104 protein-coding genes, 3 pseudogenes and 1 other annotated feature (2 of these 108 running past the window's edge) are annotated in these 115,343 nt (G+C 36.4%); of the genes and pseudogenes, 86 read left to right on the top strand and 21 right to left on the bottom strand.

Going from position 1 to position 115,343, the window contains the following annotated elements; translation table 11 throughout:
• The 7 genes from C1E58_RS02490 to C1E58_RS02465 all read left to right on the top strand — a co-directional run.
• On the top strand, positions 1–1,225 hold the 3' portion of the coding sequence (locus C1E58_RS02490) for an ATP-binding cassette domain-containing protein (RefSeq protein ID WP_105209212.1). The gene continues 485 nt to the left of window position 1, outside the view; 1,225 of the gene's 1,710 nt are visible here — the last part of the coding sequence; its start codon lies beyond the left edge, outside the window; it ends in the stop codon at positions 1,223–1,225.
• 45 nt (positions 1,226–1,270) lie between these two features.
• Entirely contained in the window at positions 1,271–4,216 is a 2,946-nt protein-coding gene (locus tag C1E58_RS02485) for a thiopeptide-type bacteriocin biosynthesis protein (RefSeq protein ID WP_105209211.1), read from the top strand.
• Between the two features lie 6 nt (positions 4,217–4,222).
• Entirely contained in the window at positions 4,223–4,585 is a 363-nt protein-coding gene (locus C1E58_RS02480) for a YlbF family regulator (protein ID WP_105209210.1), read from the top strand.
• 19 nt (positions 4,586–4,604) lie between these two features.
• Complete coding sequence (locus C1E58_RS02475) at positions 4,605–5,489, top strand: ABC transporter ATP-binding protein (RefSeq protein ID WP_105209209.1); 885 nt, start codon at positions 4,605–4,607, stop codon at positions 5,487–5,489.
• Between the two features lie 197 nt (positions 5,490–5,686).
• Positions 5,687–5,851 carry a hypothetical protein gene (locus C1E58_RS12060; RefSeq protein ID WP_161951255.1) on the top strand — a complete coding sequence of 55 codons (165 nt, stop codon included), beginning with the start codon at positions 5,687–5,689 and terminating at the stop codon, positions 5,849–5,851.
• 160 nt (positions 5,852–6,011) lie between these two features.
• Complete coding sequence (locus C1E58_RS02470; protein ID WP_105209208.1) at positions 6,012–7,232, top strand: hypothetical protein; 1,221 nt, start codon at positions 6,012–6,014, stop codon at positions 7,230–7,232.
• Entirely contained in the window at positions 7,214–8,284 is a 1,071-nt protein-coding gene (locus C1E58_RS02465; protein WP_105209207.1) for a hypothetical protein, read from the top strand. Before C1E58_RS02470 ends, C1E58_RS02465 begins: the two co-directional genes overlap by 19 nt.
• A 235-nt stretch (positions 8,285–8,519) precedes the next feature.
• Here the strand turns inward: C1E58_RS02465 and C1E58_RS12325 are convergent, their stop codons facing one another.
• Genes C1E58_RS12325 through C1E58_RS02440 form a run of 6 tightly spaced genes read right to left on the bottom strand, consistent with a single transcriptional unit; the run spans position 8,520 to position 11,608 of the window.
• Positions 8,520–8,657 carry a transposase gene (locus C1E58_RS12325; protein ID WP_238142219.1) on the bottom strand — a complete coding sequence of 46 codons (138 nt, stop codon included), beginning with the start codon at positions 8,655–8,657 and terminating at the stop codon, positions 8,520–8,522.
• A gap of 58 nt (positions 8,658–8,715) precedes the next feature.
• On the bottom strand, positions 8,716–9,024 hold the full coding sequence (locus tag C1E58_RS02455) for a DUF5960 family protein (protein ID WP_044761362.1): 309 nt from the start codon (positions 9,022–9,024) through the stop codon (positions 8,716–8,718).
• Positions 9,011–9,361 carry a hypothetical protein gene (locus C1E58_RS02450; RefSeq protein WP_105209206.1) on the bottom strand — a complete coding sequence of 117 codons (351 nt, stop codon included), beginning with the start codon at positions 9,359–9,361 and terminating at the stop codon, positions 9,011–9,013. The genes C1E58_RS02455 and C1E58_RS02450 overlap by 14 nt, the downstream gene beginning before the upstream one ends.
• Positions 9,358–10,773 (bottom strand): Y-family DNA polymerase, encoded by a 1,416-nt coding sequence (locus tag C1E58_RS02445; RefSeq protein WP_105209205.1) that lies wholly within the window; start codon positions 10,771–10,773, stop codon positions 9,358–9,360. Before C1E58_RS02445 ends, C1E58_RS02450 begins: the two co-directional genes overlap by 4 nt.
• A 5-nt stretch (positions 10,774–10,778) precedes the next feature.
• Positions 10,779–10,913, bottom strand: a complete 135-nt coding sequence (locus tag C1E58_RS12500; protein ID WP_014636986.1) for a hypothetical protein — start codon at positions 10,911–10,913, stop codon at positions 10,779–10,781.
• A gap of 2 nt (positions 10,914–10,915) precedes the next feature.
• Positions 10,916–11,608 (bottom strand): XRE family transcriptional regulator, encoded by a 693-nt coding sequence (locus C1E58_RS02440; protein WP_105209204.1) that lies wholly within the window; start codon positions 11,606–11,608, stop codon positions 10,916–10,918.
• 187 nt (positions 11,609–11,795) lie between these two features.
• On the opposite strand from C1E58_RS02440, the gene C1E58_RS02435 reads away from it, so the two are divergent.
• From C1E58_RS02435 to C1E58_RS02405, 6 genes are all read left to right on the top strand, one after another.
• On the top strand, positions 11,796–13,385 hold the full coding sequence (locus C1E58_RS02435) for an ATP-dependent nuclease (RefSeq protein WP_105209203.1): 1,590 nt from the start codon (positions 11,796–11,798) through the stop codon (positions 13,383–13,385).
• Positions 13,367–14,413: an RNA helicase gene (locus tag C1E58_RS02430; RefSeq protein WP_105209202.1), complete on the top strand. Its 1,047-nt coding sequence runs from the start codon at positions 13,367–13,369 to the stop codon at positions 14,411–14,413. The genes C1E58_RS02435 and C1E58_RS02430 overlap by 19 nt, the downstream gene beginning before the upstream one ends.
• A gap of 1 nt (position 14,414) precedes the next feature.
• Positions 14,415–16,004, top strand: a complete 1,590-nt coding sequence (locus C1E58_RS12320) for a hypothetical protein (protein ID WP_238142216.1) — start codon at positions 14,415–14,417, stop codon at positions 16,002–16,004.
• Positions 16,005–16,358: 354 nt separating this feature from the next.
• The gene (locus C1E58_RS02415) at positions 16,359–16,721 is read left to right on the top strand and encodes an SAG1252 family conjugative relaxosome accessory protein (RefSeq protein WP_105209201.1); all 363 of its coding nucleotides are present in this window, start codon (positions 16,359–16,361) and stop codon (positions 16,719–16,721) included.
• A 2-nt stretch (positions 16,722–16,723) separates the two neighbouring features.
• Positions 16,724–17,089, top strand: a complete 366-nt coding sequence (locus C1E58_RS02410) for a plasmid mobilization protein (RefSeq protein ID WP_105209200.1) — start codon at positions 16,724–16,726, stop codon at positions 17,087–17,089.
• On the top strand, positions 17,076–18,950 hold the full coding sequence (locus C1E58_RS02405) for an SAG1250 family conjugative relaxase (RefSeq protein ID WP_105209199.1): 1,875 nt from the start codon (positions 17,076–17,078) through the stop codon (positions 18,948–18,950). The genes C1E58_RS02410 and C1E58_RS02405 overlap by 14 nt, the downstream gene beginning before the upstream one ends.
• Positions 18,951–19,056: 106 nt before the next feature.
• Here the strand turns inward: C1E58_RS02405 and C1E58_RS02400 are convergent, their stop codons facing one another.
• Positions 19,057–19,920: a helix-turn-helix domain-containing protein gene (locus tag C1E58_RS02400; RefSeq protein WP_024408874.1), complete on the bottom strand. Its 864-nt coding sequence runs from the start codon at positions 19,918–19,920 to the stop codon at positions 19,057–19,059.
• A 189-nt stretch (positions 19,921–20,109) separates the two neighbouring features.
• Between C1E58_RS02400 and C1E58_RS02395 the strand changes: the two genes are divergently transcribed.
• The 20 genes and pseudogenes from C1E58_RS02395 (at position 20,110) to C1E58_RS12055 (ending at position 41,542) form a co-directional block, all read left to right on the top strand.
• Positions 20,110–20,289 (top strand): PhrA family quorum-sensing system peptide, encoded by a 180-nt coding sequence (locus tag C1E58_RS02395; RefSeq protein WP_105209198.1) that lies wholly within the window; start codon positions 20,110–20,112, stop codon positions 20,287–20,289.
• Positions 20,290–20,455: 166 nt separating this feature from the next.
• Complete coding sequence (locus C1E58_RS02390) at positions 20,456–20,635, top strand: plantaricin C family lantibiotic (RefSeq protein ID WP_024408876.1); 180 nt, start codon at positions 20,456–20,458, stop codon at positions 20,633–20,635.
• 17 nt (positions 20,636–20,652) lie between these two features.
• The gene (locus tag C1E58_RS02385) at positions 20,653–20,832 is read left to right on the top strand and encodes a class II lanthipeptide, LchA2/BrtA2 family (protein WP_024408877.1); all 180 of its coding nucleotides are present in this window, start codon (positions 20,653–20,655) and stop codon (positions 20,830–20,832) included.
• Between the two features lie 26 nt (positions 20,833–20,858).
• Complete coding sequence (gene lanM, locus C1E58_RS02380) at positions 20,859–23,759, top strand: type 2 lanthipeptide synthetase LanM (protein WP_024408878.1); 2,901 nt, start codon at positions 20,859–20,861, stop codon at positions 23,757–23,759.
• Between the two features lie 5 nt (positions 23,760–23,764).
• A complete protein-coding gene (locus C1E58_RS02375; RefSeq protein ID WP_024408879.1) occupies positions 23,765–25,915 on the top strand; it encodes a peptidase domain-containing ABC transporter in 2,151 nt (716 codons plus the stop codon).
• A gap of 102 nt (positions 25,916–26,017) precedes the next feature.
• Complete coding sequence (locus tag C1E58_RS02370) at positions 26,018–27,022, top strand: IS5 family transposase (protein WP_043037544.1); 1,005 nt, start codon at positions 26,018–26,020, stop codon at positions 27,020–27,022.
• 244 nt (positions 27,023–27,266) lie between these two features.
• Positions 27,267–30,008 carry a DUF4135 domain-containing protein gene (locus tag C1E58_RS02365; protein WP_105209197.1) on the top strand — a complete coding sequence of 914 codons (2,742 nt, stop codon included), beginning with the start codon at positions 27,267–27,269 and terminating at the stop codon, positions 30,006–30,008.
• 23 nt (positions 30,009–30,031) lie between these two features.
• Positions 30,032–30,877 (top strand): ABC transporter ATP-binding protein, encoded by an 846-nt coding sequence (locus tag C1E58_RS02360; RefSeq protein WP_105209196.1) that lies wholly within the window; start codon positions 30,032–30,034, stop codon positions 30,875–30,877.
• Between the two features lie 17 nt (positions 30,878–30,894).
• Positions 30,895–31,623, top strand: a complete 729-nt coding sequence (locus C1E58_RS02355; RefSeq protein WP_024408883.1) for an ABC transporter permease — start codon at positions 30,895–30,897, stop codon at positions 31,621–31,623.
• Between the two features lie 225 nt (positions 31,624–31,848).
• Complete coding sequence (locus C1E58_RS02350; RefSeq protein WP_024408884.1) at positions 31,849–32,253, top strand: sigma-70 family RNA polymerase sigma factor; 405 nt, start codon at positions 31,849–31,851, stop codon at positions 32,251–32,253.
• Positions 32,254–32,568: 315 nt separating this feature from the next.
• Positions 32,569–32,709, top strand: coding sequence for a hypothetical protein (locus C1E58_RS12170; protein WP_105209195.1), 141 nt, complete (start codon positions 32,569–32,571; stop codon positions 32,707–32,709).
• A 98-nt stretch (positions 32,710–32,807) separates the two neighbouring features.
• A complete protein-coding gene (locus C1E58_RS02340; RefSeq protein WP_105209194.1) occupies positions 32,808–34,382 on the top strand; it encodes a recombinase family protein in 1,575 nt (524 codons plus the stop codon).
• Entirely contained in the window at positions 34,382–35,998 is a 1,617-nt protein-coding gene (locus C1E58_RS02335; protein WP_105209193.1) for a recombinase family protein, read from the top strand. Before C1E58_RS02340 ends, C1E58_RS02335 begins: the two co-directional genes overlap by 1 nt.
• Positions 35,991–37,430 (top strand): recombinase family protein, encoded by a 1,440-nt coding sequence (locus C1E58_RS02330; RefSeq protein ID WP_105209192.1) that lies wholly within the window; start codon positions 35,991–35,993, stop codon positions 37,428–37,430. Before C1E58_RS02335 ends, C1E58_RS02330 begins: the two co-directional genes overlap by 8 nt.
• Before the next feature lie 319 nt (positions 37,431–37,749).
• Positions 37,750–38,079, top strand: a pseudogene (locus C1E58_RS02325) (NUDIX domain-containing protein); the annotation flags it as partial.
• Between the two features lie 9 nt (positions 38,080–38,088).
• A complete protein-coding gene (locus C1E58_RS02320) occupies positions 38,089–38,862 on the top strand; it encodes a TIGR01457 family HAD-type hydrolase (RefSeq protein WP_105111877.1) in 774 nt (257 codons plus the stop codon).
• Positions 38,852–39,463, top strand: coding sequence for a TIGR01906 family membrane protein (locus C1E58_RS02315; protein WP_105209191.1), 612 nt, complete (start codon positions 38,852–38,854; stop codon positions 39,461–39,463). Before C1E58_RS02320 ends, C1E58_RS02315 begins: the two co-directional genes overlap by 11 nt.
• Before the next feature lie 80 nt (positions 39,464–39,543).
• A complete protein-coding gene (locus C1E58_RS02310; RefSeq protein ID WP_105209190.1) occupies positions 39,544–39,987 on the top strand; it encodes a VOC family protein in 444 nt (147 codons plus the stop codon).
• 185 nt (positions 39,988–40,172) lie between these two features.
• Positions 40,173–41,318, top strand: a complete 1,146-nt coding sequence (mutY, locus tag C1E58_RS02305) for an A/G-specific adenine glycosylase (protein WP_161951254.1) — start codon at positions 40,173–40,175, stop codon at positions 41,316–41,318.
• 83 nt (positions 41,319–41,401) lie between these two features.
• Entirely contained in the window at positions 41,402–41,542 is a 141-nt protein-coding gene (locus C1E58_RS12055) for a hypothetical protein (protein ID WP_161951253.1), read from the top strand.
• A gap of 349 nt (positions 41,543–41,891) precedes the next feature.
• Here the strand turns inward: C1E58_RS12055 and C1E58_RS02300 are convergent, their stop codons facing one another.
• The gene (locus C1E58_RS02300; RefSeq protein ID WP_105209189.1) at positions 41,892–42,692 is read right to left on the bottom strand and encodes a helix-turn-helix domain-containing protein; all 801 of its coding nucleotides are present in this window, start codon (positions 42,690–42,692) and stop codon (positions 41,892–41,894) included.
• A 130-nt stretch (positions 42,693–42,822) separates the two neighbouring features.
• Between C1E58_RS02300 and C1E58_RS02295 the strand changes: the two genes are divergently transcribed.
• From C1E58_RS02295 to C1E58_RS02270, 6 genes are all read left to right on the top strand, one after another.
• Positions 42,823–43,296, top strand: a complete 474-nt coding sequence (locus C1E58_RS02295) for a hypothetical protein (protein ID WP_105114609.1) — start codon at positions 42,823–42,825, stop codon at positions 43,294–43,296.
• Positions 43,297–43,306: 10 nt separating this feature from the next.
• Entirely contained in the window at positions 43,307–43,855 is a 549-nt protein-coding gene (locus C1E58_RS02290) for a hypothetical protein (RefSeq protein WP_238142213.1), read from the top strand.
• A 184-nt stretch (positions 43,856–44,039) separates the two neighbouring features.
• A complete protein-coding gene (locus tag C1E58_RS02285; protein WP_105209188.1) occupies positions 44,040–45,191 on the top strand; it encodes an iron-containing alcohol dehydrogenase in 1,152 nt (383 codons plus the stop codon).
• A gap of 345 nt (positions 45,192–45,536) precedes the next feature.
• A complete protein-coding gene (gene ylqF / locus C1E58_RS02280) occupies positions 45,537–46,388 on the top strand; it encodes a ribosome biogenesis GTPase YlqF (RefSeq protein ID WP_105209187.1) in 852 nt (283 codons plus the stop codon).
• On the top strand, positions 46,375–47,148 hold the full coding sequence (locus C1E58_RS02275) for a ribonuclease HII (protein ID WP_105209186.1): 774 nt from the start codon (positions 46,375–46,377) through the stop codon (positions 47,146–47,148). Before ylqF ends, C1E58_RS02275 begins: the two co-directional genes overlap by 14 nt.
• Positions 47,149–47,150: 2 nt before the next feature.
• Positions 47,151–48,161 carry a YdcF family protein gene (locus C1E58_RS02270; RefSeq protein WP_105209185.1) on the top strand — a complete coding sequence of 337 codons (1,011 nt, stop codon included), beginning with the start codon at positions 47,151–47,153 and terminating at the stop codon, positions 48,159–48,161.
• Positions 48,162–48,195: 34 nt separating this feature from the next.
• Here the strand turns inward: C1E58_RS02270 and trhA are convergent, their stop codons facing one another.
• The 3 genes from trhA to C1E58_RS02255 all read right to left on the bottom strand — a co-directional run bounded on the left by trhA (position 48,196) and on the right by C1E58_RS02255 (position 49,690).
• The gene (gene trhA / locus C1E58_RS02265) at positions 48,196–48,846 is read right to left on the bottom strand and encodes a PAQR family membrane homeostasis protein TrhA (RefSeq protein WP_029171743.1); all 651 of its coding nucleotides are present in this window, start codon (positions 48,844–48,846) and stop codon (positions 48,196–48,198) included.
• Entirely contained in the window at positions 48,836–49,282 is a 447-nt protein-coding gene (locus C1E58_RS02260; RefSeq protein WP_105209184.1) for a DUF1836 domain-containing protein, read from the bottom strand. The genes trhA and C1E58_RS02260 overlap by 11 nt, the downstream gene beginning before the upstream one ends.
• A 96-nt stretch (positions 49,283–49,378) precedes the next feature.
• Complete coding sequence (locus C1E58_RS02255; RefSeq protein WP_105209183.1) at positions 49,379–49,690, bottom strand: rhodanese-like domain-containing protein; 312 nt, start codon at positions 49,688–49,690, stop codon at positions 49,379–49,381.
• Between the two features lie 123 nt (positions 49,691–49,813).
• On the opposite strand from C1E58_RS02255, the gene C1E58_RS02250 reads away from it, so the two are divergent.
• The 25 genes and pseudogenes from C1E58_RS02250 (at position 49,814) to C1E58_RS02140 (ending at position 80,413) form a co-directional block, all read left to right on the top strand.
• Positions 49,814–50,371, top strand: coding sequence for a sugar O-acetyltransferase (locus C1E58_RS02250; protein ID WP_105209182.1), 558 nt, complete (start codon positions 49,814–49,816; stop codon positions 50,369–50,371).
• A gap of 60 nt (positions 50,372–50,431) precedes the next feature.
• The gene (gene dprA / locus C1E58_RS02245; RefSeq protein ID WP_105209181.1) at positions 50,432–51,274 is read left to right on the top strand and encodes a DNA-processing protein DprA; all 843 of its coding nucleotides are present in this window, start codon (positions 50,432–50,434) and stop codon (positions 51,272–51,274) included.
• A 92-nt stretch (positions 51,275–51,366) separates the two neighbouring features.
• Entirely contained in the window at positions 51,367–53,460 is a 2,094-nt protein-coding gene (gene topA, locus C1E58_RS02240) for a type I DNA topoisomerase (RefSeq protein ID WP_105209180.1), read from the top strand.
• A 112-nt stretch (positions 53,461–53,572) separates the two neighbouring features.
• Positions 53,573–53,707: a sequence feature (ribosomal protein L10 leader region), on the top strand.
• A gap of 26 nt (positions 53,708–53,733) precedes the next feature.
• Positions 53,734–54,228: a 50S ribosomal protein L10 gene (gene rplJ, locus C1E58_RS02235; RefSeq protein ID WP_105209179.1), complete on the top strand. Its 495-nt coding sequence runs from the start codon at positions 53,734–53,736 to the stop codon at positions 54,226–54,228.
• A gap of 67 nt (positions 54,229–54,295) precedes the next feature.
• The gene (gene rplL, locus C1E58_RS02230; protein ID WP_105114621.1) at positions 54,296–54,661 is read left to right on the top strand and encodes a 50S ribosomal protein L7/L12; all 366 of its coding nucleotides are present in this window, start codon (positions 54,296–54,298) and stop codon (positions 54,659–54,661) included.
• Between the two features lie 56 nt (positions 54,662–54,717).
• The gene (locus tag C1E58_RS02225; RefSeq protein WP_419579952.1) at positions 54,718–55,830 is read left to right on the top strand and encodes a DUF6017 domain-containing protein; all 1,113 of its coding nucleotides are present in this window, start codon (positions 54,718–54,720) and stop codon (positions 55,828–55,830) included.
• A complete protein-coding gene (locus tag C1E58_RS02220; RefSeq protein ID WP_105209177.1) occupies positions 55,827–58,379 on the top strand; it encodes a G5 domain-containing protein in 2,553 nt (850 codons plus the stop codon). The genes C1E58_RS02225 and C1E58_RS02220 overlap by 4 nt, the downstream gene beginning before the upstream one ends.
• Positions 58,369–58,863, top strand: coding sequence for a PcfB family protein (locus C1E58_RS02215; protein ID WP_024380860.1), 495 nt, complete (start codon positions 58,369–58,371; stop codon positions 58,861–58,863). The genes C1E58_RS02220 and C1E58_RS02215 overlap by 11 nt, the downstream gene beginning before the upstream one ends.
• 29 nt (positions 58,864–58,892) lie before the next feature.
• The gene (locus C1E58_RS02210; RefSeq protein ID WP_419579955.1) at positions 58,893–60,662 is read left to right on the top strand and encodes a VirD4-like conjugal transfer protein, CD1115 family; all 1,770 of its coding nucleotides are present in this window, start codon (positions 58,893–58,895) and stop codon (positions 60,660–60,662) included.
• Between the two features lie 71 nt (positions 60,663–60,733).
• On the top strand, positions 60,734–61,042 hold the full coding sequence (locus C1E58_RS02205; RefSeq protein ID WP_029174592.1) for a single-stranded DNA-binding protein: 309 nt from the start codon (positions 60,734–60,736) through the stop codon (positions 61,040–61,042).
• A complete protein-coding gene (locus C1E58_RS02200) occupies positions 61,042–61,257 on the top strand; it encodes a Maff2 family mobile element protein (RefSeq protein WP_014637003.1) in 216 nt (71 codons plus the stop codon). The genes C1E58_RS02205 and C1E58_RS02200 overlap by 1 nt, the downstream gene beginning before the upstream one ends.
• An 8-nt stretch (positions 61,258–61,265) precedes the next feature.
• Positions 61,266–62,129, top strand: a complete 864-nt coding sequence (locus C1E58_RS02195) for a VirB6/TrbL-like conjugal transfer protein, CD1112 family (RefSeq protein WP_024380858.1) — start codon at positions 61,266–61,268, stop codon at positions 62,127–62,129.
• A gap of 12 nt (positions 62,130–62,141) precedes the next feature.
• Complete coding sequence (locus tag C1E58_RS02190) at positions 62,142–62,510, top strand: PrgI family protein (RefSeq protein ID WP_023370251.1); 369 nt, start codon at positions 62,142–62,144, stop codon at positions 62,508–62,510.
• A pseudogene (locus C1E58_RS02185) lies at positions 62,467–64,896 on the top strand (VirB4-like conjugal transfer ATPase, CD1110 family). The gene C1E58_RS02190 and the pseudogene C1E58_RS02185 overlap by 44 nt, the downstream one beginning before the upstream one ends.
• A 7-nt stretch (positions 64,897–64,903) precedes the next feature.
• A complete protein-coding gene (locus C1E58_RS12315; protein ID WP_105209175.1) occupies positions 64,904–68,125 on the top strand; it encodes a CHAP domain-containing protein in 3,222 nt (1,073 codons plus the stop codon).
• A 10-nt stretch (positions 68,126–68,135) separates the two neighbouring features.
• Positions 68,136–68,351: a hypothetical protein gene (locus C1E58_RS12050; RefSeq protein ID WP_027973788.1), complete on the top strand. Its 216-nt coding sequence runs from the start codon at positions 68,136–68,138 to the stop codon at positions 68,349–68,351.
• Positions 68,335–68,931, top strand: coding sequence for a CD1107 family mobile element protein (locus tag C1E58_RS02175; RefSeq protein ID WP_161951252.1), 597 nt, complete (start codon positions 68,335–68,337; stop codon positions 68,929–68,931). Before C1E58_RS12050 ends, C1E58_RS02175 begins: the two co-directional genes overlap by 17 nt.
• A 42-nt stretch (positions 68,932–68,973) precedes the next feature.
• A complete protein-coding gene (locus C1E58_RS02170; protein ID WP_105209173.1) occupies positions 68,974–69,612 on the top strand; it encodes a DUF3990 domain-containing protein in 639 nt (212 codons plus the stop codon).
• The gene (locus C1E58_RS02165; protein WP_023370263.1) at positions 69,597–69,821 is read left to right on the top strand and encodes a hypothetical protein; all 225 of its coding nucleotides are present in this window, start codon (positions 69,597–69,599) and stop codon (positions 69,819–69,821) included. Before C1E58_RS02170 ends, C1E58_RS02165 begins: the two co-directional genes overlap by 16 nt.
• A 78-nt stretch (positions 69,822–69,899) precedes the next feature.
• A complete protein-coding gene (gene dcm, locus C1E58_RS02160) occupies positions 69,900–71,102 on the top strand; it encodes a DNA (cytosine-5-)-methyltransferase (RefSeq protein WP_105209172.1) in 1,203 nt (400 codons plus the stop codon).
• Positions 71,080–72,039: a DNA (cytosine-5-)-methyltransferase gene (gene dcm / locus C1E58_RS02155; RefSeq protein ID WP_105209171.1), complete on the top strand. Its 960-nt coding sequence runs from the start codon at positions 71,080–71,082 to the stop codon at positions 72,037–72,039. The genes dcm (C1E58_RS02160) and dcm (C1E58_RS02155) overlap by 23 nt, the downstream gene beginning before the upstream one ends.
• Complete coding sequence (locus tag C1E58_RS02150) at positions 72,036–72,488, top strand: hypothetical protein (RefSeq protein WP_105209170.1); 453 nt, start codon at positions 72,036–72,038, stop codon at positions 72,486–72,488. Before dcm (C1E58_RS02155) ends, C1E58_RS02150 begins: the two co-directional genes overlap by 4 nt.
• A gap of 790 nt (positions 72,489–73,278) precedes the next feature.
• Positions 73,279–73,713 (top strand): TnpV protein, encoded by a 435-nt coding sequence (locus C1E58_RS12580; RefSeq protein ID WP_222350713.1) that lies wholly within the window; start codon positions 73,279–73,281, stop codon positions 73,711–73,713.
• 686 nt (positions 73,714–74,399) lie between these two features.
• Positions 74,400–79,775 (top strand): annotated as a pseudogene (locus C1E58_RS02145) (DEAD/DEAH box helicase family protein); the annotation flags it as partial.
• Positions 79,772–80,413, top strand: coding sequence for a single-stranded DNA-binding protein (locus C1E58_RS02140; protein ID WP_024380847.1), 642 nt, complete (start codon positions 79,772–79,774; stop codon positions 80,411–80,413). The pseudogene C1E58_RS02145 and the gene C1E58_RS02140, both read left to right, overlap by 4 nt.
• Before the next feature lie 33 nt (positions 80,414–80,446).
• On the opposite strand, the gene C1E58_RS02135 is transcribed toward C1E58_RS02140, so the two are convergent.
• From C1E58_RS02135 to C1E58_RS02115, 6 genes are all read right to left on the bottom strand, one after another.
• On the bottom strand, positions 80,447–81,037 hold the full coding sequence (locus C1E58_RS02135; RefSeq protein WP_014636990.1) for a PBECR4 domain-containing protein: 591 nt from the start codon (positions 81,035–81,037) through the stop codon (positions 80,447–80,449).
• A 246-nt stretch (positions 81,038–81,283) separates the two neighbouring features.
• Positions 81,284–81,583, bottom strand: a complete 300-nt coding sequence (locus C1E58_RS02130) for a DUF5960 family protein (protein WP_105209168.1) — start codon at positions 81,581–81,583, stop codon at positions 81,284–81,286.
• Entirely contained in the window at positions 81,570–81,920 is a 351-nt protein-coding gene (locus tag C1E58_RS02125) for a hypothetical protein (RefSeq protein WP_029178977.1), read from the bottom strand. The genes C1E58_RS02130 and C1E58_RS02125 overlap by 14 nt, the downstream gene beginning before the upstream one ends.
• Positions 81,917–83,332 carry a Y-family DNA polymerase gene (locus tag C1E58_RS02120; RefSeq protein WP_105209167.1) on the bottom strand — a complete coding sequence of 472 codons (1,416 nt, stop codon included), beginning with the start codon at positions 83,330–83,332 and terminating at the stop codon, positions 81,917–81,919. Before C1E58_RS02120 ends, C1E58_RS02125 begins: the two co-directional genes overlap by 4 nt.
• A 5-nt stretch (positions 83,333–83,337) precedes the next feature.
• Positions 83,338–83,472, bottom strand: a complete 135-nt coding sequence (locus C1E58_RS12495) for a hypothetical protein (protein WP_269088930.1) — start codon at positions 83,470–83,472, stop codon at positions 83,338–83,340.
• Between the two features lie 2 nt (positions 83,473–83,474).
• On the bottom strand, positions 83,475–84,167 hold the full coding sequence (locus C1E58_RS02115) for an XRE family transcriptional regulator (protein ID WP_105209166.1): 693 nt from the start codon (positions 84,165–84,167) through the stop codon (positions 83,475–83,477).
• Between the two features lie 162 nt (positions 84,168–84,329).
• Here C1E58_RS02115 and C1E58_RS02110 point away from each other — a divergent pair, with 162 nt between their 5' ends.
• Positions 84,330–84,827 (top strand): hypothetical protein, encoded by a 498-nt coding sequence (locus C1E58_RS02110; protein ID WP_105209165.1) that lies wholly within the window; start codon positions 84,330–84,332, stop codon positions 84,825–84,827.
• Between the two features lie 2 nt (positions 84,828–84,829).
• Here C1E58_RS02110 and C1E58_RS02105 read toward each other — a convergent pair whose 3' ends face one another.
• On the bottom strand, positions 84,830–86,125 hold the full coding sequence (locus C1E58_RS02105; RefSeq protein ID WP_105209164.1) for a relaxase/mobilization nuclease domain-containing protein: 1,296 nt from the start codon (positions 86,123–86,125) through the stop codon (positions 84,830–84,832).
• Position 86,126: 1 nt separating this feature from the next.
• Positions 86,127–86,480 (bottom strand): plasmid mobilization protein, encoded by a 354-nt coding sequence (locus tag C1E58_RS02100; RefSeq protein ID WP_105209163.1) that lies wholly within the window; start codon positions 86,478–86,480, stop codon positions 86,127–86,129.
• 305 nt (positions 86,481–86,785) lie between these two features.
• Here C1E58_RS02100 and C1E58_RS02095 point away from each other — a divergent pair, with 305 nt between their 5' ends.
• The 17 genes from C1E58_RS02095 to C1E58_RS02015 all read left to right on the top strand — a co-directional run bounded on the left by C1E58_RS02095 (position 86,786) and on the right by C1E58_RS02015 (position 104,767).
• A complete protein-coding gene (locus tag C1E58_RS02095; protein ID WP_105209162.1) occupies positions 86,786–87,622 on the top strand; it encodes a glycerophosphodiester phosphodiesterase family protein in 837 nt (278 codons plus the stop codon).
• A gap of 11 nt (positions 87,623–87,633) precedes the next feature.
• Positions 87,634–88,695, top strand: a complete 1,062-nt coding sequence (locus C1E58_RS02090; RefSeq protein WP_052805546.1) for an extracellular solute-binding protein — start codon at positions 87,634–87,636, stop codon at positions 88,693–88,695.
• Positions 88,696–88,723: 28 nt separating this feature from the next.
• On the top strand, positions 88,724–89,737 hold the full coding sequence (locus tag C1E58_RS02085) for an ABC transporter ATP-binding protein (protein ID WP_044772221.1): 1,014 nt from the start codon (positions 88,724–88,726) through the stop codon (positions 89,735–89,737).
• A gap of 1 nt (position 89,738) precedes the next feature.
• Positions 89,739–91,436 (top strand): ABC transporter permease, encoded by a 1,698-nt coding sequence (locus tag C1E58_RS02080; RefSeq protein WP_044772220.1) that lies wholly within the window; start codon positions 89,739–89,741, stop codon positions 91,434–91,436.
• Positions 91,436–92,140, top strand: a complete 705-nt coding sequence (locus tag C1E58_RS02075) for an MgtC/SapB family protein (RefSeq protein WP_044772217.1) — start codon at positions 91,436–91,438, stop codon at positions 92,138–92,140. The genes C1E58_RS02080 and C1E58_RS02075 overlap by 1 nt, the downstream gene beginning before the upstream one ends.
• A gap of 110 nt (positions 92,141–92,250) precedes the next feature.
• Positions 92,251–92,850, top strand: a complete 600-nt coding sequence (locus C1E58_RS02070) for an HAD family hydrolase (RefSeq protein WP_105209161.1) — start codon at positions 92,251–92,253, stop codon at positions 92,848–92,850.
• Positions 92,851–92,861: 11 nt separating this feature from the next.
• Positions 92,862–94,892, top strand: coding sequence for an extracellular solute-binding protein (locus tag C1E58_RS02065; protein WP_044772214.1), 2,031 nt, complete (start codon positions 92,862–92,864; stop codon positions 94,890–94,892).
• A gap of 158 nt (positions 94,893–95,050) precedes the next feature.
• Positions 95,051–95,485, top strand: a complete 435-nt coding sequence (locus C1E58_RS02060) for a PTS sugar transporter subunit IIA (protein WP_105209160.1) — start codon at positions 95,051–95,053, stop codon at positions 95,483–95,485.
• Positions 95,469–95,942 (top strand): PTS system mannose/fructose/N-acetylgalactosamine-transporter subunit IIB, encoded by a 474-nt coding sequence (locus C1E58_RS02055; RefSeq protein WP_044772210.1) that lies wholly within the window; start codon positions 95,469–95,471, stop codon positions 95,940–95,942. Before C1E58_RS02060 ends, C1E58_RS02055 begins: the two co-directional genes overlap by 17 nt.
• The gene (locus C1E58_RS02050) at positions 95,939–96,712 is read left to right on the top strand and encodes a PTS mannose/fructose/sorbose/N-acetylgalactosamine transporter subunit IIC (RefSeq protein ID WP_044772208.1); all 774 of its coding nucleotides are present in this window, start codon (positions 95,939–95,941) and stop codon (positions 96,710–96,712) included. Before C1E58_RS02055 ends, C1E58_RS02050 begins: the two co-directional genes overlap by 4 nt.
• Complete coding sequence (locus C1E58_RS02045; protein ID WP_044772206.1) at positions 96,709–97,515, top strand: PTS system mannose/fructose/sorbose family transporter subunit IID; 807 nt, start codon at positions 96,709–96,711, stop codon at positions 97,513–97,515. Before C1E58_RS02050 ends, C1E58_RS02045 begins: the two co-directional genes overlap by 4 nt.
• A gap of 3 nt (positions 97,516–97,518) precedes the next feature.
• The gene (locus tag C1E58_RS02040) at positions 97,519–98,562 is read left to right on the top strand and encodes a tyrosine-protein phosphatase (protein ID WP_105209159.1); all 1,044 of its coding nucleotides are present in this window, start codon (positions 97,519–97,521) and stop codon (positions 98,560–98,562) included.
• Positions 98,563–98,581: 19 nt separating this feature from the next.
• Entirely contained in the window at positions 98,582–100,447 is a 1,866-nt protein-coding gene (locus C1E58_RS02035) for a BglG family transcription antiterminator (protein WP_161951251.1), read from the top strand.
• Between the two features lie 18 nt (positions 100,448–100,465).
• Positions 100,466–102,361: an ElyC/SanA/YdcF family protein gene (locus C1E58_RS02030; protein ID WP_105209223.1), complete on the top strand. Its 1,896-nt coding sequence runs from the start codon at positions 100,466–100,468 to the stop codon at positions 102,359–102,361.
• Between the two features lie 207 nt (positions 102,362–102,568).
• Entirely contained in the window at positions 102,569–102,973 is a 405-nt protein-coding gene (locus C1E58_RS02025) for a sigma-70 family RNA polymerase sigma factor (protein ID WP_044772201.1), read from the top strand.
• Between the two features lie 344 nt (positions 102,974–103,317).
• Positions 103,318–103,566, top strand: a complete 249-nt coding sequence (locus tag C1E58_RS02020) for a DUF3173 family protein (RefSeq protein WP_027973757.1) — start codon at positions 103,318–103,320, stop codon at positions 103,564–103,566.
• On the top strand, positions 103,559–104,767 hold the full coding sequence (locus C1E58_RS02015; RefSeq protein ID WP_105209157.1) for a tyrosine-type recombinase/integrase: 1,209 nt from the start codon (positions 103,559–103,561) through the stop codon (positions 104,765–104,767). The genes C1E58_RS02020 and C1E58_RS02015 overlap by 8 nt, the downstream gene beginning before the upstream one ends.
• Positions 104,768–104,960: 193 nt before the next feature.
• Here C1E58_RS02015 and C1E58_RS02010 read toward each other — a convergent pair whose 3' ends face one another.
• Positions 104,961–106,565, bottom strand: coding sequence for a permease (locus C1E58_RS02010; RefSeq protein ID WP_105209156.1), 1,605 nt, complete (start codon positions 106,563–106,565; stop codon positions 104,961–104,963).
• The gene (locus C1E58_RS02005) at positions 106,562–107,305 is read right to left on the bottom strand and encodes an ABC transporter ATP-binding protein (protein WP_105209155.1); all 744 of its coding nucleotides are present in this window, start codon (positions 107,303–107,305) and stop codon (positions 106,562–106,564) included. The genes C1E58_RS02010 and C1E58_RS02005 overlap by 4 nt, the downstream gene beginning before the upstream one ends.
• Positions 107,306–107,532: 227 nt before the next feature.
• Here C1E58_RS02005 and C1E58_RS02000 point away from each other — a divergent pair, with 227 nt between their 5' ends.
• From C1E58_RS02000 to C1E58_RS01985, 4 genes are all read left to right on the top strand, one after another.
• On the top strand, positions 107,533–108,030 hold the full coding sequence (locus tag C1E58_RS02000; protein WP_161951250.1) for a hypothetical protein: 498 nt from the start codon (positions 107,533–107,535) through the stop codon (positions 108,028–108,030).
• A gap of 39 nt (positions 108,031–108,069) precedes the next feature.
• Entirely contained in the window at positions 108,070–108,735 is a 666-nt protein-coding gene (locus C1E58_RS01995) for a hypothetical protein (protein ID WP_238142211.1), read from the top strand.
• Complete coding sequence (uvrB, locus tag C1E58_RS01990; RefSeq protein ID WP_024402176.1) at positions 108,732–110,717, top strand: excinuclease ABC subunit UvrB; 1,986 nt, start codon at positions 108,732–108,734, stop codon at positions 110,715–110,717. The genes C1E58_RS01995 and uvrB overlap by 4 nt, the downstream gene beginning before the upstream one ends.
• A gap of 216 nt (positions 110,718–110,933) precedes the next feature.
• Positions 110,934–115,343, top strand: partial view of a ZmpA/ZmpB/ZmpC family metallo-endopeptidase gene (locus tag C1E58_RS01985; protein ID WP_105209152.1) — the 5' portion only. 2,178 nt of this gene lie beyond the right edge of the window; the window shows 4,410 of its 6,588 coding nt (coding positions 1–4,410); the start codon lies at positions 110,934–110,936; its stop codon lies off the right edge, out of view.

The following is a 115,343-nucleotide window of genomic DNA, read 5'->3' as shown; positions in this document are numbered from 1 at the left end:
CTTCCCATTTGTTTTTTATAAGCAATACATCAATATCATAAAAAAATCTTATTCGATTGAGTATCAACAGACAGAAAAAAAGAAGGAAAATTGGTATATTACATTTTTGTTGACTCAAGATAATGCTTTTAAGGAAAACAAAGTATTTAATTTTTTAAGTTATTTAATAGAAATATATAAATGTAATGTTGAATCTTTTAAGACAGATAGTAAAAATATGTTTAAATACGATATTGTAATGTCACTATTACCTGAAATAAGTGGTGGAATGATTGTCATTGTAATGATGTATTATATATTCTGGAAGCTTGGTTCTGGGGAAATATACCTTGGTAGTGTTGTTGCGATAATTCAATTAGCATACCAGGTATTAGAGAATAGCAAAGCATTGAGTTCTGATATTATTAACTACCAAAAAAATAGTATGTATGTAAAGGAATTGATTGAAGTACTTCAATATTTCAAAAATAATAGTCAAATTGATTCAGATTATCGAGTGTCAGTTTTAGAATTCCAGAATGTTGATTTTTGTAAAGGAGATAAGAAAATCCTAAAAAATATTTCATTTTCATTGAATAGAAATTTTTATTACATCATTGGTCCGAACGGATCTGGAAAGACCACTTTATTGAATGTTATTTCTGGACTGTATTCTGCATCTTCCGGAAATATTGTTATTAATGGTCAAGATAGTATCTCTTCAAATGTCATAAATTTTCGCTCATCACAGCTATTTCAAGACTTTAAACGTTATGAGTTTAGTGTTTTAGAAAATGTAATTTTAGGTAATTATTCAAAAAAATATGATGTAGAATTGGTAGAAAAATTACTTATTAAATTATCTTTGATTGATAGAATACGGAAACTTGACAATGGTTTAAATTCAATTTTAGGTAGTTGGTTTGATAAAAGCGAGAATCTTTCGGGTGGGGAATGGCAAAAGTTGGCAATTGCTAGAACTATTTTTAAGGAAGCTGATATATATTTATTTGATGAGCCTCAGTCAATGCTTGATACGGAAAATTCACGAAGGATTATAGAATTTATACGAGATTACCTTGATGATAAAATAGTCATAGTTACTACTCACAAGATAGAGTTGCTAAGTGCTTCAGATAATGTAATATTCATGAAAAATGGAACGGTTGCTTTAATAGGGCAGCATGAAAACTTACTAAAGAACGCTGAGTACCGAGAATATGTACGTTCAGACAAAGGCTGTTAGAATGAATGTTACAGCAAATTTTTTATATTTAGGAGATTACTCTACATGATTGATAATGCATTTTTTGTCAGAGAGCCCCTTTTACCGGTTAATTTCTTTTTTGAAAATATTGCAATTAAAGAGGAGGAAGAAGTATTAGAGTTACTTACTGATAGGGCTCTATATAATGCTATTTCTTACGTAGCTCCAACCTTACTAGTAGAGGTTGAGAATTATTATGGTAAAAAAGATAAAAAGAGAATTCGGATAACAGAGTCAATTTTTAATTTTGCATCTCGTTCAGTATTAAGGCCGACTCCGTTTGGCTTATTTTCGAGTGTTGGAGAAGGAGAGTTTAGATCTTCATATACTGAAAATAAGAATAAACCTTTATCTAATAAATTCTATATTTATAATGTTAGCATGGAATGGTTTGAATACTTGGTTTCTGTTCTTGAAGATGACGATGAAATTTTTCAAAATTTAGAACTTTCGATTAGTCCGATGATATTAATAGAGGGTGATTTTGTCTTAGTATTAGATACAGATGGGAATCTTAATAGTCGTGCAATTGAAATTGTTCCACCTTTAAAATATATATTAGATCTCTTAAATGAGGGAACAATGAAAGTATGTGAAGTCATAACATTGTTGCAAAATAAATTTAATTCATCTGAACAAGTCATAAGGCAGTTTGTCAAAGAAATAAATTTGAATAAAATTGTATACACAAACCTGAGACCTACATTCCCTTACAATCTGGCATTTAAAAAAACGCTAGAATATCTTTGCGACAATTATGATTCCTCCCTGCCTATTATTACAATTCTTCTAGAAATTGATAAGGAATTAAGTCGGATACATGTAGATAGGAATTATGTTTCTAATTTGATGATGCAGGTAACACCAAATTTTAAGGAAGAGTTATTTCATGTCGATTCTTTAAATACCACTAAAATTGTGTTGAAGGAGGAAATAAAGGATAAAATACAAGAAATTGAAAAGGTTTATAGAACTTTTATTCAAAAATGTTCATATGAGAAAATGTTAGAAAATATCACCAATTACTTCTATGATAGGTATAACATCAATGACGAGGTTCCGTTAATTGAATTTTTATATTCAGAATCAAGTTTGAGTAGATTGAAATTAGACTTTGATTTAGAGCTTGATCAGATTACTAAGCGTAAGTTAGCAGTACTTGACAGATGGATTGAGAGAAAACTAAGCCTTTCTTCTGGTGATAGTGAGATACTTGAAATTGATGAGGATTTACTTTCTGAAATAAGAAAAGTTGATTCAAAGGAGCAACTGCAAGAGAATACAGACTATTGTCTTGTTTTAGATGCTATAGGTGAAAATCTTGAATATGTAGTTGTTAATAATTATTTAAGTGGTTGTAAACTAAGCAGTTTGATGGGGAGGTTTGCTTATTTATTTCCAAAAGATTCAATGATAGATAAAGATTATAAAAAAAGACAATTGGGTGATGGATATCTAGATTCAGAAATTATTACGTGGAGTAGACAAAATTTAAAGAAGAACAATTTGTTTAGTAGTAAAAAGATGCATGAGTTCTCTATTCGATGTTCTGCAATTAATGTTGAAAAATCAATAGAACTATCTGATATTGTAGTTGGATTTGATGGTGATAGTTTGTATATCAAATCAAAAAGCTATAATAAAAAAATTGTACCCTATTTAGAAAATATGGTTAATTTAGAAATAGATTTTACAAGAATTGAAAAATTTTTATACTTAGTTAGTTTACAGAATGACACTACTCGACAATCATTATTCGCTTTGCATACTAGTAATAGGGTTAAGATACCGAGGATTACATACCAAAATGTAGTTTTTGCTAGAGGAAGATATAAATTATTGATAAATTATTTTTCAGAAGGTATTTTCAATAATTTTAATAAATTTATTGAAGAATTTAAATTGTGGAAAATAGAGCATCGAGTTCCTGATGTTGTTGGGGTTAATGTTTTTGGGGATATACAATTTTATTGCCTAAAAAATCATTCACATCTTAGATGCATATATAAGCAATTAAAAAAAGATAGAAAACTACTGTTGGAAGAATTTCCAGCACCTATAAATAATCTTAATTCTCAGGATAAGTATATTGAGTATGTGTTTCCAGTCAGTTTTGAACAGAAATATAGTCGTTTGTGTAAACAACAAGAGTTTGAAAAAGAATTATTAGATGATTTTGCCTACAACGATTCTATCTATATTAAAATATATACAAGAGAAATACATGCAAACAAAATTATTAAGGAGCTACTTCCTTTAGTTAGTGAAAAGTATCCAGACTATCCAATGTTTTTTATAAAATACAGAGATCCTGACTTTCATTTAAGAATCAGAGTTTTGAATTTGAGACAGCAAAAATATCGAGTTATTAAGGAAATTGTTGATAAATTCACAGAGCTTGGATATATTGGAAGTGGAATCATAAGTGGATATGTTGTAGATAATTATATCCCAGAACTCAACCGGTATGGTGGAAAAACGTGCATACCCTATGTCCATGATTATTTCCATAAAGAATCATTGCTGATTTTGGATATTATTACTAAATTAGCTAATCATTCAGAGGCTATTAATGATATTATAATTAAGTTTATTTTTATAATTTTTAGGTGTTTTTACACAGACTTGTATACTCTAAGAGATATTTTAAATCGAAATGTACCTAAAATACGCTACAATGAGAGTTTATCATCTAAAATTAAGAATAGTGATATTAAAGATTTTGATGTGAAAAGTGTACAAATCCAATGTAAAGAATTGAAAATTGAAACTAGACAATATATTATTGCATTAGAAAAAATCTCAAAAATGGATTTAAAGACAACTACAAAAGATGAGTTTTGTCTATCAATTGTACATATGTTTATCAATCGTATAGGTGATTTGTGTGATTTCTCGGAGGAAGAGTTGTATAAAATAACACTAGGGATTATTACTAGAATCTTGAAAACAGAAAAGAAAGGAAGTTAAATTGAAATGGAATTATGGAAAGATGCAATATATGAAGTACTAAGGACTTTTAAAAGTTCAGATTTAATGGCTAATTATACACTAACTCTTGAAGCCGTGAAAAATGACTTAAAGTCAAAACAACTTCTAGATGATTATCGAAGAATGGGGATTGATATTAGAAGGCGGGAACAATTTAATAAATTTGTTTCAGAAGAGGAGTATAGAATCTATAATGAAGCTGCAGAAAATTTATCACAAGATAATATACTGACTAAGTTTCTAGAATATGATAATCAAATGGTAGATTTCATTGAACATTTAGATAAAGCAATAAGAAATTGCATCAAAGAAGAGTTTACAACTGTATATGGTGACAATCAAGAATAATAATATGAGGAGGAAATAGATGTTGGAAGTAAAGATTGCCCAATTTTCTTATGGAGAGAGAACTATCTTAGAGGATATTCATCTGGAGTTGAATCCTTCACAAATTATTGGTTTAATTGCACCTAATGGGACAGGAAAATCGACATTAGTGCGAATTATTTCCGGTCATATTCAGTCAGGGGGTACGCAAGTAACTTGCAATGGAAAAAGCTATTCAAAAGACACCCAGTATATGCGTCAACAGATTGTCAAAATGCCTGATCAGGCAGACTTATATGATGAGTTATCTGGTTTACAACATTTGGACTATTATGCGGCTATGTGGGGTATTGCTTCTACTTATGTAGAAACAGTGGTAGGTCTCTTGCATATGGAAGGGTATATAAAAAAAAAGGTTGGCACCTACTCATTGGGGATGCGTCAGCGACTTTGTTTTGCCCTGGTACTTGTTACCCAAGCTAACTTTATGCTCTTGGATGAGGTAATGAATGGCTTAGATCCTGATAATGTTCAGTTAATTTCAGATATTTTAATAGAGTTGAAGAAGCAAGGCAGGACTATGATTATCGCTTCACACTTACTGGATAATTTGGACAGCATTGCAGATAAAATATACTTTATTAAGGACTGTCGTTTCCCGATTATTTATCAGCCTCAAAATCAAGATTTGGAAACCATGTTACTTACCTTTCATTCAAACAGCCTCATGAGGGATTTCGTTGCTGAATATGGTGACGGTATAAATGTCTACAGGGAAAATAGGCAAATTTTGGTAGAAATTGGGGAGTCTGAAGAGAAATTAGTCAATCTATTGGCTTGGGTTTCAGGACATTTAACAGACTTACAAGAAATAAGGGTTGGCAAAAAGGGAAGTTATCAACTCTATAAAGAACTTTACAACTAATTAATGAATTTATTCCAAATTTACAATCAAATTTAATTATATAGAGTAAGGGGCTGTTAAATTTGGGTTATTTGGTGAATTTTGGATGTTGTTTTGTGAAAACGTTATCTTTTTGTTTGATTGCTCATTTAGTAAATGGTATAATCAAGTGTGGGTGATTATACTTTTCAATCTGAAATTAATAGGAGTAGAACTCTATGGAAAAATTATTTAATCTTAATGTAAGCAATGTTAATTTAGCAGGTAAATCAACCGATAATGTGGTAGAAAGTGCCTCATATCGTCCAACTAGGCACACCCGAACTGGTTGTACTTTAAAAACAATGATTTGTCCTACAGCCGTTAAAACGGAAGAAATTTAGTAAAATATTTCATTTTATAATTTTGTATTAGTCACTATCCTTAGTGTAATCACTCATTTATTTATTTTAAATCAAAATACCTGAATTTAATTTATCGCAGGTATTTTTTAATAGTTTGAGCAATTTGACAGTTTAGATAGGTAAAGAAAGGAGGATTTTTATGCGGACACTTAAAAGTCAGCTATTACTCATTCTTAATAATCGCTTAGTGAGAATCCAGGCTTTAGGCCTACTATTTTTGTTACCTCTTCTCATATTATCCATTCATACAAATTTATCTGAAAGATCAAATCAACTATTGGTAGATTTAGAGGCACAGGCTCAAGATGTAAATTATGTCAAAAAATGGAATGATGCTAACATTGATAAATTTGATGAGCGAGCAGTCCTTGAAAATCAAGGAGTTGATGCATTTAACTTAAGTTTAGATTATCTTAAACATGGGAATTATAGGTCGTATCTAAATGAATATACAACCTATATGATAACAGGTCTCTTGATAAGAGAAAAGTTCTATACTTATTACTCAGACATTTTTAATCGTTATGTAGCTCAAGATAGCAGGAATGAGGAATTATTACTGTGGCGTTCTGAAAAGCAAAATGTTTTCCACTCTCAGCAGCTTTTAGAACTTTCACGTGACATTACAGATTCTGAAGTCACTAGAACGACTTCAACAGACGTTTTATTTTCTTGGTTAGACTATTCAACTCCTGGTATTTTTTACGTCCCTCTGTTCTTTGTAATCACCTTATTATTTGCGAGTCCAATTTTCTTAGACGATAAAAAGCATAAAAGTCTTTTGGAAATTAAGCCCATAAGTCCATATAAGTATTTATTGGATAAAGTCTTAAGTTATTGGATTATTATAACTGGATTTGAGCTAATGATTTTGGGAATTATTTTATTCGGTGTTGCTTTCAAATTTGGCTTAGGAGATTTGTCTTTGAATATTTTAATATTCAATGGAGAAGAAGAATTGATGATTTCCCAGTTGGAGTTTTATGGAAAAGCTGGATTATTTTTCTTGCTTATTAATTTCTTCTTAACTACTTTATTAAGTTTGACCAATTTCCTATTTTCAAGCAAGCCTTTGTCTTTCTTAATTGGTGTTTTTGTACTTTTTCTAGAGCCAATTTTACGTTTTTTACAGGTTAATCCGATATTTTCAGATAGTTTACCAACCAGCTATATTAGTTTTGGACCAGTTCTTCACGGTTTGAAAGAGCAATTTTTCAAATATGGTAGCTTCACATTTGAAAAAGGGGTTGTGGTCTTGATAGTAAGTAGTCTATTCTTTTTAATCCTAACTTGTTTGTTTATGATTTTGAGAGATAGGTGGTCTCAGAATAGGAGGTTTGTATGGGCATTACGAAGATAGATTGGAAGTACCTATGCTCCAAGCATTATATTATCAAACTCTTTTTTTCCATAGGAACCCTATTTTTACTTTTTGTCAGCTATTCCCTTTTGTATCCGAATCCAGCTCCGAAAGAAATTCTTGATCAACAGTATGAAACATTGGATTATCTATCCCTTATTTATAAAGATGATTCAACCTTGGATGATGGGGAGAAAGAAAAGATAAAAGACCAAATATATGAACTGTTAATGAATTTGGGCAAGGAAAATACGATTTACATTATGAATGAGGCTACTGATGATTTATTGCCCATTTATGAAGAGAGGATAGAATTATTGGAGGACTTAGAGGGGATTTTGCCAGCAGACTATCAGCCATATTTGATAGATAAATCCTATGTTCAAAATGAAGTCAAGATTTTACGTTATCTGGTTGATTACAAGAAAGATTATGTTGTTTACAAAACTCAGGGTCCTTTTTTAGCAAGAATCATTTTATTTTTGGGTTGTGGTGGAGGACTAATTCTGTTTTGTTTATTAACAGGTTCATACTTCAACAGGAAGCTTTCTCATCAATCTCTGTTTGAAATTATACCTATTAATATTTTGGGAGAGGTCAGGACTGAACTACTCTATACTGTTCAACTCTTTTATTTGCTACCAACTATTTTTATTGTGATATTTACTGCCTTATATTCTCTCCTAATTGTGAAATCAAATCTGTTTACGTATCCCATGTTTTTGAATGTAGATCAAGAATATGTTGTTTATTCTATGAATGATTTGCTTTTATCATTATTAACTTTCTTCATCGTTGCGAGTATTTTTATGTTTTTTGTTCAAAGCTATTTGATATCCTTAGTGAGAGATTCAACTATAACCACATTATTTATTTACCTTCTCGCTGGCGTATCAGTTGTGAGTAGGCAATTTTGGCTTCCATTTGCACATCTTTTCCCTATTCCGATTTTACAATCAAATGGGAACTTATGGCTTAGTTTAGGAGTTTTAATCGTTTCAATCTTTATTTTAATGCTAGGTAAAATCACTAAGCAAAAGATTGTAAGATAGATTTATTATATATGTTAATATATTTTTGGGTGGTTACACTTATTTACTATAAAGCATGGGATGGAAAACGAGCAACTCCGAATTGGAACTGCTTGTTTTTTACGCGAGAAGCTAGTTTTTCCCAGCCTCACAACTTTTTGAAACATTTATTTTTGAAACATTTATTTTTGGAATGATCGAAAATCCTATCAAGAACCAGTCTACTTGCTCGGAAGTCAGGGTCTTTACCTCCTCTTCATTGCTTGACCGGGTCAATTTTCTTTTCCAAAGCGTTTATAAAGCAAACTAAATCCTTGTCCATCCCAGAAAGAGCTTTGAATCGGTCTTTTCGACCTCCGCAGAAGAGATAGACCTGACCTGAAAAGGGATTCAGATTGAATCGACTTTTAACAAGGTAGGCGAGAGAGCAATAATAACAAATAACAGACCAATTATTTTGGCCTGTTTTTTGAAATATGTGTCATCGTTGAATCGTAACAATACAGCCTAACTAGATTATTATCTCGTGAAGGTTCCACATTGAACATAAAATAATGGTCACGATGGTCTTTCGAATTTTCCTTATTTAGCTTAAAATAGGGCTTTTGAGATTTTGCCATAGCAAGCATAATATCATCTGTTAAGAAAGTAAGTGGAGTATCTAGGGCAGAGTAGCGATAGAAATCCTCTTCAAACTTTCGGTAGCTATCACTAAAATAATCCATTTGTAATTGATTTTTATTAAACTCAAGCTGATTCATACTCTACCTCCAGATCTATTGTAAGAATATCAGAGATTTGAATACTGATGTAGCCTTCTTTTGTTTCAAATGAAATCGATTGAAAAGTCAAGTTCTTTACTTTCCCTACATAAGTCCTACCAGGAACTGTCAGAATACCAGTTAATTGGTGGCTATATAGTTGATTGAGTAGCAGTAGTTTATCTGCTAAACTTAACTCACTTGAATAATCAATACGATTGCGTTCTTGTTCTAAACCTGAAGTATGCTCTGACAAGAAAAATCCCATCCATTTTGCCATTTTTCTATCTTGGTATTCTCTAGCTACTTGGAATGGTAGATAGCTACGGTCAATCATTTTAATCCCTCCAGTCCGCCAGCGGAATGACCGCCGACAAGTTTACTGCGAGCAATTGCCCTTGAACTTTCTAATAAAGAACTAGCTTTCTGTACAGCAAGAAATCCAAATCGATCACGAATTGAATCAATGGTTGTCTCCAATTTTTCCTCTTTTTCGATTTCTTCAAAATTATCAAAAAGTGAAATCACAGCAAAGTTTTCATCCACTAATCCATCGTACCTTATAGCAATGCTTCTAACTGCCCCTCCATCGTACTTAGAACGAAAGAGAGAAACAACTTCATCTTGAAAAACAAGCGTACGATTATTGGGGTTAATTTTTCTCTGAACATTGATGGATTTCTTGCTTTCAAAATTTGAATATCCCACAGTTATGGCGACTACGGTTGCTTTTTTGTGTCTCCTACGCAATCGAATAGCAACCTGCTCTGCCATTTCACGCAGGACAAGCTCTATATCACTTTGACGAGTGTAATCTTTATGGAGCACTTGCGAATTCCCAATCCCGACTGCTTTAGGGCGAAAAGGTTCATGGACATTACTTTCATCGATACCATTAGCATGAAACCAATGTTGTACTCCAATAACACCAAATTCTTTTTTCAAGATAGTAGGGTCACAGTTGGCCAATTCTTTGATGCTGTAGATTCCTAATTTGTTTAGTCGTTTTTCTGTTCGTGAACCTATTCCCCAAAAGTCAGTCATTTTCGGAATGTTCCAGACCTTTGTTTCAACATCTTCATAGGACCAATTGGCCCGCATGGTAGCCGTGGTTTTAGCTTCGTTATCAAGTGCTAATTTGGCAAGAAGTGGATTGGCATTACTCATTCCAACAGTTGAATAGACACCTGTTTTTTCCCAAATATCGTGTTGAATTTTTGCTGAAACCACATCTAACTTATCTTTGCGACTTAGAGATTTGTCTTCAACAAAATAATTTAGCGATGAAGTTAAGTCTATAAATCCCTCATCAATAGAATAGGGCAGAATATCTGTTGGATCTGCATAATTTTGAAATACTTTTTGTATTTCAAGATTTTTTTGAATGTACAAGTCCATTCTAGGTGGCACAATAAATGTACGCTTGGCCCAATTTTCTATGAAGGAAACAAACTTTGCATCCGTTGGGAATCCTGAGATTTTAGCACGGTAGTAGTTAAATTTTCTTGTCTGAACATCAAAGGGGAGGTCGTAGGCTCTACCGACATTTCCTTTACCAAAGACTTTTTTGAACATTGGAGAAGAGGCTAAAATTAGACCAGAAGAGTTGTCAACCCTACTCATGACACAAAGTGAAGTATGGAGCGGGTGAAGTCCTCTCTCTACACATTCGATGGATGCGTAGAAGGATTTCATATCAACAAAAGCAATATCGCTACGTGGTTCTTTTGAATAGTCGATATAGCCCATACTATTCACCTTGTTTTTAGTTTTGCTAGTTCATCGACCAATTCTGTCAGATGGTCTGTTACGTCGTATTCTTTTTTTTCAAGAGATAAGATAATGCGGTCTTCCTTGAGGTAAATCATTTCTTTAACAAACTTTGACATTACTAACCTCCAATCACCGGCATGAAGTGCCCTACAACCTTGCCAACAATTCTGATTTCATCTTCAAATGAGATGAATTTCTCAGCAACATCTGGATTGATGGAAACCATTCGGAATCCATCTTCTTCACGATAGAGTTTCTTGATATAGAGCGATCCATTCCAATTCAAGGCATATACAGCTCCATCGTAATCAAAACCAGTTGACCTGATTAAAGCGACTTCACCGTCTTTATAAACAGGTTCCATAGAATTACCAGAAATCCATGTTGCTATATCGAATCCTGTATATTCATCTTCCGAATAGACAGTCTCAGTTTCAAATTCATCATATAGACCTTCACCAGGACCAGCAGATAGTTGGATCTCAGATAGGACTTCCACAGCAAATAGCGGAATAATTTTATTGTGAGTCCCTTGTTCTTGAAGTAATTCTTCAGCATACTTCTCTACTTTTTCCTGGTTCTGTAAAGAAAGCTGTAGATAAGTATTGACTATTTTATATTCTGACTCAAAATATGTTTCAGGAACATCTAATAGGATCGCCAGTTGTTTGAGATTGCTTTGGTTTGGTTTAGTCTTTTCATTTTCCCAGTTGAAATAAGAAGAACGGTTTATATGAAGTTTATCTGCTAGTGCAGATTGAGAATAGCCAAGTGCTATTCGTCTTTCTTTTAATCGTTTACCAGAAAACATATTACCTCCTGAAAGCTATTGTTGTTTTATAAACTAACAAAATTATATCATAAAAGATTTAAGATGCAAGAGGAAAGTAATGTAAAACATATCCTGAATTTGCAATTTAAAAATAATAGAATGATTTATGTGATATAATTACAATAAATAACTTTTCAAACTAAATATAGAGGTTCAGGTAGTCTGTATGATATCAAGAATTATAATACAAAACTTTAAACGTTATCAGAAAGTTGATTTTACTTGTAATTCTGAAGTTAATATTTTTGTTGGGGAGAATGGTGCGGGTAAGTCGACATTGCTATACGCAATAGGATTGGTTCTGAGTGGTAGTCACAGTCAAATAGAAAGAAGTAGTTTGTCTAATATCATTAACCAAGAATCGATTATAGAATTTATGGGTACAAGGGATATCAATCAGCTCCCTGAGGTCTTCGTTGAAATATATTTCGATGAATCAAGTGCTGAAATTTCCTCTAACTTCAATATCGAAGGGAAGCATAACTCTCAAAAAATCAAAGCTTTTGGACTTTCATTAAAAATAACACCTAATCAAGATTACATAGCTGAAATTACTTCTGTCTTAAATAATAGTAATTGGACAGTCTTTCCTTTTGAGTTCTATAGAGTTGAATTTTTGACATTTTCAGGGAAAACCTATTCCTCTTACAATAAACCATATAAGTTTCTACATTCAATGATAAATACAAGTCTTATTGATACACAGCAAGAAATACAAAAACGTATTCATGAGGTATATTTAGATAATATCTCAGCTGAAAATAGAGCAAAAGTTAATCATAAATATAGAATAAATTCACTTAATTTTTTAAATGCTTTAAGGAAGGATGAATTGTTGAAGGAGAATGCTTCAGAATTCCAACTTCATTTTGACGAATCAGAAAATTCATTTAGAAATTCAGTATCAGCTGTAAAAAATGGTGTAGATATAAAAAATTTAGGGCAGGGAGAAAAAGTATTATTAGGAGTCGAAAATGCGTACAGTCATCTCAAGGAAACGGTTAAAATACTGCTTATTGAGGAGCCTGAAAATCATTTGAGCTTCCAAAACCTCCAGAAATTGGTTAGAATGTTAAGTTCAAATACAGGTGTTCAAGTTTTTATTGGGACACATTCAAATATGATTGCTTCAAGATTAGGTGTAGACAATCTTCATTTTTTAGATAATGGTCAGATATCTAAACTTGAAGGATTGAAAAAGGATACTGTAAGATTTTTCAAAAAATCTACTAATCAAAATTTATTGAACTTCTCTCTAGGTAAGAAGATTATTCTAGTTGAAGGGAATGCTGAGTATATTCTAGTAGAGAAGTTTTTTGAAATACTCCATTCAAAAAAGCCTGAAGAATTTAATGTATCAATTATTTCAGTAGATGGATTAAGTTTTGAAAGGTATTTAGAAATTGCAACCAATTTTACTGATAAAAATGTAGCAGTTATCACAGATAATGATGGTGATTATGCAAGGAATGTACAGTCAAAGTATAGTTCTTATCAACAATTCCAGAATATAAAAGTTTATTCTGATCTAGATAATGAAAATCAAACATTTGAAATATGCATTTATAATTGTAACTCAGATTTACTAGATTCTTCAGGATTAACCAAATCTAATGATTTATTAGGATATATGCTTAGGGAGAAGGCTGAATTTGCATTGAGATTACTAGAATACTTGGAAACTGATAATATAAGCGAAAAATTTATTATACCTAATTATATTAAAGAGGCGATTGAATGGATAATAAAAGATTGATTCATGCCGTTGCTGGAAGTGGCAAAACAACAAAAATAATTGAAAGTATTGACCCTCAAAAAAGAAATCTTATTATAACATACACTGAAACGAACCAGAATACAATTAGAGCAAAGCTGATTGACAAATTGGGCTATATTCCTGAGTCTACTTTTATTTTTGGTGTCTTTGAGTTTCTATATAGTTTTTGCTTAGTGCCATATTTAGGGAAACGACCAAAAGGAATAAACTTTGAATATGAAACTCAAGGACAGTTTGATAATAATTCTATTGATGCTGCGGGTAGAGTTATTCAGAATCAACTTTCTAAGTCTTTAATCAGGGGGACGTTAATTTATAATAGGAGTAAAATCCCATTTGATAATTCATATTTAGAAAGAATTGATAAATTTTTTGATTGTATTTATGTAGATGAGTGTCAGGATTTTGAGTCAGATGATTTTGATTGGCTTTTAAGCCTAAGTAAACTTAGTGCAGACGTTCTATTACTTGGAGATTTTTATCAAAAAACTTTTAAAACTTCAAGGAGAGGGAATAAGGGGAAAGGTATTCATTCTAGTTTTGAGAATTGGTTAAAAGTTATTTCTGATTCAGGATTTAAAATTGATTTGTCAAGTTTGTCAAAAAGTTATCGTTGTCCAATGATAGTTTGTGACTTCATTGTTGAAAGCTTAGATATTGAAATTTCATCGCAGAAAAAAGAAAATCAAACTACAAAAATTTTGTTCATAGATTCACAGGATAAAATAGAATCAATCATGACAGATGACAGTATTATGAAACTTTTTTATCAAAAATCCTATGATTATAATTGTAAAAGCCAGAACTGGGGTGACAGTAAAGGCTCTGAATATGAAAATGTTTGTGTAGTGTTAAATCCAACAACATATAAATTATTCTTAGCCAATCGTTTGAATGAACTCTCTTCACAAACCAGAAGTAAATTTTATGTTGCGTGTACTCGTACGAGAAGAAGCTTATATTTTGTAAAGCAATCTGATATAGAAAATTATCGAAAAAGGAGATAACATGAAAATAGTTAAAGATATATTTATTAAAAGACCAATGATGTGGCAATTTTATCTATCGCTTTTTTTAGAGATTCCAATTGTTTTTTGGTTTATTAAAAACATTCCTCAAAATTTAACGGAATGGATTATCATGGTAGGGTATATAATTATTTCTTCTACATACTATATAATAAATCGTGGCGATTTGAAATATTCTTTTGTTTCTGTATCAGAGCAGTGGGAACCCAGTACTAAATTTTGGAGATATTTATTTCATTCAATATTCATTTGTGTTAAGTATATTTCCATGGGAGTTTTTTTTCAAGTTTCATTACAAAGTTTTTTTTGGAAGTTGATTATTCCTGGAACGGGTCTTTCAATTAATAGTTTTCCATTAATTGGGGCAATGTGTTTTATTATATCAAAGATTTTATTTGATTTATCGCAGTTACCGCCTGTATATCTTATTGGTTATATTGCTATTCCTCTATTTATATTTTCTTTAATCGGAATAGAAAATGCCTTACTCAGTTGGACATTTGCATCAATAATTCTTTCAAGTTTAGTACCTCAATTTTTAAATGAGGATATAAAATTATTGCAAACAAAGAATTTTATAAAGATTATGAATATTAATGATGACAATGTAAGTAAAGAAAAATTAACACGATTAAGATTTCAGTTTTTATTGTTTATCCCATTCTTATATATTGCACTTATTGTTTCAGAAGTTTTAATATATAATGATGAATTTAATTTCTTATACAATTATTTATTTGAAAGACATGAAAATATTCAAAAACTATCATATTTATCAGAATTCAATTTGATAGTTACGGTTTTTAAAGTATTGGTAGTTTCATTTATATTGGTTGTATTCTTTGAGTTTAAAGATGTTATTGTTGATAAGTTATCGAAATTTATTATAATTAAAGTTTTAAAAAATGAATTTAATGTTGCCTTATATGGACAATATAATAAGGTATTTTTTAGAGATAAAAAATGGCAGTTCGATGAGTCAGATAATTATTGCTGTACTAAAAATAGATTTCAAAGTAGTGAAAAAAATGTATATACTTATGATAAAGGGATTATAAAAACTAAGTCTGGTAATTCCAAAAATATTAAAATAGTATCCGAGGACATTTTGATTATTGATGATACCTATTATGTAAAATCTACTTCTAAAATTTACAAAACATTGCCACAAAAAAATAAGTCAATTGGATTAAAATTATTGAAAAGACCAGATTATAGCATCATTATATTCCCACTTATTTTGTTAACTATCTCCATAGTTGGATCAACACTAGCAAACCATTTTATGACTAATAATTTTAGAGGAGAATATGTTTTTGCTGATGTGAAAGATGGAATTATAAACAGTGTTGATAAGTCTAAAAAAATTGAATTTAAGAATAATGAAATTTTATTAAATAAGCAAATTTACAAAGTAGATAATGTCTCCATGCAAATAATAGATAGTAATTCTGAAGTAGTTGGATTATACAATAAACAAGGTATTCTTGTATTTAAAGACGATTCCCAAAATATAAGCTATTATATTTTGAAGTCTTCTCAATTATTTACAAATATAACTACAAAATAATATTGTTTGTATGTTATTTTTGAGAGCCTTGGCTCTCTTTTTTCTTACCCTCATTTTTCATTTTGTGATACCTTTTCCAAATCATCTCTATTATCCTAATATCATTCCCAACAAAATCAATCCTTGATTTTTCCACTGGGGGTTTGGGGGCGAAGCCACCAAGTTATCATATCGTTAGCGGTCAAAACTGGAGAGTTTTAGTCAGCTGGCGATATGATTTTTGGGATATTGTGGACACAATATCTGAGCTCGCAAAAGCCGAAAAAGAGCCTTTTAAGGCTTTTAGGAAGCACCCGTATCCCATACGGTATCGGGGCTGACCCGATAGAGGCAAGTAGAGAAGGAGTATCACCAATGACAGACCATTACCGCATTATCCGTAAGGAAATCAATCTGACACCAGAGGAACTGGAGCTGATTCAGGGACTGATGAAACAGGAACACGCTGACCAGTTTTCCCCCTTTGTCCGTCAAAAGCTGATGGACTTGGTTGAGAGGAAGCAGGCAGTAACGGATTGGTTTGCCCTCTGGCAGTCTCAAAAGATTGAACAAATCAGCCGAGACATCTTACAGGTGACTATCATGGCTGAACAGACCCATCAGGTTACAGCAGAGCACTTGCGAATTATCCTAACCTGTGTGCAGGAGCTGATGGCAGAAGTGGAGAAGGCTATCCCATTTAGCCCAGATTTTCGTGACAAGTACATGGGAGGTTAGATATGGAAAATCGTTACCGTACCAACCTCAAAAAAGTCTTTCTGACAGACCAGGAGTTGGAAACCCTGAACAACCGTATCGGTCAGAGTGGCTGTAAAAATTTCTCTGCTTATGCTAGAAAAGTTCTGCTCAATCCCAACATGATCTTTCTGACCATTGACACCAGTAACTATGACGACTTGGTATTTGAGTTGAGACGAATCGGAAACAACCTCAATCAAATCGCACGGACCGTCAACCAGACTCACATCTTAACACCAAGCGACCGTGGATTTTTGGTGAAAGGCATTGGCCAACTCATCAAGGAAGTGGAGAAGGACTTTAACATAAAGTGTCAGCAGCTGAAGGAGTTTTATGGTCGTCACTAAACACTTTGCGGTGCATAGCACCAAGTATCGTAAGAGCCTCATCAAGTATATTCTCAATCCAGAAAAGACGAAGAAGCTGAAACTGGTCTCTGATTTTGGCATGAGCAATTACTTGGACTTTCCCAGCTATGAGGAATTGGTGGAGATGTATCAGGCAAACTTGACCAACAATGATCGGCTCTATGATTCCAGAAACGACCGCCAGCAACTCAAGCAGACCAAAATCCATGCCCACCACTTGATTCAATCATTTTCTCCTGAAGACAAGCTGACACCAGAGGAAATCAATCGCATTGGCTACGAAACCATCAAGGAATTAACAGGGGGAAACTTTCGTTTCATCGTCACGACACACACAGACAAGGACCATATCCATAATCATATCCTGATAAATTCTATTGACCTCAATTCTGACAAGAAGCTCAAGTGGGACTATGCCCAGGAGAGGAATCTTCGCATGATTTCTGATCGCTTGGCCAAGGAGTCAGGGGCAAAGATTATTCCGCCCAATCGCTATTCGCATGAGAAGTTTGAAACTTATCGCAAGACCAATCACAAGTTTGAACTCAAGCAGCGGCTATATTTTCTGATGGAGAACAGCAAGAACTTTGAGGACTTTATAGCCAAGGCTACCGCTCTCAACGTGGAGATGGACTTCTCTCGCAAGCACGCCAGATTTTTCATGACTGACCGAGAGATGAAACAGGTCATTCGTGGCAATCAGTTGGATAAGCGACAGCCCTACACAGAGGATTATTTCAGAGAGCAGTTTGCGACACGAGCCATTGAGCAGCGACTGGATTTTCTCTTGCCTAGAGCACATGACTTCCCTCATCTTTTGGAAATGGCAGAGCAGTTAAACCTGACAATCTCCCCGAAGAAAAAGCATGTTACCTTTACCTTGAAAGAGAGGAGCCGAACCATTTCAATCGAGAATAAAAAGGTCAGCACTAAACACCTCTACGATGCCCAGTTCTTTGAGGAATATTTTAACAAGCGAGAGACCACGCTAGACCTTGACATGACTAACCTGGTCTCAGACTTTGAGACCTACCAAGAAGAACAGGAGCAGGACAAACTCCCTAGTGAGGAACTCTTAGCAGCCTATCAGGATTTCAAGGAAAAACGAGACCAGATTCAAGAGTTTGAAATGGTCCTAGCAGATTATCAAATTGACAAGCTGGTCAAGGACGGTATCTTCATCAAGATGACTTACGGCATCAAAAAAGACGGCTTGGTCTTTATTCCAAACCGCAACTTGGATATTCATGAAAACGAGCAGGGCAAGTCTTATCATGTCTTTATCCGAGAGACCGCCCAGTTTTTCATCTACAATAAAGAGAACTCTGACTTCAACCGCTATATGCGAGGACGGGAGTTAATCCGTCAACTCGCTCACGATAGCAGGCATATCCCTAAACGCAGACGACCGAATATGACCAGTCTTAAAGAGAAAATAGCAGAGCTCAATCTTCTTATTGAATTAGACCTTGACAACCAATCTTACCAGGAAGTCAAAGACGAACTCATCAAAGAAATTGCCCAACTGGATTTGACCATCACGGATTTGCAGGATAAGGTCGCTCATCTTAACAAGGTAGCAGAGGTTCTGCTTAATCTCAACAACTCCGACTCAGAAAACAGACGGCTAGCCAGGTATGACTATGCCAAGATGAATCTGACACCAGCCATTAAACTGGAGCAGCTGGAGAAAGAGATTGAAGAAAATCAAAATTCTCTAATAAAATGGATAGACGACTACGAATATAAGGTTAGGAGATTGGAGAATTTTTTCAACATACTTGATAACACAAGGCATCAAAATATCGCCAATTTAGAACAGGAAACTAAATTAATCTAGTTGTTTGAGGTACTCTGGAAAGATTATAAGACTGATAGTACTAATCTAACTATCAGTCTTACAGGTTATTTAACATATTTAAGTAGAACTCCAATATCAAGATAAATTAAAAAGTCTCTAATTCCTTCAAATAATTCTCTATCTTCATCAGCATTAAAGGATTGTTATAAATCTTGCATAACTCTCTTGCTTCTATATAATAAATTTTGACCTGTTCTTTGTCTAGAAAGTGCGCTCCCGCATTTCCGACGAGGGTGAGTAGAGGAGCTAGTTGGTAACTTGTTTGTCTCTCTTTACAGACTTCAATCGTCTCAAGAGATTCTTGGATAGCTTCGCTATATTTTTTCTTTGATACTAAATAATGGGCGTAGTTATAACGAACTCTGATATAACCAAACAAAAACTCCTGATGCTCTAAATCTTTTGTCTGATACAATTCCATTAAACGAGAGTAGTTTGCTTCATAATCTTGTTCACGGCCAACTAAGGAATAGAAATTAGATAGGGTGTTCAATATTTTTAAGTAAATCAGAGTATTTGAAGATACTTTTAATAATATATTTTCCAAGTATAAAATAGCCTCATGCTTGCGGTCATATTGATAGAAGTCAATAATAGCTTTAATCCACTCAAGATACATCCTGTCTTCTAGTGGAAGAAAAGTATTGCGATCTAACTCTATTTTATAAATATATTCTAAATCATCATAATTTCTGTCATTCAGTAGATGAGAGGATAGATGTTTGAAGTTTGATAGGTTAGACTTAACTTCAATTTCTTCATTAAAGAAGTAATCTAGTGGGACTTCGAGTCGCTGAGAAAGTTTGAACAGAAGGTCTGCGGAAGGAATGAAATGCCCTCTTTCAATTTTACTAATCTGACTTTGTTCACAAATTCCTTCTGCAAGGATTTGTTGGGAAAGGCCCAACTCTTTTCTCTTTAATCTAAATTTTTCGGCTAGTAAATTCATGAAAAATATTAATCCTTTCTACTTATTGAGTTTATTATATTTCTTTTAGTCCAAAATGGCAAGTTTTTAAAACCGAAAATGTCTAAAAGGAATAAAAAAAAAAAAAAGTTTATATTGTAATAAAAATAGTTGACTCAAAGCGATATGTATGGTAAAGTGTAAATAAGAAAAAGAAAGGAATTCCGTTCAATGAAGAAAAATCGTGGAATTAATATACTGTTAACGTTTTTTGTATTAACATTGATTGCATTTAATAATGTTGCTATTTTTGCGCCGTCGGCTGAGAAAAAATATTTAAACGAACCATATGAAATTAGTGCACGGTCTTATAGTAATTCTGATGGACTCGATTTAGGAAAGGCTGATTAGTTGATTAAATGATAGAAATACTGTTCAATATATTATTTCTATTGATAGTCATATTTAATTTTTTTGGAAAGGGAGTGATTTAAATGTTCTTAGATTCATCATAGATAGCTAACAATATTGCGAAGTTGCTAGATAGATAACAAATCAGAGAAATGGAGTGTTTTTTATGGTAAGACAAGCTAACTCTTATAATAACGTGAGTTGGATTGAAGAAATTCAAGATCAAAATTTTAATGATGATGTCTTTGGTGCATGCTCTACTAACACTTTTACTTTAAGTGATTACCTTGGTAATAACGGCGGTTGGTGTACAATAAGTGTAGAATGTATGGCTTGGTGTAATTAATATCGGAGGAAACTGTTATGATTGACAATACATTGCAATTAGGAAAATATAGCAAAGCAGATATGCTTGAATTAACAGAAGAAGATGTAAACGGTGCAGGAATCACAATAGCGACACCGTTTACTCCACAAATAGCTGAAGTTACTGTAGTTACTGTAGTTGTATTACCAACAACTTCTTGCACAAGTCGTTGTTAACGCACTAAATTGGATTGAGAATAAGTATGAAATATTCACGAGAACAAGTCTTTCCTGAAGTAGATGAAATAGACTACAAAAATTCTGTTGAACCTTTGTTAGAATACAATAGGAACAATCTAAAACTAAAAAAATCTGATTACTATAGTAATCAGATGCTTGTCTCAGATATTTCAGAAAATTATCCTTACCAAAAATTATGTAATGCAGTTGTTGACAGGATTTGGAACACACATTGGCTAAGCGAATTTGATTCAGATTTTGTAGACTACAATGTGTTTAGGAAGACCATTTGTGAACAGCTTTCACAGATGGTCTTTTCTCATTTTATAAGATGTTTTGCAGAACAAATTAAAGAATGTGAAAATGAACAACTCAATAAACAGGAAATATATGCGCTATATAATTCCAAATTGGTAGAGAGTAATTTAGAAATATTTAGAGAAAAATATCCAGTCGGTTGGGCAAGATGCCATAATATGTTAGAAAATAGAGTGATATCATTAGGTGTAATGTTAAAGCGACTGAGGAAGCACAGAACGGATATCTTTAGGAGATTTAACCTATCTAATAGTGAGAAAATTTATTCTATTCAATCAGGGGGTGATGTTCACAATAATGGTCAAACAGTTAATATTATAGAGTTCGATACAGGTGAAAAAATCATCTATAAACCTAGATCTGTGTCGGGAGAAGTATGTTATCGGAAGTTTGTTGTAACATTTAATGAATTATTTAAAACAAATCTATTGAGTATAAGAGCTCTAGATTTTGATACATATGGTTTTACTGAATTTATTGAAAGAGTTGATGATGAAAAAAATTATGATATGACTCATGCTGGTAGATTGTTGTGCATGATGTATATGTTAAACGCTTCTGATATGCATTTTGAAAATGTCTTCTGGACTTCACAAGGACCGGTTCCGATAGATTTAGAAACTCTTTTCCAACCATTGAGACAGAAGCAAGTTGATAAAGTTGAGGATGACCAAAGTGCTTATAGTAAACTAGCAAGATCAGTTTGTGGAACGGGTATTCTTCCGTATTCGCTAGATAACCAAGGAAATTCAGATGTGGGTTTTACTGGTTTTAGAGATGAAAATACAAGAAGTCCAGTAAAAACTTTATATGTTAGAAATGGTTTTAGCTCAAACATAAACATTCGATGGAATTCAGATGAATTAGATAATACAAGTGATTCGTTGATAAAAGATATTAAATTTGAAATTTTTGTTGTTGAACGGTGTAAAAAAGTTACTGAGGGATTTACAGAGTTATATCAAAAAATTAGTGAAAAAAGAGAAGTTTTCAAAAAGCTTGTACGGGATAGTTTTAGAGATATGAAAATTCGATATTTGCATAATATGACCTACAGGTATGAACAGATCTTAAGAGTATTAACAGCTGCTGAGCCTTCTCAACGTATAGATTTGGCTCACATGCTAGTGAGTCGTTTAGCTCTTCTAAGTTCAACAAGTGACGTATCACTACCAATATCAGAAAGTAAACAGATATGGAATGGTGATATTCCATATCTTTATGTTCAATTTGATAGTAATGTTATTGCGGATTCTAATGGAAGAGTGGCAATGCTCACTACTTCACCCATGGACGAATTCTCTTATAAGTTACAAAATTTAAACGATCAAGATCTTTTCAATCAAGTAAGGCTAATAAAATTGTCGTTTTTATCTAGATTAGCTGATTCTCATGATGGAAAAGTATTAGATGATGAAAATATCATAAATACTAGTACTGGAACTTATAGACCTTTTGAAAATGACTTGTCTCAAATAATTGAAAATATAGTTGATAGTGCGTTGACTGATAGGTTTGCTCACTTACCTGAGACTTGGATTGGTCCAATCTCTCGCAGAGGAAGTGGATGGGTTCCAGGAGTACTAGGATATGATCTTTATAGTGGGAGAGTTGGGATAGCAATAGTTTTGCTTTTATATGGAAAATATTTTAAAGATCAAAAATCATATAATCTGTCAAAAGAAATATTTGAAAAAATTTCTAATATTTTGAATTCAGAGAGCTTTGATAAGGGGAACCTCTTAAAAATAGGAAGCGGAGCATATTCCGGTATATCAGGAATGCTTTGGACCCTTTATAAAGCAGGAGAAATTTCACAGAATGAAGAGTGGATGAGAGTTTCAAAAATCTCTTGGAAGTTTGTCGCAGAGGAAGATATAATTGATGGCGATTTCTTTGATATTATTTCAGGTGGTTCTGGATCTATAGTATTACGTTATAGTATGCTCTCGGACTACAGGTTACCAAATAACTTGCTCTCGGTCATTATAGACAAAGGGTATGAGCAAATATTAAATATTGATGCGCAAACTACTTCTGGACTGGCTCATGGATTAGGAAACTTAATTTGGTTTTTCTCAATTATAAATCGAAAGCATAAGGATGAGAGGATAGAAACATTAATTAAAAAGGTACATGAAGTTATTTTAAATAAATTTATGAATAATAAAAATGAAATACTAGTATATAACTCTCAGAACGAATCAAATATAAGTAACTCATGGTGTAATGGGTTGTCAGGTCTTCTCTTAGCTTATTACGAAGCATATAAATCTAACGTTATTGAAAAGGATTTTGTAATTAAGATAATTGAACAACTAAAGAGAAATAAGCTTCCTGTAATTCCTACATTATGTCATGGAGGGATTGGGGTTGTAGAAATTCTTGAATACATTAAGGATGAATTTCATGTTGAAGTAGAACCGATATTAAATTATCTATACAATATTCTCTTTTGTCCGAATCAAGTTGTTGAGTATCTTAAAAGTTCAGACTCCAGATATGCATTAGGTCAAGGATTGCTGACAGGAAACACTGGAGCGTTACTATATTTATTTAAACAAAAAAATAAATCAATCAAGTTCAATCCACTTGTTTTGAGGTGATTAGTATGAAGGATAAGACTATTAAATTACGACCAACTATGCAGATATCAAATACAGAATGTGGGTTGTGTTGTGTGAGGACAATTCTAGAAGCATTTGGGTATAACACCTCGTTGATCGAACTAAGACAGATCAATGAACCTGGAAGAGATGGTTTAAGTCTTAAGCAACTTTCCAGCATTTTATCAAATTTTGGAATAGATTCTAAAATATATAAAATTCACGACATTAAAGCATTAGAGAGTTTAAGTTATCCTTTAATTGCATTTTGGAAAGATTCACATTTTATTTGTCTGGAGTCATTTAGTTTAAAATCAAACAAAGTCGTTATCATGGATCCTTCAATTGGCAGACTAACAATTTCCATAGAAGATTTTAAGAATAATTTTTCTAATTATATTTTGTTGCCGCAAAAATCAGAAAGATTTGAAAGTAAATCAAAAGAAAAGTTTCGGCTACTAAAGAAGGGATATCTATGGCCAAAAGAAATTTTTCATATTTATTTCAAAATTTTTTTGGTATTAATATCGGTTATGTTAATCAACCTATCAGTTCCGCTAATAACACAAGCTTTGATTGATAATCTACGCTTTGAAGAAGATAGCCATTTATTCTTATTTTCTTTTATCATTCTATTTTTGTTTTTGAATTTTTTGACTAACTATTTTAAGATATATTTTGCTTCTCAATTGATGTACAAATTTAGTTTACATTTGATGAAGGAAGGATTCAAAAGAATACTCTCTATTCCAGCAAAATATTTTTCAGTAAGGACACCGGGGGAGATTTCATATAGATTTAATTCTTTATTGAGAATACAAGATATATTAGGGACATCTCTGGTGCAATTTTTTATTGAGTTTCTAAGTAGCTTAGTTCTGTTGATATATATATATTATTGCTCTGTTTATCTTGGTTTAACAATAACTCTAATTATTTTAATAATGTTATATTTTTTATACCAGACACAATTCAAAATATTAAATCTTTCTGATCAAGAAATTCATTCAGGCAGTAAATACCAATCCATTCAATTAGATGCAATAGTTTCAATTAACAGCATTAAGCTAGGAGGGTATGCAGAAAAATATTTCGATGATTGGAAAAGTAACTTTTCTGAGTATCTTAGCCTAGTAAAAAAACGAGTAGTTTTTCAACAAGGTGTAGTAGCAGCAACTATTTCTAGCTTACAAACGACAATTCCTCTACTTATACTACTTGTAAGTCTAGTGTTAGTATCAATGCGCCATTTGAGTTTAGGACAAGCGATTGCCTTACAAACAGTAGTTTCATCGCTATTTTATTTTACATCTTCGCTGTTTAATATCTTTTCTAACTTTCTTGTTAGTTCGAAATATATTGAGCTATCTGAGGATATTTTTGAATATCCTATTGAAAAAAAAATAGAAAGTCCTTTAAAAGTAAGTGATGGATCTATAATACTAAAAGATATAAATTTTAAATATACAAAAGATAGTTCCTGGGCTCTAAAAAATATAAATTTAGAGATAAAAGATGGAGAAACGATCGCACTTGTTGGTAAATCAGGGTCAGGGAAAAGTACATTAGCTAAAATAGTTTGTACACTATTTGAGCCAACAAATGGACAAATAATGTTTGGTGGACAAAACTACGATAATTATAATTTAGATATTCTAAGAGAATCCATTAGTTACATTCCGCAAGAGGCACATTTGCATAATAGAAAAATTATAGAAAATATTGACTATGGGCAGTTAAGTGATAAAAATAGATTAATTGAAACATGTAGAGAATTAGGATTTTTAGACTTTATAGATTCTATGCCTTTAGGCTACGATACGGTTGTATCAGAAATGGGTGGCAACCTTTCGGGTGGTCAGAGGCAACGTATACATATTGCAAGAGCTTTACTCTCAACTCCCAAAGTTTTAGTTATGGATGAGGCTACCTCGTCTTTGGATAATATAACTCAAGCAAAAGTCTATGAATTACTATCAAAATTAAAATGTACTAAAATTCTTATTGCTCACAGATTGGAGACAGTGTTAAACGCGGATAAAATTGTAGTACTTGATAAGGGACGAATAGTGCAAATAGGGGAGCATCATGAGATGATTAAGGAAAGAAATGGGATTTATAGTCATTTATTTACCTCCAGTTTATCAAACTTATAGCTTGTTACTATAACTAGAACTATTTGATAAGGGCACCTCTAAAAACTCCCTAAATTTCCCAAAAATGAGATAATAGAATAAAAAGTAATGAGGAGAACTGTCATGCATATATTCACAGACGATGAAAAAATCTTGTCAAAACTATCAGAGAAAGGCAATCCCTTAGAACGTTTGGATGCTGTTATGAATTGGAATATCTTTCTTCCATTGTTGTCAGAGTTATTCAGTCGTAAAGATAAAGTCATCAGTCGTGGCGGTCGTCCTCACCTAGACTATCTCATGATGTTCAAAGTGCCCTTGCTTCAACGTCTTCATAACCTATCTGACGATGCCATGGAATATCAACTGCTGGATCGTATATCTTTTCGTCGTTTTGTTGGTTGTCATGAAGACACTGTTCCCGATGCGAAAACTATCTGGCTCTATCGTGAGAAATTAACCAAGTCAGGTTGTGAAAAAGAGTTGTTCGATTTGTTCTTTGCCCATCTCACAGATGAAGGGGTGATTGCCCATTCAGGTCAGATTGTGGATGCTACCTTTGTCGAATGCCCTAAACAACGCAATTCACGTGAAGACAATCAGAAAATCAAGAAAGGCGAAAAGATAGAAGGTTGGAATAAGACTAAACGGAGCCAAAAAGACGTAGATGCGACTTGGACGCGCAAAGGTAATGTCCGCTATTTTGGCTATAAAAACCATATTTGTGTCGATAGAAAATCAAAACTTATCAAAAATTATGAGGTCGCAACAGCTAGTGTACACGACTCCAATGTCCTAGCTCCTCTTTGTGATGCCAATGAAGCGGTTTTTGATGACAGTGCTTATGTTGGAAAATCAGTACCAGAAGGTTGTCGCCACCACACGATTCGTCGTGCGTTTAGAAATAAACCGTTGACCGAGACTGATAAGGTCATTAATCGACATATTGCCAAAGTCCGTTGTCGCGTTGAGCATGTTTTTGGCTTCATTGAAATGAGCATGAAAGGTAGCATCTGTCGAGCAACTGGGAAGGCACGAGCTAAAACCAATGTGACCTTAACCAACCTGCTCTACAATATCTGTCGTTTTGAGCAAATCAAACGACTGGGATTGCCATCGTGGGCTTAGTGCGCCCAAAAATAGGAGAGTAAGCAAAAAGTAAGCTTCGAAAGTGAAGCTTACTGGAAATAATGCTTACAATTAGGGCTTACTTAACAACTACTTGAAGTTTTTAGAGGTGCCTATAAAAAATATGAAAATACTGGAGATTAATGGATTTAAAAAAATGTGTAGGAACAAATTGTACCAGTAGTTTTAATATATTTTATTAAAATTGTGGGTACCTTAATAACTATATTAGGAGGTATTCTATATGGAAGTATGTTTGACTGAGTCTTTAAAAAACTTTTTCAAGGATGATCTTGAACAGTTTGAAATTAAATTAGAAGAAATTTCTAGAAGAAACATTGACATTCCTTCAATTGTAATTCAAATAAAGAGGTGTTGTTATCAAATATTAGAAAAGAATTTATGGCAATTAAGTTACAAAGTGTTCACATATGAATTTCATAAGTTCCGAGAAGAGAATAATTTTCCGATAAATAAGGGGTCATCTGTTGCTTATAATCATTATGTTTCTCAATTTAATGAAACAACTATCTCAGTTTGGTTTGAGAAATATCCTGTTTATTATGAATTGATAAAGAATTCGGTGAAAAATCTATTAGAATATCTAACAGATGTAATTAATAATTATTATAAAGATTATACGTTGCTAGAAGATGCTTTTCTAAGTAAAAATACAAGAATAGAACAAGTATATCCTATGGATTCAGACCCCCACAATGGAGGAAGAATAGTTTTGTGTTTTGTTGATAGCAACTCACAGAGGATTATTTATAAACCCAGATCACTTACTGTTGACAAACTTGTAAGAGAGATTTTTCAAGATGCTTTGAATATAGAAAATACATTAGGCTTTATTCCTGTTCCACTTAGCCTGGATTGTGAAGGTTATGGGTGGCAAGAATATATAGAGAAAAGTCACGTCAATCATTGTGAGCTAGATAAGAGTTATTTTAATTTAGGTTATTGTTCAGCTGTTTTTAGTTGTCTAGGAGCAGTAGATCTACATGATGAAAATATTGTATTTAATAAAAATAGACCATATTTTATAGATTTGGAAACAGTATTCCAGCCCGCAAATAAGAGAGTGATAAAAAATTTAGTAGATACAGTAAATGAGATGCTATTAAATTCTATAGTTACTACGACAATAATGCCTTCAAAATTAAGTGTATTTCCTCATGATATCTTAATTGGTGGTATTAATACGTTATTTCCTCAAGAAACAAATGAAAAGGTCTTTAGACTGAAAGATTTTGGAACTGATGGAATGGATATTGTAAAAGAGACAATTAAGTCAACAAAACAGTCAACCTCTTTTTTGTTTGATAGTGCGAGAGATATAAGGCCTTTAGAATTTCAGACGGAATTTATTGCTGGATACGAGAAGGGTTATTATAAAGTTCTTCAATCTAAGAATCAAATAAAGAGAGTGGTATCAGAAGGTGATTGTATTTTGAGAGTGGTACTTAGACCTACAACTCAGTATTATCTCTTGATTGATGCGTGCCTTTACCCAGAAAATTTAACTAGTCTAGAGAGTATTAATAATAATGTCTTAAATTATATTAAATCTTCAAAAATATTTACATCTGATTTAGATACTCAAAATATTATTTCAGAAGAAAAGGACATGTTAATTTCTGGAGATATTCCTTATTTCTACATAAAATATGATTCAAATTATCTTGAAACTTTCTCAGGATTTCAGTCAAGATGTTTTGAGATGTCACCAAAAGAAAACTTGCTTAATAGATTAGACAAATCATCAGAAAAGCAGTTAAGTTTAGATAAAAGATTTATAGCCGAAGGCTTTTCATATATAAGAATGGTTGAATCTAGATTTAGAAATGATTTAAAAAACACTGAAAAAAATTCTCCATTGTTTAATAAATTGTTGGATTCATTGGAGTCACTTGATACAAACTATATGATTGATTTTTTGTTAGAAAATTCAATTAAGACTAAAAATGAGGAAAAAATGGGTTGGCTAACAGGTATTTATGGTAATACTACGTTATCTTACAATTCTATAATGCAGGTATCGTTCTTTGATTCTGCTGGAATTCTTTTTGTTTTCGAACATATAAAAAATAAAAAGTATACTAAAAAAATAATTTCTGCATTTTCAGAATTACAAAAAATATTGGATTCAAACGAAAACGGTAGTAGCGACTCAATTATTTCGGGAAAAAATTCTTTACTTTTTTTAAAAGGCTATAAAGACCAAAGAATTCCAGAAATGGAGGAGAGTTTAATTTCCAATAAATCCAATTTATATGCGAACGATCTGTTTTTACAGCCAATAGGAGTTAGTCATGTTTTATCAACATTTTCTTGTTCTAATTTTGAGTTGATGAAAAGTCAATTAAAGTCGATAGATTATGTGAATAGTGATTTTAAGAAATTTGGAATAGCTCATGGTAAACTTGGGATAAAATGGGCAGAGTTTAGATTAAACCAAAAGTTTAATAATTTTGAGCAAAGCGATTTGATATTTCAAAGTGTTCTTGAAATGATGGCAGAGGTTAAAAAGGTTGAAAATGGATGGTGTAACGGCAGTTCAGGGTTACTTATGGTCTTGTATGAGATGGCTCGTAGATTAAATAAGAGAATTGATTTATTTGAATTTGCACGAAATTGCACAGAAATAGACGATTACGATGATTATCTAGAAATTGATTTATCGGTATGCCATGGAGTAGCTGGTAAAGTACAATCATTATTATTTGTATATGCGATAACCGATGATAAAAGGTTTTTAGACTTAGCCAATAAATATTGGAAAAAAGTCTTTGTGATAGCTAAAAAAAATGGGTATTATACTGGTGAAAAGTCTAGAGATTATTTGTTAGGATACTTTTTAGGTTGGTCAGGCATTATAGATACGGCTATATTATTAAAGAATTATAACAAAGGTGAGAAGTCTTATATACCTTTAAATTTAAGTTCTGAAAGTTATCAGAAAGAATTATTTAACATTAAATAGTATTTTTATGGAGGAAGTTCAACATGAAAATTAATAATTTAGGTAAAAATTATGGCGATATGACCATTCTAAAGGATATAAATTTTGAACTTAAGTGTGGTGAAATTGTCGGCTTAGTAGGAAGAAATGGCGTTGGTAAAAGTACGTTGATGAAAATTCTTGTACAAAATAGTAAACCGACTTTAGGAACAGTAACTGGTACTGGTAATGTTGGATACTTGATTGAAGAGCCCAAATTATTTTTATCCAAATCAGGTTTAGAAAATTTGAAGTATCTGTCAACATTATATGGTGTAGATTTTAATCAAGAAAAATTTGAATCATTTATCCAAACGCTGGACTTTACACAGTCAATTAATAAGAAAGTCAAAACATATTCATTAGGAACGAAACAAAAGTTAGCATTACTTTCAACGTTGGTTACTGAACCTGAGTTTTTAATCTTAGATGAACCTACGAATGGTTTAGATGTTGAAACTTCTCAAAAGGTTTTAGGATTATTACAACATTTAGCATCAAGTGAAAATGTAGGAATTTTAATATCAAGCCACCAATTAGAAGATATTGAAGAAATTTGTACTAGAGTTCTTTTTTTGGAAAATGGCTTATTAACATCTCGAACACTTGGAAAAGATAGTAATATTTCTTTGATTGATATCGTTTTTCAATCGCTCAATGATTTGGAAATTTTTTCTAGCAGGCAATCATTTGGGGAGGTCATCCACCAGGATGGATTGAAAATTACTTTATCGGGAGTGATTAAAAGTGGTGATTTGTTTAAATTTTTCAATGAGCACTCTATTAAAGTAGTGGACTTTGAAACAAAAAAAGAAACACTGAAGGACATTTATTTGAACCGGTCAAAATAAAGAAAGGGTGAAAACTTATGACATTACATAAATTGAATTTTCTTAAAGAAAGCATACGAGAATTATATTCGTCAGGAGCAATATATTTTGGGCAGTTAATCTCTTTTTTACCTCCGATACTGGTTACACTATTTATCCTGAATAATCCAGGAACATCTTTTGGAATAAAGCATATTTCAAATTTTTATGCCATGATGGGAATGTTGATGGCAGTTATTCATGCAAATAGAATTATTAACAGGGATTTTTCTCATAATACTATTAGTCTATTTTATAATAGAAATCAAAATCGGATTAATTATGTAATTTCGAATGTTTTATATGCTATTGTTGTTTCCCTAATTTATGCACTGAATGGTATTTTGCTGCTTTTATTTGTAAGTAAGCTAGGGGTTCCAGGAGAACTAGGGATTCATTTTTTAACAGCATTCTCAGGAAATACAGTTTTATTGGTTTTATTTTATTTTCTCTTATCTTATATCTTATACCTTTATAATTTTAAAAGTGGATTTGTTTTTGGTATTTTGGTAGGTTTACTGCTTTTTTTACCGAATATATTGAATACTATTCTAATCAATTCAAGTTATGATTTTCTTATTAAAATTATAGAAATTTTGCCTCTATACTCGTTACCAGTTTTTGCAGCTTCAAATACAATGTCTGTCAGTCAGTATAGTGTGGTAATGATTGCAATTATTTTACTATATTGTTTAGCTATTAAGAAGAGTAAAGAGTACTCCTTTTAATCTGCCAATTACTCATAATTAAATCGGATCACAATAAAATTTTGTAACAGCAAGTTCAAGAGAGCTTGCTTTTTTTCGCATTTCATTTTTTGGAACAAGAACACCATATTTTCACTCTAATAGTGACGAGAACTTCTCGAGCTGAACAATAAGTGAGAAATAGCTATGGTTGAGATAAGGGCCCCTCCTTTTATGACCAAGAAAAAATCATAAAAGGAGGATAAAATGAAATATTATATTCATGTTAGAGATGGTAAAATTCCTGTAACAGAAGGAGTTTATAAAAGTTATTGGCAATTGGTCAATCACGAGAAGTATCTGAATAGAAAAGATAGGAAATTTGGAGTATTACCTTTTTCGTCATTTGAAGTAGATGGGTTGCCACTAGAAAATATACTACCAGATATTACTGTGGATGTTGAACGTTTAGTAGAAACCAAGCTCCTTATTGAGCAACTAAATGAGGCTTTATTAACCTTATCAGATAAAGAGTTTGAAATTATTGACGCTCTGTATTTTAGAGAACATACCATCAGAGAAGTAGCAATAGAGCATGAGATGTCTGCGACTAGCCTTTTTCGGATGAGAAATACTATCTTGGACAATCTACGAAAATTTTTTGAAAAATAACGGAACAAGGGACTAAGAAAGTCACTCTTAATAGTGAGAGGAATTTTTAGTCTCTTTTTGCCCTTTGACAACTGAATAGACTGAAGTGGGACTTTAATCATTTGTGGAGCAATTTAGCCTGGTACGCCGTGAGATGAGCGAGAATTATCGGCTATAAAATAGGTTGGTTACCTATCTGCCATGAGACAAATGAGGATAATGATACTTCTGAACGTTCAGGCTGCCATCGAGAAAGGACAGCGGGTGAAACTCCCATGAAGAACTTAACCAGTTCTACCTACAGAGGTCAAAATTTTAAGTAAAGGAAAAACGTTTATGGAAAAAATACAAACAGGTGCGGAATTACCGCAGATTGTGATTGAGGGATATAAGGTTACAGTACAAGTAAGTGATCAGCCACTAAGTCTTACAGACGTTTTAGATGATTTACTGGGGCGACGGCTGGAAAAAATTTGATTTTTTAGCGGACAAGTCGTGGTAGATTATGTAAAATAGAATAGTAGAACCTCAATCCTTAATCGGTAAGCACCTAAACACTGATTAAGGAGATAAACATGACAAAAGCCTGTATTTATTTACGCCTGTCACGAGATGATGGGGATAATGTGGAAAGCAATTCCATCATCAACCAACGCTCACTTTTGAGAGATTATGCCAGAAATCATGATTTCACGATTTTAGAAGAATTTATGGATGATGGTATTAGTGGCTTAACCTTTAGCCGCCCTGACTTTAACCGTATGATGGCAATGGTTAATGATAAGACAATTGATACTATTATTGTTAAGGACTTGTCACGCTTCGGTCGTGACTATATTGAGACTGGGAAATACCTTCAGCGAATTTTTCCTGCTATGGGAGTTAGGTTTATCTCGGTCAACGATCACTATGATAGTATGACCGCAGATACTAATGAAACACATCTGGTTATGCCTATCAAAAGTCTCATCAATGATAGTTACTGTCGAGACATCTCAACCAAAGTTAGGAGTACCCAAAAAGCTAAACGACAAAAGGGCGAGTTTATTGGAGCTTTTGCCCCTTATGGCTATCGCAAAGATGAAAAGCAACGGAATCATCTAGTGGTTGATGAGAATGTACGCCCTACCATTGAGAAAATTTTTGCTCTTAAATTAGAGGGATATTCCTCAAACGCTATTGCAGGATTTCTTAACAAAACTGGTGTAGAGACGCCTCTACAACGTAAGAAAGTCTGTCAAGAAAAGCTTAAAGGTTTTCATGGTCATAACTACAAGTGGGATACCAAAATGGTCAATCGTATCCTGATTAATCGTGTCTATACAGGCACTTTGGAACAAGGGAAACAAACCAAACTCAACTACAAGTCTCAAAAGTCTGTAGCTGTGAATCCAGCAGAATGGGTACGAGTTGATGATACACATGAGGCGATTATCTCAAAAAGTACGTTTGAGCTTGCTAATAATCTCTTACTCAGAGATGTCAAACATGGGAAGAAGTTACCTGACCTCTTTGCAGGATTATTGTTCTGTGGTGATTGTCAGTCTCAGCTTTTACAACGAAAACTCCGTTACAAGGATAAAGAGACTGTTCAGTATATTTGTAGCACCTATAATAACGGAAGAGGTTGTAGTCGCCATGCGATTAAGCAAGATATGTTGCTTGACTTGGTCGCTACGTTTATCTATCAACACCTTGACTGGAAGTCCTATCTGATTAAAGCAGTTCCTGATTATGTTAATCAAGAACAGTTTTTGGAAGTTGATTTTACTTCTCTACATGAGAATCGCAAGAAGCATGAACAGTTGCTCCAGTCCTTGTATTTGGATTTAGACGACGGTTTGATCAATGATACAGAATACCAAGAGTTTCAGCGATGCTATCGCCAAAAGCTAAATCAAATTGAAGACACAATCATTCAAAAGAAAGAGTTAGCTCAAATCCTGTATGATAAACTTCAGGATAAGGAGAAGTGGTTAGACCAGTTGAGTGCCATACAAAATAACCAAGAGCTCAATCGTCTCACTTTAGTGACCTTACTTGACCGTATTGTCATTCATGAGAATCAGGAGTTGACCTTAGTGTTTCATGATGTGGCAGAACTAGAACTCCTCCAGCAGTTTTCTCATCGAGAGACGGAGGTGGTCTAATGGCACGTACTAAGAACCGCTACCGTAAGGAAACGATAGATGAGGTACCACTTCAAACTTATCGTACGGGTATTTACATTCGCCTATCCAAGGAACGTACTGAGAGCTGGCGAAACAAATCGCAGTCCTTAGAGACGCAAGAAAGTCTTGCTAGAGCCTTTGCCAAGGAGAAAGGGTTAACTGTAACCAAGTGTTACATCGACTATGAGTATTCCGGCACGACCTTTAACCGACCTGCCTACCAAGACATGATGGATGACCTCAAAAAAGGGATTATCAACTGTATCTTGATTCGAGACTTATCCCGTTTGGGTCGAAATTACATTGAGATGGGACGACTGATTGATAAAGTATTCCCCTTTATGGGAGTTCGATTTATTTCAATCAATGACAACTTAGACACACTCGACGGATTAGAGGATAAGAAATCCTTTGAGGTGGAAATCAAGAATTTGGTCAACGACTTATATGCTAAGGATATTTCAAAGAAAGTTATGGCTTATAATATCCATCAAGCTAGTCAAGGCTACTACATTGGAACTTCTGCACCGTATGGTTATCGCATCGACCGTAATGAAGCAGGTGCAAGGTTAGTTATGGATAATCAGGTTAAGCCAATTTTAGAGTTTGTTTTTCAAGAGGCAATTGAAGGTAGATCCATGCCTCAGATTACTGCTGAATTGAATCGTAGAGAAATTGCTGTACCACAGTCCTACCGTAAGACTGGTCAATTATATAGAGGTGAGCAGGATACGAAAAGATGGCAAGCAGGAAATTTACTTCGTCTGATTAAGATGCCTGTTTACAGGGGAGACCTTGTTCAGCGAACACGAAACAAATCCTTGTCTGAAGATGACTATATCTATTTTGAAAATGCGCAGGAAGCCTATATCAGCAAAGATGACTACGAAAAAATTCTTCAGTATTCTGCTAGTCGTAAGTCTGTTAAAAAGACTGACCGAGTAAAAACTTCAAATCGCTATAAAGGTTTGATTTATGGCAAAACCAAATCAACTCAAATGGTTCGAAAGTGTCGCCATTTTTCAAACAATAAGTCCGATTATGATTATTATTATTTTATGGACTATGTTTATGATTCAAACCAATCAGAAAGACGGACCGTTTCTATTAGTGAGAAAGCTTTGGATAAGATAATCTTAGAGTTGCTTCAAACTGCAATGAAGCGTTTAGGTACAGTTGAGACTTTATTGCCTCGACTTGAATCTAAAAAGGAGAATTGCCTAAAGACATATCAAAAGCAGTTGAGGGGTCATCAAGGTTCAATAGTACAATGGAATGCTGAACTAAGTGATCTTTACGCAGCGTTCAGTCTTAACCGCTCTAAGCGAGAAGACTATCTTTCCAAAAAGAAAGAAATAAACTCAAAAATCAAAACCATTTCACAAGAAATAGCCCAATGTGAAACTTCAATAAAGCAGATTGAGGAGGAGTACAATAAGCAGGTGAATTGGGTTAGACATCTAGCCAAGAGTAACAATCAAGCAGTTTTAACGGCAGAACTCTTAAATACTTTAATAGAACGGATTGAAGTTGATGTGGACAAAACAGTCACAGTAACTTTTAACTGTCGGATCGGGTGGGACGAGCATGACTAAAATCGCTCTATACCTCCGCTTGTCAGTTGATGAGGCTAATACAGATGAAAGCAACTCAATTACTCATCAACGGTACTTATTAAACCATTTTCTTGACCAAGAACCTGAGTTCAAGAACTGGGAACGTTTGGAGTTTGTGGACGATGGTTTTTCAGGCACCAGTCTTAAACGTCCAGCCTTTAAACGCATGATGGCCGATGTTAAGGCTGGAACAATCCGTTATATCATCGTCAAGGATTTGTCTCGATTTATGCGTGACTATCTGGAATTGGGAAACTATTTGGAGAATATCTTTCCTTTTCTCGGAGTTCGATTTATTGCTCTCAACGACCATTATGATAGCCTGGTGTCTGAACATAATGGACTGGATATTGATGTGCCCTTTAGAAACTTACTCAATGATTTCTACGCCAAAGATGTTTCTGAAAAAGTCAAGAGTACAATGAACAGTATGAAACGCTCTGGGAAGAACATGAGTTGGTTACCACCGTTTGGTTATATCAAGGACCCAAATGACCGATTTAAGATTATCATTGATGAGGAAGTCGCTCCAATTGTGAGACGAATTTTTAGACTTTGCATTGAGGGAATGGGAACTCAAAAAATAGCGATGTTACTTAATAGTGAACAGACGATTACTCCAGCTGAGAGGAAAATGCAGGTTAGTCAAGCAAGGTATACAAAATCAATTATCATTACTGCAGAACAAAAGAGGAATGTATGGACGAGAAGTGGTATTCTCCAAATACTCAAAAATGAAGCCTATAAGGGGACATACCTGTTTAACACTAGAACAACGGTAAATGGTAAGCAAATTCGGCGGCCTGAATCAGAGTGGGAACGTCTTGACAATAATCATGAAGCAATTGTATCAAGTGAGGACTTTGACAAAGCTCAACAATCACTTGCCTCTCGCATTAGTGGGCCGAAAAGTCAGACTTGCAACCAGCCACAAGAAGTTTTATTACGAGGCTTAGTTATCTGTGAACATTGCGGGCATCGTCTCCTTCGATATAGCCACTATAACAACTATGATTATTTTTATTGTCGTTACTGTAGAAGTCAAGGTCAGACCATGAAGTCCTGTCGGATAGATAGAATAGAAGAGGCTATCGAGAAAGAATTAAAGTCTCGGTTGCCGAAGAACTCTCCAAAGCTATCAAAAACGAATCTTATAAGAGAAGCTGAACGGCTGAAAACTCAAAAGGTTTCTCATTTTCAAGACTATAAAGAGGGCTTGATGACAAGAGAAACTTACATGGAAAAACGTCAGAGCTTAGATAATTCTATAATGGAAATAGAAGAACAATTAAAGGTAGTTGGTAGGGAAAATATAGCATTTGACAAGAAATTGACCAAGGAAGTGGTTGACACTCATATCGAGAGGATTGTCGTCAATGGCCAAGGTTCTTTTACAGTCGTCTATAGATAATCTAATGAGAGACTTGTGTAATAGCAGGACAAACGCATGAAGAAAATGACGCTTTCAGATATCAGTTTCATAGTCTAAAATGTCATTTTTCTGTTATAATACTTGTAAAGAAATAGTATTGATTTACTAAAAAATAATGTATGAGGAAAGTTTTTATGAAACTTTCTGAAAAAATCGACTTCGCTTATATATCAGAGAAGTCGATTTTTTCATGCGTTTGTCGTGGTGTAATAGCGAGTCTCTTTCTTGAAAAGTAGCTTTGTGGTATAATAAGGTGTTTTCAGTGTAGAAAAATAGTGTCATTTACTTGACATAAGAGGGTTGGTGCGATGTGGACCAGTCGGTCAAGGACAATGTTGTCAAGGAGGTCAAGGAAGAAGCGGGGCTGGATGTGGAGGCTCAGCGTGTGGTGGCGATTTTGGACAAGCACAAGAACAATCCTGCCAAGTCAGCCCACCGCGTGACCAAGGTCTTCATTCTATGTCGCTTACTCGGTGGTGAATTCCAGCCCAATTCGGAAACTCTTGCCAGTGGCTTTTTCAGTCTAGATGACTTACCACCGCTCTCACTTGGGAAAAATACAGCTGAGCAGTTAGCACTTTGCTTGGAAGCTAGTCGGTCTGAGCATTGGGAAACACGATTTGATTAAGGAGAAAGTATGACTTATCAAGGTTATTTGATTGATTTGGATGGCACGATTTATGAAGGGAAAAAGCGGATTCCTGCTGGTGAACGTTTTATTCATCGCTTGCAAGAACGTCAGATTCCCTATCTATTCGTGACCAACAATACCACCCGCCGTCCTGAGATGGTGCAGGCTATGTTGGCTGAAAACTTTAACATTGAAACACCGCTTGAAACCATCTATACAGCCAGTTTGGCGACAGTAGATTATATGAATGACTTGGGGCGAGAAAAGACAGTCTATGTCATTGGAGAAGACGGGCTCAAGTCTGCCATTTTTGAGGCAGGTTATGTGGAAGACACGGAAAATCCAGCCTATGTTGTTGTCGGTTTGGATACTCAGTTAACTTATGAAAAACTAACCATTGCCACCTTGGCTATTCAAAAGGGAGCGACCTTCATCGGTACCAATCCTGATTTGAACATTCCGACTGAAAGAGGTCATTTGCCAGGAGCAGGCTCACTAATTGCACTTTTGAAAGCTGCTACCCGAGTAGAACCGACCTTTATCGGTAAGCCTGAAGCGATTATCATGGACAAGGCCCTGGAGATTTTAGGTACAGAACGTAGCCAAACGGTTATGGTGGGGGATAACTACCTGACGGATATTCGCGCAGGGATTGACAATGGATTTCCAACTCTTTTAATCCTGACTGGATTTACCAAGCCAGAAGAAGTAGCAGACTTACCCCTGGCTCCAACCCATGTCCTCAACAGCCTAGATGAATGGAGTTTTGATGAGAACTAAGTTACAGCTTGTTGGAACAGTATTTTTCACCTTGTCAGCGGCCGTTTTAGCAACCATTTATCTAGCTTGGTTAATTTATCCACTGGAAATTTCCTTCTTAGGTTTGGAGAAGATTGTCTACATGAAGGCGTCGGATATTTCTTACAATTTCACTATCCTGATGAACTATCTGACCAATCCATTTGCAAGTGTTTTAGACATGCCAAATTTTTCATCCTCAGCTGATGGTCTGAAACATTTTGCGGATGTGAAAGTTCTCTTTCATCTGGCACAGCTTATTTTCCTGATTAGTTTGCCTGCAGTTTTCTATTTTTGGAAAGAAGTTGTGCGAAAAGGCTATGGCAAGCTCTATCGAACTATTTTTATGTGGATGGCACTAGCTCCTTTGCTTATTGCACTAGTGGGGGTGCTGATTGGTTTTGATAGCTTTTTTGTTCTCTTCCATCATCTGCTCTTTCCAGGAGATTCGACCTGGCTCTTTGACCCGCTGAAAGATCCGGTCATTTATATACTGCCACAGGAATTTTTCCTTCATTGCTTTCTTCTTTTCTTTATCCTCTATGAGTTGCTTTGTTTCATATGGTTGTGGAATACAACATGAAAAAACTTTGTCTTAATCAAAAAATTGTCCGTACAACTAATTCGTGATATAATGGGCTATCAATGCTTTGGAGGTATCCCATGCTTAAAGCAATGGAAGTATATTTGGTAACAAATGGCAATGGTTTAGAAGCTATTGAATTCTACAAAAATGCACTTGGTGCAGAGGTAGAGCAAGTCAATCTGTATAAAGATTTCTTGCCAGATTGTCCAGCAGAACTAGAAAACTATGTCATGAATGCCCAGTTCCGTTTACCAAATGGTCAGCGTTTCATGCTTTCTGACAATAACCCAGAAATGCCATATTCAATCGGTGACAACATTACAGTTGCCTTGATTACTGACGACGCTGAAACTGCACAAGATTTGTTCACAAAACTATCTGAGGGTGCTATGAAAATTACAATGGACTTGCAAGCTGTGCCATGGTCACCTGCTTATGGTTCCTTGCAAGACAAATTCGGTATCCACTGGCAAGTCAATGCAGAAGTAGCTGGCTATGGTCAAGAATATTACGCAGAATAATTCTATTTTAGTCAATGAATATTGCTGCATATTGAAGAGGGACGAATGTTGAGACTTCCAAAGATTCAATCATTTTGATGGTGCTGGAATGAATATATTGATTGGATATGTGTAGCTTTGACCGTTTAGAATACTCTTTGGAGTTAGCAAAAGCTAGCTCCTTTTCTTTGTGTTATACTAAGTTTATGTTAGATTTAAAAGATTATGGAATTGATATGTGGCCAGAGGAAAAGATCATCTCTTTCCGAAAAGCTCTGTTAGACTGGTATGATGCCAATAAACGTGACTTGCCTTGGAGAAGAACCAGAGATCCCTATGCCATCTGGGTGTCAGAAATCATGCTTCAACAGACCAGAGTTGATACAGTTATCCCTTACTATGAACGGTTTCTCCATCACTTGCCGACCATTACTGACCTGGCTCAAGCTCCAGAGGAGGTTATTCTCAAACTATGGGAAGGACTGGGCTATTATTCACGTGTTCGAAATATGCAAAAGGCAGCCCAGCAAATGGTGGAAGATTTTAATGGACAATTTCCTACCACTCATGCAGCTATTTCCAGCCTAAAAGGCATCGGTCCCTATACAGCAGGGGCGATTTCAAGCATTGCTTTTGATTTGCCAGAGCCAGCAGTAGACGGCAATGTCATGCGGGTTCTTAGTCGATTATTTGAAGTGGATTATGACATCGGCTTGCCAACCAATCGCAAGATTTTTCAAGCTATGATGGAAATCTTGATAGACCCTGACAGACCAGGAGATTTCAACCAAGCCTTGATGGATTTGGGGTCGGATATTGAATCACCAGTCAACCCGCGCCCTCAGGATAGCCCAGTCAAAGACTTTAGCGCAGCTTATTTAAACGGCACCATGAATAAGTACCCTATTAAAGCGCCGAAGAAAAAGCCAGTTCCTGTAGCCTATCAAGGCTTTATTATCCGCAATAACGATAATCAATTTTTATTGGAAAAAAATAATGAGGCTGGGCTCTTATCAGGTTTTTGGTCCTTTCCTCTTTTGGAAAAAGGGGCTGTCGTAGCCAAACAAGTTTCACTCTTTGAAGTCGCAGAAGAAGTTGTGCAATCCGATATGCGGCAGAGCTTTACGGAACTTTACGGCATGGCTGTTGACTGGCATAAGCAAGAATTTGATACCGTTCAGCATATTTTCAGTCACCGTAAATGGCAGATAGAATTGATTGAAGGAGTTGCAGAAACAACCAAACTTCCAGAAAACAAGGAATTAAAATGGGTTTCCGTAGAAGACTTTCCTACCTATCCCTTTGCCAAACCCCAACAAAAAATGTGGGAAGCATATGTAAAAGCGGAATAGAAATAAAAAATAGACTTTCGAGCACATAATTATTTGATAGCGTTTTCTAAAAGTGTTATACTACTCTTAGAAGAAATCAGATAATGAAGTTAGATGCTGAACGCCATCTACCCTGCTTGAAAGGAGTATACCAGCGTTCACTGATGGTGCTAACTACTAGTCACTTCCTCCAAAGGATGATGGCTAATAGTGGAAAAGTCCGTTATCCCTACTTTGATGCCTAAGGCATCTGTTGGCAAAATGCATAGCATTCACTCACACTTAGCCTTGCTACCCAGTTCAATCAAAAGTAGGCTAATCCTTATTCGTGTCGTAATACTGTATGGTCAGGGTAGGTCCTTGGCTAGCAACCAAGAAAATCAGAAAACCTCTAGTGATTTTCATCATAATAAGCAATCTCCACACTTAGACAACAAAATAAGAGGACAATCAAAGACATAAGGGTAGCAGAATAATTATTTAATCATTAACTAATTGTCGTGTAACTTTGGTAATGGACTTTTCCGATTTTAAAGACAAAAAGGAGGCTGAGGAGCCTCCTTTTCTGCATGGTCATGCTATGGATTGTTGCTATTAGGATGGACTATAGATATCTACTACTCGACCAATAGGGCGAATATGGTCTTCTTCGCTAAGGTAAATATCCTCATAGTCTGGATTGAGGGACTGCAGGTAGGTTCCCTTGTATTTCTTAACAAAATTTTCCCCGTTGACTGAGAAAATTCCAATGCTATTCAGAGGGATATCAGGTGTCAGACGAATGAAGAGGTAGTCTCCATCCTGAATAGCAGGTGACATGGAATCACCGACAACCTGAGCGATGGTATCGTATTGCCGACTATCAGGGATGTCCTCGCTATAAAAGGACACCAGGTTGTCGAAATCACTATCCTGCCAGTAGCCAGTACCAGCCGACACCTTTCCTGGAACAGCTAAGTCAATTTGTTCACGGTAGTCATCTAAACGTAGTATGCTGGCTGATTGAGGAGTAGATACGGTCTGCATGATTGTCATTTGTTCTTGTCCAAAGGCAATCCATCTGTCATGAAATTCCCCTTCAAGTGTTTGATCTAAGAACTGTGCCTGCTCGGAAATGGCTTGATTAAATTGTCCAAATTGAGCAGGAGTAAGCGTTAGGGCGATGGCTTGGTTGTCATCAAGTTTCTGAATCAAATCTGTAACAGCTATGTTCATACCTTTGGCAACTTTCTCCAGTGTTTCCATAGTGGGGAGGAGAGCTTTTTTTGTTTTGGGGTGCTGATTTTTTTCCAGCATCGAAATATATCCCTTTGTTAAGCCAGATAGTTCTGCAAACCTATCCATAGAGAGCTTATTTTGGTTTCGGAATTCTTTTAAAATATCACCTAGAATCATGCTAGTACCTCGTTTTGTTTAACATATTATACCATAAGCATATTTTTTTGACAAGTTTTGTTTAACATGTTTGACAAAAATAAAAAATGGTGTTATGATGGTATCACATTAAAGTTGGAGAGTGAAGAAAATGAAACAAGAACATGAGATTACTTGGGCAGATATTTACAGGGAATGGGAAGTCTATGCAGAACATTTCCATTTGCATCCTGTGATGAGCAAAGAGAGTAAATTTCAAGTAGCCAGTACTGAAATGAGTAGAGGTAGCCAGCTAACATTTCAGTTATTAAAACATTATCAAGATGATGAAGTAAAGTATGCAGCAGTTTGGCTGGCGTCATTTTGTCGTGATTTAATGCAAGATTATGCCTATTTGTTAAATAGCAAAGCCTATATGATGGTTAGTCAAGTATATTTTCAGTCGATCAAACAGTTTGATGTCGGTGTTCAAGCTTGGGCAAAACCGCTCACAAGATTGCAGCCAAAATCGTTTATCTCCCATCGTCTGTTTGAGAGTATAGACTTAACCAATCTTGCATGTCTTGTAGAATTAGCTATGATACAAGCTAGTTTAGTACAAGCCCAAATGTTAGAAAGAATATAGAAAGGTAGATATGAACATGTTTATTTGGAATAAGAAAACGACAAATCTTTTATCAGTTGTAGAATATTGGGCAGATCGCTTGCTTGCCTTGGGGATTTTAAAGGATACTGAAGTATTAAGTCCTTCTTGTTGGCGTTGCCACACCAGTTATGGAGTAAAAAATGTTCCGATTGTTTCAGGGCAATGGTTTCATGCAGAAAGTTTGTCCAATCAGCTATTGCTGTGCCAGGCCTGTGAGGTAGAGAAGCCAAAGACCAAGCAAGCTGATGTTGTTTGGACATGGTTAAAAGATGAAAGTAGTGAATATTACTGGACCATTGAGGCCATGAAAGAATACGAGAAGCAGTTTCACACAAGTGTCCTTCAAGAACTTTGGAATATGGGGATTAGGGATGGAGAAGAGGTAGAAATCCTAGTTAAAAAAGTGATGAAAGATATTTCTAAGAAGTCACCGTCATTCAATCGTGCCAGCCTTGCCCAAGCATTCCGAGTGGAAATTGAAAAAATGCGTAAAGAAGCTTTTACAAACTGGACAGGAGTATTCCAAGTGGCTAGTTGAATGGACTAGCATTCAAGCTGACAGGGTAATTAAATAAGTCTAGGCCTTCCCTATAGAATTGTATTTTGTTTAAAATATCACATACTATTTGCAAAAATCATTTGCATATAGTATAATAATATAAAAGAAATCGATAAGTAATCAATAACATAATACGTCATATAAATCTAAAAGGAGGTTGTCTATGGCAACATTTTACGTCCCAGCGGTCAACTTGATTGGTCGCGGTTGTGTCAATGAAATTGGTGGGTATGTTAAGGATTTGGGCTACAAGAAAGCTCTTCTTGTCACAGATGAATTCATTCGCACCAGTGATATTCTTCCAAAGGTGACCAAGCCTCTTGATGAAGCAGGAGTAGACTACGTGGTATTTAGCCAGGTTGATCCTAATCCAACCTGTAAAAATGTTTACGATGGTTTAGCTGCTCTTCAAGAAAATGAATGTGATTTTATTATCTCAGTCGGCGGTGGCTCACCTCAAGATGCTGCAAGCTGTATTTCTATTATGGCAACTAATGGCGGTAAGCCACAAGATTATGAAGGTTTGCATAAGTCTGAAAAATTAGGCTTGCCTGTTGTAGCTATCAACACAACAGCGGGCACCTCTGCTGAAATTACCATCAACTATGTTATTACCGATGAAGAGCGTAAGGTAAAAATGGTAATGGTAGATAAGAATAGCTTGGCAGTGATGTCAGTCAACGACCCTGAACTCATGCTTTCTAAGCCAGCGGCCTTAACAGCAGCAACTGGTATGGATGCTTTGACCCATGCTATCGAAGCTTTGGTAACTCCGGGTGCTTATGGAGTAACTAAAAAGTTATCAATGGGTGCTATTGAACTTATCAAAGAATATTTGCCACGTGCTGTTGAAAACGGACAAGATATCGAAGCTCGAGAAGCTATGGTCCATGCTATCTTCTTGGGCGGTATGAGTTTCAACAATGCTGGTCTAGGCTATGTGCATTCTATGGCTCACCAGCTAGGTGCTGTTTACGATCTGCCACACGGTGTGTGCTGTGCTATGATTTTACCGATCATCGAACGTGAAAATGCCAAACGTGTACCAGCAGCCTTCCGTGATGTTGCAAAAGCTTTGGGTCTTGATATTGTTGGCAAATCAGATGAAGAGTGTGCAGACTATGCTATTGCACAAATCGAAGAATTGTCAGCAAAAGTTGGTATTCCTAAGAAATTAACAGAATTGGCTATCAAAGAAGAAGACTTCGACTTTGAATACCTGTCTAAGAATGCCTTGATTGATGCCTGTGCGCCTGGTAATCCATTTATGCCAACCCTTGAAGAAACGATTGCTTTCTATAAAGAGTTGTTCTAATCAATAAACTTTAAATAAATAAATACCTGCAATCTATTGAGGCAAACAAAGGTTGTAGGTATTTTTTAACTCTTTCCTAATTCAAATAAAGAACTATTCATGTTCATTTATCAATGAATATGACAAACTGTCTTAATTTTGCTATAATAGAAACAAACCAAGCCGTTTTTACGGCTTTTTTCAATGAAGTAAGATGAAGGAGTATCCCATGGCAATAATCCAATGGTAAAGTGTTGGATTATGAAATGTCATGGTAATCGAAATTTTGGTGCCTATTTGGTGCCTAGATGAAAAATAAAGACAGCAAGTACCTCAAACCCTTGCTACGAAAGGAATTATACACTCATGGCAATTATTCAATGGTATCCGGGCCATATGTCCAAGGCTCGCAGGCAGGTGCAGGAGAATATCAAGCACGTTGATTTCGTGACCATTTTAGTCGATGCCCGCCTACCCCTATCCAGCCAAAACCCCATGCTGACCAAGATTGTCGGCGACAAGCCCAAGCTCATGATTCTCAACAAGGTTGATTTGGCTGATCCCGTTCGTACCAAAGAATGGCAGAGCTACTTTGAAGGTCAGGGCATTCGCACCCTTGCCATCAATTCAAAAGAGCAAGCGACGGTGAAAAAGGTGACCGACGCAGCCAAGAGTCTGATGAAAGACAAGATTGAACGCCTCCGCGAAAGAGGGATTCAAAAGGAGACCTTGCGAACCATGATTATCGGTATTCCAAACGCTGGAAAATCCACCCTTATGAACCGTCTGGCTGGAAAGAAAATCGCCGTTGTCGGTAACAAACCAGGTGTGACCAAAGGTCAACAGTGGCTCAAGTCAAACAAGGACCTTGAAATCCTTGATACACCAGGTATTCTCTGGCCTAAGTTTGAGGACCAGGAAGTTGGACTGAAGTTGGCTCTGACTGGAGCCATCAAGGACCAACTCTTGCCAATGGATGAAGTGACTATTTTTGGTTTGGACTATTTCAAGACACATTACCCAGAACGTCTACAAGAGCGGTTCAAGGGCATGGATTTGGAGCAGGAAACGCCTGAACTCATCATGGACTGGACCAAGAAACTGGGTTTCCGTGATGACTATGACCGTTTTTACAACCTCTTTGTCAAGGATGTTCGGGACGGTCGTTTGGGCACCTATACATTAGATAGGGTGAGTGACTTAGATGGCAACGATTAAGGAAGTGACTGCTCTGCTGACCCAGGTGGACAGTTTAGGCAGCCCTGTCTGGTCGAAACTAGCTCAGGATAATCGAGCAGGAGCCCAGGCTGCCATCAAGAAACGTCGTAAGGAGTTGGAAAAAGAAGCGGCAGAAGATGCTCGCTTAGAAGCTATGCTATCTTACGAAAAAGCTCTTTATGAAAATGGGGTGGAGTTAATCGCTGGCATCGACGAAGTCGGCCGGGGGCCTCTAGCAGGTCCTGTGGTGGCAGCGGCGGTTATCTTGCCCAAGGGTTGCAAAATCCGCTACCTCAACGACTCCAAGAAAATCCCCAAGTCCAAGCATGAAGTCATCTACCAAGAAGTCATGGAGCGGGCGCTGGCAGTCGGTGTAGGCGTCAAAGATGCAGCTGTCATTGACCAGGTCAACATCTATGAGGCGACCAAGTTAGCTATGTTGGAGTCTTTGGGGCAGTTGAGCCAAGAGCCTGAACATCTCTTGATAGATGCAATGAAGTTGGATACCTCCATACCGCAAACATCTATCATCAAGGGAGATGCTAATAGCCTGTCTATTGCAGCGGCCTCAATCGTTGCCAAGGTGACGCGGGACAAGATGATGGCGGATTATGACAAGGAGTTCTCAGGCTACGGCTTTGCCAAGAATGCAGGCTATGGAACGGCAGAGCATTTGGAAGGCTTGAGCAAGCTAGGCATCACGCCCATTCACCGAAAGACCTTTGAGCCCATTAAGTCTATGCTAACAGGAGGAAACTAGTCTTGACATTCTTTTTCTGGTTATTTTTAGCAGCTATCGTTTTGTTTGCTCTCGTCTATTTCTGGGAGCGGCGGTCGATTTTTATCTCACTGTTTGCCTTGAATATCCTCGTCTGGGCCTTGGCATGGATTATCTCAACAGGCATTCTCGAAAACAATGAAATCTTGCGCTTGCTGGCTATAGTCGTGGCGATGGTGCTCTTTTTAGCCTTGTTAAGTGGTCCATTTGTCCTGCTTTTCACACTTTATCTAAATGGTTTTCAGATTTTGAAGAGAGAAGGGGTTCGTTTCCATAATTTCCTATCCATGGGACTGGCAGTCGCCCTGACTTTCTATCTCTTCATCGCTCCCTTTGTGGTTCAATCCCTTTCAGGCATCAGCTTTTTCAACATGCTGTTCGTCTACGTTGGTTTTTTGGTGTCATATGCTATTATCATCAGCATGCTCTATACCACGTCTAGCTTTGTCAATTTGGTCAATCTCTTCCCAGGCAAGCTTGATTATGTGGTGGTCTTAGGTGCTGGCTTGATTGGTGACAAGGTAACGCCACTTTTGGCTTCGCGGATTGACAAAGGCATAGCGATCTACCAGAAGCATCCTGGTAGCAAGCTCATCATGTCAGGCGGACAGGGTCCTGATGAACTCCTGGCAGAGGGGCAGGCCATGGCTAACTATGCCTTGGAACAGGGTATTCCTTCGGAAGATATTGTGATAGAAAACCAATCAACCAATACCGAGGAAAACTTGAAATTTTCCTATGCCCTGATGAAACCTGGCAGTCGATTTGCCCTTGTAACCAATTACTATCACGTTTTCAGAGCCCTGCTATTGGCACGACAATTGAAAATCAAATGTATCGGCTACGGCGCAAAAACCAGATTTTACTTTAGCCTTAATGCCTTCATTCGGGAATTTGTCGGCTATGTGGTCATGAGCCGAAAGGCGCATTTGGTCTTTTTGAGCATCGTATCAGCCCTTTATCTGATTGGAATGATCATCAGTTTAATGCATTAAAAAAACAGCCTCTAGGTTTCTAGAAGCTGTTTTCTTATAGCATAAAGTAGACAATGGCGATATATTGCAGTGCTGAAGCCAGTAGGATAAAGAGATGCCAAATCATATGGAAATAGGGCTTTTTCTTGGCGTAGAAGAGGGCGCCAATGGTGTAAGATAAACCACCAGCCAGCATCAAAATTCCGAAAACAAGTCCAGTCTTTTGAAGAATGGCAGGCAAGATAAAGACAACCAACCAGCCCATAAAGAGATAGAGAAATAGGCTGAATTTTTCATTGATTTTTTTGGCAAATATTTTGTAGAGAATACCAAAAATAGTTAACCCCCACTGCAAACCAACAATTAGATAGCCCAACCAACCACCGACCAAGGATAGGGCAACAGGTGTGTAGCTTCCAGCGATAGCAATGTAAATCATGCTATGGTCGATAATCCTTAGGATGTATTTGTGAGTAGAAGCATAAGGCATGGAGTGGTAGATGGAGGAGGATAGGAACATGAGAAATAGGCTGATGACAAAGATAGTCATGCCGACCACAGCGGTCACGTTATAGTCTTGAAAAGAATGGATTGCAGTAATGGGGAGTAAGACCAACATAAGCAGGGCTCCGACTGCATGTGTGACACTGTTAGCAACCTCCTCTCCAAAGGATAGTTGCAGGCTCAATTTCAAACTAGGATTCATGGTAACTCCTTTCTAACTCCATGGTGAGTAGGCGGGTTTTATAATAAAGTTTGACGGACTGACAAGCAAATCGGATAATATCAGGTGTTTTTTCGTTCTCTTTATCCCTCATACAATCTACAAAATGATTGTATAGGCTTTCTGAATTGCTCGACTGGAGAAGAAGATGTAGGGTTTGACTGATTTCCTGAATGGAAAAAACATTTTTTAGGATAGTCAAGGCAATCAAGCGGGCCACTTGCTGCTTCTGATATTTTTTCTTTATTGGTTTTTCAAGCTGTTTGTGTTTGACATAGTTATTGATCATGGCAGCAGTCAAACTTTTTTGTTCCAATAGCTCTGATGAATTGGTCGTCTGATTAACATAAAGCAGAACTTGGTCCAAATATAAGTCTAAATCAGGTAATTCATGCCAGTAGGGGAGGGTTTGTTTCATGATTATTTACTCTCTTACATCTAGTATTAACAACTAGATTATATAATTTTTAAAAAACGATGTAAAGAAAAAGGGTAGTTCTTTTCAGAAATACCCTTATTTTACGATTGGTCCTCTCCAAGCATCCATGCCGCCTGCAATATCATTTGCCTTAAATCCTTTAGATGACAGGATTTCTCTGGCCTGCTTGCTACGTTTTCCGCTCTTACAGATCAGAAGATAGTGTTGGTCGACTGGTCCATTAAATGTGGCAATCTTATCCATCGGACAATTAGTGGCACCATCTATATGGCCAGATGCAAATTCTTCTGGGTCACGAACATCTAGTAATTGAACACTTTCAGTTTGCAATAAGTCAAGCAATTCTGCAACAGACAAGGTTCGTGTTTGTTCTTGATTTTCTAACATAATTCCCTCTTTTCTTGAATGTAAAAGAACAATATCAAATCTTGACTGGATTTGTCAAGAAGGTTTGACTTTTTGAATGAGAAATCCTATGATAAGTAGTAAGAATAAAAAAGGAGCAGATGTATGCTGACAGAAAAAGAAAAGATGATAGCAGGTCAATTATATATAGCTGCCGATCCAGAACTTAGACAAATGAGAACGCTGGCTCGCCAAAATATGCGGGACTTCAATAATGAATTAGATGGCTCAATACGTTCTCAAATCTTGAAAAACTGGTTTGGAGCTACAGGTGATCGGATTTACATGGAGCCCAATTTCTACTGCGATTATGGAAGTAACATTCATGTCGGTGAGGATTTTTATGCTAATTTCAACTGCACTATGCTAGATGTTTGTCCCATTACCATTGGGAAAAATGCTATGTTGGGTCCAAATGTGCAACTGCTAACACCCTTACATCCCTTGGACCCTGTCGAACGCAATTCTGGCATGGAATATGGCGCACCTATTACCATTGGAGATAACTTCTGGGCTGGTGGCGGTGCCATTATCTTACCAGGTGTGACCTTGGGCGATAATGTCGTTGTCGGAGCAGGAGCAGTTGTTACTAAATCTTTCGGTGATAATGTCGTTTTAGCAGGCAATCCTGCGCGTGTCATCAAAGAAATACCTCAAAAATAATTCTTCCATTTGGAAGAGTTTTTTCTTTCCCTTGCGAATAATAATAGTGAGGTGAAGAAAATGAATAATTTTGAATTGTTTAAATGGAAAAAAGCAGGTTTGACCAATCTCAATATCAATAAGGTTTTAACCTACCAAGAAACATTTGGTAAAAAGCTATCCTTACGCAATATCGCTGTGGTATCTGAATGCAAAAATCCCATTCTCTTTATGGAGAATTATAAGAATTTGGATGTCAAAGCCTGTCGAGAGGAATTTAACAAGTATCCTTCCTTTTCAATTTTGGATGAGGTCTATCCTTTGGCGCTCAAACAGATTTACAATCCGCCTGTACTTTTGTTTTATCAAGGGGATTTAGAATTGCTGGAAAAATCAAAACTAGCAGTTGTTGGTACCCGAAATGCCAGTAAGAATGGCGTTCAGTCTGTGCAGAAGATTATCAAGGAACTCAATAACCGCTTCGTCATTGTCAGTGGTTTGGCAAGAGGAATTGATACTGCAGCCCATATTGCCAGCCTAAAAAATGGTGGACAGACCATCGCCGTTATCGGAACAGGTTTGGACAAGGTCTATCCCAAAGAAAACAAGGACTTGCAGACCTACATTGGCAAACACCATCTGGTACTGACAGAGTATGAACTGGGTGCCCAGCCACTCAAATACCATTTCCCAGAGCGGAATCGAATTATCGCTGGTTTGGTAGAGGGTTTGGTGGTTTGTGAGGCTAAAATGCGGTCTGGTAGCTTGATTACCTGTGAACGTGCCTTGGAGGGTGGCAGAGAGGTTTATGCCATTCCAGGTTCTATTTTAGATGGAAAATCAGATGGTTGTCATCATCTAATTCAAGAGGGGGCAAAGTGCATCACATCAGGCTTGGACATCCTTTCAGACTATCAATTTTAAAATCAGTTTTCCTATAGGAAAATAAAAATCTTGACACTGATTAAAAAATAGTATATTCTTTGTGAGGTTAAACATACTTGTAAGGAAATAGAATGGCTACAAAATCAGTAACTAAGAAAAAAACAGCAACCAAGAAGAATCTTGTCATAGTGGAATCACCTGCTAAGGCCAAAACGATTGAGAAGTATCTTGGTAAAAATTATAAGGTTGTTGCCTCAGTTGGTCATATTCGAGATTTGAAAAAATCAAGCATGTCCATTGACTTTGACAACAACTACGCACCAGAATACATCAACATTCGAGGCAAAGGACCACTTATCAATTCCTTGAAGAAAGAGGCTAAAAATGCCAAACAAGTCTTTCTGGCGAGTGACCCGGACCGTGAAGGTGAAGCAATTTCATGGCATTTGGCACATATTTTAGGACTAGATGAGAATGACAAAAACCGTGTTGTTTTCAACGAAATCACCAAAGATGCTGTAAAAAATGCCTTTAAGGAACCACGTGCTATCAATCATGATTTGGTTGATGCCCAACAAGCGCGTCGTGTCTTGGACCGTATTGTAGGGTATTCCATTTCACCAATTTTATGGAAGAAAGTCAAAAAAGGCTTGTCAGCGGGGCGTGTGCAATCCGTTGCCCTCAAGCTGATTATTGACCGTGAGAATGAAATCAACAATTTTAAACCAGAAGAATATTGGACTATTGATGCGACTTTCAAAAAAGGAAGTAAGAAATTTCAAGCTAGCTTTTATGGCTTAGATGGCAAAAAAGTCAAGGTTGAAAACAATGAGCAGGTCAAGGAAATTTTGGCACGATTAAACGGTGATGATTTCTTAGTAGAGCAAGTGGAGCGTAAGGAGCGCAAGCGTAATGCTCCTCTTCCTTATACAACCTCGACCATGCAGATGGATGCGGCCAATAAAATCAATTTCCGTACTCGTAAAACCATGATGGTTGCCCAACAACTCTATGAAGGGGTTAGTCTTGGGACAGGTGGTACTCAAGGTTTGATTACCTATATGCGTACAGATTCAACCCGTATCAGCCCTGTTGCTCAAGCTCAGGCTGCAGAATTTATCACAGAGCGTTTTGGCGAAAACTATTCAAAACATGGTAGCAAGGTCAAAAATGCAACAGGAGTCCAGGATGCCCACGAAGCAATCCGTCCGTCAAATGTTCATTTGACACCAGAGTCCATTGCCAAGTATTTAGATAAGGACCAACTTCGTCTCTATACCTTGATTTGGAATCGATTTGTAGCTAGTCAGATGTCAGCGGCAGTCTTTGATACCATGAGTGTTCGCCTAGGACAAAATGGTGTCATTTTCTCTGCCAACGGTAGCCAAGTAAAATTCGATGGTTACATGGCAGTCTATAATGATTCTGATAAAAATAAGATGTTGCCGGACATGGAGCAAGGAGATACAGTTGTTAGAACAACAACAAATCCTGAACAGCATTTCACTCAACCACCTGCTCGCTATTCAGAAGCAACTTTAATCAAGACATTAGAGGAAAATGGTGTTGGTCGTCCGTCAACCTACGCACCAACCATTGAAACCATTCAAAAACGGTATTATGTTAAGCTTGCTGCTAAGCGATTTGAACCGACAGAATTGGGCGAGATTGTCAACAAACTGATTGTCGAATTCTTCCCAGATATTGTCAATGTCACCTTTACGGCTGAAATGGAGCAGAAGTTGGATGACGTTGAAGTTGGTAAAGAGCAGTGGCAAAAAGTCATTGACGGTTTCTACCAACCATTCAAGGTGGAATTATCTAAGGCAGAAGAACAGATGGAGAAAATCCAAATCAAGGATGAGCCAGCTGGTTTTGATTGTGATGTCTGCGGACATGAAATGGTCATTAAACTAGGTCGTTTTGGAAAATTCTACGCATGTAGCAATTTCCCAGATTGCCGCAATACCAAGCAAATCACCAAGGAAATCGGCGTGACTTGTCCGGTTTGTCAAAAAGGTCAGGTCATTGAACGCAAGAGCAAACGCAATCGTCTTTTCTATGGTTGCGATCGTTATCCAGAGTGTGAATTTACATCTTGGGACAAGCCAGTCGGTCGTACCTGTCCAAAATGTGACCACTATCTCGTTGAGAAAAAAGTTCGTGGTGGTGGGAAACAAGTTGTCTGCCCAAATGGCGACTACGAAGAAGACAAGATTAAATAAGATTAAACTGCTATTCTCAAGGGAATGGCAGTTGTTTTTCATCTTGAGAAAAAAATTTTAAAAAAATAAGAGAAAAGTCTTGCATTCTAAAAAATACTGTGTTATGATAATTGAGGTTTGAAAAAACTGACCTAAGACAGTAGGGGAGCTGGACTCATAAACATCCTACCGAGGCACAAAACGATTATTGAGATAAACGTATTTGTACTTTCGTGTCTAGGTTTAGGTGCGATTTTTTTGTGCCTAGCCCAAAATAAAAACGGAGGTAAAAAAATGAGTGAAGCTATTATCGCTAAAAAAGCGGAATTAGTAAATGCCGTTGCTGAGCAAATGAAAGCTGCAACATCTATCGTTGTTGTAGACGCTCGTGGTTTGACAGTAGAACAAGATACAGTTCTTCGTCGTAACTTGCGTGGTGCAGAAGTTGAGTACAAAGTTATCAAAAACTCAATCTTGCGTCGTGCTGCTGAGCAAGCTGGTCTTGAAGGTCTTGCAAAATTGTTTGTAGGTCCATCTGCAGTTGCATTCTCAAACGATGCAGTTGCTCCAGCTAAAACAATTTACGATTTCGCGAAAACTGCTGATGCTCTTGAAATCAAAGGTGGAGCTGTAGAAGGTAAAGTTTCTTCTAAAGAAGAAATCGAAGCACTTGCTACATTGCCAAACCGCGAAGGCATGCTTTCTATGTTGCTTTCTGTACTTCAAGCGCCAGTTCGCAACGTTGCATACGCTGTCAAAGCTGTTGCAGAAAAAGAAGACGCTGCTTAATGCGTCAGAGCGTAGCTGCTTAGTGCTACAAACTATTTAAAAAAACCTAAATTGGAGGAAAATCACAATGGCATTGAACATTGAAAACATTATTGCTGAAATTAAAGAAGCTACTATCCTTGAGCTTAACGACCTTGTAAAAGCTATCGAAGAAGAATTTGGTGTAACTGCGGCTGCTCCTGTAGCTGTTGCTGCAGCTGGTGCTGCTGCTGAAGAAGCTAAAGATTCATTCGACGTAGAATTGACATCTGCTGGCGACAAAAAAGTTGGCGTTATCAAAGTTGTTCGCGAAATCACTGGTCTTGGTCTTAAAGAAGCTAAAGAACTTGTTGACGGCGCACCAGCTATGGTTAAAGAAGGCGTTGCAACTGCAGAAGCTGAAGAAATCAAAGCTAAATTGGAAGAAGCTGGAGCTTCAGTTACTCTTAAATAATAAATTAGAGTATATTTGAGGTGAGAATCCTAATAGTTAGGCTTTTTAAAGCCTCTATGGAGATTTTAAATGGTGTGGAATCACTTGATTCCCCACCACAAACCCCACCACGATTTCGCGTGGTGGGGTTTTGTCATAATTTAGATTATCGAGCAATCAGAATTCCTCTGGTTGCTTTTCTTTTTAAAGAATTTTTAAAGGAGGTGTCTATGAATGCTCTCTTGTTTGATGAGCGACCAATTGTCGCAAATCCTATCTTGGCCAGAGAAATAGGTTTGAATGAAGCAATTGTACTCCAACAAATAAATTTCTGGCTAGAAGTAAATAAACAAAATGGGAAAAATTTCCACGATGGTAGATATTGGACATATAATTCGATTCGGGCTTGGCATGAGTCCGATTTTTCATATCTTAGTTATGAAACAGTTAAGAGGACTTTTTCAAAACTCGAAAAAGCAGGTTTTCTTTTAACTGCTAATTACAATAAAGATCCAAGAGATAAAACCAAGTGGTATTCATTGGACTTTGAAAGAATTTTTGAATTACAGGAGATGGTAAAAATAAAAAGAAATCAAATTGCAGAGAAAGCATTTGATGAAGGAATAAATTCTACATTAACCAATGCATTAGGTCAAAATGACCCAATGGAAAAGTTCAATTTGACCCAATGCACTCGTTCAAAAAGTTCTACTGCATTAGTTCAGAATGACCCAATGCATGGTATCAATTTGAACCAACCATTACCAAATAATACAACAAATAATACAACAGATGATACTTCATTTTATATCAATCAATCTATTGAAGAGGGGGATGAACTTGAGAAATTAAAGAAACAAGTACAGTATGAATTATTAGTACAGTCAGGTTGTCGAGAAAAATTATGTGAATGGGATGAGGTATTGCCAGTGATAGCCGATGTATTTTATCAGCAGGAAGGAACAATATCTATCAATCAAATACGATTGCCGATTGACTTTGTAAAAGAGCGATTTAGACAGCTGACAATGTATCATATTGAGTACATCTGCGAGTGTTTGTCAAAGGTCGATACAAACATTCGAAATATCCGAGCTTATATTTTAACAACAGCTTTTAATGCACCTCAGACTATTGGTGCCTATTATTCAAACCAAGTGAAACAAGATTTTGGAGGAAATAACTTATGATTTCAAAAAAATGTAAATTTTGTCTGCGTAAATTAACAATTGGACTGGTTTCTCTTTCCATAGGACTTATATGTCTTAATTCCACACAACTTTCATCTGTAAATTCATTTACAGTATATGCTAATGAGGTAATTTCTCATAGTAATGATGTTGATGGGAGTAGTAAAGATTGGGGAACTCTAGATGGGAATCAATTCGTTGTTGATTATACAGATACAAGTTTGGAGATTTCTAAGGGGGCACATTCGAGCCTCACTGAGAATTATCAGGCTATTCGTATTCCTGAAGCTTATCCATATAAATTATTAGTCAATGGCCAACCTAAAACGTTATCAGATTTTAAGCGTGATAATCTCGGTAAGCTAATCGCAGAGATTGATGGTCGTGAAGTTCCATTATTAGATTATGGAATGGTTGATTATCAATTGAACCGATATTTAGGGCAAGATATTTATAATATATACGGGAACCTCTCTTACACTGCATATGCATTTCTAACAACTCGTAATTCTCATCACGGGTATTTTGAATTGACAGAAGCAGATAATGTCAGAGATACAAATGGGCAATTAGTCACAGGATTTTTTCAGACTCCACAATACTATGAAATGGCTTTAGCATATCAGAAATCAAATGCAGGCTATTTAAAAGTGCAGGTTGGTGACAAGGAGTTATCAACTAACATCATTGATGGTAGACTAAAGGGGTTGAAATCAGCTACTAAAAAATATTTCTTTGTTTTAAACAGTGAGTTTTCAATAGAGCCACAAACAGGGAAATCTATTAAGCATTTGAAAGAACTTACTGAAGAGGAAGTTCAGCAATTGAATGTGACCGACCAAAAAGTTAATTCGAATATTGAATTTATTATTGACGGAAAAACATACAAGACGAGTGGAAGAATCAACTCATGGAAAAACTCTACAATCAATCCGTTAAAAACTCGACTTGCGATTATGTCGATTGGAGATGGAAGCAACCTACATGGATTTGATTTATATGCTTCTAATCAAAACTATATTGAGGTTGTTGAAAAAGTTGAAAACACTCCTGTTATTCCTGAATCAATTTCTAAGAAAATTGAGTATGTAACAGAGGATGGAGAGAAAGTCGGTGACGGACATACAATAACCGGCAATAAAGGGGATGGGGTAACACTTGAAGTGACCCCTCCTGATGGATATGTATTTTCCACAACACCTCCAACAAGAATAACACTTAAAGATAATAGCCCATATCAAATTATTGTGAATGAGGTAGTTGGCCGGGAGACTGTTGAAAGGAAAGAGGAAATAGACTACCAGGTAATACGTCAAGAAAATTCAGAAATGTATGAAGATGAAGAAGTTATTGTGAGTAAAGGCAGTAAAGGTATCAGAATAATTCAAGAAACATTCGAAACAAGAAAAGGTACTAGAACACAAAAATTGCTTGATACGAAAACTATCATAGATAAAGAAGCGGTAGACGAAATCATTCAGTATGGAACGAAACAAATTGAAAATGAACAAGTAATAACAAGAACAGAGATTGTACCATTCGATGTAATTGAAGAATCAGATCCAAATATGTATGAAGGTGAAGCTGTAATTGTTACTGAGGGTCAGAACGGTGAGATAACTATCCATGACCACTATAAAACGTTTAAGAGTGTAAGAGATCCTGAACCATTTAATTCAGAATCTACTGAAACGAAAATAAAAGTTAATAAGGTTGTAAGAATTGGAACTAAGAAAACAGAAGGGGAGACAACTGAAAAAAACAGTGTAATAACCCCATTTGGAGTTCTTGTTGAGGAAGATGATTCGTTGTTTGAGGATGAGCGAATTATTGTGAGAAATGGTGTTCCAGGGCTTGTAGATTTAGTTACAACTTACAAGACAGAAAAGGGGGAGAAGGTTGGTGACCCAATCAATATATCTGAAAGTGTTGTAAGAGCACCAGTTGATGAAGTGGTTAAAGTGGGAACAAAACCAATAGAATCTATCACTAGTTCTGAAAAATTGGTTGATATTCCATTCGAAGTGGAGAAAAAGATAGATGACACACTTGAAGAAGGTATTGTGAAAACTATTCAAGAAGGCAAAAACGGTCAGAAAAGAGTGATTGTCGTTACGAATTACCTAAGAGGTGTTCAAAATGGTGACGTCCAAATTGAAGAGGAAGTCATTTTGGAACCAGTAAAAGAAATAATATTGGTTGGTACAAAGAAGGTGCAAAAACAGAATCAAACTCCGAACAAAAACGAGACTGATGATAATTCAAAATCTCCAATCCTACCACAGGTAACAGAGGGTGATAATGGTAAACCAAAAAATCAAGAGCCCAATCGATCTGTATCAGACTATCCAGTGAAATCAAAAGAGAAAATTAGTCAAACGCAGGCGAATGGTAGTGATAATTCTGACAAGAAAATAGTGTCTGAAAAATTGCCAGAAACTGGAGAGACAGTTCTAAATCCTCTTTTAGTCATAGTAAGCAGTTTACTGTGCCTAGTTACCTCAATAGGAATGATAATGTGGAAGGATAAGAAATCAGATGATAAATGAGGATGTTGGAAATCGTTTGGTTACATTAAATCTTCGTCTGGCGAAGGTATCAGCTAAATTGATAGTAGCAGCTTTAAAAGTATTGGCTAAGGAGGCTGAATCAAAAAAGTTATCTGTTAAACAATATTTATCACAAAAAAGTGAACAAGGAGAGGTTCCTTTAAAAGATTTGGTAGGAAAGGGAACTCTAGAGAATATTCCTATGAAGCAGCCTGAATTACTTGAGTTAAAGAAGGAGTTAAATAAACATGGTGTTCGGTTCTCCATTTTAAGAAACAAAGAGAACAAAAACTTTGAAGTATTTTTTCAAGCGAAAGACACAGCAATTTTAGAACACTCATTCAAACAAGCAGTTCAAAAAGCTGAAAAGAAAACAAGAATCAAGCAATCAACCTTGAAAAAAATCAAACAGTATCAAAAATCTCTTGGAGAACAGATTATCAAACCTAAAATCAAACAAAAACATCAGGAACAGTCATTATAGGAGGTGATAGGATTGAAGTAATCGAACAAATTAAACTTGACATTCTAAATAGTATTCCAATAGGAGATAGGCGAACACTTATTAAGAGTTTAATTCCCTATCTTCTTTTTTTCTATCTTGGAACCTGTTTAGGTCACCATATCCGAAGTTTTAAAGGGGGTGATGTATTAGATAGGCTATTTCAAGCAATTTTAGAAATTAAATCTATGAGTTGGTTATTCATTCCGAGTTTTGATGATTTGCTTCTCGGTTTAGGTTTATCTATAAGCGTTTGGGGAGTGATGTATTCCAAAAAGCGTCATGCAAAAAAATTTAGACACGGAGTTGAATATGGTTCTGCAAGATGGGGAGATGGGAAAGATATTCAACCTTATGAGGACCCAATTTTTGAGAATAATATCTTGTTGACAAATAGCGAAAAGCTAACTATGAATTCCCGACCGTCAAACCCAAAGTTTGCCAGAAATAAAAATATTCTGGTGGTAGGTGGCTCAGGCAGTGGTAAGACTAGATTTTTTGTCAAACCCAATCTTATGCAAATGCATTCTAGTTACTGTGTAACTGACCCAAAAGGAACGATAGTTCTAGAATGTGGCAAGATGTTAGAAAACAATGGTTATCAGATAAAAATCTTAAATACTATCAACTTCAATAAATCCATGAAATACAACCCTTTCGCATATTTGAAAAGTGAGAAAGATATTCTCAAGTTAGTTCAGACAATCATTGCAAATACTAAGGGTGAGGGTGAAAAAGCTGGAGAAGATTTTTGGGTCAAGGCTGAGAAACTTTATTACACGGCACTTATTGGTTATATCTACTATGAAAGTCCTAAGGAAGAACAAAACTTTAATACTTTACTAGCAATGTTGGATGCTAGTGAGGTGCGTGAAGATGATGAGAATTTTAAGAATGCCATTGATTATCTATTCTTAGCTTTAGAACGGAAAAAGCCACATCATTTTGCTGTTAAACAGTACAAAAAGTATAAGTTAGCAGCTGGGAAAACTGCAAAATCAATCTTGATTTCTTGTGGTGCAAGGCTAGCACCTTTTGACATTGAAGAGTTGAGAGAATTGATGAGTGATGATGAGTTAGAATTGGATACTCTTGGTGACCGAAAAACGGCACTCTTTGTCATTATTTCAGATACAGATGACACATTTAACTTTGTAGTTTCCATTATGTACTCGCAACTATTCAATTTACTCTGTGACAAGGCGGACGATGTTTATGGAGGTCGATTACCAGTACATGTACGTTGCCTATTAGATGAATTTGCCAACATTGGTTTAATTCCACGATTTGAAAAGTTGATTGCTACCATTCGTTCTCGTGAAATTTCTGCAGCTATCATTCTTCAAGCAAAATCCCAACTTAAAGCCATTTATAAAGATAATGCAGATACAATTATCGGAAACTGTGATACCGAGTTATTTCTTGGTGGCAAAGAAGGAACTACTCTGAAAGAATTAGCGGAGAATTTAGGTAAAGAAACAATCGATCTATACAATACAAGTGAAACTAGGTCCAATCAGAAATCATTTGGTCTGAATTACCAGAAACTAGGAAAGGAGCTAATGTCACGAGATGAGTTAAAAGTCATGGATGGTGGAAAATGTATTCTTGAGATTCGTGGTACACGGCCATTTTATTCAGATAAGTATGATATTACCAAGCACAAGCATTACAAATTATTAGAGGATTTTGATAAGAGAAACAAGTTTGACATAGAAAAGTATCTCAAGAAAAGAGGTGGAGTCAAACTGACTGAGAATACAAAGGTTATTCAATTTTAGGAGGTTGCTTATGCGGATTAGGGCACCACCAACATACACAAAACGTAAAGAAAAATAGAAAGAGGAAAATTATGGAACATGAAATGATAAATATTAACGCTCATCTTGTAAAAGATGTTGTGTTTTCAAGTTTTGAATCCGAGGACGGAATTGTCCCAGTTGTAAATTTCTCCCTTGTTAAAAAATATGGAAAGGGTAAGGAATACACTAACTGTTCTGCCTATGGTGATAAGGTAGAGATTGCAAAAGAATTTGAAAAGGGAGATCTTATCCATGTTTTCGGTTACTTTAAAGAAAATCGTAAAGGTGATAAGGTATACAAGAATTTTATTGTTAAATCAATGAATAAAATTCAACAAGATGAAATGGAGGAAGAGTAATGGATTTTTTCACACAAGGAGTGGATGTTTTAAAAACATTGGTTATCGCAATTGGCGGTGGTTTAGGTGCCTGGGGCGTTATTAACCTCATGGAAGGTTATGGTAACGATAACCCAGGAGCTAAGTCACAGGGTATCAAGCAACTGATGGCAGGTGGTGGCATTGTGTTAATTGGTTTAAAATTAATTCCTCTGCTTGCTAATTTAATCCAATAGGAGGAGCTATGTTTGATATATTCGGAAAACTAGAAGAGATGATTCAAGAAATTCTTTTGGATATGATAAAAGGGACTTTGACAAGTATGTTTACTGATTTGAATCATCAATTAGACTTTGTATCTGGTCAGGTCGGTCAATCGCCAAGCCAGTTCAATGCTGAAGTGTTTTCCTTTATCAAACACATTAATGATAGTGTCGTACTACCAATAGCTGGTTTGGTAATTACAGCTGTATTATGTTTAGAATTGATCCAAGTAGTGATGCAAAAGAACAATATGGCAGAAGTTGATACGTTTGAATTTTTCAAATATGTCATTAAGATGTGGGTTGCAGTATACTTGGTATCGCATGCTTTTGAATTTGCCATGGCAGCATTCGATATGGGTCAACACATGATTGGACAAGCAACAGGAGTCATTCATGGTGAAACATCTATATCATCCGAACAGATTACAGCAATGGTTGACAGTTTAAAAGATAAGAATATTGGTGAATTAGCTGGTATTGTTTTTGAACTTCAAGCGGTTAAGCTAACGATACAGATTATTTCCTTAATTATTCTTATCATCACTTATGGAAGAATGTTCGAAATTTATGCTTATAGTTCGGTTGCTGCCTTGCCATTTGCTACACTTGGCAATAGGGAATGGGGCCAACTTGGACATAACTACATTCGTGGATTGTTCGCATTGGCTCTGCAAGGTCTGTTCCTCGTTATCTGTTTTGGAATCTATGCAGTATTACTTAGAGGTGTAAAAATGACGGATATTCATATGTCCGTCTTTTCCATTTTAGGTTATACAGTTCTGCTAGGATTCATGATGTTGAAAACTGGTACCCTTGCAAGGTCGATTATGAATGCCCACTAGAGAGGAGAGTTTATGGCCTACGTTCAAATTCCCAAGGATTTATCCAAAGTAAAAACTAAAATAGCATTTAATTTAACCAAGCGTCAGTTAATTGGTTTTTCATTGGCAGGCTTTGTTAGTCTACCTGTTTATTTATCAATTAGGGAAAGTGTTGGAAATGATTTAGCAATGTTAGTCTTTATTATTCTTGCTTTCCCTTTCTTATTTTTAACTTTTTATGAAAAAGATGGGTTAACGAGTGAAATCTATCTAAAGTATATTTTCTTACAACAACACTATCAGCCATGTGTGCGGTATAAAAGAGCACTTTATAAAGCAAAATTCAAGGAGGAGGTACATGAGACCAGAAAGAAAAAGAAAACAGGCACAAGAATTTCTTGAAGTGAAGCAGGCCCAACTAAAAAAGATACAAAAGGAAACAGCAAAACAGGAAGGAAATTCGTTTGTAGCTTCTATAAAATCATTTTTTGAATTAGGTGAAAAATGTTTTACTGTAGAAGATACAATTCCTATTGAGAAAGTGTATGAGAATGGGATTTGTCGACTAACTGATGGCTATTTTACTAAAATGATTGCTTTTGAAGACATCAACTACCAACTAGCATTGGAAGAGCAACGAGATTACATCTTCAATCAGTTTGCTTCATTTTTAAATAGTTTTGATAACAATACCAGATTGCAACTCTGTTTTACGAATCAACTTGGAAGGTTAGAAGAATTAGCTGATGCAATTACAATCCCAATTAAAAATGACGGACTTGAGGAAATTCGAAGTGAGTTTAGGACTATGCTTCAAAATCAATTGGAGAAAGGAAATAATGGATTAAGGCAGACAAAGTATATCGTTTTTGGTGTAAAAGAGGATTCGTATAGGCAAGCAAAGGTTGTATTATCAAGGCTAGAAATTGACTTACAATCTCATTTAAAAGGGATGGGAATTCGTTCTACTGTATTAAACGGTTTTGAACGTTTGATTGTACTTCATCATATTTTGAACCCGACTGAGCACTTATCTACATTACCTGATGAATTGGAAAATCGGGATTGTCGTTCTATAATCGTACCAGACAAAATTCACTTTCAGAAGAAGTATTTTTCAATGGATAATGTCCTATGCCAGACTAGTCATGTGCAGATATTAGCATCAGAATTGTCTGATAGATTCTTAACTGAATTACTTTCACTAGAGGAGAATATGGTTCTATCATTGCATATTCAAGCCTTGGATCAAGTTGATGCGATAAAGTTAGTCAAACGTAAGTTCACCGATGTTCAACGGATGACGATGGAAGAGCAGAAGAAAGCTTATCGTTCTGGTTATGATTTAGATATTATTCCTTCAGACTTGATGACCTACGGTACTGATTTGAAACACCTATTGAATGATTTACAAAGTCGTGACGAGAAGATGTTTCTCGTTTCGTTTATCATTCTAAACCAAGGATTGTCAAAAGCTAAACTGGACAATGCAGTCTCCCAGTTGGCGACCATCTGCAGTCGCCACAATTGTATGCTGAAATGTTTGGATTACCAACTGGAGCATGGCTTAATATCAGCACTACCATTAGGAATGAATTGCATCAAAATAAAGCGGTAATTAACAACTTCAAGCACGGCCGTATTTATTCCGTTTACGACTGAAGAATTATTCATGACCTCTAGTACATCCATCTATTATGGTCTAAATGCCATTAGTCATAACTTAATCATGGCAGACAGAAAGAAACTAAAGAACCCCAATGGTTTAATCTTGGGGACGCCAGGGTCTGGAAAATCATTCTCAGCAAAGCGTGAAATCACCAATGCTATCTTAGTAACTGATGATGATATTCTCATCTGTGATCCGGAAGGAGAGTATGGTGCTTTAGTTGAAGCATTTGGTGGAGAGGTTACTCATGTATCCGCAAAATCAAAAGATTACTTAAATCCCTTGGATATTAACTTTAACTATGGGGATGGGGATGCACCTTTGAAGGATAAAGCGAATTTTATTATGTCTATGCTTGAATTGGTTGTAGGTGGTTCTGGTTTAACGGCAGCAGAAAAGTCAGTTATCGATAGGTGTCTTCCAAAAATTTATGAAGCTTATTTTGAAAATCCGATACCAGAGAATATGCCAATTTTACAAGACCTATATGAATTATTGTTAAAACAGGAGGAAAGTATTGGCCGGAAATTAGCGACTGAAATGGAAATTTATGTGACAGGTTCCCTTAATGTTTTCAATCATCGTTCCAATGTTGACTTGAATAAGTCACTCTTATGTTTCGATATTAAAGAGTTAGGTACCCAATTGAAAAAGATTGGTATGTTAGTTATTCAAGACCAGGTATGGAACAAGGTTTCACAAAATAGGCAGAGCCAAAAGTCAACTCGCTATTATATAGATGAATTTCACTTACTACTAAAGGAAGAACAAACAGCTCAGTATTCTGTTGAAATTTGGAAGAGGTTTAGGAAGTGGGGAGGTATTCCAACTGGATTAACCCAGAACGTGAAGGATTTATTGGCAAGCAAAGAAATTGAAAATGTTTTTGATAACACCGATTTTATCATGATGTTAAACCAGGCTTCTGGCGATAGAGAAATATTAGCTAGAAAGCTAAAAATTTCACCTTATCAGCTCAATTACGTGACAAACTCTAATGCAGGTGAGGGGCTACTATTCTTTGGGAATACCATTGTCCCATTCTTAGACCAATTTCCTAAGAATACATTCTTGTATCAAAAGATGACTACCAAACCAGAGGAGGTCAAGAAAGGCTAGGTGAGAAATGGGAAAGTCAAAACGAATGGTCCGAGAGACCAATAAGAAACGCTATTCAAAATCTAAACCTGATATAGGACAACGGAAAGAAGTACAAGATTTTTCTGGGAGAGCGGTTGATGAGAAAGTTCGCTTTCAGCACCAAATTATTCATAAGGGAAGTAAACTAGAGTGTAACCATCTTAAAGGTGATACGTCAGAAAAAAAGAATCATATTCACAAAAAATCAAATGATAAATCCCTGCAAACACATTCTAACAATCAAGACGCAAACAAATCAACTATACAACTTGATAGTTTACGAACTAAAATGGTTAATCAGGAAAGTTCGCAACAGTCTCATCCAGCAGAAAGATTACAAGTTGAATCAAGGCCACCGACACAGAGGAGACAAGTTCAATTAAATCAACATAATTCTTTTGAAAATCAAAAATTTTCACAAACACAGAACGACAACGCAACTACTGTCCAGACTAGTTTACATTTCGAAATCAAATCAAGTTTTGAGGAGGATATTCAACCACCCCCTCTTGAGATGGATGCCCGACCTCCTGAACTAGTAAGTATACATGAAGACTTTGTTGATTCAACTGAATTATTTATAAAGATGCAAGGGGATATAGAGTCAAAAACTAGTCATATTCAGGGAAAAAGCGTTTCTCTGAGCAATCAGTCAAATGTTAGAAAAAATCCCGAAAGTCCATTTCGTAGATTTGAGACTAATCAAAGTAGAATCGTTGATGCAGACTCAAAGTTTTCCCATCGTAGAAATGAGGGGGAAACAAAACTTATTCATCACCAAAGCCAAGAAAATACTTCTAAACTTAGAATAAAGAAGAGAAGAATACACGGTCAAGGTGAGTTAGTTAAAGAGCGTGGCAATATTTTCTCAGATAGACCTTTATCACCATTTGAAACTAGTTTAGAGTTATCTCAAAATGAAGCAGATTCCACTGGTTTTGTTGAGACAGCTTCAATAATTGAAGGTGATAGGAATGTAAAAGTTAATGATGATTCTATTCTTTCAAGTCGGATTATTCCGGGCAATAGAAACCCTCAAATCATCATTTCTGATGAATCAAAAAATCCGAATATCAGAAGAATGTTTGTAAAGAATAGTCAGCACCTTCAAAATGATAAAATGGATACTCTAATTGATGAAGCTTGTCAAAGTTCAGAGCAATTTCAGCCAAATCTTAATGATAATACAATTACGGTTGGACAAACAGATCAGTCTATAAATGCCTGGTCAAAAAAGTTACATCAATCAAAATTTAGCCTATTCTCAAGTAATATTCTGCAATCAAATGCTGTCATTGAAAAGGTAAAGATTGGAGAGAATCAGTTTTCAACACGAACAAGAAAGCAATTTTCAAGTAGACAGGTAAAAAAGGAAGCAAAAGTAATTGTTGATAAGGGATCTATTCTAGATTCTACTAATAACAAAGATAGTCAAATTGATTATTTAGTATCCAAACCCACGTCAAATACTAGCCTACTACCTGTTGATAGAAGACCAACTTATGCTTTGACAAAAACAACTATGAATCAAACATATAAGGGGCGTCTTCCGTCAAAAAATAACATTAAGGTAAAACCAAATAAACCACTCAGATTTCCAAATGGACAGGCACAGGTACACGAAAAGATAAATTCATTAGTAAATGAACCTATTGAATTCGTCAAGGATAGGAAGAATAACCGTTTATTAAAAAACATTGAAAAAAGTAAACTTGGTCGAATCCAAAGAACTCCATATAAAAAAGTAATGTCAGTAATGGCCAATAGTGAGTTTCTAGCAGCTAGTTATCTTCAAGCGGGGGCTGAGGAGAATGTGGCAGTGGATGCAACAACAAAAGCGATGAATATCCATGCAACTACAACTATGAAGATTGCCCAAAAATCTAATCGAAAAAAGACTTTGAAGAAACTGACAAAGAAGGCAAAGATTAGACAATCACAGTTGGAGTTTCGACATAAGTATCGTTTGTTGAAGGAAGATAAAACTTTTAAACGGCAATCATTCTACCGCAAAGCGATGTATCGTCATCGATTGAGGCAACAAATACGTAAGAAACACCTTCCTAGATTCAGAGACAGGATAAAAGAAGAAGCAATAAAAATACTTAATCAATTCGTTCAATACATTACCACAAAATGGAAGAGTATGTTAGTTTTGGTTTTGGCTGTATTTTCACTGTTGACGGTTGTTTACTCTAATAGTCAATTTATTTTCGGTGCACTATCATCAGTTTCTTTCCAACTTACCACTACATCTTATTTATCTTCAGAGGAAATGCTAATTGCCTTAAATCACATTTTCTCTACTTATGAATTGACATTATCCAATCAGTTGACGAGATTGAAGGAGTCGAAACCTGGATATGATGAATACATTGTAAAAGGTAGGGAACAAATTGGCCATGATCCGCATGTCTTATTAGCCTATCTGACAGCTCGTTTCGGTGAAATAAAAGACCAAGCAAGTGTTGAACCTGCGATGAGACAATTATTTGAGCAGATGTATCATGTTTCCTACCAAGAGGAGAAGGAAATCCGGTACCGAACAGTCAAGGAAGAAGTGCTTGACACAAGTGGGAAGAAAACTATTGTAGAAAAACGAGTTCCATATTTGTATCGAAAATTAGTCGCAACGGTTTCAAAAAAAGATATGAATGGTCTAGTTCATGAAATATTTGCGAGTAAGCCACATAATTTAGAACATTATAAGATACTACGAGAATCGAAAGGGAACTTAGAAGCTTCTTTTCCTTCAGGTACAGGAATCAGTCTTCCAGGAAATGTATCATCAGTTTACGACGTAAATTTGACAGGTGGTAATTTTCCACCACCAAATCCTAGCCATGTTGCAGCCTTAAATGGTGGTTACCCTGGGCAATGCACCTGGTATGTATATAATCGCTTTTCACAACTTGGAAAGCCAATCCAACATTCCCCAATGGGAAATGGAGGAGAGTGGGCTTTCTACGCTGCAAAATACGGTTATCCAGTTAGTCGGGAGGCACGAGCTGGTACCGCAGTATGTATGCCACCAACTGTACCCTATGCGGACCCTACCTACGGTCATATTGCGTTTGTCGAGCGAGTTAATCCTGATGGTAGTATCGTTATATCAGAAATGAATGTTAAAGGGGAATTCGTGATTTCAACAGGCTATCTTCCTCGGGAGATGGCGGCACAATGTTATTACATCAATTTTGGATTATAAGGAGGAATATATGCGTAAAGATATTCAAATGTTGCAAAAAAAGAAAGAAAAGTTACTAGAAAAAAAGCAAAAACTTGACCAAGATTTGGCTCAGGTTTTGCAGGATGAACAAGATTTAATTTATGAAGAGGTCATCGTTGTCTTTGAAAAATCAAATCTATCACTTGAAGAATTTACTAAAAAAGTCCTATTTGAAAAGGAGTTGTCGCATGAAACGATTAAGTAGTTTTGTGAAGTTGACTGGGTTGGTTATGCTTTTTAGTGGTTGCCAAACTATTTATGCAAGCTCTCCAAATCTAGACACAAATAGTCAGCCAGTAGCAATTTCGGTTAATCCTCAAGCCTCAGAGCAAAGCAATGCTAAGGGGCAAGTTACAGAAAATGTTGATGCTAATAATCAAGATTATGAAATTACCGAATCTGTTGCAACTAAGCGACAATTTGTCACATTCACGAGTAAATCAGGTAAGGTGTTTCATCTGATTATTGATCATGATAAAGGTGGACAGAATGTCCAATTACTAACAGAAGTTTCAGAACAGGATTTGCTTAACCTAATTGAATCAACTAATACGGTTGCAGTCAAACCACAAAAGATTGAAGAAGTTGTCGAAGAAAAACCTGTCAAGAAAGAAGAATCGAAACAAAAATCTTCAGCTGGTAACTACATTATTATCGGTCTATTTCTTATTGGAGTTTTGTGTGCAGGGTATTATATGAAGGTCATTAAACCCAAGAAAGAACACAACTTTGAAGAATTTGAAGAAGATGATGATTATGTAAGTGAAGGAGAAGAGGAAGTTTGACATTGTTTTCCTTTTTTGTATAATGACTATAGAGGTATTGAAATGGATTTAACAAGTAAGCAAATTAAAAATTTATCACATAATAAATGGTATCATGCTACTTTAAAAAGACATCTTCCGTCTTTGTTGAAAGGGATAAAGGTAGATTTCAACTTAGGACATGAACTCGATTTTGGTGCTGGATTTTATATCACTTCGGATTTTCAACAAGCTCAAAAATATATCAATCGTTTGGTAGAATTTCTAAATGCCAATAATGCTAGTTCGAAATTTTTGGGGAATGTCGATGAGGAAGGGATTATTTTAGAGTTTGAACTGACAGATTTTCCTTCCATCTTTACAACTTCTAAATACAAGTGTCACTATTTCAATAGTCATAAGGCTTCTAATGATGTAATAGATTTTGCTGAGTTTGTGTTTCAGAATAGGCTTCGCTCAAGTGAACGGATTCATCAATTTGATTTTATATATGGAGTTCAGACGGATGATAATCCGACAGGTTTACTTCAAAAATATAAGGCTGGAATAATTTCAAAAACAGATGTTTTAGAAGAATTTCGTAAGCCATTCTCATTTAAGCAGTTATCCATTCACAATCAAGACTTTTGTGATATAATGAAGGTAAATAAGATATATTTATCTGAAGATGGAAAGGAGTTAGACCAATGGCAAAAACTGTGATTAGCCCTGTTGATTTGTATAGTAATGAATTAGCACAGGCTTTGTTAGAAGCATCTAAATACAAACTTGAGGCTAGTGTTGCACATCAAATTGCAAGACAGTATGCAAGTCAGGTAGATTTTGAAGATCCAATCTTGATGCATGTTGGGGTTAACTCCATAGCTAGCACCTTGATTGATAAAATAAAACCTGAGTATTTTCAGACTTAATAAAACGTTTTGATACTTAATCATTAGAGCGATTAGAGAAATCTAGTCGCTTTTTTCTTTTGTAAGAAAGGAGGAAAAATGTATTTTTTGGATTTATTTGCAGGGATAGGAGGTTTTCGATTAGGACTTGAACAAGCTGGTCACATTTGTGTCGGTTTTTGTGAAATAGACCGCTTTGCTCGAAATTCCTACCAAGCTATTTTTGATACGGGAGGAGAAGTTGAATTTCATGATATACGAGAAATATCCAATAAGTCATTCCGCAAGCTCCGAGGAAAAATTGATTGTATCTGTGGTGGATTCCCTTGTCAGGCATTTTCGCTCGCAGGACGAAGATTGGGATTTGAAGATACTAGAGGAACTCTGTTCTTCGAGATTGCTAGAGCGACCCAACAAATCCAACCACGGTTTTTACTACTTGAAAACGTTAAGGGCTTACTCAATCATGACCAAGGGAGGACGTTCCGAACTATACTCACCACGCTTAATGAATTGGGGTATGATGTTGAATGGCAAGTACTTGACAGCAAATATTTTGGTGTCCCTCAACACAGGGAAAGAGTCTATATTATTGGACATTCTAGAGGAAGAAGTCGACAGTTCATTTTTCCTCTCGGACGAAAAAGTAAACAGACTAATTTATCAAGTCCAACATGTCTAGGAAATATAAATCCTTCAGGAAGTGGGTTAAATGGAAATGTATATTCATCGAGCGGAATTTCGCCCGCTTTGACTACTAATAAAGGTGAGGGGGTAAAAATTGCTTATCCTATCCTAACACCTGATAGATTGGTTAAAAGGCAAAGGGGACGGCGGATGAAAGACCCAACAGAACCCATGTTGACGTTAACGGCACAAGACCGACACGGAGTTGTCTTGGAAAAACGCATTCCGAGAAAACGAGGACTTTACATACGTTCAAATACAAATAAGGGATTCGAGATTGCTGTTGAAGGTGACTCGCTTAATTTTGCTTATCCATCATCAAATTTTCGTAGAGGACGAGTTGGAAAACAGGTTGCTCAAACCTTAGTAACTGGTAACTCTCTTGGAGTTGTAACGAATCAATTGCGGATTCGTAAATTAACTCCAAGAGAGTGTTTTCGTTTACAGGGTTTTCCTGACTGGGCATTTAATCGAGCCAGTAGTGTTTCTTCCAATTCGCAATTGTATAAGCAAGCAGGTAACGCAGTAACGGTACCTGTTGTTTATGAAATTGGCAAGAGATTAGCCGCTATAGAAAAGGAGGGAAAAGCAGTTGAAAACCATGAGAGTTGTTGAATTATTTGGAGGAATTGGTGCTTTTCGGAAAGCACTACTAAATCAGAAGGTCCCTCATGAATTGATAGACTTTGTTGAAATAGATAGGAATTGTGTAAAAAGTTATAACGTCCTCTATAACGAGAATTTTATTCCTCAATCCGTTAAAGGGTATTCCTTACCAAATGTTCAGATTGACCTGTTAATGCATGGTAGTCCTTGTCAGGATTTTTCACGTTCTGGACTAAAAAGAGGGGGAAGGAAAGGTTCGTTTACGAGAAGTTCACTATTGTTTGAGACAATTATGATTTTAAAAAATGCTGTCAAAAAACCTAAATGGGTTATTTGGGAGAATGTCGTAGGTGTACTAGATAAGAAAATGAAACCAACATTTGAGACCTATCTATCTGAACTGGAATATTTAGGCTATTCATCTTGCTATTGGGTTTTGGACAGCTATGATTTTGGAATACCTCAAAAACGGAAACGTGTCTTTGTAGTGAGTTTTCTTGGCGAAGTTAACCCATTTGATTTTTCAAAATTGGAACGCATGAAATCTCCGTCGATGCAGGTATTTTTGGAGAAAGATGTAGCCGAGAAGTATCTGGTCACCCAACCTTCAATTCTAAAATATATTGAAAAAGCTTGTCAGTCAGTTTTTACTGAACGAGTTCATATCATTCAAGATTATTGCTATACCATTTCTACGAAGCAAACACGAGTGCCAAATGCTGGGTTTATTAAACTTACAAATGGGAAATATCGCTATCTAACAGAAAGAGAATGTTTCCGCTTGATGGGATTTACTGATTTAGACTTTGATTTATTACGAACTGTATATCCAGAAAAAAACAACAAGAAATCCAGTATCCTCTATCAACAAGCCGGAAATTCCATAGTAGTACCAGTTCTAGAGGCAATCATAAAACAAATTTATCAGAAGGAGTTAATCAAATGAAACTATTACACAAGAAATCAATTTACGAAAGCAATTACGAAGAATCTTTGCGACATGACAAGGAGATAGACGATATTATATCAAAACTTTTGTCGCTACCAGATTACCATTCGGAATTTCAATTACGATTCGAGGATGATTATCATAAGGAAATGAATGTTCCTTTAGACTATGAATCATTTCTTCATAATATTTTCGATTTTATTGCGGAGCAAGACATAAAAAATGGAGTTGATGTTCTTTTGACTGACGAAGGAAATCTTTGCTTTATGGCTTACGGCCAGTCGTATACCATTCGCTCTACTGGTGTATCGGATGTGGTTCGAACTTCTGTAACAGTTATCTCTAAAGATGAAGATGATAATAAAGTGGATTTTGGTCAGCACTTTGCTTGTCCAGTCCCTGAAAAAGAGCAAACGAACAAACCTAAGTCCGAACATGTTTTATAGGGATAGAAAGGAGAAGTCATGCGAGTTGAAGATTATGCCAACTATGTCGGAGACTTATCCAGTTACTATCTCTCAGATGTTGATGCTTATCAGAGACTGTTAGCACGCTTGGGCTTTGTTGTTGGCTTTGACTTTCAAAATCAATTGAGCATTATTCATCAGAGACCGACAGCCAGTTTATGCTCAGACTTTCAATCCTGGAAATCAGTTGACCATATTGTTAGACGAGGTCAAAAAGGGATTCCAATTTTATTAAATAAACAATCCAAAATGTCAATTGGATATGTATTTGACATAAGTCAGACAGTTTTGACGAATAGAGATAACAAGCCAATTGTGGAGTGGCAATATGAAGCAGGTCAGGATCTATCCATTTTAGCAGACCTTGTTCATGAGAGACTATCGCTTAGACCAGAAAATGAGGCTGCTGCAATTCGCTATCTTGCAAATCTTGCAACGAAAGGTATTGGTTCAAAAGTTCTTGTCGGAATGAATTTAGATGTGGAAACCGAATCAAACTTATTACGCTTTATTGAACAAAGTTTTGAAGCAGTATTATCAAATAGACTTGGAATTGCACTAAAACTGAACCAAGACTTGCTAGAAAATGGTCTCGGTCAATTTAGCCCACGTCAGTTTCTGATATTTGGTGATTATTTGACCAGAATGTCGCAAAAAATTCTCAGGATTATTCATCAAAAAAAGTATGAGAAAATTGCATTAAAAGAGCAGACAAAAGAACTGATTGAGCGGTATAATGAGGTTGTAGAAGAAAGAGGAGGACAAAGAGATGAATCAAGCATTACTGATCGAGAAGATGAACACGACCTTGACAGTCAACGACTTCAGTCACTGTCAATCAACAGAGGAGATAGTAGAGGTGATTTATCGTCTAACACTACAGACCCTTCGAACCAATCAACAGATTCGGGACGAGATTGGGAAAGCTCTCTACTCCAAGGAAAGATTGGAGTTTCTGAGCAAGGAAGAGAACAAGACCGAACTACTTTTGGAATTATATCAGACAGGACAGCTGATTCCACATTTGATAGCAGTGGAGAAAGAATCACAGAGCATGGCGGAACAAATAGAAAGTCATCTGATTCAAGAATGGAAGTTGACCGAGGACTTGAAGACCAAGGATATGTTGAGCTGGATCAGCCAGATGAACAATCTTCGTCAATCCGTCAAGGAACAAGTCAGGGAGAATCTAATTTACATTTAGATAAAATATCACTTGAAGAATTGCATGATGTACTTCGAAAAGGTACTGGTACACGAGGTGGGCGACTTAGAGTTGCTCACTTTTTTTCTAGTCAGGAAGATATTAAAATTCAAGCTCATTTTTTACAAAAAGAATATGGATGGGGTGGTGCTACTGGTCCAAATTTTCCTATTTCCTACAATTATGACTCCAGAGGCTTGCACTTGACAAGAAAGGCTGATGGTTATAACGAAACATTTAGTTGGAGGAAAGTTGCAGGTGAAATTGATAGACTTTTAGAAAATGAGACGTATCTGTCTGATGACGAAAGCAAGCTTTACCAATACAATGAACAGATATTCTCTAATTTTCAAGAATCACCATTATTTGAATTTGATAAACTGGACAATGGTCAAGTTAATGTATTTTTGGAAGATGAATTTGTAGCACGAATTGATACAGTTGGTCAGGTTAGCTATGTTGTAGAGTTAGAGGACCGTTTTAAGTTTGAAATTGATGAGTATGTTCAAAACCTAGAAACTAGTTTGCTGATAGAAAAAATCAGTCAGCATGAGCAGTTGGATCTCTTTGATGATTCAGCTTTTGATGATAGTAGTGTTGATGATATAATACCTGTTGCGGAAGTTATCAATTCAGCAGACCATCTCACTCCTTCACAGTCCACTAGGAAACCTGATTTATTAGACAACTACATTCTAGATAATTTACCACATTCACTCTCTCCCTCCGAACGCTTAGACAATAACTTAGAAGCGATTCGAATCATAAAAAAATTAGATTTGGAAGGTAGACGAGCTACTTTTGAAGAACAGAAATCACTTGCCTTATATGTTGGATGGGGTGGACTGGCTGATGTTTTTAACGAGGAGAAAACCGGACAATGGTTAGAAGCACGAAATGAACTTACAGAATTGCTTAGTCCAGAAGAATTTCAAGCAGCCAAGGAATCCACCTTGACTGCTTTTTATACACCACCAATGGTCATTGACGCTATTTATCTGGGATTGAAGAATCTTGGATTTGAAAACGGTAATATTTTGGAGCCTTCTTGTGGGGTTGGAAACTTCCTCGGTCGCCTACCAAGTGAAATGGGGCATTCAAAAATCTATGGTGTAGAGTTAGATAGAATCAGCGGTAGGATTGCACAAGAACTATATCAAAAATCAACTATTCAAATACAAGGATACGAAGATACAAGCTTTTCAAATAATTTCTTCGATGTGGCAGTTGGAAATGTTCCGTTTGGTGATTTTAAAGTTTCGGATAGAGATTATGACCGAGAAAAATTCTTGATACATGATTATTTCTTTGCCAAGTCTATCGACAAGGTTCGCAGTGGTGGAGTGATTGCATTTGTGACCTCTTCTGGAACCATGGACAAACAAGATAGTCGAGTCCGTCAGTATCTGGCCAATAGGTGCGATTTATTGGGGGCCATTCGGCTACCAAATTCAACTTTTAAAGGTTTGGCAGGAACTGAAGTTACCAGTGATATTCTTTTCTTGCAGAAGCGAGATGTTATTCGAGAGCAAGATGTTGACTGGATACATTTAGCAAGAGATGAGAATGGATTTACTTACAATAAGTATTTTGTAGATCATCCAGAGATGGTCTTGGGTAAAATGACAGAAGTCTCTGGGAGATTTGGTCCAAGTTTAGCTTGTATTCCCAATGAGGAAAATTTGAGTGTGCAATTGACAACTGCCGTTGAAGAAATTCAAGGTGAGATACCAAATATTAAAATCCATCAACAAATCAATGATGGGCAGGACATACTTCCAGCTTTGGATCATGTTAAGAATTTTTCTTATACCATGATAGATGGAATTCCCTATTTTCGTGAAGATTCGGTGATGATTCGGCAACACATGACAGACAAGGAAATCAATAGACTAAAAAATTATCTAGCGGTTGTCGAAAGTCTGAAAGAAGTCATTCAACTCCAAAAAGAAAATGCTAGTGATGAGTTAATTCAAGAAAGTCAACATAGGTTAAATAAAGCTTATGATACTTTCAAAGCCAATCATGACTATATTAACTCTACACTAAACCGTAGGAATTTGCGAGAAGATAGTAACTATCCATTAGTATCATCAATTGAGAAACTGGATAAAGGTAAGTTTGTAGGGAAAGGGGATATTTTCTTTAAACGGACGATTGCTAAAGCAAAAGTTGTCGAGCATTGTGAATCTAGTCATGAAGCTTTGATACTTTCAATTTCAGAAAAGGGAAGAGTTGACTTTGACTATATGACCAAGTTGACCGACAAAGCGAGAGAAGTTCTCGTAAAAGAGTTGAAAGACGAGATATATCTCGATATTCCCTACATATATCCCGAAACAACATTACTTCCATTTTCAGAGAAAGGTATGGAAGAAATGGGATTAACGTATGTTCCAGCAGACCAATACCTTAGTGGAAATATTCGTGAGAAAATGGCAATCATGGATTTTTACATTGAAAGGTATCAAGCAATTGAAAATCCAGATAAGGATGTTCTTGATAATATAATTGAACTGAAATTTCAGCGAGATAAACTTCAGGGAGTCATGCCTAAAGAATTGACCGCAAGTGAAATATCGGTACGACTTGGTGCAACTTGGATTCCTACATCAGATATCAATCAGTTTATTTTTGACACTTTACAGCCTGGTTATTATGCTAAACAAGCAATAAATGTTCATTTTTCTCCTTTTACATCAGAGTGGAAGATTGATGGCAAGACACAAGACAGTCGCAATGACTTAGCAAATTTGACTTATGGGACAAGTAGGGTAAATGCTTATCGACTCATTGAAGATTCATTGAATTTGCGTGATACTAGAGTGTACGATACTGTCTATTCTGATGGTGGTGATAAAAGACAAGTTCTAAACAAGAAAGAAACTATGTTAGCAGGTGAGAAGCAAGAACTTCTCAAAGAAGCTTTCAAGGATTGGATTTTTAAGGACCAAAGGCGAAGACATCGTTTAGAAAAACTCTATAATGAGAAATTTAATTCTATACGAAATCGTGAGTATGATGGTCAATATTTATCCCTTGAAGGAATGACAGCAGATATAAGTTTACGTCCTCATCAAAAAAATGCTATTGCGAGGACACTATACGGAGGCAATACACTTCTAGCTCATGTTGTCGGAGCAGGGAAAACGTTCGAGATGGTTGCCAGTGCTATTGAAAGTAAGCGTCTGGGCATGAGCAATAAAGCTTTGTTTGTTGTTCCAAACCACTTGACGGAACAAATGGGACGGGAGTTTATGGAGTTGTATCCAGCTGCCAATATCATGGTGGCCACGAAAAAAGATTTTGAACCTGCCAATCGTAAACGGTTTGTTGGTAGGATAGCGACTGGTGAATATGATGCAGTTATTATTGGACATACTCAATTTGAGAAGATTCCAATGAGTAAGGAATATCAGGAGCAGCACTTAAAACGTCAAATTCAAGATATAGTTGAGTTTATTGAAGAATATAAGTACCAAAGAGACCAAAACTTTACTGTCAAGCAACTTGAGGGAACTAAGAAGAAATTAGAAGCCAAACTAAAAAAATTAAATGATGATTTCCGTAAGGATGATGTTGTCACCTTTGAAGAATTGGGAGTTGACAAACTATATATTGATGAAGCTCATAACTACAAAAATCTTTATCTTTATACCAAAATGCGAAACGTGGCAGGAATTGGCCAAACTGAAGCTATGAAATCTTCAGATATGTTTATGAAGTGTCGTTATTTGGACGAGTTGACAGGTGGAAAGGGTGTTGTTTTTGCGACAGGTACACCAGTGTCAAATTCGATGAGTGAACTCTACACAATGCAACGTTATCTCCAATATGATGACCTGGAGAAAAAAGGTTTACACCACTTTGATTCCTGGGCTTCTACATTCGGTGAAACAGTTACTGCCATCGAACTATCTCCAGAGGGTGACTCCTATCGTAGTAAGACACGATTCTCAAAATTTTATAATTTGCCTGAACTCATGTCCTTTGTTAAAGAAATGGCTGATATTAAAACTGCAGACCTTTTGAATTTACCAACACCCCAAGCCCATTACGAAACAATTTTAACCAGACCAACGAACCATCAGAAAGAAATTTTAAAGACTTTATCTGAACGAGCTGATAAGGTACGTAATAGAAAAGTTGAGCCTCATGAAGATAATATGTTACGAATAACAAATGATGGAAAAAAGATTGCCTTGGATCAACGTTTAATCAATACCTTACTACCTGATGATCCGGAAAGTAAGGTCAATGTCTGCACAAAAAATATTTTTTCTATTTGGGAAAAATCGAGCGAACAACGGTCAGCACAGCTAGTTTTTTGTGATATGTCTACACCTAAAGGGGATGGAACATTCAATCTTTATGATGATATGAAAGGCAAGTTAATTGAACTAGGTATCCCAGAAAATGAAATAGCATTTATACATGATGCGAATAATGAAAAGCAAAAGGCAGAACTCTTTGCCAAGGTCAGAAGTGGAGATGTTCGCATTTTATTTGGTTCTACATCGAAAATGGGAGCAGGAACAAACGTTCAAAGTAAACTAATAGCCTTACATGATTTAGATGTTCCTTGGAGGCCAGCTGATTTGGAGCAAAGGTCTGGTCGTATCGTGCGTCAGGGGAATGAAAACAAGGATGTCTATATCTACCGTTATGTGACCGAGAATACCTTTGATGCCTACCTTTGGCAGACCATTGAAAATAAGCAAAAGTTTATCTCCCAAATTATGACCTCAAAAACACCTGTGCGCGTGGCTGATGATGTTGATGAGAATACCTTGAACTATGCAGAAATTAAAGCACTTGCGACTGGTAATCCACTTATTAAAGAAAAGATGGATTTAGATGTTGAAGTATCGAAGTTACGAATGTTGGAATCCAATTATAAATCTAACCTCTATCAGTTAGAAGATAAAATTGCAAAACATTATCCATCAGAGATTACTCGATTAAAAGGGCAAATTGTAAAAGTAAATGAAGATATTAAAAGACGTGAGCCTAAAGTACAAGGTGATGGCCTATTTAACGGAATGGAGATTTTAGGTAAGACTTATTCTGACAAAAAAGAAGCAGCAGAAGAATTGATGAAAATTTTACCATTGGTTCCAGCTGAAGGCAGTATGCCTATTGGCAACTATCGTGGATTTGAGCTTTCAGCCTTCTTCAATCAGATTGCTCAAGCAATGGATTTTGTGATTGAGGGAAATCTTTCTTACAATGGTCATTTTGGTGAAAGCCCAGAAGGCAATATTCAGCGTTTAGACAACGTTTTGGATCGGATTGATGAAGAACTATCCAAGCTAGAAAATAGACTGTCAGATGTCCAATACAAGCTCCAGGTAGCAAAAGAAGAGGTGACAAAACCATTTGAAAAGGCTGATATGTTAAAAGAAAAGACCTTGCGTTTAGCAGAGGTCAATCGTATCTTGGACATGGGCGAAGTAGAAGAACTGGATAACCCCAATCCCTTACTTGAAGATGTTAAAGCAGCGATTGTTGACTTTATGGATCGTGAGTATGGCTCCAGAAAAGAATCAAATCAAAGTAAAGAAGAACAATTCAATGATATATTCTCAACTGGAGATTTAGTCTACTTAGCCAAGAGCAAAAGTAACGTTGGTGGATATGATATTGAGTATAGTGTGGACTTGTCCAATTTTTCTTGGAAATTAACCTTCGCAGATTCAGATATAAGTACAGGTCAGTTTGATGGAAGTACAACAGATGAGCAAGCACAGCATTTTAAATTATTTTTAGAACATTCCACCAAAGACGATTTACTATCAATTGATGAGAAAACAACCTGTCAAATGCTCGGTTTACCTTACACGAGAGATTCGCTTGATCATGACATGGATAACGATGGAATTACAGACCGTTATGACCATGATATTAAGGATAGTGATGTCTTTGAATCAACCTATGATGTTGATGGAGAGGAAAAACGACCTTCCACATTAGCACAAATTCAAGCTTTTAAAGCTGAAGTTGAAGAACGTGACTACAAAAGTCAGTATAAAGAAGAAATAGAAGAGGAGCAAGTAATATGAATTTTGAAGAAATGAAATCAACCTTAGAAAATATGTTGAAAGAAAACTATGCAGACTTTACCAAGGCCATTATTTCAATTGAAAAGGATATTTCAGACCCAGACTTGTTGGAACAAGTCTACCAGGCCTATATGGATGATGATTCAATTTCAGGTTTGTTGCATTCCAATATAGATGCGATTATTGAAACATTAGAAACTGATAAGAGCCAAATATCCCTAGTTAATGTTGAATTTGTTGGCAATGTTACGAAAGATGTTGAAGTTAACGTATTTCGAGGTGCGGATGGTGAGAATTTTAAAGTTGCAAATTTTTCCATAGCACGCAATGATGAAGAGGGGAATACGCAATTTACGAAGGTAATAGCTTATAACGGACGGGCTGACTTTGCAGAGCAATTAAAGAAAGGGGATTTTGTTAAGTTAACAGGTCAGATGAAGTATGATGAGTATGAAGGAAAACTCTTCAGTAACCTTGTTGTTAAGAATATAAAAATCTTAAAAACGAGAAAGAAATCCCTGGAGGAGAAGGCTGCGAAAGAAGAGAAACCTTCAACGTTAGGAGCATTGAAAGAGTATTCCCAACAAACAAAATCAGAACAAACTAAACCTAAACAGGATAAAGGGATGGAATTATGAAATAAGCTAGACTTCCGATTTTGGAGGTCTAGCTTATTTTTTCGGTCTGGAGTAAAGTGTTGTGCTTTGCTTAGTTTGATGGTCAATTTCAATTATCTCTAATACTGTATACCTTACTTGATTCATTGTGTAGTCACGAGTTGATTTTTCAAAGGTTGAAACAGGTATATACTGATTTGGCTCTTTGGAATCTCTCTGTCTATCAAGAAATAGATAACCGATTTTATTGTCGAACGTAAATTCTAATAGATACTCCCATCGAATCTTGCTTCCCTTGATTGGATATAGTTTTGTAAATCGTACTGATAGAGTTGGTGAAGAAAAACTTTCTCTGAGTATTTCGAGAATACGCAACCTTCCACATATATCAGTAAAACCATTTGACCTAGTTAGCAATTCTTCGGAGATTGTTTTTTTCAAAATCAAATTATAGATTTCGTGCTTAGATCTGGTGGGTAAAGATAAACCTCTTAACTTATGTATACCTGCTAAGTGTACAAAATGTTCCTCAGAAAACGTAAGATTGAGAGTTGTTTGTTGTCCTTTTCGTCCTAAAATAATTTGATAGGTTTTTGAAAGGAGTTTTTTATAATTTCTTGCGGATGAGAGTAATAATGATTCCATGTATTTCCTTAGAAAAAAGGACAGGATAACCTGCCCTTAGTAATGAGTGTTTTCAGTGTTGGCTTGAGGTGTTCACACACAACCCTGGTAAAGCTCCAGCCACAGTCAAACCAACCGACCATAGACCTTCAACGCTTAGTAAATACTCTTGTTATCTACAGTTTTATTATATAGAAAATGTTCTATTAAATCAAGTATTTTACAAAAAAATCACTATTCTGCAATTAGTCTCAGGATAAGTTGAAGTTAGAGATTAGTAGGTCTTGTTTTTACTCCTAGATACTGATATAAACGAACAAGCCTATTATCTTTTAGTGATTCAACATTGAACATAAAATAATGGTCTTGATAATCTTTAGCGTTTTCTTTGTTCAATTTGAAATAGGATTTTTGAGATTTGGCCATGGCAAGCATAATATCATCTGTTAAAAATGTTAGTGGTGTATCTAGAGCAGAATAGCGATAGAAATCCGCTTCAAATTTTCGGTAACGGTCACTAAAATAGTCCATCTGGAGTTGGTTCTTATTAAAATCAAGCTGATTCATACTCTACCTCCAAGTCTATTGCAAGAATATCAGATATTTGGATACTGATGTAGCCTTCTTTTGTTTCAAATGAAATCGATTGAAAAGTCAAGTTCTTTACTTTCCCTACATAAGTCCTACCAGGAACTGTCAGAATACCAGTTAATTGGTGGCTATATAGTTGATTGAGTAGCAGTAGTTTATCTGCTAAACTCAACTCACTTGAATAATCAATGCGATTACGTTCTTGTTCTAAACCCGATGTATGTTCTGATAAGAAAAATCCCATCCATTTGGCCATCTTTCGGTCTTGATATTCTCTAGCAACCTTAAAAGGGAGATAACTTCTATCAATCATTTTAAACCCTCCAATCCTCCAGCGGAATGTCCACCGACTAATCTACTGCGAGCAATTGCCCTTGAATTTTCTAATAAAGAACTAGCTTTCTGTACAGCAAGAAATCCAAATCGATCACGAACGGAATCAATGGTTGTCTCCAATTTTTCCTCTTTTTCGCTTTCTTCAAAATTATCAAAAAGTGAAATCACAGTAAAGTTTTCATCCACCAATCCATCGTACCTTACAGCAATGCTTCTAACTGCCCCTCCATCGTATTTTGAACGAAAGAGAGAAACAACTTCATCTTGAAAAACAAGCGTACGATTATTGGGGTTAATTTTTCTTTGAACATTGATTGATTTCTTGTTTTCGAAGTTTGAATAGCCTACACTTATGGCAACTACAGTTGCTTTTTTGTGCCTTCTGCGTAGCCGAATCGCAACTTGCTCTGCCATTTCACGTAGGACAAGCTCTATATCGCTTTGACGTGTATAGTCTTTGTGAAGTACTTGTGAATTACCAATCCCAACTTCTTTTGGCCGATAGGGTTCATGGACATTACTTTCATCGATGCCATTAGCATGAAACCAATGTTGTACTCCAATAACACCAAATTCTTTTTTCAAGATAGTAGGGTCACAGTTGGCCAATTCTTTGATGCTGTAGATTCCCAATTTGTTTAGTCGTTTTTCTGTTCGTGAACCAATTCCCCAAAAGTCAGTCATTTTCGGAATGTTCCAGACCTTCGTTTCAACATCTTCATAGGACCAATTGGCACGCATGGTAGCAGTGGTTTTAGCTTCATTATCAAGTGCTAATTTGGCAAGAAGTGGATTAGCATTACTCATACCAACAGTTGAATAGACACCAGTTTTTTCCCAAATATCGTGTTGAATTTTTGCTGAAACCACATCCAACTTTTCTATGCGACTTAGAGATTTGTCTTTAACAAAATAATTTAGCGATGAAGTTAAGTCTATAAATCCCTCATCAATAGAATAAGGCAGAATATCTGTTGGATCTGCATAATTTTGAAATACTTTTTGTATTTCAAGATTTTTTTGAATGTACAAGTCCATTCTGGGTGGCACAATAAATGTACGCTTGGCCCAATTTTCTATGAAGGAAACAAACTTTGCATCCGTTGGCAATCCTGAGATTTTAGCACGGTAATAGTTAAATTTTCTGGTATGAACATCAAAGGGGAGGTCGTAGGCTCTACCGACATTTCCTTTACCAAATACTTTTTTGAACATTGGAGAAGAGGCTAAAATTAAACCAGAAGAGTTGTCAGCCCTACTCATGACACAAAGTGAAGTATGGAGCGGGTGAAGTCCTCTCTCTACACATTCGATGGATGCGTAGAAGGATTTCATATCAACAAAAGCAATATCGCTACGTGGTTCTTTTGAATAGTCGATATAGCCCATACTATTCACCTTGTTTTTAGTTTTGCTAGTTCATCGACCAATTCTGTCAGATGGTCTGTTACGTCGTATTCTTCTTTTTCAAGAGATAAGATAATGTGGTCTTCCTTGAGGTAGATCATTTCTTTAACAAACTTTGACATCTCTAACCTCCAATCACCGGCATGAAGTGCCCTACAACCTTGCCAACAATTCTGATTTCATCTTCAAAGGGGATAAATTTCTCGACGACATCTGGATTGATAGAAACCATTCTAAAGCCGTCTTCTTCACGATAGAGTTTCTTGATGTAGAGAGCTCCATTCCAGTTTAATGCATAGACAGCCCCATCATAATCAAATCCAGTAGCTCGAATCAACGCAACCTCTCCGTCTTTGTAAACAGGTTCCATTGAGTTACCTGAAATCCAAGTTGCTATATCAAACCCTGAATATTCATCTTCTGAATAAACAGTTTCTGTTTCATACTCATCAAAGAAACTTTCACCTGGTCCGGCAGATAATTGAACTTCGGAAAGCACCTGATAGGAGAACAGTGACACAACATTCTCAGCAATGGATTGAGATGCTAAAAGTTGTTCAACATAATCCTCGGCAGCTAATTTATTTTCATCTGTGAGTAGAAGATAGTTTTGAACGATAGTATATTCAGATTCAAAAAAAGATTCCTCTACGTCGAAAATATCAGCAAGTATGGAAAGATTCTTCTGATTTGGTTTGGTTTTTCCGCTTTCCCAGGCACTAAAAGACATGCGACTAATCTTCAGTTTTCGTGCTATTTCAGCTTGTGAAAATCCTAATTCTATTCTTTTTTCTTTTAATTTTTTTGGAGAGAACATGATTACTCCTTTCTGTGTCAGTTTATAAACTTACACAAAGTATAAAATATTTTTTGTAATTTGACAAGTATTAGTTTAAAAATAATTCGACAATTCTATATAATGAGCGGACAAAATATGAGAAATGCAGTAAACTAGAAGTGCAAAAGGAGTGATACTGTTATGATTTTGTTAAGTTTATATGGGCTAATTATTGTTGCAGCAATTTGTCTTTTCTTTTTCTTTGCAAAGACTTCTGTTAAGCTTACTTGTTTTGCAATTGATTTCGTTGCAGTATTTATCTATACAATTTATCTTTTACACGGACCAGTATCCAGTAAAATTTCAAGCGGAAATATGATTTATTTTTGGGATGTTTTGTTTGGATTGACTTCAATCGTGGTCTATAGTTTTCTAATGTTGTTGTTGACCATTTACTTGCCAAAGGTAAGTAAGATTATCAATTTCGTCATAGTATATTTTGGTGTAGGGATAGGTATTTGTTTGGCAATTGATTTCATAACTTCCCTGTTATCAATCTTGAATTCAAACATTGAAGCAACCTATCGGTTACAGTTTTTGAATAATGACCTTGCTAATGATGTATTTTACTATATACTATTCTTCTTTGTTTCTATACCTGTATGGAAGAAGCGGATGGATTATCTAGCTGGTGGATAATCTTAAATATTGCGATTTTGTTCAGTTTCAAAGTAATAGTCAATATTTTTCTTGTGCTGATATAGTTTGTTGAATTGAAATTTTATTTGAGAATACTCTGTCATAAGGGTATTCTTTTTTTCTTGCAATTGTTCTAACTGGGATAATATGTCTTTTGGATTGGCTGATTTATTATTGAGTGAAAGGTCTTGTTTGGCCTTTTTGTAGGCAGTAATATCTTTCTGATATTCTTTTAAGAACTGGCGATTATTTGGTTGCTTCTGATAATGATGATAAATGAGTCTATTCTTCTGTATGACGTAAAGATTTTTCATTATCTTACCAAGTTCCGTCATTTCTTTATCAATTTGCTTAACTTCATCTTGAATCGAGATTTGTTTATCAGCAATAGATTCGATGGCAAGTTCTAAATCATTTTTTGTTTGAATACCTAGGTTTCTCAGTTCAACTAGACCTTGTGCCATGGATTTTAAGTTGTGTTTTCTCGCCCAAAATTCCAATCCTTTTTTATCATTAATCTTACTTGTATCAATAAGTTGTTGAGGCGGATTATTCTCAATTCTTTTTTTCAATCTTTCCTCAGTATAGTCGGATCCTATTGTTTTAGAGCGTGTGAATCTAGAAGCATTTTTATATTTGAAGGCAATGTGTTTTCCAAATTTGATTTCGCATTTTGATTTCCTCATACGGTCAAGAAAGTCGTCCCATGAGTTCGAACGTGAAATATTTAGGTCGATAAGAAATTGTAAATATGACTTCCAACCTTTACCATTTTGGCTTTGTTCCCACTCATAATGGGATTTTCCTCTGGTTTTGTATTTCGTTCGATAGGTTTGATAATGTTCATCAATAATTGACAATTTGTATTTTTTGCATATGCGATCACTAGTATACCGTATTTGGTGATAGGTCCGTTTATTGCTTTGATAGCATTTCCCAGTTTTAAAATTGACATTATTAAAAATAATATGATTATGAATATGGCCTTTGTCAATATGAGTAGTAAGTACAAATTCATACTCATCTTTCAAGATATTTTTACAGAGTTCTAGTCCAATTTTATGGGCAGTTTCTTGGTCAACTTCACCTGGTAAGAAGGACTGAATCAGGTGTCTAGCTAGTACCGTTCCATTTACTTTATTCTCTTTTCGAGTTTGTAAGAATTGTAAATGAGCAGTGGTAGGAAAACACATGTGTGTCGAAATGAGCGTTTGATCATCTGTTTTTTTCTTCTCAAAGATGTAGTCTATTGCAAAATGCAGAGTAGATTTAATGGGGTGAATTTTAGTAACAGCCATATTAAATATCCCCCTGATCTGTTCTGTTGTAGAGTATGTTTTGTAATTTATTGAGTTCCTTGCTCAAACGATATATTTCGTTTTGGATTGTCGTAATGTCCTCTTTATAAACAAGGGAGTAAGTATTGACCTTCTTGGCAATTTGGTTGACATTAGTGGAGGTCTTGGAAAGGAGATGTTGTAACTCTCTAAATGGCTGCATATCGACTTCATAAATCGATGTTTCAAGGATACACTTGAGGACGAAATGCCGCATTGATTTTGACCTAGATTGTCCATATTTTTGTCGCACTTGAGCAAGTTCTTTATCCGAAAGTCGAATTTTTAATTGATTGGGTCTAGTACGTTTTTCCATTATCTATTCCTTTCTATTGGGGTCTTAGGGTTCTCCCTAACAAGTAAAATGTAACGAAAAAAGCAGAGCCAAGGGCGTCTGCTTCGTTAATTTTATCGTAAGTGGGTACCCACTTACTGTGCTTGCTACAACAGTTCAAAGTTGTAGAGCGGTAAGCTGAGATATTTTTTTAATTATATCATATAATTTAGATTTCTTACAGTTTTATTTGTTTAAAAAACTTTTTTAAAAATTACGCAAAAAAACTTGACACGTTCCAAAAAACGCTTACAATAATCTTGTGAAGAAATAAAGGAGGAAGTCAGATGAATCTTTTACAGAAATATCGAGAAGAAAGGGGGGTGCTGATTGCGGTTCACCGCGGTACTAACGGCGGTAACGTCATTCAAAACACGACCAAAGCTTACCTGAATGCCATTCGTCATAAAGGTGATATGGTCGAAGTTGACGTTGTCCGTTCAATTGATGGTGAATTCTTCGCTTTCCATGATGGTCAAGAAAAGCTGGTCTTTGATATGAACATTGATCTTCGTCTCTTGCCTTCAGAAGAAATTAAAGGTCTACCTTGTTTCAACTCACTTGCTGAACCAGTAGATCAAAGGCTAGAGACTATTGAAGAAGTTCTTGCCAATCTGGAAGGGAAGAGCTTGATCAACATTGATCGTAGTTGGTTCTATTGGGATACATTCCTTGATAAACTTAAAACATATAAGTCATTAAATCAAGTCCTGCTTAAAGCGCCAGCAAAAAGAGAGTTGCTGGAGAAATTGCGAGATTCTGAATTAGATGTTATGTTTATGCCGATTGTCAAAACGGTTGAAGAACTGGAGTTAGTTCTAAACTTTGGAGGTATTAACTTAGTTGCAGTAGAACTGATTTTTGAAGATTTAGATTCAGAATTGATTAGCCCTGCTACTATGCAACGACTTCGTAATAAAGGCATTCTTACCTGGGTAAATGCTCTTCGTCTAAATGACACGATTGTACTGGCTGCAAGAATTGATGATGAAGTAGCTTTGTTTGACAATGGATATTCTTGGATCAAATTAGTTGAACTTGGTTTTGATATCATTCAAACAGATTGGCCATACTTATTGTATTCTTGCTTAATTGAAAATAACTACAAAAAAAATATTAAATAGGAGAAATTCTCATGAAACACTTTAAAAAACTTTGCATGTTCGCTAGCGCAGCACTCTTGTTGACTGCTTGTGGCACATCTAAATCAGCTGAGCCAGCTAAAGAAAGTGCTCCAGCTGAAATTGATTACTCACAAGAGATTGTCATCTATTCTAACTCGACAACGGATGGTCGTGGTGATTGGCTCAAAGAAAAAGCTGCTGAAAAAGGCTTTAAAATTTCTTACGTCGACATCTCTGGTGGTGAATTGGCTGACCGCTTGATTGCAGAGAAAAACAATGCGATTGCTGATATGGTATTTGGTTTGAACAACTTGGAGTTCAACCGTATCAAAGATGAAAAACTTCTTGTTAAATACAGTCCAGAGTGGGCAAATGAAGTAGATGCTACACTTGGTGATGCTGACGGCTACTACCACCCAATTGTTGTTCAACCATTGGTACTGATTGGTAATGCAAAAGCTGATATGCCAAGTGACTGGACAGATTTGACCAAAGACGCCTATAAAGGTGCTTATGGTATCTCTGGCTTGAACACAGGTACTTCTAAGAATATCTTCGCAAGTATCGTTAGCCGCTATGCTGACGAAAAAGGTGATTTGGGTATCTCTGACGAAGGTTGGGAAGTAGCTAAGAAGTACATTCAAAACGCACATACTTACGCACAGGGAGAAGATTACATCTCTGCTCTTATCGATGATAGCAACCCATTGAATTACAGCATGATGTGGGGTTCAGGCGTTCTTCAAAACGAAGCTGAACGTGGCTATAAATTCCAAGTTATGAGCCCTAAAGTAGGTGTTCCTTACGTCACTGAGCAAGTTGGTATTTTGTCAACTAGCAAGAAAGAAGCACTTGTTAAAGAGTTTATCAACTGGTTTGGTAGTGCAGAAGTTCAAAAAGCATGGAGCGACGAGTTTGGTTCAATCCCTGCTAACAAGACAGCTCTTGAAGGTGCTAAAGCTGAAATTAAAGACTTTGCAAGCAGCGTTAAACCTCAAGAATTGGATTGGGTGTTCATCGGTGAGAACATTAACTCATGGGTTGAAAAAGCTGAGCTTGAATTCGTAGAATAGTAACATTTAGAAGTGAGGAGAGGTGTATATGATTACCTTTAACGATATACAAATCAAATATGCAGATTTTATTGCGATTGACAATTTGAATTTAGAAATCAAGGAAGGGGAGTTCTTTACATTTCTCGGACCAAGTGGTTGTGGTAAATCAACAACCTTGCGTACCTTAGTGGGGTTCATCAACCCCTCTAAGGGTACCATTCATGTTAATGGTAAGGACATCACGAATTTAGATCCAGAAAAACGTGAGATTGGTATTGTTTTCCAAAGTTATGCCTTGTTCCCTACAATGACAGTTTATGATAATATTGCATTTGGTCTGAAAGTTAAGAAGATTTCTCCTGAAATCATTAAAGCCAAGGTTCATGAGGTTGCTAAAAAAATCAAGATTTCTGATGAGCAACTGAAGCGTAATATTTCAGAACTCTCCGGTGGACAGCAACAACGTGTTGCTTTAGCAAGGGCTCTGGTCTTAGAACCTAAGATTTTATGTTTGGACGAACCTCTGTCAAACTTGGACGCCAAATTGCGTGTTGATCTGCGTTTGGAGTTGAAGCGACTTCAGAAGGAGTTAGGCATAACAACGCTCTATGTCACTCACGACCAAGAAGAAGCCTTAACGTTATCTGATCGTATTGCTGTCTTTAATAATGGCTTTATTGAGCAAGTTGGTACCCCGTATGAGATTTACAATCAGTCTAAGACAGAATTTGTATGTGATTTCATTGGTGATATCAACCATCTGTCAGAACAAACCTTGGCTCTACTTGCTAATGGCTTGCCAATTTTTGAACAAACAAGTGGCTATGTCCGCTTAGAACGTGTTAAATTGGAAAGACAATCAGAAAGTGATTTGTCTATCCAAGGGAAGACTATCGATTTGGAATTCAATGGTGTCTTCATTAAATACACTGTTGTATTGGATAATGGACAACAAGTTAATATCATTGAAAAGAATGATGGGCATTCAAGCCATGTTATTGATGATGTCGTGACTCTATTTATCAATCCAAAAGACATTATGCAATACGGAGGTAAGTAGTATGCTCAAAGATATCAAATGGAAAGACTGGATACTACGGATAGGTGTTCTGTGGTTGCTGGTAGCCTTCATCATATATCCAAATATCGGACTTCTGACAAATGTCTTTTTCAAAGATGGTGAGTTCTCCTTGCGTGCTTTGGATAAGATTATGAGTTCAGAACGGGCCCTAAACAGTATTGCTAACAGTTTTAAATTAGCCATTTCTATGGTAGTAACTGTTAACCTAGTTGGTACTCTCGTCGTTCTCTTGACAGAGTATTGGGATATCAAGGGAGCCAAAGTTCTCAAGCTTGGGTATATGTCTTCTTTGATTTACGGAGGTATCGTTCTCGCTACTGGCTATAAATTTGTTTATGGGAGTAATGGACTGATTACTAAGTTATTGCTGTCAGTTTTTCCTAGTATGAATGCAGATTGGTTTCATGGTTTCGGAGCGGTTTTGTTTATCATGACTTTCGCTTGTACATCAAACCATATCATGTTTTTGACGAATGCTGTACGTAGTGTTGATTATCACACGATTGAAGCTTCTCGAAACATGGGTGCGAAACCAATGACTGTATTCTTCAAAGTGGTACTGCCGACATTTAAACCTACATTGTTCGCCTTAACCATTTTGACTTTCTTAACTGGTTTGTCAGCAGTTTCTGCCCCACTCATTGTGGGTGGAAAGGAGTTTCAAACCATTAACCCGATGATTATTAGTTTTGCAAAGTCCAATGGGTCAAGGGATCTTGCAGCCTTCTTAGCCATCATGTTGGGCTTGGCAACAATCTTACTGTTAACCTTGCTTAACAAGGTAGAAAAAGGTGGTAACTATGTTTCTGTTTCAAAAACAAAAGCTGGTCTGAAAAAACAAGTTATCACATCACCAGTTTGGAATGTCATTGCCCATATTGTTGCCTACATGCTATTTTTGATTTACATGTTGCCTATTACCCTGGTTGTCCTATATTCATTCACAGATGCATTGACAATTAAAACTGGTAACTTGAGCTTATCTAGCTTCACTTTAACTAATTATAAAGAGCTTTTCTCAAACGCTGAGTTCTTTAAACCGTATCTTGTAAGTTTGCTTTATGCAGCATTAGCTGCATTTGTAGCTACTGTTATTGCAATTGTTATTTCAAGAATTGTTCATAAGAACACATATAAGTTCGATAAATTCTTTGAGTACGGCGCTTTGATCCCATGGATTTTACCGAGTACCCTAATTGCCCTCGGTCTGATGTTTACCTTTAACGAGCCTCGTTTGATTGTATTTAATCAGGTTCTCATTGGTACCTTAGGTATGATGCTCATTGCTTACATTATCCAAAAACTTCCGTTTTCATATCGGATGATTCGAGCAGTATTCTTTAGTATTGACAGTGATATGGAAGAAGCCGCCCGCAGTATGGGAGCATCTAGTTTCTACACTATGGTAAAGGTAATCATTCCGTTTATTATGCCAGTCGTGCTGTCTGTAATGGTACTAAACTTTAACTCACTATTATCGGACTATGATTTATCGGTCTTCCTCTACCATCCTCTCTTTAGACCACTTGGTGTCGTCATTAAATCAGCAACAGATGAGACAGCTACCGTCAATGCTATCGCTATGATGTTTGTTTATTCAGTAATCTTGATGGTCATGTCGGCTTCTGCCTTGTATCTAAGTCATCGTTTCAGAACTCAAAAGGGGTCTAAACGGTAATGGGTGAGTTGGGAGATTTGACACTACCTACGATTTTACTTAGGGTAACCTTATCAGTTGTTTTAGGTGGTATTATAGGATTTGAACGAGGCGTTAAAAATCAGGCGGCTGGAATTCGTACTTACATTCTTGTGTGTTTAGCTTCAGCTATGGTTATGATGACCAACCAATACATCGTCCTTAAAAATGGCTATGGTGATCCTACACGAATGGGTGCACAAGTTATTAGTGGCTTAGGATTTCTAGGTGCTGGAACTATCTTAGTAACAGATAACCAGAAAATTCGTGGACTAACCACGGCAGCAGGACTGTGGGCTTCCGCTGTAGTTGGTCTAGCTACTGGAATTGGTTTCTACTCAGGTGCTTTTATTTCAACTGTCGCTCTAATTGGTATTATGACCCTATTTACTCCTTTAAAAGATTATTTAAATAGTAGATCTAAAATTGCAGATTTCCATATTATTTTTAACTCGTTAGAAGGCTTTAATCGTCTCCTTATCTTTTTAAGTACCTCTGATATTAAAATACTGGATATGCAAAATGGACTAAGTCATAACGATAAGAAAAAAGGGATATATCAAGAAGAAGCCAGTCAAGTTTCTTGCTACCTGTCCTTGAAACTTAATGAATCGTTTAATCATTTAAAGTTGATGGAAGATTTATCTGGGATACCAGGTGTGATATATTTAGAGGAATTGAAATAAGGTGTTGTCTAGACAGCACCTTAATATTATAAAGTGACTACGAAAATTCAATGTATTTTGGTAGAATAGTAAGTGAAATAATATTGTTGTGAAGTGAAAAGAGGAGTGGAATGAATTTAGTTTTTGATTTTGGAAATGTGATTATTGAGTGGGACAAGGAAATATTTTTGAAGACTTTATTACCTGATGATGAGTCACGTTGTCGAGTAGATGATTCTATTTTTGGCTCAGGCTTATGGGAAGAAATGGATGCCGGCCTTCATACAATTGAAGAAGTTGAGCTTAAAGTTAATGAGGCCTTATCATATAAATTTGAGGAAGAAGTTCATCAAATCATGTGGTACTGGTATCGTTATGCCAGATTCTATGATGATGTAGTTAAAAAAATGGCTTCATTAAAGCAACATGGACATAAGTTATATATTCTTTCTAATACTTCTCAATTATTTTATCCTTGTTTGGAAGAACGAGCACCAGAACTCCTATCAATTTTGGATGGTAAAATATTATCTTATGAGGTAAAGCAATCCAAGCCAGCACCTCAGATTTACCAGATGTTATTGAAAACTTATGACCTTGAACCAAGCAATACATACTTCTTTGATGACTTAGAAAAGAACCTTGTGGCTGCCCGAAATCAGGGCATAAATACTTATCAGGTAACAGAAATAAGATTATTTTTAGAGTATTTGGATGTTTTTTTAAAATAAGAGGCTAGGTTATGGTTACTATAAAAGATATTGCTCGTGAGGCTGGAGTTTCACATGGTACGGCATCAAATGTCTTAAATAAAAGAGGAAATGTTCGATCTTCAAAAATTAAGTTGGTAGAAGAGGCGGCAAAGCGTCTTGGCTACCAACTAAATTCCCAAGCTCAGGTTCTGAGAAAAGGATTGTCAAAAAAAGTCTGCGTTTTTATTCCATATTTTGGTCGTTTTCATTACACTGACCTCATTGATTTTCTATTGACCTTTGATAGTGATGACTATGATATTGATTTAGTTTATTTCAAAAATCAGGTTGATTTAGATGAGCGGATTATAAAGATTAGTTCTCTCTTACCCCTTGCAGTGGTTTGTCTTGGGCTCGAGCCAACACGTACGACAGACATAGAAAATCAAGGAACTAAACTCATTCTTGTTGATAATAAGAACAATCCTAGCATCAACTTTGATATTGACCGTATCCATGCACTGGTGTTAAATTTCTTAGAAGTCCGTTCAAATGGGATTGTTACACTCATCAGTCCATATGATGGTTTTTCCCTATTTGAGAATCTGCATCGAGTTTTACTTAAATCAGATTTCAGAGTACGGTTGTTGACAGATTCTGACAATAATAACATTGTGATGACGTACTCAAAATTGTCTCATCTAACGGCTAATGACACAATAGTTGTTTCTGATGGTAAGGTTGCTAAGGAATTAATCGACTTGTTTAATTGGTTTGGGAAAACGGACAGGCCTCATATTTTGGTATTAGGTTGTCGTGATATCGTAGGTCTTCAGAATACCTCCTATTTGAAATTAGATTATAAATTAGTTGCAAAACGGGTACTAAATATTTTAGAGAATAATGATTATTCTCCTATTGAGCTTAAAGAAATCGAGAGTCATAATGAGGATACTTGTCAACAAGTTGCTTTAACCTTAACTTTTGCAATTGTTGAATCACCAATGTCAAATGCTATTAAGGTACTGGTTGAAAAATACAAGGCCATGACAGGAATTACTATTCGTATCGAAGAATTCACCTATCAAAAATTGCTTGCCAACTTATCAAATCAAGATTTTTTGAATCGTGTTGATTTGATTCGTGTAGATATGGCTTGGTTACCAAATTTTGCTGAAACAATTTTTCAGGAATTGACTAGCCAAGAGGTGGCTCAGTTAATTAACAGTAAGTTGATGACAGGTATTGCCTTAGAGTATAGCTATCAGTCCGATAGGCAATACACTTTCCCATTTGATATCTCCAGTCAAGTCTTAGTTTATCGAAAAGACCTTTTTGATAATACGCTACTCCAGCGTCAGTATTACGAGAAGTTCAAAAAACAATTGGCTGTACCAAAAACTTTTGAAGAGTTTGATCGCGTGTCGTTTTTCTTTAGTAAGTCTTTTAACAAAGATTCGGAGACGGATTTTGGCCATACACTAGCAGTCAAGACCCCTATTGTAGCAACATGTGACTTTATGCCAAGATATAGAGAAAAGTTACTTAATAATAGCATGGACTTGTCCGTTATAAATGAGGCATTTAATGATTATAAAAAGAGCGTGACATGTACGAATGGAAAACTTGATTTATGGTGGGAAGACCACGTCAAAAATTTACGTCTAGGTCATACCGCAATGGAAATTGTCTTTTCAAACTATATATCACCATTGTTTTCTGGTTCAGAGAAGTATGATGTTACCTATCAATTTGATATTGCTAGTGTACCAGGTAAACAAGCGATGACCGGAGGTGGCTCTATTGGTATTAGTCGATACTCCGTTGAGGTTACTCACTGCTTGAACTTTTTAAAATGGCTGTATTCACCAGATGTTTCTCGTCTATTAGCCTACCTTGGAGGTGTACTTCCTGTAGAAACAGTTATTGAGGACACTAATCTCGGACAAATGTATCCATGGTTTGAGAATTTTAAGGAGACTTTCAGTCAGGGAAGTAGGAGTAATTGGCATGATTTTGTTACTGATTTAGATTTTGAAAATTTATTAGGGCGAGAGTTAATTGAAAGATTTTCTGAATGAAATAGTGGCAGTTAGTCTTGTGACTAATTGCTTCTTTTTTTCACAAAATTTCACTTTATAAAGTGAAAATCCTTTCATTGAAACCGCATATAATTCCCTTTATAATTAACTTATAAAACCAAAGTTTTTATTAAATTAAAATAAATCAGGAGGATAATATGTCAGACAGTGTTGCACTACTACTAATGTCTCATGGTAATTTTGCGAAGGCTGCAATTGATAGTGCAGAGTTGATTGTAGGTAAGCAGACCAACTTTGAGACATTAGGAGTATATACAGTTGACGATGTCGAGGTTCTAAAAGAAAAGATGTTTCAAAAGATTTCCTCGTTGGATACAACTAAAGGACTGGTTGTTCTTACGGATATTATCGGAGGAACTCCAATAAATTTAGCATCACAACTTTTATCTCAGGAAAAAGTAGTAGTTGTCTCAGGATTGAATCTACCCATGCTTTTAGAAGTTCTGATGAATCGTGGACAGCAAATTGAATCATTAGCTGCTGTATTAAAGACAGCTTATGACCAAGGATTTAGTGTCAGGACTAAACAAGATTTAATTGAAGAAGGAGAAGAAGATGACTATAGTCTTTAGTAGGATAGATGATCGCTTAATTCACGGTCAAGTAGTTACGACCTGGGTTAATATGCATAAGATTGAGCAAATTATTGTTTTGAATGATAAAGTTGCTGGCGACAAAACTCAAAAAAGTATTTTGACTATGGCAGCTCCACAAGGAATTTCTGTAAAAGCATTTCCTGTTGAAAAATTTGGTGAAATTATCAAAACAAACAAAATTACTAGACGAACAATGCTACTATTTACGACTAGTGAAGATGTATTAAGAGCTTACGAAGTTGGTGTTCCAATTCCTTCTCTTAATGTGGGTGGAATGAGGTTCCAAGAAGGTAGGGAGAAGCTAACTAAGTCGGTTGCTGTTACACCTTCCGAGAAGGAAGCATTCAAGAAATTATTGGAAAACTCAGTGGAAGTAACAATTCAGATGGTTCCAAACGACGAAAAAATTAAATTAGAGGAGGTCATTTTATGATTCAGGCATTACTAATTGCAGCGTGGGCTGGTCTATGTGCAATTGATGATATTGGTACTCAAATGTTGAGACGTCCCTTGCTGATTGCTCCCGTTATCGGCTTGATTATGGGAGATGTACAAACATCATTACTCATTGGTGCTTCACTAGAAGTTATGTGGATGGGTATCGGTAACGTTGGAGCTTATTCAGCACCTGACATCATTTCAGGTACTGCAATCGGGACGGCATTAGGTCTTGCATCAGGTGGTGTTGCGACTGCTGTAGCAGTTGCGGTTCCAGCTTCTCTATTAGCTCAACAATTACTCGTACTATATCGTTCAAGTATTGTTTATTTGAATCCAATCGCTGAAAAAGTCGCAGAGACTGGTGACTTTAGTAAAGTTTATCGTATTAACTATATTCCAATGGTAATTGCCTTCCTTATTCGTGCAGTTCCAACTTTCATTGCTGTATATCTCGGTGCTGGTGTAGTAGACCAAGTTGTTGCTGCACTTCCAAAAGAAATTATGTCAGGTCTTTCAGTAGCAGGTAAGATTATTCCTGCTGTGGGTATTGGTCTCTTGATGCTGATGATGTTGAAAAAAGCTGAGCTTTGGACATTCCTAATCGCTGGTTTTGCTCTAGCAGTTTATCTGCAGCTTTCAGTTTTACCAATCACTCTAATCGCTTTACCGATTGCTTTGATTTACGACTTGGCAACTCAAAAAGCTCAAGTTAAAGAAGTTGTCGGACAAATTGATAATGATGAGGAGGACTATGATCTATGAGTAACAAAATTACAAAGCAAGATTTAAACAAAGTATTTTGGAGAATGCAATTACTAAACGTAACTAATAACTTCCAATCTATGCAAGCTATTGGTTTCTTGTCAAGTTTCACACCTGTTCTTGAGCGTTTGTACAAGGATAAGCCAAAAGAGTTGCGTGTGAAAGCTATGAAGCGCCATCTTGAATTCTTTAACAGTCATGTTAACTCAGATGCCTTGATTCTTGGAATTGCAGCTGCCGTGGAAGAAACGACAACTGAAGATCAGAAGGATACTGTGACTGGTATCAAAACTGGCCTAATGGGACCACTCGCAGGCATTGGTGATAGTGTATTGAAATTCACTTGGTTACCAATTTGCGGAAGTATTGGTGCAGCCCTAGCATTAAATGGTAGTGTCCTCGGTCCGATTGTAATGTTCTTACTCTATAACTTTGTAAACATTGCGTCTAAATATTATGGTATCCACTTAGGCTACGCTAAAGGAGTAGAATTGATTGAAGGAGTAGGTGGCAATATCCTGCAACGTCTATCAAATATTGCGAATGTTGTCGGTCTTATGGTTATCGGAGGACTTATTGCTTCTGTCGTTAAAGTAAATGTTGTCTCTGAAATTAAGGCTGGTGACAACGTTATCCTCTTCCAAGAAATGTTTGACAAAGTTATGCCTGGGCTGTTTAGCATTCTGTTAACTTTTGTTATCTATAAAATTTTGAAGAAAACAAATGGCAAACATGCTCCACTATTAATCTTTGGAATTATGGTTATTTCTATCCTCTTGACATATTTGAAAGTGTTAGGTTAGATTATGGCTAAAGAGTTTGAAGTGAAACAGTTTCAGAAGAATATCTACACTTTTATTAGAGAAAGTGATTCTGAAAATGAAGAAGTCGAAGTATTTCTGTTAAGTAGCTCAGACGGTGAGCCAATTAAATTTCTAAAGAAAACTGATGATAACAAATTTGAAATTCTGCTAGAGTTAGATAGAAGACCGTATTTCCTGATTAAATCCAAGTCAGGCGAGTACAAAGTTGCTGAAAGAACTTTACCAGTGTCTGGAATGAATAATTTTAGAGATATGGGTGGTTATAAAGCTAATAATGGTAAGAGAGTAAAATGGGGGGTGTTATATCGTTCTGATCATATTCACAATGCAACAGAAGATGGTTTAGAATATCTAAGACAGTTGAACTTAAAGACAATTGTTGATTATAGGAGTGATAATGAGGTGTCAAAGTACCCCAATCCTATAATTCATACAGGTGTCACGAGCTTTCAACTAGATCCATCTGCTCATGTTGCAGAGCTCGCAGCTCAATTTCAGTCTTCTAAAGAGGATGAGGACATTAACCTTATCAATAAAATAATTGAGCAACAAAAATCAGGTCAATTAGTTGATCACTCAGAAGTTGTCTATTCACAATATAGAACATTTGCAGAAGGTAATGAATCTAAAGCGGCATTTTCTAAAATGCTAACTGTACTTGCAAATCCAAATTCACCAGCTAGTGTTCAGCATTGTCGAGGAGGCAAAGATCGTACTGGTTACGGAGCTATGTTACTATTAGGAATTCTCGGTGTCAGTAAGGAGGATTTAATTCAAGATTATCTAATTACTGGAAAAAATCGTGAGGAACGAAATAGAGTAAAAATGGAAGGGTATAGAAAACTAACAACCGATAAAAAAGTGTTAGATCATCTCTATTCTTTTATTGATACGAAGTCAGATTTTATTGAAGCATCTATCAATTCTATTTTTGATGATTACGGTTCAATTGAGCAATATGCTATCTCAGAGTTAAATCTTGATAAGGAAATTATCGATAGACTTAGGGAAATGTATTTAGAGTAAAGTATAGGAGGATAATATCGTGGGTAAGGAAGTATCGGAGAAACTAAAAATCTTAGATAGTAAACCTAGACTTAAGGCGTTGTTTATCTTCCTTTTTCGTTCAGAAGATTTTGTAACGAGTTCGTATATAGCTGAAACGCTAAATGTGACATCACGAACAATAAAGTCAGATATCAATGAATTAAAATCATGTATCCAGGATTTAGGAAGTATTGAATCCAAACGGTCATTTGGTTACAAATTGCATATCAATAATCCTAGTTATATAGAGCAAATCAAAGAGCTATTTCAGATATTTCCCTCTGTCAAGTTAGAAAATGAGAAAGATACATTTGTCTTATATATTCTTAGAAGGCTGGTATCATCTACAATACCACTCAAAATTGAAGACTTTCAGAGTGAACTACTCACGACTAGTCCTTTGACAAGAGAATTACAGGAGGTGAAAAATCTCGTTTCGAAATATGGACTAACACTCCAGATGCGTCCGAAGTATGGTATCGAGATTGTTGGCCCACAATTTAAGAAAGTGATGCTGACAATCAGAATATATAGGTATTTTGATAGATACACTACTTATAAGTCAGGGGTACCTGATTATGAAAATTTGTTTGCTTGTTCCGATTTTGACAAGGAACTTATCCGAAAAACAATTTTAAGCTCAATTACTAAATCTCGGATAGTTTTTTCGGACCTTAATATTGAAAGATTTATCATCTATTTAATTTATTTCCGAAATAATTATTATCTGAAAAATCAGGATCTAGAACTACAACCAATAAATTTTTGTTATGAATCTACGGATGAACATAAATTGGTTGTTGAAATTATTGAGAAATTAAATAGCCGTCTGTATGGATTTGTTTTCGAAAAAGAAATAATTCAGTTTTTAACTTACATTGCTGTTATAAGTACGGATTTATATAGATTCTCAGATTGTTCTAGTGAAAATTATAGTCAGCTTATTATACTAGCTCAAGAAACAAGAAACTTTATCCTTAGAGAGTTATCAGATTACTTCAGATTTGATTTCTTTGAAGATTACACTTGTTTTAAAGATACTTTGAAAATAATGCTTCCGATTAGCTTAAAAATACTGCTGAAAGTATCAGACAGTATTGATTTACGCTATAAGGATTTTAGTAGGAAGGATGAGCAACCAATTTTAAGGTATTTCGTAGAGAAATTATCTTCAAAATTTTACGAGAAGTATACTTATGAGTTTTCGAAAAGAGAGCTAGATATACTATATCTGACATTCTTAGGTGTACTTAATCGTATTGTACTTGATCGAAAAAAATTAAGACTAGCCATTATAGCCATTGATGGTCGATTGTCAACTCAGCAGTTGAAATTCAATCTGCAACACTATTTTTCAAATTATATAGAAAGGATCGAAACAAAAACATTATATGAATTAAATTACAGTGACGATAAAAACTATGATTATTACCTTTGTTCCAACTTTGGTAAGAATTTAAATATTTCACAAAATCCAATTTACTATGTAAAAGATGGTTTGTCAGAATTTGATTATGATGATTCTTTTAGTACGATATTTTTTGATTCGTATTCGTATGATACGAAGTTCCCAGCAATAGAATTTCGGAATAATTTTATTGAAATTGAGCCTACGGATAATTTTGAAATCATTGAAATTGAAAATAATGGTATAAAAATAAGATTTAACCTGGAGCTTTCATCTGAGGAGAATAATATTATTGTATATCGGAATCTATCTCAAGAATATATTATTGATGTGCATATAAACGTTGAAAATAATCCTCAGCGTTTAAAAATGCTGTTAAATATCCTTAATAGTATGGTCTTAAGAAGTGATTTGCTTTCTAATAGTCATATTTCTTATCATGATTTATTGATATAAAAATTTTGGAGGACACTCATGTTCAATACAAATAATAATTCTTGCAGAGCAAGAAAGTTTAAAGCATTGAAATTAACTTCAATTTCTACACTGGCTTTATTCTGGCTTTTGTCATCAGGTCCAAATGTACAGGCTTTAGATAATAATAGTGGAAACTTGCCTACTAGCGTTTCTGTTACTAGTACTATTGATAGCTCACAAAGTATTGATATTACTACTTCAGAAATTAGTACAGAGACAGGAGTAGCTGAAAACGAAACAACTACTTTAATTAGTACTGATGATTCAGCACCTGGAGTGCAAACTAGAGCATATTCAGCTGCATCAGATACCGAGGAAGCTTCAATTTCAAAAGATTTTTATGAAAATCTTACGAATGAACGAGTTGACTATACTAGTGAAATTGGTTTTGATTTCTACTCAGAATTGCCTGCTCCAGGTGCAAAAGCCGATGGTAGAGGTGAACCTTTGGAAAAATTGATTTCCAACTATGGTGATTCTTATGCCAATGATTCAATTCTTAGTGAAGATGTTATTAGATTTAGACGTTGGGAATGGCAAGATCTGTATAAATCTTTAGATCAGAAAGCTCAGGAAAATCCTGACTATTTGAACACTTATCGTTTACAGGCAGAGGTTTATTTAGTAAATAAAAATTATAAGGAGGCTTTTTCACAGCTAGATAGAATCTTAAGAAGAGATCCAAGCGATATTCATGCCTTATCTTTGTCTATCCTTGCTGCTAAAGTGACAGGTGAAAAGGAGCAAGTAAAAAACCGCCTAGCTGCTTTAAAATATATCTCACCAGAAGCAGAAGAAGCTGTTCATAATGTACTAAAATTTTCTGATTCAAACAATGCTAAGAAAGTAAATTATGGCTCAGACCAACTTACAGATATGGTTCCTGATGTCATTGCAGTTTTTGGTCAATCCCCAAATCCTGATGGTACTCCTTCACCGGCATTGATAACTCGTCTCGAAAAAACAAAAGAAATGGCAGAAAGGTATCCAGATATTCCAATTGTGCTTAGTGGGGGTCCTGTTCGTTACGAATATGCAGAAGCAGATGTAATGGCAAAATGGCTAGTCGAAAATGGAATTTCTGCGGATCGATTGATTTTAGATGATATTGCTCGGGATACACCAGGTAACGCAGTAGGAATGGTTAAAGCGTTCAAAGAATTTGGAGCTAAAAATGTCCTAGCTGTTGGTACAATTTTACACTTACCACGAGCTACAACCGTATTAAAAGTTTATGCGGATGCAGTAGGTTATGACATCACAATTGATTCAGCTGGCGGTGGAACACCTCCTTCGGGATCTAAGCAAGAAGGTGAAAGACTTTACACGTATGTAAATGCTTTGCGTGCAGGTTTCTTATATACTAAGGATGACTTTGATAAGTTTTCTAGAAGAACAGTTAAAGTTACCTTTAAGGACCATGATGGAAAAGTAATTGAAGAACGAGAATACAAGTTAGGTGAAAAAGTTGATTTCCCTACTTTAGCTAGAGATGGCTTTAGTTTAAAAGGTTGGGCAACAAATTCAGAAGGCATAAAACTAGATGAGTTCTTCCCTAAATTAGATACAAAACTTTACGCAATTTGGGAGAAAAATCCTGATAATTTACCGTCAGAAAAACCAAAAGAACCAATCCAAACTGGTTCAAATGTAGTTGTAACTGAAGCTCCAGAGGCTAAAGAAAGTAATAAGAAAGCAGAATCTTCAGCTATCGTCACTAAGGTTTCAGAAGATAAAAAGCATTCACTACCTGAAACTGCCTCTGCGGTATCTCAAACAAAATCTTTACCTAAGACAAATTCAGTTAATAATTTATCTTACTCTTTGTTTGGATTCTGTTTGGTTGGTCTATCTTTTACTGGTCGTAAAAAAAGATCAAAAAATAATATTTAAAAATATATGAAATTCGGGGAGTAGTGTAACAACTATTCTCTTTTTTCATAAATTTACCTGATTTATGACCGAAACGCTCCTTAAATATTTTCACTCTTGAATTAGAAGGACCCTCTAAGTGAGTAGAAATATCGAGAGCAGCTATGCCATTTATCAGATCTCCTCCCTCCAACTAGTAAGCCTAAAACTAACTAGTAGGAGGATAATATGAAGTATTATATATACGTTAAAGGTGAAAAAATTCCTGTCTCAGAGGAAATTTACAAGTCGTACTGGCAGGTGGTAAACCATCAGAATTATGTCAATCGAAAAATGATTGCAAATGGCGTCCGTAACTTTTCATCATTTGATAAGGCTGAGTTTAATTTCGATGAATTGCTAGTAGATGAACGTGTAGACGTCGAAAGAATAGTCGTTACAAAAATGATAATAGAAAAGTTGAATGAAGCATTATTGACTTTGTCAGATTTGGAGTTTTCAATAATCAAAGCAATATATTTTGAGGATTACTCGATAAGACAAGTTGCTAAAGAGCAAGAATTGTCAGCCTCTAGTGTGTTTAGACTGCGAAATAAGGTTTTAAGTTATCTGAAAAAATTTATTGAGAAATAGTGGAACAAAAGGGATAAAATGTAACTCTTATTATTGAAGAGGTATTTTATCCTTTTATTGTTCATTGAAAACTGAATAGACCAAGGTGGGACTTTATTTATTTGTCGAGCAGTTGAAATAGATACGCGATGATATGAGCGAAAAATATATGTTTCTACAATTGGGTTGGAATCCAATTTGCCATGACACAAATAATGTTAATGATACTTCTGTACGTTCAGGCTCTAGTCGAAAAATGGAGCAGGTGAGATTCCTATGTTGATTTCCAAATCAACCCACCAATGTCGTGAAACTTAGTTCTGAGTAACATGCATTCGGAAATTTTTAATAGATAGAGGTATTCTATGAAGACAATAACTCACAAGGAATTAATGAGATTGGGTTTTGCAAAAACTACAGCTAGAAAAATAATACGGCAGGCCAAAAATATTGCAATAAAGAGATTCGAAGAAGCAGACAAAAATAGTAAAAATGCGGTAAAATTAAGTAAATCTCCATTCGACAATAGGCGATTAGACTTAGCGCCACTATCTATTGTTGAAGAATTATTAGGATTCTCCCTCGTTGAATACGAGGAGATTAACCATGACTAATCGTTATAAAGGTGTAAATAAAGATAAGAAAGGCAGAATATACATACAGACAGAATTTAAATCAAATCCCGTAACAGGTAAAAGACAAAGATATAAAAGTTATTTAAACAGATGGGGGAAACCTTTTGATTCAGAAAAGGAAGCGTACAATGAATTATGTAGAGTGCGTGCAGAGTTTCATGATAAATTTGAATACTCAGATTATGATATTTCATATTCGGCATTCATGAATAGTGTTTTCCTACCATATTACAGACAAACTGTTCAAGGATTAACTTATCGTACTGCCATGGTACATTTTGAATTGTTTATTAAAGAATTTGGTGATACAAAACTAAGAAATATCACACCAAGAATGTGTGAGCAATTTAGAGTAAAAATCATTGCCCATTATTCACCAAACTATGCCAAACAACTATGGTGTAGATTTAAACAATCTTTAGGATATGCAGAACGTTTAGAGTATATAAAATCATTTCCATGTAAAGCGTTAGACAATCCGAAAGGAAAAAGGCCGGAAACTAAATTCTGGACTTATGAAGATTTTTTAAAAGTTATTCAACAATTTGACTTAACTGATTATGAAGATCATTTAAGATATGTAACAGTTTGGTTATACTATATGACTGGAGTTCGAGTAAGTGAAGGTTTCTCATTGATTTGGTCTGATTTCAATTCTAAGAAAAAAACACTTCATGTCCAATCAACACTTGAAGTGATTGGGAAAGGTCAGTATTTTAGAAAATTACAAACAAAAACTGACGCAGGAAAACGTTATATATCTTTAGATGACGAAACGGTAAGGATATTAATGGAATGGAGAAAAATTCAAGTTTCGAACTCAAAGGATAATTTTATCCTTTCTAGATTCGGTGAACCCATGGTAAAAAGCACCTTATCAAGAATGCTAAAAAGATACGCACTTAAAGCAGACGTTCCTATTATTACAGGAAAAGGATTAAGGCACTCACATGATTCATTCATGATAAATGTTTTACATTTAGATGTTGTAGCATTATCACACCGATCAGGAAGAATTGATAAAGCAACCACCTTAAATACCTATTCACATTATTATCAAGTAGATAATACAATTGGTGGACAAATTCAGGAAATTTTGGAACAAAGTGGAGTTGCAAAAACACAATCAAATAAAACTGTTGCACACCCCACCACACACCCCACCACAACCAATAGATAGGTAGCTGAAATACTGATAATACAAAGAAAAAATGAAAGAATGCAATTGTTACTCTTAAATAATAGAGCGACTACTCAAGTAGCCTAATAACACGATTAACCCGCTATTCTTAAGAGTAGCGGGTTTTTTCATGTTTGAAAATGGTAAAGCTATTAAATGATTAGTTTGTAACAGCTAGAGTTTGGGATGGTTGCTACAATTTCTTCCAGTAAGCCTTGTATAAAAATAGCTGGAGTAATCCTGAAAGGATGACTATCAAGGTTGCCAGTCCAGAGCTTACTAAGGTTGGACCAATGATACCAGCCATTATACTACTGATGACGAGCAAGATGGCTCCGAGAATCATTGTTAGTATGATGGAACCAGCAATCAGCCACTGCCCTGCTCCGCGGCCAAAGAGCTGATTGGAATTTTGCCAGTTGAGCATGAGTAGGCGCTGGTCCCTCCAGTAATAAATTTGTCCAGTTAGTAGGGCAGAAACAAGCATTCCTAGACCGAAGAAGAGGGTTAAAACAGCGTTTACCTTCAGTACAAACAAGGCTAAGGCCAGATAAAGCAAGGTTGGAAGGATGAATTGGACTGCAGCAATTACCCAAAACTTCTGAATCGTAAACTGTTTGAAGTTAATGGGTAAGGTTCGGATGAAGTGATAGTTTTCCTTTTCCAAGGACATAGCTGTTCCGATAAAGGTTGTAGCACCCGCGAACAGACTTCCCAACAAACAGCCAGCCAGTAAAGCAATGCCGAAAAATTCCCAAGAAAGAGAACTCAATCCGTCCCCTTCAGTAAATTTAGAAATAGAAGGAAACATGGCTACTCCCATGACCAAGGACTGCAAAAAGGTCTGTACCATGAGGTTGCTGTCGTTTAGGGTAGATAGGTGATGTTTGATAAGGGCTTGGTTTAAATTCTGCGGTAATTTCTTCGGCTTGCCGACTTTGCGTTTGGCAGAAGCAGTATCAATAGCCAAAACCTGCTGGAAATAATTTGGAATAACAGTCTTAAAGGCAAAGTAGAACAGACCAATCATCAAGCAAATCGGCAGGACTAGATGGACAAAGGTTCCCATTGAAAAGGTTTGGCTGAGGAGATAGTGAAAACCGACAAAAATAGGTATTTCTGGAAATTCAACAATCCCACCAGACTGAAGGGAAATGGTTTGCTGAGACTGGAGAAACATGAGAGCCCCTAATGAAACCAAGGATGATCCAGTTAAGAGGATAGTGGAAATGGTTGTTTTGTGAGGGCTCTTGGTAAGGACTTCTCCAACAAAGTGCATGAAAATCAAGTTGAGGAGGTTGACTAGTAACCACAGGATTATAAAGCTGGGTAGTGCCAATACTGCAAAGGCTGGGCCTGCTATCTGCCAATAGGTAATGATAAGTAGAGAAAGGCAGGGCATGAGGAAGGGCAGGACCATTCCTTGAGCGGCTAATAATTTGGCAATAAATACTTCACTAGCTTTTAAAGGAAGAGGCAGGTAAAGTTTAGTGTCCTTACTATCGTAAAAGACGGAAAAGAATCCAGTAAATCCATAAACGGTTGCCAATATAGAAAAGAGGGCTAATTGGAGCGAGAAGAAACCAGATGACTGCTTGTAGTCTATGCCAAGAAAGAAGACAGAGTAGAGAATAGCCATCATCAGAATAAGGAAGACCTGTTGGATCAGGACGCTTCGATAGGCTGAAAAGCGACCATTTTTATTCTTATTTTGCTTTTTCTTAATATTGGCTAGCAGTTGGGGGTTGGAGTAGAGGATATTGATCTTGATCAATTCCCAGATGATGGATTTGTTCATCCTACCTCACCTCCTACCTCCTGTTGGCGTCCTGCTAGTTCAAGATAGATGGTCTCCAAATCCTTATCAGGATATTGGGATTTCAATTCTTCCAGACTACCTACGAAAATCAGACGTCCCTTTCTCAGAATGCCGATACGGTCGCAGAGCTGTTCTGCAACAGACAAAACGTGGGTCGAAAAGAGAACGGTCTTGCCACCTTTGGCATGGTCCTTCATCATCTGCTTGAGGTCAAATGCAGCTTGAGGGTCCAGTCCTGTCAAGGGTTCATCCAAAATCCAAATGTCTGGGTTGGGAATGAGGGCACCAATGATAATGGTTTTCTGCCGCATACCGTGGGAGAAACTGTCGATGGGCTCATACTGGCGAGCGGTCATATCGAATAGAGTAGCCAACTTGCCAATACGCTGGTCCACCGTTTCCTTATCAACTCCGTAGACCTTACCCATAAAATGCCAATACTCAAAAGCTGTCAAATGCAAGAAAATATCAGGCGAGTCTGGTACGTAGGCAATCCGTTTTTTGACTCCATCTCGATGTTCTTCCAGTTGAAGTCCGTCTACAGTAATTGAGCCTTGGCTGGCTTCGATGATGGAGGTGAGTAGGCTAATGGTCGTCGTCTTGCCTGCTCCGTTATGTCCAATCAGGCCGAAAATCTCGCCACTTTCGATGGTCAAATTCAAATCATCAAGGGCCAGGGTGTCGCCATAGGCTTTAGTAACATGGTTAAATTGAATCATAAGAACCTCCTAGATAAATATAATATATTACAGTTATTATACTACTATCTTAGTACAAATGCAATAGTTTTTAGGAAAATGTTTCATTTTTCACAAGCTAATGATTGACGAAAAATCTGATATAATAGACCTATGATTGTTTATTATTCAAGAGGATTCTATCGGGTCGCATTATTTACATCTGTTTTTTTATTATCATGATCTCATTTATTTTGTTACCTGATTGGATGAATGAATTGACTAGTGGACTAGGAGTAGGCTTTTGGACACTGAGTGTTTTAGGTTTACCTTCTTTGCTATTTTTTATTTATCTATTCATTACTTCCCTTGTTCGATTATTTAATAGGCCGGAAGCCTTGATTTTGACTGATAAAGAGTTAGTTTATCAGTTTGGTTTTTTAATGGTAAAAAGAGTTTCCATTCCAACAGAGCATATTTCCCTGGTTATGAAGGATTGGATTCGTCCATTAGATGAAGCTAAGGAATATTCTGGTCTCTTCTTCAATTTTATAAAGATTTTGATAAAGATTGATGATTTCTTCTGCACTCCCCCAAATAAAAGATGGTATTATACCCAATTTCATCGTTTGAATATTTTGTTAGATGACGACAAGCTAGCAGTGACTATGGCGAAAAAAATAGGCTATCGTTCTCCCTTGAAAATTGCACATACAGGACGTACTCAATCTATTTATATTAAAATTGAAGATATTGATTTTGAGTAAGTTCAAGCGGACTTGTGGTAAAATAGAATAGTGAAAGGAATGGGTATGATTGTTCGTTATAGCAGATGGAAATCTTTGTTGGCCTTGGGTCTGAGTTTGTTTTTTGGCTTGCCATTGTCTTATGTAACGGTTGATTTATTTATCAGTTTATGGGGAGAAGATGTAGCGACAATGACCCTCGGTGGGATTTTGTTTTTACTGATCTTTGGCATTCCAACCTTGTCTTTACATCTGGTTTTTATCGTTTCTATTCAGCGCCTCTTTTTTGGATTAAAAGCATTTGAACTGACAGAGAATCACTTTGTTCTCTATCGGGGAATATTTCGAAGAAAAGCTGTGTCCATTCCTATAAGCGAAATTGAGTTTATCTGCCTAGAAGAACAGACACTAGGAGCAGGCTTGAGCCGTCTTTTGGGAAATGTTTCTGTAAAAACAGTAGAATCTGTAGGGAAGACAATCGCATTTGCGACTGGGGCTAAAACGAGTGCAAGGGCCAGTTTGTCTGACACCTACACCCACTTATTGATATTATTTCATGACAGTGAGCGAGCTGTCTTTTATGCTAAACAATATGGAATTAAGATAAAGAATTTATTGAAATACACGGCGGAAACTTCGATTCTTGATATTGAACCCGGCCCAATTGAGCATTTTTCCGAAGAGAAGTTGCAAGATTTACTAGAAGAAAGAAAATTGAATAAATGATCAACCGAAATACTGAAAACCAATTTAAACTTGTATCTAAATACTCACCGTCTGGTGACCAGCCTCAAGCTATTGAAACCTTGGTGGATAATATCGAGGGGGGTGAAAAAGCCCAGATTCTCATGGGGGCGACTGGTACGGGTAAGACCTACACCATGAGTCAGGTCATCGCTCGTGTCAATAAGCCCACTCTGGTCATCGCCCACAACAAGACTCTAGCTGGTCAGCTCTACAGTGAGTTCAAGGAATTCTTCCCAGAAAATGCGGTCGAATACTTCGTGTCTTATTATGATTACTACCAGCCAGAAGCCTATGTACCGTCTAGCGATACCTATATTGAGAAGGACAGTTCGGTCAATGATGAGATTGACAAACTCCGTCACTCAGCGACCTCAGCTCTTCTCGAACGCAACGACGTCATCGTCGTGGCCTCCGTTTCCTGTATCTACGGTTTGGGATCGCCAAAGGAATATTCTGACAGCGTGGTCAGCCTGCGACCAGGTCAGGAGATTTCCCGGGACCAGTTGCTCAATTCCTTGGTCGATATCCAGTTTGAGCGGAACGACATCGACTTCCAACGGGGACGCTTCCGTGTGCGTGGCGATGTGGTGGAGATTTTCCCAGCTTCTCGTGATGAACACGCCTTCCGTGTGGAGTTTTTCGGGGATGAAATCGACCGCATTCGTGAGATTGAAAGCCTGACAGGTAAGGTTTTGGGCGATGTGGACCACTTGGCGATTTTCCCTGCCACCCACTTCGTGACCAACGATGACCACATGGAAACGGCCATTGCCAAGATTCAGGCGGAACTGGAAGAGCAGCTCAAGGTCTTTGAGGCAGAAGGAAAACTCTTAGAAGCTCAGCGATTGAAACAACGAACCGACTACGACATTGAAATGCTACGAGAAATGGGCTACACCAACGGAGTTGAGAACTATTCACGACACATGGATGGGCGAAGCGAGGGCGAGCCTCCATATACTCTGCTGGACTTTTTCCCTGAAGACTACCTGATTATGATTGACGAGAGCCACATGACCATGGGGCAGATTAAGGGGATGTACAATGGTGACCGCTCACGCAAGGAGATGTTGGTCAATTATGGTTTCCGCCTCCCAAGTGCACTGGACAATCGTCCGCTGCGCAGGGAAGAATTTGAGAGCCATGTCCACCAGATAGTCTATGTATCTGCGACGCCGGGTGATTATGAAATGGAGCAGACTGATACCGTTGTCGAGCAGATTATTCGGCCGACAGGGCTTTTGGATCCAGAAGTGGAAGTCCGTCCAACCATGGGCCAAATGGATGACCTCTTGGGTGAAATCAATGCCCGTGTTGAGAAGGGTGAGCGGACTTTTATCACTACCCTGACTAAGAAAATGGCAGAGGACTTGACCGACTACCTGAAAGAAATGGGCGTCAAGGTCAAGTATATGCACTCGGACATCAAGACCTTGGAGCGTACGGAGATTATCCGTGATTTGCGTTTGGGTGTCTTTGACGTCTTGATAGGGATTAACCTCTTGCGTGAAGGGATTGATGTGCCAGAAGTCAGTCTGGTGGCTATTCTAGATGCTGACAAGGAAGGTTTCCTCCGTAATGAACGGGGGCTCATCCAGACAATCGGTCGGGCGGCCCGTAACTCTGAAGGCCATGTGATTATGTATGCGGACAAGGTTACTGAGTCTATGCGCAAGGCTATGGAAGAAACAGCCCGCCGCCGTCAAATCCAGATGGCTTACAATGAGGAGCATGGTATCATTCCACAGACCATTAAGAAGGAAATCCGTGACCTGATTAGCGTGACCAAGGCTGTCACTCAGGACAAGGAAGAAGTGGTGGACTTCAATGCCCTCAACAAAGACGAACGCAAGGCTATGATCAAGAAACTGGAAGGTCAAATGCAGGAAGCAGCAGAAGTGCTTGACTTTGAACTGGCAGCTCAGATTCGTGATATGGTTATTGAGTTGAAGAATATGTAAACAAAGAAGATAAATAGCGATTGGAAAAGGATTCCAGTCGTTTTTTCTAAAATATTTCCCGTATTTTTTTGGGTTATATAATCAAAGTCCCTATTTCTACTTTCTTACTTTTAGATAGAATCCGTATTTTCTACGAGTAATGGACCGTAATACTTGTTTCCTTGCACTTGAGGGAGTATAATGGAAGAGTATATTCTTAAGGGGATTTGAGAAATAATGAAGAAACAATTTAACGAGAAACAAGAGCGTTTCTCACTTCGTAAATTATCGGTAGGTCTTGTTTCAGCGACGGTGACAAGCCTATTTTTTGCGACTTCCATTGCTGCGGCACCGTCTATTAGTGCCCAGTCAATTAATTATACTTATGTAACTGAGCAAGAGTTGACAGATGCAGAAAAAGAATTGATTATTCGAGACCTGCCAGGTTTGGCTCAAGCGACAGATGCTACTTATTACTTGGTCTATCGTCCAGTAGGAGCGAGCAAGACACCTGTAGTGGCAAATACCAATAGTCAATCAAAAATCTTGCCAAAGACAGGCGTTATAGAGAATGCTGCCATGGCAGTAGCAGGTCTAACGCTTCTGGTTTTGGCTGTAAAGATTGGTAAAAAAGGGAAGAAGGAACTTGCGGGAGTTATCATTCTTGCCGCAACGGGTGCAAGTTTCCTGGCACCGACCAGCTCAGCCTTGACTAGCCATATTTTGGCTCAATTCAACCATACGGTAGAAAGATCAGCAGGTCAGGCCTTGCCAGCGCCAGCTGACATTGAAGGCTATGTTTATGTGGGCTATTTTAAAGATAGCAGAGCAGTAGACGAGCTTCCAGCAGAGGAGAAAAAGCCTGTAGAAGAAGTGGTTACCGAAGTTCCAGATACGGCACCTAGTCATCAAGTGCCAGCTGTTGCGATTACTGAAAAGACTCTCACAAAGACAGAAGTTATTGCTTTTGAAACTCAGACGGTAGAAAATCCTGCCTTGGATGAGGGAACAGAAAAAATTGTTCAAGAAGGTCAAAATGGTGAGCGGACTATTACCATCAAGCAAACGCTGGTAGATGGTCAGGTTCTGAAGGAAGAAGAAGTTTCATCAGAAATTACCAAAACTGCTACTCCAAAAATCATCGAGATTGGCAGTAAAAAAGCTGAAGAGCCTATTGTAACGGATGTTCCAGATACGGCACCAACACACGAAGTTCCAGCCTTAGCAGTTACGGAGGAAGTCACTTCCCATTCAGAATCGATTGCCTTTACAACTGAGGAAATTTATGACGATACTCTCCCAGAAGGTACTAGACAGACAGCTCAGGCTGGTCAAAAGACTATTGAAACCAAGCAAACATTCATTGGAGGTGTCTTGGTTCAATCAGAAGTTGTATCAGAAACGGTCAGCCAAGCCCCTGTTAATCAGGTCGTGAAAATTGGTACCAAACCAGTTACTGCTCTTCCAGATACAGCTCCATCGCATGAAGTACCAGAAGTTATCTTGACAGAAGATACGACGACCAACACGGAGGCTATTCCATTTGAAAGTCAAGTCATCTATGATGACACCTTGGCGGAGGGAACTCGAAATGTGGATCAAACAGGTGTTGCAGGTGTTCGGACTACGGTCACTAAGAATTACTACGCTGATGGTGTCTTGATCAAGTCTGAGCAGGTTTCAAGTTCGGTGACAAATTCACCAGTGACCGAGATTGTTCGCCTTGGTACAAAGAAAGCTGATACTGTCACAACGGAGACGGAATCAGCTACAAAAGTCATTCCATTTGAAATCAGCTACCAAGACGATGCGATCCTCCCAGTCGGTGAAGAAAAAATCATTACAGCTGGTCAAAATGGATTGGCGACTGTTACAACAACCTACACTCTTATAAATGGCGTTCGTCAGGCAAATCCAACAGTCACTGAAACGGTGACCACTCAGCCTGTGCCTCAAGTAGTAGCGCGTGGTACGAAAACGGCTACCCCAACTCCAGTTGAAAGTACGGAAACCGTTACGGAAACGGTAGAGATTCCATTTGAAACAAAGACAACAGAAACAGCTGACCTCTACGTTGGTCAAGAACAAGTTCTTACGGAAGGTAAAAACGGAAGCAAGGAAATCACCACCACTTATGTAACCATTGACGGTGATCGCCAAGCAAACCCAACTGTAACAGAAAAGGTAATCCTTGAGCCGACAACTAAGGAAGTTCTCAAAGGAACCAAGCCAATCGAGAGTACCGAATCAGATACAGAAACGGTAGAGATTCCATTTGAAACCAAGATAACTGAAACAGCGGATCTTTATACAGATGAAGAGCAAGTTGTCGTTGAAGGTAAGAACGGAAGCAAAGAAATCACAACTACCTACCAAACAGTCAAAGGTGTTCGTCAAGCAAATCCAACAGTGACTGAGAAAGTCCTTGAAGAACCAACAACCAAAGAAGTTCTCAAAGGCACCAAGCCAATCGAGGCTACAGAAACTGACACAGAAAGAGTTGACATTGCCTTTGAAACGGAGTATATTGATGATCCGACACTGTTAGAAGGTAAGACAAAAGTTGTAACAACAGGGGTAAATGGTTCTAAAACGATTACCACAACCTATAAAACCATCAAGGGTGTTCGTCAGGAAAATCCGACTGTAACAGAAGAGATCACCAAAGAACCAGTTAAGCAAGTCATTGCGCGTGGTACAAAGGTTGAAAAAATACCACAAGTTGTTATTACTAATTTGGTTGAAAATGAGGATGCTAAGTCAGCGACTATCAGCTACAAGTTGACAGACGAAACAGCTAACTTCCATCGAGCTGTTGCCCTTCTCTATGACAATACAGGTGCCTTGGTTAAAGAAGAGGCCATTACAGATCCAAATGGCCAGTTGACATTGGAAAATCTTGATTTCTATACAGACTATACAGTCAAAACAAAGATTTCATATACAATGGCAGAGCAGGAGCAAAGCTCAGAGCAAGAAGCTATTCTTGAAAGCATGCGTCAGTTTGACCTCGTTTACAAGAAGATTGAAATCAAGGATATTGATGCGGTGATGGTTTACCGCCGTAAAGATGGTAAGTATGTCGGTCAAGAGTTTTTAGAAGAACTTCCAGCATCGGCTAATGAACTATTTATCAAGGTAACATCCGATCGTTTTAAAGAAGTCTATCTTCCAGTTTCAAGCGTTGAAGAAACAAACTTGAATGGCAAGGCAGTCTTCAAATTGGTTTCCTCCTTTGACCAGTTGGTAGAGGATAAGAACAGCCAATACGTTGCAAATCGTGAGTTTTACATTCCGAAGATGGCGACAGATGCCAATACCTACACATCCTTCAAAGCTTTGATTGATGCCATGAAAGCAAATTCTAAAGGCACCTTCAAACTGGGGGCTCACTTAGATGCCAATGAAGTACCAGTTGGTGATGTACCTTCTTACGTTCAGAATTTTAGCGGAAGCTTGGATGGATTAAATGATGGCTATGCCTTCTCAATCAGTAACTTGAAAGCTCCACTTTTCTATAACCTTGGTGGTAAAGTTCAAAACTTGGACATCAAAAATGCTCATTTACAGACAAGCACCACCAATCCTCTTGCTACCATTGCTGTCAATGCCAATAATGCATCCGTCACAAACGTGGCAGTAGAAGCAAGCTTAAAAGGACCACATAATGTATCTGGTTTGGTGCATTCTGCTTCTAATACGACCATCAAGGACGTATCTTTCAAAGGAAGTATTGAAACAACTGGTTCTGGCGGAAGTCTGACTGGAGGTATTCTTGGAAATGGTATGATGTCCAGTGTTGGAAATGCGAAAGTAGATGCAACCATTACCATTCCAGGTAATGCCAACCAATTTGCAGGTGGTATTGTAGGACGAACCATGCTTGTGTACGATGTACCTGGAAGTGTTTATAATGCCTATGCTACAGGTTCTATTGTAACAACTGGCACAGAAGCCACAATCGGTGGTATCGCAGGCTCTAACCAAGTTGCTGGTCCTTATGCACTGCACGTTGGTAGTTTAACCAATGTTGTCAGCTCTATGACTGGTCCGACAAGTCTTGTTGGTTTTGTCGTCAATCCAACTGGCAAAGTCAAGAATGCAGCTAGCACCACTAGCGATACCCTTGCAAATGTATCGATTATCAGTCAAGAAGATGCGGCGGCAAAAGTTCAAGCAATGGGCATTCAGGCGACCTTAGAGGATTCAACATCTCTCAATCTAAACCCTTATTCTGTGAATTATCTATCACTAGATAAGGCGCAGGCTGACCACGAAACTGCCTACTACAATATGGAGAAAATCCTGCCATTCTATAACAAGGAATTGCTTGTTTACTATGGAAATAAAATCGCAGTAGATGATAAGCTCAACAAGGTTCGCTTATTGGATGTTGTTCCAATGAAAGATACATCCTTTATTGCAGATGTCCATACTGAGAAAGCCAATATTAACAAGATTATGCTTCACTATGCGGATGGCACGGTGGATTATAAGACAGTTTCTTATCTGGAAGATTTCAAAAATAATCACGTGGTAGAATACACGATTGCTGGTACGGACTTGATTTACACGCCAGAATCCTTCTTGAATGACAGAAGCGCCCTAGTTAGCGACTTGGTAAACAGTTTATCGAGTGTAGTACTT

This window comes from Streptococcus suis (assembly GCF_002964575.1).
GTDB classification, from domain to species: domain Bacteria; phylum Bacillota; class Bacilli; order Lactobacillales; family Streptococcaceae; genus Streptococcus; species Streptococcus suis_R.
This window is presented reverse-complemented; position numbering and strand designations above follow the sequence as displayed.

Bases quoted from the DNA above. Each gene is read 5' to 3' on its own strand.
- C1E58_RS02485 (WP_105209211.1), top strand. From the start codon at position 1,271: ATGATTGATAATGCATTTTTTGTCAGAGAGCCCCTTTTACCGGTTAAT.
- C1E58_RS02480 (WP_105209210.1), top strand. From the start codon at position 4,223: ATGGAATTATGGAAAGATGCAATATATGAAGTACTAAGGACTTTTAAA.
- C1E58_RS02475 (WP_105209209.1), top strand. From the start codon at position 4,605: ATGTTGGAAGTAAAGATTGCCCAATTTTCTTATGGAGAGAGAACTATC.
- C1E58_RS12060 (WP_161951255.1), top strand. From the start codon at position 5,687: ATGGAAAAATTATTTAATCTTAATGTAAGCAATGTTAATTTAGCAGGT.
- C1E58_RS02470 (WP_105209208.1), top strand. From the start codon at position 6,012: ATGCGGACACTTAAAAGTCAGCTATTACTCATTCTTAATAATCGCTTA.
- C1E58_RS02465 (WP_105209207.1), top strand. From the start codon at position 7,214: ATGGGCATTACGAAGATAGATTGGAAGTACCTATGCTCCAAGCATTAT.
- C1E58_RS02455 (WP_044761362.1), bottom strand. From the start codon at position 9,024: ATGAATCAGCTTGAGTTTAATAAAAATCAATTACAAATGGATTATTTT.
- C1E58_RS02450 (WP_105209206.1), bottom strand. From the start codon at position 9,361: ATGATTGACCGTAGCTATCTACCATTCCAAGTAGCTAGAGAATACCAA.
- C1E58_RS02445 (WP_105209205.1), bottom strand. From the start codon at position 10,773: ATGGGCTATATCGACTATTCAAAAGAACCACGTAGCGATATTGCTTTT.
- C1E58_RS12500 (WP_014636986.1), bottom strand. From the start codon at position 10,913: ATGTCAAAGTTTGTTAAAGAAATGATTTACCTCAAGGAAGACCGCATT.
- C1E58_RS02440 (WP_105209204.1), bottom strand. From the start codon at position 11,608: ATGTTTTCTGGTAAACGATTAAAAGAAAGACGAATAGCACTTGGCTAT.
- C1E58_RS02435 (WP_105209203.1), top strand. From the start codon at position 11,796: ATGATATCAAGAATTATAATACAAAACTTTAAACGTTATCAGAAAGTT.
- C1E58_RS02430 (WP_105209202.1), top strand. From the start codon at position 13,367: ATGGATAATAAAAGATTGATTCATGCCGTTGCTGGAAGTGGCAAAACA.
- C1E58_RS12320 (WP_238142216.1), top strand. From the start codon at position 14,415: ATGAAAATAGTTAAAGATATATTTATTAAAAGACCAATGATGTGGCAA.
- C1E58_RS02415 (WP_105209201.1), top strand. From the start codon at position 16,359: ATGACAGACCATTACCGCATTATCCGTAAGGAAATCAATCTGACACCA.
- C1E58_RS02410 (WP_105209200.1), top strand. From the start codon at position 16,724: ATGGAAAATCGTTACCGTACCAACCTCAAAAAAGTCTTTCTGACAGAC.
- C1E58_RS02405 (WP_105209199.1), top strand. From the start codon at position 17,076: ATGGTCGTCACTAAACACTTTGCGGTGCATAGCACCAAGTATCGTAAG.
- C1E58_RS02400 (WP_024408874.1), bottom strand. From the start codon at position 19,920: ATGAATTTACTAGCCGAAAAATTTAGATTAAAGAGAAAAGAGTTGGGC.
- C1E58_RS02395 (WP_105209198.1), top strand. From the start codon at position 20,110: ATGAAGAAAAATCGTGGAATTAATATACTGTTAACGTTTTTTGTATTA.
- C1E58_RS02390 (WP_024408876.1), top strand. From the start codon at position 20,456: ATGGTAAGACAAGCTAACTCTTATAATAACGTGAGTTGGATTGAAGAA.
- C1E58_RS02385 (WP_024408877.1), top strand. From the start codon at position 20,653: ATGATTGACAATACATTGCAATTAGGAAAATATAGCAAAGCAGATATG.
- lanM (WP_024408878.1), top strand. From the start codon at position 20,859: ATGAAATATTCACGAGAACAAGTCTTTCCTGAAGTAGATGAAATAGAC.
- C1E58_RS02375 (WP_024408879.1), top strand. From the start codon at position 23,765: ATGAAGGATAAGACTATTAAATTACGACCAACTATGCAGATATCAAAT.
- C1E58_RS02370 (WP_043037544.1), top strand. From the start codon at position 26,018: ATGCATATATTCACAGACGATGAAAAAATCTTGTCAAAACTATCAGAG.
- C1E58_RS02365 (WP_105209197.1), top strand. From the start codon at position 27,267: ATGGAAGTATGTTTGACTGAGTCTTTAAAAAACTTTTTCAAGGATGAT.
- C1E58_RS02360 (WP_105209196.1), top strand. From the start codon at position 30,032: ATGAAAATTAATAATTTAGGTAAAAATTATGGCGATATGACCATTCTA.
- C1E58_RS02355 (WP_024408883.1), top strand. From the start codon at position 30,895: ATGACATTACATAAATTGAATTTTCTTAAAGAAAGCATACGAGAATTA.
- C1E58_RS02350 (WP_024408884.1), top strand. From the start codon at position 31,849: ATGAAATATTATATTCATGTTAGAGATGGTAAAATTCCTGTAACAGAA.
- C1E58_RS12170 (WP_105209195.1), top strand. From the start codon at position 32,569: ATGGAAAAAATACAAACAGGTGCGGAATTACCGCAGATTGTGATTGAG.
- C1E58_RS02340 (WP_105209194.1), top strand. From the start codon at position 32,808: ATGACAAAAGCCTGTATTTATTTACGCCTGTCACGAGATGATGGGGAT.
- C1E58_RS02335 (WP_105209193.1), top strand. From the start codon at position 34,382: ATGGCACGTACTAAGAACCGCTACCGTAAGGAAACGATAGATGAGGTA.
- C1E58_RS02330 (WP_105209192.1), top strand. From the start codon at position 35,991: ATGACTAAAATCGCTCTATACCTCCGCTTGTCAGTTGATGAGGCTAAT.
- C1E58_RS02320 (WP_105111877.1), top strand. From the start codon at position 38,089: ATGACTTATCAAGGTTATTTGATTGATTTGGATGGCACGATTTATGAA.
- C1E58_RS02315 (WP_105209191.1), top strand. From the start codon at position 38,852: ATGAGAACTAAGTTACAGCTTGTTGGAACAGTATTTTTCACCTTGTCA.
- C1E58_RS02310 (WP_105209190.1), top strand. From the start codon at position 39,544: ATGCTTAAAGCAATGGAAGTATATTTGGTAACAAATGGCAATGGTTTA.
- mutY (WP_161951254.1), top strand. From the start codon at position 40,173: ATGTTAGATTTAAAAGATTATGGAATTGATATGTGGCCAGAGGAAAAG.
- C1E58_RS12055 (WP_161951253.1), top strand. From the start codon at position 41,402: ATGAAGTTAGATGCTGAACGCCATCTACCCTGCTTGAAAGGAGTATAC.
- C1E58_RS02300 (WP_105209189.1), bottom strand. From the start codon at position 42,692: ATGATTCTAGGTGATATTTTAAAAGAATTCCGAAACCAAAATAAGCTC.
- C1E58_RS02295 (WP_105114609.1), top strand. From the start codon at position 42,823: ATGAAACAAGAACATGAGATTACTTGGGCAGATATTTACAGGGAATGG.
- C1E58_RS02290 (WP_238142213.1), top strand. From the start codon at position 43,307: ATGAACATGTTTATTTGGAATAAGAAAACGACAAATCTTTTATCAGTT.
- C1E58_RS02285 (WP_105209188.1), top strand. From the start codon at position 44,040: ATGGCAACATTTTACGTCCCAGCGGTCAACTTGATTGGTCGCGGTTGT.
- ylqF (WP_105209187.1), top strand. From the start codon at position 45,537: ATGGCAATTATTCAATGGTATCCGGGCCATATGTCCAAGGCTCGCAGG.
- C1E58_RS02275 (WP_105209186.1), top strand. From the start codon at position 46,375: ATGGCAACGATTAAGGAAGTGACTGCTCTGCTGACCCAGGTGGACAGT.
- trhA (WP_029171743.1), bottom strand. From the start codon at position 48,846: ATGAATCCTAGTTTGAAATTGAGCCTGCAACTATCCTTTGGAGAGGAG.
- C1E58_RS02260 (WP_105209184.1), bottom strand. From the start codon at position 49,282: ATGAAACAAACCCTCCCCTACTGGCATGAATTACCTGATTTAGACTTA.
- C1E58_RS02255 (WP_105209183.1), bottom strand. From the start codon at position 49,690: ATGTTAGAAAATCAAGAACAAACACGAACCTTGTCTGTTGCAGAATTG.
- C1E58_RS02250 (WP_105209182.1), top strand. From the start codon at position 49,814: ATGCTGACAGAAAAAGAAAAGATGATAGCAGGTCAATTATATATAGCT.
- dprA (WP_105209181.1), top strand. From the start codon at position 50,432: ATGAATAATTTTGAATTGTTTAAATGGAAAAAAGCAGGTTTGACCAAT.
- topA (WP_105209180.1), top strand. From the start codon at position 51,367: ATGGCTACAAAATCAGTAACTAAGAAAAAAACAGCAACCAAGAAGAAT.
- rplJ (WP_105209179.1), top strand. From the start codon at position 53,734: ATGAGTGAAGCTATTATCGCTAAAAAAGCGGAATTAGTAAATGCCGTT.
- rplL (WP_105114621.1), top strand. From the start codon at position 54,296: ATGGCATTGAACATTGAAAACATTATTGCTGAAATTAAAGAAGCTACT.
- C1E58_RS02225 (WP_419579952.1), top strand. From the start codon at position 54,718: ATGGAGATTTTAAATGGTGTGGAATCACTTGATTCCCCACCACAAACC.
- C1E58_RS02220 (WP_105209177.1), top strand. From the start codon at position 55,827: ATGATTTCAAAAAAATGTAAATTTTGTCTGCGTAAATTAACAATTGGA.
- C1E58_RS02215 (WP_024380860.1), top strand. From the start codon at position 58,369: ATGATAAATGAGGATGTTGGAAATCGTTTGGTTACATTAAATCTTCGT.
- C1E58_RS02205 (WP_029174592.1), top strand. From the start codon at position 60,734: ATGGAACATGAAATGATAAATATTAACGCTCATCTTGTAAAAGATGTT.
- C1E58_RS02200 (WP_014637003.1), top strand. From the start codon at position 61,042: ATGGATTTTTTCACACAAGGAGTGGATGTTTTAAAAACATTGGTTATC.
- C1E58_RS02195 (WP_024380858.1), top strand. From the start codon at position 61,266: ATGTTTGATATATTCGGAAAACTAGAAGAGATGATTCAAGAAATTCTT.
- C1E58_RS02190 (WP_023370251.1), top strand. From the start codon at position 62,142: ATGGCCTACGTTCAAATTCCCAAGGATTTATCCAAAGTAAAAACTAAA.
- C1E58_RS12315 (WP_105209175.1), top strand. From the start codon at position 64,904: ATGGGAAAGTCAAAACGAATGGTCCGAGAGACCAATAAGAAACGCTAT.
- C1E58_RS12050 (WP_027973788.1), top strand. From the start codon at position 68,136: ATGCGTAAAGATATTCAAATGTTGCAAAAAAAGAAAGAAAAGTTACTA.
- C1E58_RS02175 (WP_161951252.1), top strand. From the start codon at position 68,335: ATGAAACGATTAAGTAGTTTTGTGAAGTTGACTGGGTTGGTTATGCTT.
- C1E58_RS02170 (WP_105209173.1), top strand. From the start codon at position 68,974: ATGGATTTAACAAGTAAGCAAATTAAAAATTTATCACATAATAAATGG.
- C1E58_RS02165 (WP_023370263.1), top strand. From the start codon at position 69,597: ATGGCAAAAACTGTGATTAGCCCTGTTGATTTGTATAGTAATGAATTA.
- dcm (WP_105209172.1), top strand. From the start codon at position 69,900: ATGTATTTTTTGGATTTATTTGCAGGGATAGGAGGTTTTCGATTAGGA.
- C1E58_RS02150 (WP_105209170.1), top strand. From the start codon at position 72,036: ATGAAACTATTACACAAGAAATCAATTTACGAAAGCAATTACGAAGAA.
- C1E58_RS12580 (WP_222350713.1), top strand. From the start codon at position 73,279: ATGAATCAAGCATTACTGATCGAGAAGATGAACACGACCTTGACAGTC.
- C1E58_RS02140 (WP_024380847.1), top strand. From the start codon at position 79,772: ATGAATTTTGAAGAAATGAAATCAACCTTAGAAAATATGTTGAAAGAA.
- C1E58_RS02135 (WP_014636990.1), bottom strand. From the start codon at position 81,037: ATGGAATCATTATTACTCTCATCCGCAAGAAATTATAAAAAACTCCTT.
- C1E58_RS02130 (WP_105209168.1), bottom strand. From the start codon at position 81,583: ATGAATCAGCTTGATTTTAATAAGAACCAACTCCAGATGGACTATTTT.
- C1E58_RS02125 (WP_029178977.1), bottom strand. From the start codon at position 81,920: ATGATTGATAGAAGTTATCTCCCTTTTAAGGTTGCTAGAGAATATCAA.
- C1E58_RS02120 (WP_105209167.1), bottom strand. From the start codon at position 83,332: ATGGGCTATATCGACTATTCAAAAGAACCACGTAGCGATATTGCTTTT.
- C1E58_RS12495 (WP_269088930.1), bottom strand. From the start codon at position 83,472: ATGTCAAAGTTTGTTAAAGAAATGATCTACCTCAAGGAAGACCACATT.
- C1E58_RS02115 (WP_105209166.1), bottom strand. From the start codon at position 84,167: ATGTTCTCTCCAAAAAAATTAAAAGAAAAAAGAATAGAATTAGGATTT.
- C1E58_RS02110 (WP_105209165.1), top strand. From the start codon at position 84,330: ATGATTTTGTTAAGTTTATATGGGCTAATTATTGTTGCAGCAATTTGT.
- C1E58_RS02105 (WP_105209164.1), bottom strand. From the start codon at position 86,125: ATGGCTGTTACTAAAATTCACCCCATTAAATCTACTCTGCATTTTGCA.
- C1E58_RS02100 (WP_105209163.1), bottom strand. From the start codon at position 86,480: ATGGAAAAACGTACTAGACCCAATCAATTAAAAATTCGACTTTCGGAT.
- C1E58_RS02095 (WP_105209162.1), top strand. From the start codon at position 86,786: ATGAATCTTTTACAGAAATATCGAGAAGAAAGGGGGGTGCTGATTGCG.
- C1E58_RS02090 (WP_052805546.1), top strand. From the start codon at position 87,634: ATGAAACACTTTAAAAAACTTTGCATGTTCGCTAGCGCAGCACTCTTG.
- C1E58_RS02085 (WP_044772221.1), top strand. From the start codon at position 88,724: ATGATTACCTTTAACGATATACAAATCAAATATGCAGATTTTATTGCG.
- C1E58_RS02080 (WP_044772220.1), top strand. From the start codon at position 89,739: ATGCTCAAAGATATCAAATGGAAAGACTGGATACTACGGATAGGTGTT.
- C1E58_RS02075 (WP_044772217.1), top strand. From the start codon at position 91,436: ATGGGTGAGTTGGGAGATTTGACACTACCTACGATTTTACTTAGGGTA.
- C1E58_RS02070 (WP_105209161.1), top strand. From the start codon at position 92,251: ATGAATTTAGTTTTTGATTTTGGAAATGTGATTATTGAGTGGGACAAG.
- C1E58_RS02065 (WP_044772214.1), top strand. From the start codon at position 92,862: ATGGTTACTATAAAAGATATTGCTCGTGAGGCTGGAGTTTCACATGGT.
- C1E58_RS02060 (WP_105209160.1), top strand. From the start codon at position 95,051: ATGTCAGACAGTGTTGCACTACTACTAATGTCTCATGGTAATTTTGCG.
- C1E58_RS02055 (WP_044772210.1), top strand. From the start codon at position 95,469: ATGACTATAGTCTTTAGTAGGATAGATGATCGCTTAATTCACGGTCAA.
- C1E58_RS02050 (WP_044772208.1), top strand. From the start codon at position 95,939: ATGATTCAGGCATTACTAATTGCAGCGTGGGCTGGTCTATGTGCAATT.
- C1E58_RS02045 (WP_044772206.1), top strand. From the start codon at position 96,709: ATGAGTAACAAAATTACAAAGCAAGATTTAAACAAAGTATTTTGGAGA.
- C1E58_RS02040 (WP_105209159.1), top strand. From the start codon at position 97,519: ATGGCTAAAGAGTTTGAAGTGAAACAGTTTCAGAAGAATATCTACACT.
- C1E58_RS02030 (WP_105209223.1), top strand. From the start codon at position 100,466: ATGTTCAATACAAATAATAATTCTTGCAGAGCAAGAAAGTTTAAAGCA.
- C1E58_RS02025 (WP_044772201.1), top strand. From the start codon at position 102,569: ATGAAGTATTATATATACGTTAAAGGTGAAAAAATTCCTGTCTCAGAG.
- C1E58_RS02020 (WP_027973757.1), top strand. From the start codon at position 103,318: ATGAAGACAATAACTCACAAGGAATTAATGAGATTGGGTTTTGCAAAA.
- C1E58_RS02015 (WP_105209157.1), top strand. From the start codon at position 103,559: ATGACTAATCGTTATAAAGGTGTAAATAAAGATAAGAAAGGCAGAATA.
- C1E58_RS02010 (WP_105209156.1), bottom strand. From the start codon at position 106,565: ATGAACAAATCCATCATCTGGGAATTGATCAAGATCAATATCCTCTAC.
- C1E58_RS02005 (WP_105209155.1), bottom strand. From the start codon at position 107,305: ATGATTCAATTTAACCATGTTACTAAAGCCTATGGCGACACCCTGGCC.
- C1E58_RS02000 (WP_161951250.1), top strand. From the start codon at position 107,533: ATGAATGAATTGACTAGTGGACTAGGAGTAGGCTTTTGGACACTGAGT.
- C1E58_RS01995 (WP_238142211.1), top strand. From the start codon at position 108,070: ATGGGTATGATTGTTCGTTATAGCAGATGGAAATCTTTGTTGGCCTTG.
- uvrB (WP_024402176.1), top strand. From the start codon at position 108,732: ATGATCAACCGAAATACTGAAAACCAATTTAAACTTGTATCTAAATAC.